This is a genomic window from Bacteroides sp. 3_1_13 (assembly GCF_001185845.1).
GTDB classification, from domain to species: domain Bacteria; phylum Bacteroidota; class Bacteroidia; order Bacteroidales; family Bacteroidaceae; genus Bacteroides; species Bacteroides xylanisolvens.
Window position 1 is genome coordinate 624,324 of the sequence record NZ_KQ236956.1, and the last position, 115,343, is coordinate 739,666.

The 115,343-nt window shown below is 40.4% G+C and carries 103 protein-coding genes and 2 pseudogenes (2 of these 105 cut by a window edge); 76 read left to right on the top strand and 29 right to left on the bottom strand.

Annotation, left to right across the window (positions count from 1 at the left end):
• The 3 genes from uvrA to HMPREF9009_RS14970 form a co-directional block, all read left to right on the top strand.
• On the top strand, nucleotides 1-1,606 hold the 3' portion of the coding sequence (gene uvrA, locus HMPREF9009_RS14960) for an excinuclease ABC subunit UvrA (RefSeq protein WP_008022804.1). 1,220 nt of this gene lie to the left of the window's left edge; the window shows 1,606 of its 2,826 coding nt (coding positions 1,221-2,826); its start codon lies off the left edge, out of view; it ends in the stop codon at nucleotides 1,604-1,606.
• A gap of 189 nt (nucleotides 1,607-1,795) precedes the next feature.
• On the top strand, nucleotides 1,796-2,275 hold the full coding sequence (gene ybaK, locus HMPREF9009_RS14965) for a Cys-tRNA(Pro) deacylase (RefSeq protein WP_004312712.1): 480 nt from the start codon (nucleotides 1,796-1,798) through the stop codon (nucleotides 2,273-2,275).
• A gap of 97 nt (nucleotides 2,276-2,372) precedes the next feature.
• Complete coding sequence (locus tag HMPREF9009_RS14970; protein ID WP_008022801.1) at nucleotides 2,373-3,932, top strand: peptide MFS transporter; 1,560 nt, start codon at nucleotides 2,373-2,375, stop codon at nucleotides 3,930-3,932.
• A 72-nt stretch (nucleotides 3,933-4,004) separates the two neighbouring features.
• On the opposite strand, the gene HMPREF9009_RS14975 is transcribed toward HMPREF9009_RS14970, so the two are convergent.
• A complete protein-coding gene (locus HMPREF9009_RS14975; protein ID WP_008022800.1) occupies nucleotides 4,005-4,502 on the bottom strand; it encodes a GNAT family N-acetyltransferase in 498 nt (165 codons plus the stop codon).
• Nucleotides 4,503-4,667: 165 nt separating this feature from the next.
• Here HMPREF9009_RS14975 and HMPREF9009_RS14980 point away from each other — a divergent pair, with 165 nt between their 5' ends.
• From HMPREF9009_RS14980 to HMPREF9009_RS14995, 4 genes are all read left to right on the top strand, one after another.
• Complete coding sequence (locus tag HMPREF9009_RS14980; RefSeq protein WP_004312715.1) at nucleotides 4,668-4,994, top strand: PadR family transcriptional regulator; 327 nt, start codon at nucleotides 4,668-4,670, stop codon at nucleotides 4,992-4,994.
• A 21-nt stretch (nucleotides 4,995-5,015) separates the two neighbouring features.
• Complete coding sequence (locus HMPREF9009_RS14985) at nucleotides 5,016-6,113, top strand: PspC domain-containing protein (protein ID WP_008022796.1); 1,098 nt, start codon at nucleotides 5,016-5,018, stop codon at nucleotides 6,111-6,113.
• A 153-nt stretch (nucleotides 6,114-6,266) separates the two neighbouring features.
• A complete protein-coding gene (locus tag HMPREF9009_RS14990) occupies nucleotides 6,267-7,265 on the top strand; it encodes an MBL fold metallo-hydrolase (RefSeq protein WP_008022794.1) in 999 nt (332 codons plus the stop codon).
• An 18-nt stretch (nucleotides 7,266-7,283) separates the two neighbouring features.
• Nucleotides 7,284-7,790 carry a flavin reductase family protein gene (locus HMPREF9009_RS14995; RefSeq protein ID WP_008022792.1) on the top strand — a complete coding sequence of 169 codons (507 nt, stop codon included), beginning with the start codon at nucleotides 7,284-7,286 and terminating at the stop codon, nucleotides 7,788-7,790.
• Nucleotides 7,791-7,965: 175 nt separating this feature from the next.
• On the opposite strand, the gene HMPREF9009_RS15000 is transcribed toward HMPREF9009_RS14995, so the two are convergent.
• From HMPREF9009_RS15000 to HMPREF9009_RS15015, 4 genes are all read right to left on the bottom strand, one after another.
• Entirely contained in the window at nucleotides 7,966-10,068 is a 2,103-nt protein-coding gene (locus HMPREF9009_RS15000; RefSeq protein ID WP_049702586.1) for a dipeptidyl-peptidase Dpp5, read from the bottom strand.
• A 48-nt stretch (nucleotides 10,069-10,116) separates the two neighbouring features.
• Nucleotides 10,117-11,448 carry a multidrug efflux MATE transporter BexA gene (bexA, locus tag HMPREF9009_RS15005; protein ID WP_008022784.1) on the bottom strand — a complete coding sequence of 444 codons (1,332 nt, stop codon included), beginning with the start codon at nucleotides 11,446-11,448 and terminating at the stop codon, nucleotides 10,117-10,119.
• 84 nt (nucleotides 11,449-11,532) lie between these two features.
• Nucleotides 11,533-13,386: a membrane protein insertase YidC gene (gene yidC, locus HMPREF9009_RS15010; protein ID WP_008022783.1), complete on the bottom strand. Its 1,854-nt coding sequence runs from the start codon at nucleotides 13,384-13,386 to the stop codon at nucleotides 11,533-11,535.
• Between the two features lie 57 nt (nucleotides 13,387-13,443).
• The gene (locus tag HMPREF9009_RS15015; protein WP_004317909.1) at nucleotides 13,444-15,069 is read right to left on the bottom strand and encodes a CTP synthase; all 1,626 of its coding nucleotides are present in this window, start codon (nucleotides 15,067-15,069) and stop codon (nucleotides 13,444-13,446) included.
• 189 nt (nucleotides 15,070-15,258) lie between these two features.
• Between HMPREF9009_RS15015 and HMPREF9009_RS15020 the strand changes: the two genes are divergently transcribed.
• The 30 genes and pseudogenes from HMPREF9009_RS15020 (at nucleotide 15,259) to HMPREF9009_RS26420 (ending at nucleotide 53,739) form a co-directional block, all read left to right on the top strand.
• Complete coding sequence (locus tag HMPREF9009_RS15020; protein ID WP_049702587.1) at nucleotides 15,259-16,767, top strand: DUF3078 domain-containing protein; 1,509 nt, start codon at nucleotides 15,259-15,261, stop codon at nucleotides 16,765-16,767.
• A gap of 119 nt (nucleotides 16,768-16,886) precedes the next feature.
• Nucleotides 16,887-18,092 carry a tyrosine-type recombinase/integrase gene (locus HMPREF9009_RS15025; RefSeq protein ID WP_008022779.1) on the top strand — a complete coding sequence of 402 codons (1,206 nt, stop codon included), beginning with the start codon at nucleotides 16,887-16,889 and terminating at the stop codon, nucleotides 18,090-18,092.
• Nucleotides 18,093-18,510: 418 nt separating this feature from the next.
• Nucleotides 18,511-19,095, top strand: coding sequence for a DUF3575 domain-containing protein (locus HMPREF9009_RS15030; protein ID WP_008022777.1), 585 nt, complete (start codon nucleotides 18,511-18,513; stop codon nucleotides 19,093-19,095).
• 12 nt (nucleotides 19,096-19,107) lie between these two features.
• Nucleotides 19,108-20,547: a tetratricopeptide repeat protein gene (locus tag HMPREF9009_RS15035; RefSeq protein ID WP_053095311.1), complete on the top strand. Its 1,440-nt coding sequence runs from the start codon at nucleotides 19,108-19,110 to the stop codon at nucleotides 20,545-20,547.
• A gap of 105 nt (nucleotides 20,548-20,652) precedes the next feature.
• The gene (locus tag HMPREF9009_RS15040) at nucleotides 20,653-22,563 is read left to right on the top strand and encodes an Mfa1 family fimbria major subunit (protein WP_157462239.1); all 1,911 of its coding nucleotides are present in this window, start codon (nucleotides 20,653-20,655) and stop codon (nucleotides 22,561-22,563) included.
• Between the two features lie 220 nt (nucleotides 22,564-22,783).
• On the top strand, nucleotides 22,784-23,821 hold the full coding sequence (locus tag HMPREF9009_RS15045) for a FimB/Mfa2 family fimbrial subunit (RefSeq protein WP_008022772.1): 1,038 nt from the start codon (nucleotides 22,784-22,786) through the stop codon (nucleotides 23,819-23,821).
• 12 nt (nucleotides 23,822-23,833) lie between these two features.
• Nucleotides 23,834-25,036, top strand: a complete 1,203-nt coding sequence (locus HMPREF9009_RS15050; protein ID WP_151921881.1) for a hypothetical protein — start codon at nucleotides 23,834-23,836, stop codon at nucleotides 25,034-25,036.
• 20 nt (nucleotides 25,037-25,056) lie between these two features.
• Entirely contained in the window at nucleotides 25,057-28,446 is a 3,390-nt protein-coding gene (locus HMPREF9009_RS15055; RefSeq protein ID WP_032811777.1) for a hypothetical protein, read from the top strand.
• 117 nt (nucleotides 28,447-28,563) lie between these two features.
• Nucleotides 28,564-29,154, top strand: coding sequence for a UpxY family transcription antiterminator (locus HMPREF9009_RS15060; RefSeq protein WP_049702589.1), 591 nt, complete (start codon nucleotides 28,564-28,566; stop codon nucleotides 29,152-29,154).
• A gap of 326 nt (nucleotides 29,155-29,480) precedes the next feature.
• Entirely contained in the window at nucleotides 29,481-31,409 is a 1,929-nt protein-coding gene (locus HMPREF9009_RS15065; RefSeq protein ID WP_004312726.1) for a polysaccharide biosynthesis protein, read from the top strand.
• A 47-nt stretch (nucleotides 31,410-31,456) separates the two neighbouring features.
• Nucleotides 31,457-32,290 (top strand): polysaccharide biosynthesis/export family protein, encoded by an 834-nt coding sequence (locus tag HMPREF9009_RS15070; protein ID WP_004303599.1) that lies wholly within the window; start codon nucleotides 31,457-31,459, stop codon nucleotides 32,288-32,290.
• Nucleotides 32,291-32,300: 10 nt separating this feature from the next.
• Nucleotides 32,301-34,724, top strand: a complete 2,424-nt coding sequence (locus HMPREF9009_RS15075) for a GumC family protein (protein WP_049702590.1) — start codon at nucleotides 32,301-32,303, stop codon at nucleotides 34,722-34,724.
• Between the two features lie 32 nt (nucleotides 34,725-34,756).
• Nucleotides 34,757-36,079, top strand: a complete 1,323-nt coding sequence (locus tag HMPREF9009_RS15080; RefSeq protein WP_049702591.1) for a UDP binding domain-containing protein — start codon at nucleotides 34,757-34,759, stop codon at nucleotides 36,077-36,079.
• A 1,038-nt stretch (nucleotides 36,080-37,117) separates the two neighbouring features.
• The gene (locus HMPREF9009_RS15100) at nucleotides 37,118-38,662 is read left to right on the top strand and encodes an MATE family efflux transporter (protein ID WP_049702595.1); all 1,545 of its coding nucleotides are present in this window, start codon (nucleotides 37,118-37,120) and stop codon (nucleotides 38,660-38,662) included.
• 118 nt (nucleotides 38,663-38,780) lie between these two features.
• Nucleotides 38,781-39,353, top strand: coding sequence for an LbetaH domain-containing protein (locus HMPREF9009_RS15105; protein ID WP_232313591.1), 573 nt, complete (start codon nucleotides 38,781-38,783; stop codon nucleotides 39,351-39,353).
• Between the two features lie 77 nt (nucleotides 39,354-39,430).
• Nucleotides 39,431-40,507 (top strand): Coenzyme F420 hydrogenase/dehydrogenase, beta subunit C-terminal domain, encoded by a 1,077-nt coding sequence (locus tag HMPREF9009_RS15110; RefSeq protein ID WP_232313592.1) that lies wholly within the window; start codon nucleotides 39,431-39,433, stop codon nucleotides 40,505-40,507.
• Nucleotides 40,508-40,518: 11 nt separating this feature from the next.
• A complete protein-coding gene (locus tag HMPREF9009_RS15115; RefSeq protein WP_049702598.1) occupies nucleotides 40,519-41,568 on the top strand; it encodes a polysaccharide pyruvyl transferase family protein in 1,050 nt (349 codons plus the stop codon).
• Between the two features lies 1 nt (nucleotide 41,569).
• Complete coding sequence (locus HMPREF9009_RS25335) at nucleotides 41,570-42,751, top strand: glycosyltransferase (RefSeq protein WP_083444200.1); 1,182 nt, start codon at nucleotides 41,570-41,572, stop codon at nucleotides 42,749-42,751.
• Nucleotides 42,752-42,753: 2 nt separating this feature from the next.
• On the top strand, nucleotides 42,754-44,025 hold the full coding sequence (locus HMPREF9009_RS15125; RefSeq protein WP_162487392.1) for an EpsG family protein: 1,272 nt from the start codon (nucleotides 42,754-42,756) through the stop codon (nucleotides 44,023-44,025).
• A gap of 25 nt (nucleotides 44,026-44,050) precedes the next feature.
• Nucleotides 44,051-45,124 carry a glycosyltransferase gene (locus HMPREF9009_RS15130; RefSeq protein WP_049702601.1) on the top strand — a complete coding sequence of 358 codons (1,074 nt, stop codon included), beginning with the start codon at nucleotides 44,051-44,053 and terminating at the stop codon, nucleotides 45,122-45,124.
• Between the two features lie 10 nt (nucleotides 45,125-45,134).
• The gene (locus HMPREF9009_RS15135; protein ID WP_083444201.1) at nucleotides 45,135-45,656 is read left to right on the top strand and encodes a serine acetyltransferase; all 522 of its coding nucleotides are present in this window, start codon (nucleotides 45,135-45,137) and stop codon (nucleotides 45,654-45,656) included.
• A 13-nt stretch (nucleotides 45,657-45,669) separates the two neighbouring features.
• Nucleotides 45,670-46,707, top strand: a complete 1,038-nt coding sequence (locus tag HMPREF9009_RS15140) for a glycosyltransferase (protein WP_049702602.1) — start codon at nucleotides 45,670-45,672, stop codon at nucleotides 46,705-46,707.
• Nucleotides 46,708-46,753: 46 nt separating this feature from the next.
• On the top strand, nucleotides 46,754-47,626 hold the full coding sequence (locus HMPREF9009_RS15145) for a D-glucuronyl C5-epimerase family protein (RefSeq protein WP_049702603.1): 873 nt from the start codon (nucleotides 46,754-46,756) through the stop codon (nucleotides 47,624-47,626).
• Complete coding sequence (locus HMPREF9009_RS15150) at nucleotides 47,626-48,495, top strand: aldolase/citrate lyase family protein (protein ID WP_049702604.1); 870 nt, start codon at nucleotides 47,626-47,628, stop codon at nucleotides 48,493-48,495. Before HMPREF9009_RS15145 ends, HMPREF9009_RS15150 begins: the two co-directional genes overlap by 1 nt.
• Complete coding sequence (locus HMPREF9009_RS15155) at nucleotides 48,492-49,703, top strand: type III PLP-dependent enzyme domain-containing protein (protein WP_049702605.1); 1,212 nt, start codon at nucleotides 48,492-48,494, stop codon at nucleotides 49,701-49,703. Before HMPREF9009_RS15150 ends, HMPREF9009_RS15155 begins: the two co-directional genes overlap by 4 nt.
• Before the next feature lie 3 nt (nucleotides 49,704-49,706).
• The gene (locus tag HMPREF9009_RS15160) at nucleotides 49,707-50,396 is read left to right on the top strand and encodes a sugar transferase (protein WP_049702606.1); all 690 of its coding nucleotides are present in this window, start codon (nucleotides 49,707-49,709) and stop codon (nucleotides 50,394-50,396) included.
• 35 nt (nucleotides 50,397-50,431) lie between these two features.
• Nucleotides 50,432-51,361 (top strand): branched-chain amino acid transaminase, encoded by a 930-nt coding sequence (locus HMPREF9009_RS15165; protein WP_049702607.1) that lies wholly within the window; start codon nucleotides 50,432-50,434, stop codon nucleotides 51,359-51,361.
• A 3-nt stretch (nucleotides 51,362-51,364) separates the two neighbouring features.
• A complete protein-coding gene (locus HMPREF9009_RS15170; protein WP_049702608.1) occupies nucleotides 51,365-52,132 on the top strand; it encodes a glycosyltransferase family 2 protein in 768 nt (255 codons plus the stop codon).
• 581 nt (nucleotides 52,133-52,713) lie between these two features.
• Complete coding sequence (locus HMPREF9009_RS15175) at nucleotides 52,714-53,001, top strand: nucleotidyltransferase family protein (RefSeq protein ID WP_049702609.1); 288 nt, start codon at nucleotides 52,714-52,716, stop codon at nucleotides 52,999-53,001.
• Nucleotides 53,002-53,344: 343 nt separating this feature from the next.
• Nucleotides 53,345-53,739 (top strand): annotated as a pseudogene (locus HMPREF9009_RS26420) (WbuC family cupin fold metalloprotein).
• 132 nt (nucleotides 53,740-53,871) lie between these two features.
• Here HMPREF9009_RS26420 and HMPREF9009_RS15185 read toward each other — a convergent pair.
• The 3 genes from HMPREF9009_RS15185 to HMPREF9009_RS15190 all read right to left on the bottom strand — a co-directional run bounded on the left by HMPREF9009_RS15185 (nucleotide 53,872) and on the right by HMPREF9009_RS15190 (nucleotide 55,087).
• A complete protein-coding gene (locus HMPREF9009_RS15185; protein ID WP_049702610.1) occupies nucleotides 53,872-54,300 on the bottom strand; it encodes an N-acetylmuramoyl-L-alanine amidase in 429 nt (142 codons plus the stop codon).
• A gap of 4 nt (nucleotides 54,301-54,304) precedes the next feature.
• Nucleotides 54,305-54,412 (bottom strand): smalltalk protein, encoded by a 108-nt coding sequence (locus tag HMPREF9009_RS25815; protein ID WP_004295566.1) that lies wholly within the window; start codon nucleotides 54,410-54,412, stop codon nucleotides 54,305-54,307.
• A 186-nt stretch (nucleotides 54,413-54,598) separates the two neighbouring features.
• Nucleotides 54,599-55,087 (bottom strand): HU family DNA-binding protein, encoded by a 489-nt coding sequence (locus HMPREF9009_RS15190; RefSeq protein WP_049703343.1) that lies wholly within the window; start codon nucleotides 55,085-55,087, stop codon nucleotides 54,599-54,601.
• Between the two features lie 219 nt (nucleotides 55,088-55,306).
• Between HMPREF9009_RS15190 and HMPREF9009_RS15195 the strand changes: the two genes are divergently transcribed.
• Nucleotides 55,307-55,525, top strand: a complete 219-nt coding sequence (locus tag HMPREF9009_RS15195) for a DUF4248 domain-containing protein (protein WP_004295574.1) — start codon at nucleotides 55,307-55,309, stop codon at nucleotides 55,523-55,525.
• A 181-nt stretch (nucleotides 55,526-55,706) separates the two neighbouring features.
• Here the strand turns inward: HMPREF9009_RS15195 and HMPREF9009_RS15200 are convergent, their stop codons facing one another.
• Nucleotides 55,707-57,548, bottom strand: a complete 1,842-nt coding sequence (locus HMPREF9009_RS15200) for a DUF3987 domain-containing protein (RefSeq protein WP_049702611.1) — start codon at nucleotides 57,546-57,548, stop codon at nucleotides 55,707-55,709.
• Between the two features lie 27 nt (nucleotides 57,549-57,575).
• The gene (locus tag HMPREF9009_RS15205; protein WP_083444235.1) at nucleotides 57,576-58,205 is read right to left on the bottom strand and encodes a BT4734/BF3469 family protein; all 630 of its coding nucleotides are present in this window, start codon (nucleotides 58,203-58,205) and stop codon (nucleotides 57,576-57,578) included.
• A 167-nt stretch (nucleotides 58,206-58,372) separates the two neighbouring features.
• Here HMPREF9009_RS15205 and HMPREF9009_RS26005 point away from each other — a divergent pair, with 167 nt between their 5' ends.
• The 13 genes from HMPREF9009_RS26005 (at nucleotide 58,373) to HMPREF9009_RS15260 (ending at nucleotide 68,494) form a co-directional block, all read left to right on the top strand.
• A complete protein-coding gene (locus HMPREF9009_RS26005) occupies nucleotides 58,373-58,525 on the top strand; it encodes a hypothetical protein (protein ID WP_004317950.1) in 153 nt (50 codons plus the stop codon).
• 33 nt (nucleotides 58,526-58,558) lie between these two features.
• Nucleotides 58,559-58,744 (top strand): hypothetical protein, encoded by a 186-nt coding sequence (locus tag HMPREF9009_RS25820; RefSeq protein ID WP_138343718.1) that lies wholly within the window; start codon nucleotides 58,559-58,561, stop codon nucleotides 58,742-58,744.
• 61 nt (nucleotides 58,745-58,805) lie between these two features.
• The gene (locus HMPREF9009_RS15210; protein ID WP_049702613.1) at nucleotides 58,806-60,359 is read left to right on the top strand and encodes an ATP-binding protein; all 1,554 of its coding nucleotides are present in this window, start codon (nucleotides 58,806-58,808) and stop codon (nucleotides 60,357-60,359) included.
• A 236-nt stretch (nucleotides 60,360-60,595) separates the two neighbouring features.
• Entirely contained in the window at nucleotides 60,596-61,021 is a 426-nt protein-coding gene (locus tag HMPREF9009_RS15215) for a SoxR reducing system RseC family protein (RefSeq protein ID WP_004317952.1), read from the top strand.
• A 7-nt stretch (nucleotides 61,022-61,028) separates the two neighbouring features.
• Nucleotides 61,029-61,943: a Fe-S cluster domain-containing protein gene (locus HMPREF9009_RS15220; protein WP_049702614.1), complete on the top strand. Its 915-nt coding sequence runs from the start codon at nucleotides 61,029-61,031 to the stop codon at nucleotides 61,941-61,943.
• 24 nt (nucleotides 61,944-61,967) lie between these two features.
• Nucleotides 61,968-63,305: an electron transport complex subunit RsxC gene (gene rsxC / locus HMPREF9009_RS15225; RefSeq protein WP_004309220.1), complete on the top strand. Its 1,338-nt coding sequence runs from the start codon at nucleotides 61,968-61,970 to the stop codon at nucleotides 63,303-63,305.
• A 5-nt stretch (nucleotides 63,306-63,310) separates the two neighbouring features.
• Nucleotides 63,311-64,318, top strand: a complete 1,008-nt coding sequence (locus HMPREF9009_RS15230; RefSeq protein ID WP_008022713.1) for an RnfABCDGE type electron transport complex subunit D — start codon at nucleotides 63,311-63,313, stop codon at nucleotides 64,316-64,318.
• Nucleotides 64,315-65,052, top strand: coding sequence for an RnfABCDGE type electron transport complex subunit G (locus tag HMPREF9009_RS15235; RefSeq protein WP_049702615.1), 738 nt, complete (start codon nucleotides 64,315-64,317; stop codon nucleotides 65,050-65,052). The genes HMPREF9009_RS15230 and HMPREF9009_RS15235 overlap by 4 nt, the downstream gene beginning before the upstream one ends.
• A 14-nt stretch (nucleotides 65,053-65,066) precedes the next feature.
• The gene (gene rsxE, locus HMPREF9009_RS15240) at nucleotides 65,067-65,651 is read left to right on the top strand and encodes an electron transport complex subunit RsxE (RefSeq protein ID WP_004295586.1); all 585 of its coding nucleotides are present in this window, start codon (nucleotides 65,067-65,069) and stop codon (nucleotides 65,649-65,651) included.
• A 22-nt stretch (nucleotides 65,652-65,673) separates the two neighbouring features.
• On the top strand, nucleotides 65,674-66,246 hold the full coding sequence (rsxA, locus tag HMPREF9009_RS15245) for an electron transport complex subunit RsxA (RefSeq protein WP_004303570.1): 573 nt from the start codon (nucleotides 65,674-65,676) through the stop codon (nucleotides 66,244-66,246).
• Nucleotides 66,247-66,469: 223 nt separating this feature from the next.
• Nucleotides 66,470-67,504 (top strand): UDP-glucose 4-epimerase GalE, encoded by a 1,035-nt coding sequence (gene galE, locus HMPREF9009_RS15250; protein ID WP_009039487.1) that lies wholly within the window; start codon nucleotides 66,470-66,472, stop codon nucleotides 67,502-67,504.
• Nucleotides 67,505-67,832: 328 nt separating this feature from the next.
• A complete protein-coding gene (locus HMPREF9009_RS15255) occupies nucleotides 67,833-68,126 on the top strand; it encodes a type II toxin-antitoxin system HigB family toxin (protein WP_049702616.1) in 294 nt (97 codons plus the stop codon).
• Nucleotides 68,127-68,128: 2 nt separating this feature from the next.
• A complete protein-coding gene (locus tag HMPREF9009_RS15260) occupies nucleotides 68,129-68,494 on the top strand; it encodes a helix-turn-helix domain-containing protein (RefSeq protein ID WP_049702617.1) in 366 nt (121 codons plus the stop codon).
• Between the two features lie 8 nt (nucleotides 68,495-68,502).
• On the opposite strand, the gene ispE is transcribed toward HMPREF9009_RS15260, so the two are convergent.
• Nucleotides 68,503-69,327, bottom strand: coding sequence for a 4-(cytidine 5'-diphospho)-2-C-methyl-D-erythritol kinase (gene ispE / locus HMPREF9009_RS15265; RefSeq protein WP_049702618.1), 825 nt, complete (start codon nucleotides 69,325-69,327; stop codon nucleotides 68,503-68,505).
• A 234-nt stretch (nucleotides 69,328-69,561) separates the two neighbouring features.
• Here ispE and dnaB point away from each other — a divergent pair, with 234 nt between their 5' ends.
• The 6 genes from dnaB (at nucleotide 69,562) to HMPREF9009_RS15295 (ending at nucleotide 77,117) form a co-directional block, all read left to right on the top strand.
• A complete protein-coding gene (gene dnaB, locus HMPREF9009_RS15270) occupies nucleotides 69,562-71,121 on the top strand; it encodes a replicative DNA helicase (protein WP_049702619.1) in 1,560 nt (519 codons plus the stop codon).
• A gap of 201 nt (nucleotides 71,122-71,322) precedes the next feature.
• Complete coding sequence (gene pheT / locus HMPREF9009_RS15275; protein WP_004312761.1) at nucleotides 71,323-73,785, top strand: phenylalanine--tRNA ligase subunit beta; 2,463 nt, start codon at nucleotides 71,323-71,325, stop codon at nucleotides 73,783-73,785.
• A gap of 33 nt (nucleotides 73,786-73,818) precedes the next feature.
• Nucleotides 73,819-74,559 carry a YebC/PmpR family DNA-binding transcriptional regulator gene (locus tag HMPREF9009_RS15280; RefSeq protein ID WP_008022700.1) on the top strand — a complete coding sequence of 247 codons (741 nt, stop codon included), beginning with the start codon at nucleotides 73,819-73,821 and terminating at the stop codon, nucleotides 74,557-74,559.
• A gap of 8 nt (nucleotides 74,560-74,567) precedes the next feature.
• On the top strand, nucleotides 74,568-74,813 hold the full coding sequence (locus HMPREF9009_RS15285; protein WP_008022698.1) for a TIGR03905 family TSCPD domain-containing protein: 246 nt from the start codon (nucleotides 74,568-74,570) through the stop codon (nucleotides 74,811-74,813).
• Nucleotides 74,814-75,072: 259 nt separating this feature from the next.
• A complete protein-coding gene (locus HMPREF9009_RS15290; protein WP_049702620.1) occupies nucleotides 75,073-76,326 on the top strand; it encodes an Nramp family divalent metal transporter in 1,254 nt (417 codons plus the stop codon).
• Nucleotides 76,327-76,355: 29 nt separating this feature from the next.
• Complete coding sequence (locus HMPREF9009_RS15295; RefSeq protein WP_008016274.1) at nucleotides 76,356-77,117, top strand: exodeoxyribonuclease III; 762 nt, start codon at nucleotides 76,356-76,358, stop codon at nucleotides 77,115-77,117.
• Here the strand turns inward: HMPREF9009_RS15295 and HMPREF9009_RS15300 are convergent.
• Entirely contained in the window at nucleotides 77,112-77,519 is a 408-nt protein-coding gene (locus tag HMPREF9009_RS15300; RefSeq protein ID WP_004312772.1) for a secondary thiamine-phosphate synthase enzyme YjbQ, read from the bottom strand. The two genes, HMPREF9009_RS15295 and HMPREF9009_RS15300, sit on opposite strands and share 6 nt — an antisense overlap.
• Nucleotides 77,520-77,534: 15 nt before the next feature.
• A complete protein-coding gene (locus HMPREF9009_RS15305) occupies nucleotides 77,535-77,801 on the bottom strand; it encodes a hypothetical protein (RefSeq protein WP_008643710.1) in 267 nt (88 codons plus the stop codon).
• A gap of 92 nt (nucleotides 77,802-77,893) precedes the next feature.
• On the opposite strand from HMPREF9009_RS15305, the gene HMPREF9009_RS15310 reads away from it, so the two are divergent.
• The 5 genes from HMPREF9009_RS15310 to nhaA all read left to right on the top strand — a co-directional run bounded on the left by HMPREF9009_RS15310 (nucleotide 77,894) and on the right by nhaA (nucleotide 83,283).
• Entirely contained in the window at nucleotides 77,894-78,352 is a 459-nt protein-coding gene (locus HMPREF9009_RS15310) for a C-GCAxxG-C-C family protein (protein WP_004312774.1), read from the top strand.
• 154 nt (nucleotides 78,353-78,506) lie between these two features.
• Entirely contained in the window at nucleotides 78,507-78,707 is a 201-nt protein-coding gene (locus HMPREF9009_RS15315) for a winged helix-turn-helix domain-containing protein (RefSeq protein WP_004295603.1), read from the top strand.
• Nucleotides 78,708-78,835: 128 nt separating this feature from the next.
• On the top strand, nucleotides 78,836-80,617 hold the full coding sequence (gene lepA, locus HMPREF9009_RS15320) for a translation elongation factor 4 (RefSeq protein WP_004312779.1): 1,782 nt from the start codon (nucleotides 78,836-78,838) through the stop codon (nucleotides 80,615-80,617).
• Between the two features lie 140 nt (nucleotides 80,618-80,757).
• The gene (locus tag HMPREF9009_RS15325) at nucleotides 80,758-81,936 is read left to right on the top strand and encodes a hypothetical protein (RefSeq protein WP_008022685.1); all 1,179 of its coding nucleotides are present in this window, start codon (nucleotides 80,758-80,760) and stop codon (nucleotides 81,934-81,936) included.
• A gap of 45 nt (nucleotides 81,937-81,981) precedes the next feature.
• Nucleotides 81,982-83,283 (top strand): Na+/H+ antiporter NhaA, encoded by a 1,302-nt coding sequence (gene nhaA, locus HMPREF9009_RS15330; protein ID WP_008643706.1) that lies wholly within the window; start codon nucleotides 81,982-81,984, stop codon nucleotides 83,281-83,283.
• Here nhaA and HMPREF9009_RS15335 read toward each other — a convergent pair.
• From HMPREF9009_RS15335 to HMPREF9009_RS15350, 4 genes are all read right to left on the bottom strand, one after another.
• Nucleotides 83,280-84,515: a DNA recombination protein RmuC gene (locus HMPREF9009_RS15335; protein ID WP_004312785.1), complete on the bottom strand. Its 1,236-nt coding sequence runs from the start codon at nucleotides 84,513-84,515 to the stop codon at nucleotides 83,280-83,282. The two genes, nhaA and HMPREF9009_RS15335, sit on opposite strands and share 4 nt — an antisense overlap.
• A complete protein-coding gene (map, locus tag HMPREF9009_RS15340; RefSeq protein ID WP_008022681.1) occupies nucleotides 84,515-85,369 on the bottom strand; it encodes a type I methionyl aminopeptidase in 855 nt (284 codons plus the stop codon). The genes HMPREF9009_RS15335 and map overlap by 1 nt, the downstream gene beginning before the upstream one ends.
• Before the next feature lie 100 nt (nucleotides 85,370-85,469).
• Nucleotides 85,470-86,093 (bottom strand): DUF4858 domain-containing protein, encoded by a 624-nt coding sequence (locus tag HMPREF9009_RS15345; RefSeq protein ID WP_004312789.1) that lies wholly within the window; start codon nucleotides 86,091-86,093, stop codon nucleotides 85,470-85,472.
• Between the two features lie 111 nt (nucleotides 86,094-86,204).
• Nucleotides 86,205-87,845, bottom strand: coding sequence for a B12-binding domain-containing radical SAM protein (locus tag HMPREF9009_RS15350; RefSeq protein ID WP_049702621.1), 1,641 nt, complete (start codon nucleotides 87,843-87,845; stop codon nucleotides 86,205-86,207).
• Between the two features lie 111 nt (nucleotides 87,846-87,956).
• On the opposite strand from HMPREF9009_RS15350, the gene HMPREF9009_RS15355 reads away from it, so the two are divergent.
• Nucleotides 87,957-88,355, top strand: coding sequence for a hypothetical protein (locus HMPREF9009_RS15355; protein ID WP_049702622.1), 399 nt, complete (start codon nucleotides 87,957-87,959; stop codon nucleotides 88,353-88,355).
• 74 nt (nucleotides 88,356-88,429) lie between these two features.
• Here HMPREF9009_RS15355 and HMPREF9009_RS15360 read toward each other — a convergent pair whose 3' ends face one another.
• Nucleotides 88,430-89,350 (bottom strand): RluA family pseudouridine synthase, encoded by a 921-nt coding sequence (locus tag HMPREF9009_RS15360; RefSeq protein ID WP_004312314.1) that lies wholly within the window; start codon nucleotides 89,348-89,350, stop codon nucleotides 88,430-88,432.
• Between the two features lie 102 nt (nucleotides 89,351-89,452).
• The gene (gene rlmD, locus HMPREF9009_RS15365; protein ID WP_255353101.1) at nucleotides 89,453-90,823 is read right to left on the bottom strand and encodes a 23S rRNA (uracil(1939)-C(5))-methyltransferase RlmD; all 1,371 of its coding nucleotides are present in this window, start codon (nucleotides 90,821-90,823) and stop codon (nucleotides 89,453-89,455) included.
• 247 nt (nucleotides 90,824-91,070) lie between these two features.
• Here rlmD and ppdK point away from each other — a divergent pair, with 247 nt between their 5' ends.
• From ppdK to HMPREF9009_RS15425, 11 genes and pseudogenes are all read left to right on the top strand, one after another.
• Nucleotides 91,071-93,791 (top strand): pyruvate, phosphate dikinase, encoded by a 2,721-nt coding sequence (gene ppdK, locus HMPREF9009_RS15370; RefSeq protein WP_015531005.1) that lies wholly within the window; start codon nucleotides 91,071-91,073, stop codon nucleotides 93,789-93,791.
• 203 nt (nucleotides 93,792-93,994) lie between these two features.
• Nucleotides 93,995-95,188 (top strand): tyrosine-type recombinase/integrase, encoded by a 1,194-nt coding sequence (locus tag HMPREF9009_RS15375; RefSeq protein WP_049703345.1) that lies wholly within the window; start codon nucleotides 93,995-93,997, stop codon nucleotides 95,186-95,188.
• Between the two features lie 222 nt (nucleotides 95,189-95,410).
• Nucleotides 95,411-95,797 (top strand): annotated as a pseudogene (locus HMPREF9009_RS26235) (hypothetical protein); the annotation flags it as partial.
• 81 nt (nucleotides 95,798-95,878) lie between these two features.
• A complete protein-coding gene (locus tag HMPREF9009_RS15385; protein WP_049702624.1) occupies nucleotides 95,879-98,047 on the top strand; it encodes a DEAD/DEAH box helicase family protein in 2,169 nt (722 codons plus the stop codon).
• 369 nt (nucleotides 98,048-98,416) lie between these two features.
• Nucleotides 98,417-98,686: a hypothetical protein gene (locus HMPREF9009_RS15390; RefSeq protein WP_049702625.1), complete on the top strand. Its 270-nt coding sequence runs from the start codon at nucleotides 98,417-98,419 to the stop codon at nucleotides 98,684-98,686.
• 94 nt (nucleotides 98,687-98,780) lie between these two features.
• A complete protein-coding gene (locus tag HMPREF9009_RS15395; RefSeq protein ID WP_049702626.1) occupies nucleotides 98,781-99,668 on the top strand; it encodes an AAA family ATPase in 888 nt (295 codons plus the stop codon).
• Entirely contained in the window at nucleotides 99,634-100,719 is a 1,086-nt protein-coding gene (locus HMPREF9009_RS15400; protein WP_049702627.1) for a DUF3871 family protein, read from the top strand. The genes HMPREF9009_RS15395 and HMPREF9009_RS15400 overlap by 35 nt, the downstream gene beginning before the upstream one ends.
• Nucleotides 100,720-100,727: 8 nt before the next feature.
• A complete protein-coding gene (locus HMPREF9009_RS15405; RefSeq protein ID WP_049702628.1) occupies nucleotides 100,728-101,183 on the top strand; it encodes a JAB domain-containing protein in 456 nt (151 codons plus the stop codon).
• 1,056 nt (nucleotides 101,184-102,239) lie between these two features.
• Nucleotides 102,240-102,587 (top strand): hypothetical protein, encoded by a 348-nt coding sequence (locus HMPREF9009_RS25825; protein WP_120067814.1) that lies wholly within the window; start codon nucleotides 102,240-102,242, stop codon nucleotides 102,585-102,587.
• Between the two features lie 486 nt (nucleotides 102,588-103,073).
• A complete protein-coding gene (locus HMPREF9009_RS15420; RefSeq protein ID WP_049702631.1) occupies nucleotides 103,074-103,472 on the top strand; it encodes a pepsin/retropepsin-like aspartic protease family protein in 399 nt (132 codons plus the stop codon).
• Nucleotides 103,473-103,488: 16 nt separating this feature from the next.
• Complete coding sequence (locus tag HMPREF9009_RS15425) at nucleotides 103,489-104,475, top strand: leucine-rich repeat domain-containing protein (RefSeq protein WP_049702632.1); 987 nt, start codon at nucleotides 103,489-103,491, stop codon at nucleotides 104,473-104,475.
• A 248-nt stretch (nucleotides 104,476-104,723) separates the two neighbouring features.
• On the opposite strand, the gene HMPREF9009_RS15430 is transcribed toward HMPREF9009_RS15425, so the two are convergent.
• The 5 genes from HMPREF9009_RS15430 to HMPREF9009_RS15445 all read right to left on the bottom strand — a co-directional run bounded on the left by HMPREF9009_RS15430 (nucleotide 104,724) and on the right by HMPREF9009_RS15445 (nucleotide 108,647).
• Entirely contained in the window at nucleotides 104,724-105,563 is an 840-nt protein-coding gene (locus HMPREF9009_RS15430) for a VapE domain-containing protein (RefSeq protein ID WP_049702633.1), read from the bottom strand.
• Complete coding sequence (locus tag HMPREF9009_RS15435; protein ID WP_049702634.1) at nucleotides 105,560-105,829, bottom strand: MerR family transcriptional regulator; 270 nt, start codon at nucleotides 105,827-105,829, stop codon at nucleotides 105,560-105,562. The genes HMPREF9009_RS15430 and HMPREF9009_RS15435 overlap by 4 nt, the downstream gene beginning before the upstream one ends.
• 159 nt (nucleotides 105,830-105,988) lie before the next feature.
• On the bottom strand, nucleotides 105,989-106,165 hold the full coding sequence (locus HMPREF9009_RS25830; protein WP_153882615.1) for a hypothetical protein: 177 nt from the start codon (nucleotides 106,163-106,165) through the stop codon (nucleotides 105,989-105,991).
• 64 nt (nucleotides 106,166-106,229) lie between these two features.
• Nucleotides 106,230-107,393, bottom strand: a complete 1,164-nt coding sequence (locus HMPREF9009_RS15440) for an IS4 family transposase (RefSeq protein WP_049702635.1) — start codon at nucleotides 107,391-107,393, stop codon at nucleotides 106,230-106,232.
• 657 nt (nucleotides 107,394-108,050) lie between these two features.
• Entirely contained in the window at nucleotides 108,051-108,647 is a 597-nt protein-coding gene (locus HMPREF9009_RS15445; RefSeq protein WP_004313172.1) for a YdeI/OmpD-associated family protein, read from the bottom strand.
• Between the two features lie 406 nt (nucleotides 108,648-109,053).
• Between HMPREF9009_RS15445 and HMPREF9009_RS15450 the strand changes: the two genes are divergently transcribed.
• Nucleotides 109,054-109,587 (top strand): outer membrane beta-barrel protein, encoded by a 534-nt coding sequence (locus HMPREF9009_RS15450; RefSeq protein ID WP_009039498.1) that lies wholly within the window; start codon nucleotides 109,054-109,056, stop codon nucleotides 109,585-109,587.
• Between the two features lie 196 nt (nucleotides 109,588-109,783).
• Nucleotides 109,784-110,356: a porin family protein gene (locus HMPREF9009_RS15455; RefSeq protein ID WP_049702636.1), complete on the top strand. Its 573-nt coding sequence runs from the start codon at nucleotides 109,784-109,786 to the stop codon at nucleotides 110,354-110,356.
• A 144-nt stretch (nucleotides 110,357-110,500) separates the two neighbouring features.
• Here HMPREF9009_RS15455 and HMPREF9009_RS15460 read toward each other — a convergent pair whose 3' ends face one another.
• The 5 genes from HMPREF9009_RS15460 to HMPREF9009_RS15480 form a co-directional block, all read right to left on the bottom strand.
• A complete protein-coding gene (locus tag HMPREF9009_RS15460; protein WP_004313169.1) occupies nucleotides 110,501-111,109 on the bottom strand; it encodes a thiamine phosphate synthase in 609 nt (202 codons plus the stop codon).
• A 62-nt stretch (nucleotides 111,110-111,171) separates the two neighbouring features.
• Nucleotides 111,172-111,864 carry a HesA/MoeB/ThiF family protein gene (locus tag HMPREF9009_RS15465; RefSeq protein WP_008770632.1) on the bottom strand — a complete coding sequence of 231 codons (693 nt, stop codon included), beginning with the start codon at nucleotides 111,862-111,864 and terminating at the stop codon, nucleotides 111,172-111,174.
• 4 nt (nucleotides 111,865-111,868) lie between these two features.
• On the bottom strand, nucleotides 111,869-112,993 hold the full coding sequence (thiH, locus tag HMPREF9009_RS15470; protein ID WP_004313167.1) for a 2-iminoacetate synthase ThiH: 1,125 nt from the start codon (nucleotides 112,991-112,993) through the stop codon (nucleotides 111,869-111,871).
• Nucleotides 112,994-113,079: 86 nt separating this feature from the next.
• A complete protein-coding gene (gene thiC, locus HMPREF9009_RS15475; protein ID WP_049702637.1) occupies nucleotides 113,080-114,777 on the bottom strand; it encodes a phosphomethylpyrimidine synthase ThiC in 1,698 nt (565 codons plus the stop codon).
• Between the two features lie 12 nt (nucleotides 114,778-114,789).
• Nucleotides 114,790-115,343: the 3' portion of a thiazole synthase gene (locus tag HMPREF9009_RS15480; protein WP_049702638.1), read on the bottom strand. The gene runs 220 nt beyond the window's last position; only the last 554 of its 774 coding nucleotides appear in the window; the start codon falls outside the window, past its right edge; its stop codon occupies nucleotides 114,790-114,792.

A 115,343-nucleotide genomic window follows, 5' to 3' on the forward strand; every position in this document is an offset into this window, starting at 1 on the left:
TGAATGTAAAGGGGCTCGCCTGAATAAGGAAGCTCTGCATTTCCGCATCCACGATAAGAATATTAATGAATTGGCAAACATGGACATCAACGAGCTGTATGACTGGTTGATGAAGGTAGATGAGTTCCTTTCCGATAAGCAGAAGAAAATATCAGTGGAGATTCTGAAAGAGATTCGTACACGTTTGAAGTTCCTGCTGGATGTTGGTTTGGATTATCTGGCGTTGAACCGTAGTTCTGTCAGCCTTTCCGGTGGTGAGAGCCAGCGTATCCGTTTGGCTACACAAATTGGTTCTCAATTGGTGAATGTGCTTTATATTCTCGACGAGCCGAGTATCGGTCTGCATCAGCGTGATAATTTACGTCTTATCAACTCCTTGAAAGAACTCCGTGACATGGGAAACTCCGTGATTGTGGTGGAACATGATAAGGATATGATGCTGGCTGCCGACTATGTCATCGATATGGGACCGAAAGCCGGACGTCTCGGTGGAGAGGTTGTTTTTGCAGGAACTCCCCAGGAGATGCTGAAGACCGATACGATGACTTCGCAATACCTGAATGGAAAGATGAAGATAGAAATCCCCGCCAAGCGTAGAAAAGGAAACGGGAAATCTATCTGGCTGAAAGGAGCAAAAGGGAATAACCTGAAGAATGTCGATGTAGAGTTTCCGTTAGGTAAACTAATTTGTGTGACAGGTGTGTCAGGAAGCGGGAAATCTACTTTGATTAATGAAACTCTGCAACCGATTCTGTCGCAGAAGTTCTACCGTTCTTTGCAGGATCCTTTGGAATACGATTCGATTGAAGGATTGGAAAATATCGATAAGGTAGTGAATGTCGATCAATCACCTTTGGGACGTACGCCACGCTCCAATCCTGCTACCTATACCGGTGTGTTCTCTGATATCCGTAATCTGTTTGTAGGGCTTCCGGAAGCTAAGATTCGCGGTTACAAGCCGGGACGTTTTTCCTTTAATGTTTCAGGCGGACGTTGTGAAGCCTGTACGGGAAATGGTTATAAAACAATTGAAATGAATTTCCTTCCTGACGTATATGTGCCTTGTGAAGTATGTCACGGCAAACGTTATAACCGGGAAACACTGGAAGTACGTTTCAAGGGAAAATCGATTGCCGATGTATTGGACATGACAATCAACCGTGCCGTAGAATTCTTTGAAAACGTTCCGCAAATCTTGAATAAGATAAAAGTATTGCAGGATGTCGGACTCGGATATATAAAGTTGGGACAATCTTCTACCACTCTTTCCGGTGGAGAAAGCCAGCGTGTGAAACTGGCAACGGAACTGTCGAAAAGAGATACAGGCAAGACCCTTTACATCCTTGATGAACCGACTACCGGACTTCATTTTGAAGATATCCGTGTACTGATGGGAGTACTGAATAAGCTTGTAGATAAAGGGAATACGGTTATCGTCATCGAACACAATCTGGATGTGATTAAAATGGCGGATTATATTATCGATATGGGCCCTGAAGGGGGTAAGGGCGGGGGAGAACTCCTTAGTTACGGAACACCGGAAGAGGTTGCGAAGAGCCCTAAGGGATATACACCTAAGTTTCTTCGCGAAGAACTGGGGCTCTAATTTGAAGCATAGAGCGAGTGCGTTCCCCCAATAAAGTCAACTATCTCTAATCATATTAATTAAGGCGCGGATTACATGGTTTTTATTTAATTAGAGCCGTGTAATTCGTGCCTTAATAAAAGTCATAGAGGACTTTGTCCCCCACTAATTCTTTATTTATCAGATATAGAAAGTATAAATACAACGAAAATGAAAATCAATAAAACAAATGCCGCACGGCTGTTAGATAAGGCTAAGATAGCCTATGAACTGATTCCCTACGAAGTGGATGAAAACGACTTAAGTGCTGTTCATGTAGCAGCAGATTTAGGAGAAAACATTGAGCAAGTGTTTAAGACTCTTGTCCTGCATGGCGATAAAAGCGGATATTTTGTCTGTGTCATTCCGGGAGAACATGAAGTTGACTTGAAACTGGCAGCTAAAGCTTCGGGTAATAAGAAGTGTGATTTGATTCCCGTAAAAGAACTTCTGCCACTTACCGGATATATCCGGGGAGGGTGTTCGCCTATCGGCATGAAGAAACATTTTCCTACTTATATCCATGAAACCAGCCGGGAGTTTCCGTATATTTATGTAAGTGCCGGTGTGCGGGGACTTCAGATAAAAATAGCTCCGGAAGATTTGATTCGTGAATCCAAGGCAGAAATTTGTCGTTTATTTGAGGAGTAGTTTAACAAATCATTGTGCAAAAACTCAAGAAAAAGTATATATTTGCAAGAAATATTTATTTAAATCAATCATTTATTAATTCTAAAAACTTATATCTATGTTCAGTAAACACCCTAAAGGTCTGATTGCTGCAGCTTTAGCTAATATGGGAGAGCGTTTTGGCTTCTATATTATGATGGCGATTTTGACATTGTTTATTTCAGCGAAATTTGGATTGTCCGAGACAACTACCGGATACATTTATTCCGCGTTCTATGCTTCCATTTATATTTTAGCTTTGGCGGGAGGTGTTATTGCTGATAAGACGAAAAATTTCAAAGGCACTATTTTAGTAGGGCTGATATTAATGGCTATCGGTTATTTGATTATTGCCATTCCTACTCCGACCCCTGTTCCTAGTATGGCTCTTTACTTGGGATTAACCTGTTTCGGACTTTTGGTGATTGCTTTTGGTAATGGTTTATTTAAAGGAAATCTGCAGGCTTTGGTAGGCCAGATGTACGATGACCCTAAATATTCAAACCTACGTGATGCCGGTTTCCAGATATTTTATATGTTTATCAATATTGGAGCTGTTTTTGCACCGTTTATTGCTATTGGTGTGCGCAACTGGTGGCTGAAGGTGAACAACTTTGATTATGATGCCACTTTACCTGAATTGTGCCATCAATATTTAGAAAAAGGAAATGATATGGCTCCACAGGCAATGGAGAATCTGACAACTTTGGCTAAGAGTGTTGTTCTTGACGGGACTCCTGTAACAGATATGGGTATGTTTGTTAATAACTACCTTGATGTGTTTAACCGTGGTTTTCAGTATGCTTTTATGGCTGCTATTGGTGCTATGCTTGTTTCGCTGATTATTTATATGGCAAATAAGAAACGCTTCCCGGATCCTGCGACTAAATTGGAAACCAGTAAAGGTACTGCGACTGTGAATAAGGAAGAAATCCAAATGAGCGCTACTGAAATCAAACAACGTATCTATGCTTTGTTTGCAGTATTCGGTGTTGTTATTTTCTTCTGGTTATCTTTCCACCAGAATGGTTATTCTTTGACTTATTTTGCCCGTGACTATGTGGATTTGAGTGTGATTAATATCGACTTAGGCTTTACGCAGATCAAGGGAGCTGAAATATTCCAGAGCGTTAATCCGTTCTTCGTTGTATTCCTGACTCCATTTATCATGTGGATGTTCGGCTCAATGAAAAAGAATGGTAAAGAACCTTCTACCCCGATGAAGATTGCCATCGGTATGGGTATTGCCGCATTAGCGTATGTATTCTTGATGGTATTCTCCTTTACATTGCCTTCGAAAGAGGTGTTGGGTACTATGAGTGCTGCTGAAATAAATGCTATTCGTGTGACTCCGTGGATTATGATCGGTCTGTATTTCATCCTTACAGTTGCCGAATTGTTCATTTCTCCTCTGGGATTATCGTTTGTATCTAAGGTGGCTCCTCCTCATTTGCAGGGATTAATGCAAGGTTGCTGGTTGGCTGCAACAGCTGTGGGTAATTCACTGCTGTTTATCGGTGGTATTCTTTATACCACTGTTCCTATTTGGGCTTGCTGGTTAGTATTTGTAGGCGCAACAGGTGCTTCTATGATTGTAATGCTTTCAATGGTAAAATGGCTGGAACGCGTAGCGAAATAGAATCCCGTCATTGACTAAATAACAAAATGCCCCGGAACATTCACGATACTTGTTCCGGGGCATTTTGGTTTATTAAATATCCAATCCCATAATATAATCATTCATATAATACCCATTGCCAATCGGGAAATCACCTTCCCGTAACTTTCTCATTCCCATGTATTCGTAAAACTGCAAGGCTTTATTGTTACGATTCACGTTGAGTTCCATCAGACAAGGTTCTGGGTGTATCTCCTTGATGCATTTGATTGCTTCCTTAAATAAGAAACTGCCGCAATGCGTACCCTGAAAGCGGGGGAGAACATAGATTTTCTGAAGATGGAATACATCTTTTTCCTGTTGCTGCACAGAGACGTATCCGCATGGCTCATTCTCTTTATAGGCGATGGAATACACATGCCCTTCTTCTTCCATTTGCTTGCGCACATTGGAAGGAGCATACATCCAGTCCATCATATAATCCAGTTGTTCAGGAGATAAAATATCCTTGTAGGTGGCGGGGAATACCTCCTTTGCCATCGTATGAATAAGCTCGCAATCGGCTACCGTTGCTTTTCGAATTGTAAACATACGTACTTTCTATTTTATGGTTTAACGGGCACAAATATAGCCATTATTTCTTTTTATAATAAGGTAAGCACTCTCTAATGTTTTAATTATTATTAATTTATAGTACTTTGTAATGCAAGGTACTTAAGTAATGCATATATTTGTGCCATCTAAAAGAAGTGAATAATGAAAGTAGACAATGTAAAATCACAGATGAGGAAAGGCATGCTTGAATATTGCATCATGCTTTTGCTGCACAAAGAGCCTGCCTATGCTTCTGATATTATTCAGAAATTGAAAGAAGCCCAGCTGATTGTAGTGGAAGGCACCTTGTATCCGTTGCTGACCCGTCTGAAAAATGACGACTTGTTAAGTTATGAATGGGTGGAATCTACCCAGGGACCTCCCCGCAAGTACTATAAACTCACTGAACAAGGAGAAACCTTTTTGGGAGAACTGGAAATTTCCTGGAAAGAACTTAACGACACAGTGAATCATATAGCCAATAGATAATCCGAAAAAGAAGAAATAAAAATGAAAAAGACATTGACCATAAACTTAGGAGGAATAGTTTATCATATAGATGACGATGCCTACCGACTGTTAGACAATTATCTGTCTAATTTGAAACATTACTTTCGTAAACAGGAGGGTGCGGAAGAGATCGTAGACGATATTGAGATGCGTATTGCCGAACTGTTTGCCGAGAAAGTAACTGAAGGAAAACAGGTCATCACAGTTTCGGATGTAGAAGAAATTATCGCCCGCGTAGGCAAACCGGAAGATTTTGGTATTGCTGACGAGGATACAGATTCACAGAAAAGAACGGAACAAGCATCGTCCGCTAATCAAAGTAATACGCAAACCTCTGCCCAACGTCGCTGGTTCCGTGATCCGGATAATAAATTGTTGGGTGGTGTGGCAGCAGGACTGGCAGCTTACTTCGGTTGGGACATCACATTGGTGCGTATCCTGATGATTATTCTGGTGTTTGTGCCTTATTGTCCGATGATTATCCTTTATGTTATCGGATGGCTCGTTATTCCGGAAGCCCGTACCGCCGCAGAAAAGTTAAGTATGCGTGGAGAAGCGGTAACCATTGAGAATATTGGCAAAACAGTGACAGACGGCTTCGAACGGGTAGCAGATGGGGTTAATAATTATGTGAACTCCGGTAAACCTCGTACCTTTCTTCAAAAGATAGGCGATGTATTTGTTTCCATTGCTGCCGTCCTCTTTAAGATATTTCTGGTAGCTCTTGTCATTCTTTGTTGCCCTGTCTTGTTCGTATTGGCTGTCGTATTGGTAGCGTTGGTATTTGCGGCAATTGCTGTGGCAGTCAGTGGAGGAGCTTTACTTTATGAATTGTTGCCTGCCATCGACTGGATGCCGGTTGCTTCCGTCTCTCCTATGATGACATTATTAGGTACGATTGCCGGAGTTGCCCTCATTGGTATTCCATTAGGAGCTTTTTTGTATACCATCTTGCGCCAGCTATTCCATTGGTCACCAATGGGAACAGGTTTGAAATGGTCGTTACTGATTTTATGGATATTGGGTGCGGTCATTATGGTTATCAATCTTTCTGCTCTTGGCTGGCAACTGCCTCTGTATGGGCTGCACTGCTGTTAACTAAGCCTCATTCTATTAAAAAAGGATAATATTTATTCTTTTATAAGTAAATGTACCCCGATAGTGTGTCCGGGGTACATTTTTTGTTTCCCCTTATTCATCGTAAATCGAGATTTTTTAGTAAGTTTGTAAATACGTATTCAGGAAATAAAAATGGGTGAACATATATGTTTTAGGAGAAACGAACGTTTAGCGACAGTCAATCCTTATTGGAGAGGAAATCCGATGGTGCGCGGACGTTTTTTTAACAGGCAGCATCGCTTCCGTCCGGGGATGGGCAGCGTGTTGAAATGGCGTCTTTCGCCCAATCCCCAACGCAAAGAGAAGAAGATGGTGAAATGGGACCCGAAAGTTTGTTATCTTCGCTCATTGGATGCGATGGTAGGAGATTCTCTGATATGGCTCGGACATAATTCTTTCTTTCTTCAATTAGCAGGTAAGCGAATCATGTTCGATCCGGTGTTCGGCAGTATTCCTTTTGTGAAAAGACAGAGCGAATTTCCTGCTAATCCTGATATATTTACGGAGATTGATTATCTACTTGTCAGTCATGACCATTTCGACCATTTGGATAAACAGAGTATAGCCCGCTTACTGAAGAACAACCCGCAAATGAAACTTTTCTGCGGCTTGGGAACCGGTGAACTGATTCAGGGATGGTTCCCTGAAATGAAAGTGATTGAAGCCGGATGGTATCAACAAATGGAAGATGAAGGATTGAAGATCACGTTTCTGCCGGCACAACACTGGAGCAAACGTTCCGTACGCGATGGCGGTCAGCGACTGTGGGGAGCTTTTATGCTGCAAGGAAATGGGATTTCTCTTTATTATAGTGGTGATACGGGTTATTCCAGCCATTTTCGTGAGATTCCCGATCTGTTCGGAGCACCGGATTATGCTTTGTTAGGTATCGGTGCATACAAACCTCGCTGGTTTATGCGTCCCAACCATATATCGCCATACGAATCCTTGACTGCTGCCGAAGAAATGAATGCAGGTCTTACCATTCCCATGCATTATGGCACATTCGACTTGTCTGACGAGCCTTTGCACGATCCTCCGAAAGTTTTTGCAGCAGAAGCAAAGAAACGGAAGATTCCAGTGGAGATTCCCTATTTGGGAGAGATTGTAAAATTGAAAAAACAGAAATAATTAGAAACGAATAAAGAGATGAAGAAATTAGAAGTAAAAGACCTGAAAGAAAACTTTTTCGAAGCGATTGGAAAAGAGTGGATGCTGGTTACGGCCGGAACAAAAGAGAAGTTTAACACGATGACAGCAAGTTGGGGTGGCATCGGTTGGCTGTGGAACAAGCCTGTTGCTTTCGTTTTTATCCGTCCCGAACGGTATACGTATGAATTTGTAGAGAAGAACGATCACCTGACTCTTTCTTTCTTAGGGGCAGAAAATAAGAAGATTCACGCTATTTGTGGTTCTAAGTCGGGACGTAATATAGATAAAGTAAAAGAGACCGGATTGAAGCCAGTGTTTACAGAAAATGGCAATGTGTTGTTCGAGCAGGCACGATTGAGCCTGGAGTGTAAGAAGCTTTATGCTGACGGTATCAAACCGGAATGTTTTCTGGATAAGGAATCATTGGAAAAGTGGTACGGTGGTGCTCATGGTGGTTTCCACAAGATGTATATTGTAGAAATTGAAAATATTTATTCGGAGTAAGATTTAGCCGATTTATGATGGATGCAATGGAGAAGGCTCTGAACTCAAGTAGATTGAGAACAGAGCCTTCTTTTATTTTACTTTATTGGAAAGTCGTTAAGCACAGATTATATGAAATATGCAGTTTTAGTGAATCAAATGACCGTGAGATTCGTATAATCCGTGCTTTAAAATTTTACTTAGATGGAGCTTTCTTCACCCATTTATCCAACCATTCAAAGAATGTGCGTTGCCATAAAACTCCATTCTGCGGTTTCAATACCCAGTGGTTTTCATCCGGATAAATCAGCAACTCTGCAGGAACACCACGCATCACGGCAGCATCGAAAGCAGCCATTGCCTGATTAGCCAGAATACGGTAGTCTTTTTCTCCATGAATACAGAGGATAGGCGTATCCCATTTCTCCACGAATAGGTGAGGAGAGTTGGCAAACGTACGTTGTGCCACCGGGTTTTGTTTTTCCCAGTATGCGCCTCCCATATCCCAGTTGGCAAACCATTTTTCTTCAGTTTCCAGATATTGCATTTCCATATTGAAGATACCGTCGTGGGCGATGAAGGCTTTGAATCGTTTGTCATGATGTCCCGCCAACCAGTATACAGAGAATCCTCCGAAGCTGGCACCTACACATCCCAAGCGATCTTTGTCTACATACGGTTCTTTTGCCATTTCATCGATAGCAGTGAAATAATCTTTCATACACTGGCCACCGTAGTCACCACTGATCTGTTCGTTCCATTCCACGCCAAATCCCGGCAAGCCGCGACGATTCGGAGCAACAATGATATAATCATTGGCTGCCATAATCTGGAAGTTCCAGCGATAAGACCAGAACTGGCTTACCGGACTTTGCGGACCTCCTTCACAGAACAGCAAAGTCGGATATTTCTTGTTCGGATCAAACTGCGGAGGATAGATTACCCATGTCAACATCTGTTTGCCATCTGTTGTTTTCATCCAGCGACCTTCCACTTTACCCATTTCCAACTGGTCATAGATCTGCTTGTTTTCCTGCGTCAGTTGAGTAGTAGAGCCATCCAGTGCCACAGTGTAAATTTCATCGCCCATGCTCATTGAATGACGTTTGGCGATCAGTTTATCCCCGAAAAGAGCTACACTTTCATAATCGTACATTCCTGAAGTGATTGCCTTTACCGAATCATTGGCCAAATCCAGCGCATAAATCTGCGATTCTCCGTGCCATACACCGGTGAAATAAATCATCTTTGCATCTGCTCCCCATACAAAAGCGTCTACATTCGATTCGAACGCCTTGCTCACAAAACGTTTCTCACCGGTTTCCAAATTCATGATGAACAGACGGTTTAAGTCGGCTTCGTAACCGTCACGTTCCATACTCTGCCAGGCGATATATTTGCCGTCCGGAGAGTATTGCGGATTGGTATCATATCCCTTATTCTCTTCGGTGATGTTCTCTGTTTTCTTAGTATTCAGGTCATAGACATAAATATCCGAATTGGTAGAAATCGCATATTCCAATCCTGTCTTTTTACGGCAAGTGTAAGCCACTTTGTCCGAAGTAGTATTCCAGGCAAGTTGCTCAATGCCACCCCAGGGTTTCATCGGACTTTCATACGGTTCTCCGTTCAGGATATCCACGATATTGGAAATACCGTTACCGTCGAAGTCGGCAATAAAAGGATGTGGAGCTGTCGTTACCCATTCATCCCAATGTTTGTACATCAGATCGGTCACGATGATACCTGTGGCTTTCGGCAGGTCCGGATATTTATCAGCAGTGCTTTCTTTCGTCTTTACTTGTGAAATAAACAGCAGCTTTTTGCCATCCGGTGAAATGGAATAACCTTCGATGTCTCCGTCGTAGTTGGTCAATTGCTTGCGTCCGCTACCATCCGGGTTCATTTCATAGAGCTGGCTGCTTCCGTTGTCATTACTTAAGAATGCAAGTTTGGTGCCTCCTTTAATCCATGTCACTTCATTTTCCTGATACGGGGTATGAGTGATTTGCTGGTTTTCGCTTCCGTTTGCGTTCATCACGAAAACTTCGCGGTTACTCTTGTTTTCCGGTACACTGTAATACGCTACCGTATACGCAATTTTCTTTCCGTCGGGCGATACGGCGAATCCGCCGATACGTCCCATAGCCCAAAGTGCTTCGGGAGTCATGCGCTTCCCTTCGATCTTAATATCCGATTTCTCGATAAGCACCTGATCTGTTTTGCCTGCGTCTTTGGTTCCTCCGCAGGCAGCTAACAACATTGCTGCCGACATCATAAATAAATTAGCTTGTCTCATATATTTTATAAAATGTTTATTTTCTTGCGAAGATAGTGAAAAAAGGATTTAAATCTTCTTTTTCTGCCAGTTTCCTTTCTTCATATACCAGTAGCAGAACAATAGTATAAAAGTACCGTACACACATTCCGTCGTCCAGGCAAAAGCGACGTCCATCTGCAGGTACATAATGAAATATGCCGAGTAGGTGACATAGATAGCCAGTACACAAAGTTCCATAGCCAATGCAGTCCGCGTATTTCCTGTTCCTGATACCGATTGGAAATACACATTGGCAGGCACCAGCACCAGATAGGCAGAACATAGTACCCACAGTGAAGGTACGGATGCCGCCCTTAAATCCGGGATGTCTGTATAAATGCGCAGAATCAGATCCGGGAATAAGCAGAAAAATACCAGGATCGGCAATACAAAGATATATCCGATACGGATATGCTGCTTGATAGTTCCCCGTACACAATCCTGTTCGCCTGCACCGATCAGGTTACTTACCAGTGAACCGCAGGTGGAAGCAAATGCCATTGCAATCATAAACGGTATCCCCGACACATTGCGGATGATGTTGGCAATCGCCAATGACCGCTCTCCCAAATGTTCCACAAACAGGAAGAACATGAACCAGGTAGACAAAGAAACGAAATTCTGAATCATTGTCCACACAGAAACATTCAGTATGCGTTTCAGTGTTTTTCCATGGAATTTGGGCAATATGTTCAACGCATATTTCTTGCAGTCAATTCGTTTCCAGGTATAGATGATGAAGAAAATCACCGATACCATTTCGGCCAGTGACGAACCGATGGCAGCACCGGCAATTCCCAGTTGCGGGAAGCCGAATTTACCGAAGATCAGGATATAGTTGAATACCACATTCGAAAGCACCATTACGATAGAGTTCAGCGTCAGTGTTTTGGTTTGTGTCGTACCTACAAAGAAGGCGCGGAACATGACCATGACAAAAGAGAAGAAGAACCCATACACACGCCAGTGAATATAACTTTCGGCTGCATCGTAAATGTGAGGAGACGAAATGATATTCTTTAAGATATATGGTGAAAATACGATGGAGAATGTGAATAAAATCACTGCCATGGCAAGCAGGAAATAAATGCCCTGATAGAAAATCGGTCCGATTTCCTTGTAGTTTCCTTCTCCGTTGCGGCGGGCGATTAAGATCTGTGCGCCGATGCTGAAACCGAATGCCATCATAAAGATGGCGAGATAATATACCCCTGCGATAGCAGAAGCACCCAGCTCGATTTCTCCTACACGTCCCAGAAAGGCCGTGTCCGTCATGCCGATCATTTGCTCCATAATCAGACTGATCAGGATAGGGAAGGTGATCGTCCAGATTTGTTTATACGAATATTTAGTTTTCATCTTATTATATTGTTTAGAGAAAGAAAGCCGGGCAACCAAAATAGGGTGTCCGGCTTTCTTAGAATATGATTCAGGAATAATTCCTTATTTTTTATTCTGTCTTTGCTGCTGCAGTAGCTCTTGTTGCTTTTGCATCGCTTCCAGGCGAGCAGCAAATCCGGTCTTTTTCATTTGTTTCGGGTCCTTCTTTTTCGCTTCAAGAATAGCCAGCAATTTAGTTTCGTCGGTCGTTTTACGAAGCAGAATCATAGTACCCACGCTAATCAGCGTTGACACAAAATAGTAATAGTTCAAACCTGACGGATAGTCGTTCAAGACAAACAAGAACATAATCGGCATCAGATACATCATCCATTTCATTGCCGCCATTTGTGGTTGCGCTCCGGTATCCTGCATAGACATCGTGTACTTCGTGTTCAAGATGTTTGTCACCGTCATCAGCAAGCAGAACAAGCTAAGGTGGTTGCCCAGGAACGGAATATGGAATGGGAATGTGATGATAGCGTCATAAGTAGAAAGGTCGTCCGCCCACAAGAAACTCTGTTGACGCAGCTCGATAGCACTCGGCACGAACATAAACAAAGCCATCAAGATAGGGAACTGCAATAACATCGGCAGACAGCCGCCCATCGGGCTTACCCCGTACTGGCTGTAAAGACCCATCACCTCCTGCTGTTTCTTCATTGCATCTTCCTGCTTCGGATATTTCTTGCTGATTTCGTCAATTTTCGGTTTCAATACACGCATCTTGGCAGAAGACATGTACGTTTTCCAGGTAGCCGGATAAACCACGACTTTCACCATGATGGTCAGAATCAACAGTACGATACCCATGCTCAATCCCCAACCGGATAACCAGTCGAATACGTTGATTGTGATAAACTGGTTAATCCAGCGAATCAACGGCCAGCCCAGATAAACCAGTCTGTGAAGTTCCCATTTCTCGTCGCGGCCTTTATCCAGCGCTTTCAGCGTCTTAAAGTGGTTCGGACCGAAATAGAAATACATCTCTGTCGGTTCTTTGCCTGTCGGATCAAAGAAAGTATTCATTTCAGCAGAATAATCTTTGATATATCCGCTTCCTTGCTGCTCCATTTTTGACTTTACGGAAACCTTGTCGAAATCCTGTTCAGCAATAAATACAGACGAGAAGAACTGATTCTTGAAAGCTACCCAATCAATGCGTCCCGGCAAATCCTGACTGTCATCTTTGGCAGCAGATAAGTTGTCCACATTGTCACCTGTTACTTTATAAGTCAGTTCCGACAGACGATTCTCATAAGTGAATCCTTTTTCCAGTTGGCGGGCACGTTGTGACCAGTCGATGTCCACATACTTGGTGCTTGCCAACTTGTTTTCCATGCCTGTCGCTTTGATTTCAAAGTTCATCAGGTAGCTATCCGGTTTCAGCGTATAGATGAAATCGATATAGCTTGCGCTATCCGCAGCCAGACGCATGGTAACACTACTATCCGTCTTGTTTACAGCTTCAAAGAAATAATCTTTGGTCTGGATGGCTCCTGCTTTGTTGTAGAAGTTGAAGTTCATCGAAGCATCGTCACCGTCGAACAACATAATTGGTGTCTTTTTGTCCTGTGCCATATAATCCTTCAGCATGGCTGAATAGACACGTCCGCCTTTTGTTGCGAAAGTAATTTCCGCTACATTATTCTGGATGCTGATTTTAGAATCGGTCCCATGTAAGGCATTGAAAAACAAAGCAGAAGAATCGGCAGCCGATGCAACCTCTTTTTGGCTGTTAGCCAGCGCAGCTTCCGTTTTCGCCTTCAGCGCTTCCTCCTGCTGCTGTACTACGGCAATAGAATCATAGTATCTTTTTTGTGCAGCTATCTGTTCCTCGCTTGGACGACTCAAAAAGCTGAATCCTACCAATAATATGCCTATTAGAACGAGACCTGTGATGGTGTTTTTATCCATTCTTATTTTAATTACAAATTATAAAATTACAAACTACCGGTCGTTTACCGTGTATCGTTAGCCTTTTGCCGTTGTTTTTTCGTTTTCGATGGCAGCCTTCACGAATGCCACGAACAACGGATGAGGATTCAGTACCGTACTGCCATATTCCGGATGGAATTGTGTACCGACAAACCATTTCAAAGCCGGGATTTCAACGATTTCTACCAAATCCGATTCCGGGTTGATACCTACACATTTCATGCCGGCAGCTTCATATCGGTCTTTATAGTCATTGTTGAACTCATAGCGATGACGGTGACGTTCCTGAATATGTTCTTGTCCGTAAGCCTGATATGCTTTCGAACCTTTCTGCAATACACATTCGTAAGCACCCAGACGCATCGTACCACCCATGTTAGTGATTGCTTTCTGTTCTTCCATGATATCAATCACGTTGTGCGGAGTCTTTTCATCCATTTCACGTGAGTTGGCATCAGCGTATCCCAGTACGTTGCGTGCAAATTCGATGGCGATGCATTGCATACCCAGACAAATACCGAAAGTCGGAATGTCATGCGTACGTGTATATTTGATAGCGACAAACTTGCCGTCAATACCCCGTTGGCCGAATCCCGGACCGATCATAACACCTGCCATGCCTTTCAAAGCTTCACCTACATTTTCGTCTGTCAGTTTCTCACTGTTTACGAAATGAACTTCCACTTTGCGGTCATTGTAAGTACCTGCCTGCGATAAAGCTTCGCGGATAGACTTATAAGCATCCTGCAAATCGTATTTTCCAACCAGTGCAATATTGATCGGTTCTTTTGTCTCTGCAGCGTGACGACGTTCCAGGAATTTACGCCATGGGCCTAATCCCGGAGTTTCTCCTACCGGCAGTCCCATCTTTTCAAGGATAGTGCTGTCCAGTCCTTGCGCCTGCATCAGGATAGGTACTTCGTAAATTGTTTCTGCATCGATAGACTGCACAACGGCTTTATCATCTACATTACAGAATTGTGCCACTTTCTTGCGCAGTCCGTCACTTAGCGGATGTTCGGCACGCAATACCAGTACATCCGGCTGGATACCCACACTTTGGAGCTCCTTTACAGAATGTTGCGTCGGTTTTGTTTTCAACTCTCCGGCAGCAGCAAGGTAAGGAACATAAGTCAAGTGTACACAAAGAGCGTTCTTTCCGAGTTCCCATTTCAACTGACGGATACTTTCGAGGTAGGGGAGTGACTCGATGTCACCTACCGTACCACCGATTTCAGTGATTACAAAATCAAACTTGTATTTATTACCAAGCAGTTTTACATTCCGTTTGATCTCGTCTGTGATGTGAGGAATCACCTGGATCGTTTTACCCAGATAGTCTCCACGACGTTCTTTGTCAATGACGCTCTTGTAGATACGTCCCGTAGTAATGTTGTTCGCCTTTGTCGTTTGTATACCCAGGAATCGCTCATAGTGTCCCAGGTCGAGGTCGGCTTCGTGTCCGTCTACGGTTACATAGCACTCTCCGTGCTCGTATGGATTCAATGTTCCCGGGTCGATGTTGATATACGGGTCAAACTTCTGAATGGTTACATTATAACCTCTTGCTTGCAGCAACTTACCGATGGATGATGAGATGATCCCTTTTCCTAATGAAGAGGCAACACCACCGGTGACGAAAATATACTTTGTTTCTCCCACAGCTATAACTGTTTTAATAATTGTTTACTTAGTAGTAATCTTACGAACTTAAAAAGCGCAAAATTATAAAAAAAAGAGGAAGATTGCAGACTTTCGTCTCTACAATTTTATTAAAAAATGCAATTTTGAAAGAATCCTATGATTTCTGAACAAAATAATGTAGCTTTGCAGCCTAAACCATAGACAAATATGATGAGAATTACTACTTTATGTTCAGCGTTTATCCTGTCAATCTTATCGTTATCGCTTTTTGCGCAGGAACCAGTCGAGGCTGCTTCACTTCCGACTGACTCTCTGCAGCCTGCCCCTGAAGTGATTAAACCAGCTAAAACGGTCAAACCTTCGGCAGTTGTGGCAAAGGCCAGAGTTGTGAAAGCCGATACGCTTTCGGCAGAGCTTCAGAAATATTTAATGCTAAAACTTAATCTGTCAGGTCCGACTCCGAAATTGGATACTGTTTCTTATTTATATAATAGGTATGTTGCGCAATTGGATTATTTGAATGATTTGTCTGTGCCGCCACGTTATATTCCGTCCGATCCCGATTATTTTCGTCTGTTTACACCTTTGGCATATTATTATGCTCCGATGGCTCAATACTCGAAGCTGGAATGGAAACCCATGCAATTGGATACCACTCCTCAACTGACGCAAGAGCTTTTGCCATACGATACCCTGGTATTTACCAAAACTCAACGTGCCGGGAAGATAGTCAACAGCGCGTTGATGGATCTTTATTTGGAGCGTCCGGAATTAGTTGTCACTACGGAGGATCGTATCATGAGTCGTGACGTGTTCCGTCATGATGTGAAGCCGAAAATATCTCCCAAAGCAAACGTTATTCATCTGTTCCAACCGGAAAACATGGATGATAATGTAGGAAAGGCCAATATGAAGATTAGCAGGCCTAACTGGTGGGTGACCGGAGGTAACGGATCGTTGCAGATCAGTCAGAACCACCTTTCGGATAACTGGTATAAGGGAGGTGAAAGTAACTTCTCCGGATTAGCGACTTTTCAGATTTTTGCCAACTATAATGATAATGAAAAAGTCCTGTTTGAGAATCAACTGGAAGCTAAAGTGGGTATGACCTCCACTCCGTCAGATGAATATCATAAATATCTTTTTAACACCGACCAATTCCGCTTATATAATAAATTAGGTTTGAGGGCTTTCAAGAATTGGTACTATACCATTTCTTCCGAGTTTAAGACACAGTTCTTCAACGGTTATAAAGCTAATAGTGAAGAATTGGTTTCGTCTTTCATGTCTCCGGCAGATTTGGCAGTCAGTGTCGGTATGGATTATAAATTGAGTAAGAAGAAATTTAATCTTTCCGTGTTTATGGCACCGTTGACTTATAACTTGCGTTATATAGGTGATTCTGAAGTGAATGAAACTAAGTTTGGCTTAGACAAAGGAAAATGCTCTAAAAATGACTTCGGTTCCCAGTTGCAATCGACATTGAACTGGACCATCATTTCTGCAGTAACTTTAGAGTCTCGTCTCAATTACCTGACCAACTACCATTGGGCACGTGTAGAATGGGAAAACACATTCAATTTCGTATTAAACCGTTATCTTTCTACCAAGCTCTATATACATACCCGTTTTGACGACAGCTCGAAACCGACTGAAGGAGACAGCTTCTTCCAGTTGAAAGAATTGCTTAGCTTCGGTATCAATTATAAGTGGTAAGAAATTTAAAATTTCCCAAAAGAAATAGAAGAGGCTGTTTAACAGTAAAATGTTATTCAGTCTTTTTTTTGATCCATATATTTGTTATATCACTAATTATAATTTAAAATATAACTTATATGGCAACAGTAAAAGTGAAATTTCATCCTTCCTCTGTTTGTGAAAAAGAGGGGACTTTATTTTATCAAGTGACTCATAATAGAGTTGTGAAGCGAATAGGTACATGTTACAAGATTTTTCCGTCGGAATGGGATAATCGGCTTTCTTCAGTCATTACCTTTACTGATAATGAAGATCGTGCACACCATCTTGTTACAATAAGAAAATGCATTTTGGAAGATCAATGTCGGCTTAAAGAAATTATTCGGCGGTTTGAGCAGTCGGCGCATGCTTTTACTTCAGAAGATGTAGTGAAAGCTTATAAAGTACCTCTCGTTGAGGGATTCCTGTCATTTGGACGGAATCTTATTGTGCAGTTAGAGCAAATAGGTAAAGAACGTACCGCTGAAACTTATAGGGTAACTTTAAATAGTTTAGAACGTTTCATGGGAAGTCGTGGTGATATTCTTATTGAAGGAGTGGATTCTGCTTTTATGGTTGAGTATGAAACATTTTTAAAATCAACGGGAGTATGCCCTAACAGTTCCTCGTATTATATGAGAAATTTGCGTGCGATTTATAACCGTGCTGTTGACAAGGGGTTGACGGTACAACATAGTCCGTTCAAGCATGTGTATACTGGAATTGATAAGACAATGAAGCGTGCTGTGTCAATGACGGTCATTCGTCAGATTAGGGATTTGGAACTAAGATTTTCATCTTCAATGGATTATGCTAGAGATATCTTTATGTTTTCGTTTTATACTCGTGGAATGTCGTTTGTAGATATGGCATTTCTTAAAAAGAAAGATATTAGGAATGGCATCTTGTCGTATCGGCGTCACAAGACAAATCAGCAGCTTTTTATTAAATGGGAAAAACCTATGCAAGAGATCGTTAACAAGTATAATACGGTAGATACACCTTATCTGTTACCGATAATAAAGAATATTGGTAAAAATGAAAGGCGACAATATATAAATGCGGCGCATTTGATAAACAGGAAATTAAAAATGATCGGAGAACTATTGAATTTGAATGTAACATTGACAACGTATGTTGCCCGCCATGCTTGGGCCAGTATAGCCCGAAGCAAAAATATTTCTATTTCTGTTATTTGCGAGGCTATGGGACATGACTCGGAGAATACTACAAAAATTTATCTTGCATCATTAGATACTTCAGCTGTAGATAATGCTAATAGTCTTATTATTAACTCTTTATAATAAAGAAGAAATGAATATATATTGCTGAACTGGTACTTTTCTTATCAAGAGAAGTATTAATATGATGCAAAATTATAAAAAATAGGCTACATGGTATTATATCAAACAACTTTTTTTATTATGTAACAAAAAATATTAGCATTTTTTGTAAAATGTTAATTGGAAAAGCACTTCAATATAATTCAGAAGCATCTGTATCAGGCAATATCGTTGTCGGTACTTTTCTTGATAAGAGAAGTATTGAATTGAGCCATAAAGCAAATAGAATTAGGGAATAAACATATTTGTGGGGGAAATATTAAGGTTGAGATATTTTTTTAGAATATCAGTAAATGCTAATTTGTTTATTGCTGTTTGTTTGAGGTAATACTTAAAGAGAAATAGTAACAATTATTTGGCATAGGAACACACATAAATGATGAAACTAAGGATTTTTTTTCTGATAGTAGCCATGAATGGCGTGGCTTATACTATAAATGCGCAGAAAGCGGCACTAAAGACCAATGTTTTGTCCGATGTTTTCATGAATGTAAATACCGGTCTTGAGGTCGGACTTGCACCTCGGTGGACATTGGATATTACCGGAGATTTCAACGCATGGACTTTATCACATAATCGCCGGTGGAAACACTGGGCGGTACAACCTGAAGTACGTTACTGGTTTTGCGATCGCTTTGCTGGCCATTTTGTTGGAGCTCATCTCCACGGTGGACAATATAATATAGGCGGTATTGACACTGATTTTAAATTACTGGGTACAGATTTTTCGACTCTTAAGGACACCCGTTATCAAGGATGGTTTGTTGGCGGTGGTGTCGCTTATGGTTATGCCTGGATCTTGGGACGTCATTGGAATATCGAAGCTGAAATAGGTATCGGCTATTCCTATACCCGATATGATCGTTTCAGGTGTGCCGGATGTGGAAAGAAGGTGGAGGAGAACAAGCCGCACAACTATTTTGGTCCTACTAAAGCGGCAGTGAATTTAGTTTATTTATTCTAAAAGCGTTTAGTTATGAAACGAGCTATTTTTATTATAACAGTATTGTTGGGAGCCGGTTGCATGCTAAATGCCCAGCAAACAATTGGGGTGACAACTGATAGTCTTAAAATCGAACGGAACGGTGAATATATAGTAGTCGATATGAATATGGGGCTGTCTCCTCTTGACGTAGATGGCAATAGAGCAGTGTTGCTCACTCCTCGCTTTGTGTGCCCTACGGATACGTTGGAGCTTCCTTCGGTAGGAGTTTATGGGCGTCGTCGTTATTATTATTATGTGCGCAATGGTGAAAGCATGCTCTCCGGTAAGAAAGAGATGACATTCAGAGCACATTCCAAACCCAAAGATGTGGCGTATCGTGCCATTATTCCATATTATAAATGGATGAACGGTTCTGCACTGGAGCTCTATCGTAGCGATTACGGATGTTGTAATACACTATTGGCAGAATGTATCGAACCGTTAGGCGGATATGCCGAAATAGAACCGTTCTCTCCGCAGTTACTCTATGTGTACCCGCAGGCGGAAACAATCAAAAGTCGTTCGCTTTCCGGTTCGGCTTTCATCGATTTCCCGGTCGACAAGACGGTTATATATCCCGAGTATCGTCGGAATACTTCCGAGTTAGGTAGAATTCAGGCTTCTATTGATTCTGTCCGTAATGATAAAGATATAACCATCACTTCAGTATGGCTTAAAGGTTATGCTTCGCCTGAAAGTCCGTACTCTCATAACCGCGATTTGGCAATAGGCCGTACAGCGGCATTAAAAAATTATATCAATCAGTTGTATCATTTCAAAGATAGTGTAATAACTACAGCCTATGAGCCGGAGGATTGGGAAGGATTGCGCCGGTATGTTGAAAAAACGAACCTTGCGCATCGTACGGAAATACTGGCTATGATTGACAGCGATATGGAACCGGATGCTAAGGAAACGAAGATCAAGCAGACTTATCCGGAAGAATACCGTTTCTTATTACAAAACTGCTATCCGGCTTTACGCCACACCGATTATCGCATAGATTATGTTATCCGCAGCTTCAGTGATGTGGAAGAGATCAAACGCATCATGCGGACACAACCGCAAAAACTTAGTCTCAATGAGTTCTATCTCGTGGCGCGGACATACGAACCGGGAAGCGTAGAGTTTAATGAGGTATTCGAAACAGCCGTGAGAATGTATCCTGATGATGAGACTGCCAATTTGAATGCGGCGAATTCTGCTATGCAGCGTAAGGATTTTGAAAGCGCAAAGCGTTATCTTTCCAAAGCAGGAGATTCATCGCAGGCTGTATATGCTCGTGGGGTATATGCTTTTGGAGTAGAGGAGTATGATGATGCGCGAAGATTCTTGAACGATGCGAAGGCGATGGGAGTAGAGGAAGCCGCGATTATTCTTATTGAGATAGATAAAATAAAGAAAGCGAAAAATAAATTATTAATTCATTAACATTATTAGAAGAAAGATGTGACTGCTAATATGATAGGATTGGCCGGCAGAACTAAAACTAAGATATTAGGAGATAATTTTATTATAACTATTAATTATTTAATTATGAAAATGAAAAAGTTTATTTGGGGAATTTGTGCATGTATGGCATTATGTGCATGTTCTGATGAAGGTAAAGATGTGACGGATGTCGATAATGGTAATACCGTTATTTTTCCGAATGGCGAAGCGTATATAAACGTGAGAATTTCGGAAGCGGGTGCTTTGACGAGAGCTACAACTAAAGATGATTCAACAGGTTTTGAATTTGCTGATGAAAACACGAAAGAAGGCAAAGTGGAGAATGCCAAATTCTATTTTTATGATGCAACGGGTGCTTTTGTGTTGAAAAATGATGTATGGGATGGCGGAAATATTCATGCTCCAAATCCGGATAACATTGAATTTGATGGTAAGACAGTTGTTGTTTTGCGTGGTCTTACAGAAACAAATTTTCCGAACTATATGCTTACTGTATTAAATGCACCTGCTAATTTTGAGGCAGGAGCTACGTTAGAAGAAGCACAGAAAAATTTGATGGCGTTGAACAATGGTGTAGAAGGCGTTTATAAAAATGGTGAAAACTTTGTCATGAGTACGACAAGTTACGTCAGAGAAGATGGTACTCCATATTATTGTGTAACAACTTTGTCCCCAGAAAATTTTGCAAAATCTACAGAACAGTTGAAGGACGCTCAAATTGTAAAAGTATACGTAGAACGTTTGGCTGCAAAAGTTGCTTTGAGAACAACGCTTACAGAAGCTTCTTCATATATGAAGGGGGACGACAAAGTGTCTCTTTATAAGTTGAATGTTTCTATCGCAGGTGAAGAAAATGATGAGGGAAAAGTTGTATTCCCAGGTGTAGGTGAGGATGCAACTGATGATGAAATTAAAGCTGGTGCAACAGATATTTATGTGGAATTTGTAGGATGGGGACTGAATGCTACAGCAAAAGATTCTTATTTGCTGAAAGGTATTAAGACAGCATGGCAGAATACAAATCCTGCAGATAAAAACACTTACGTAGGGTTCGAGTGGGATGCAAACAGCTATTTTCGTAGTTATTGGGGTACTTCATTTGCTTATGGTCATGAGATTTCTGCAAATTCTGCTGCAGATGTTGCTACTGAAGAAAAAGATAAAGATGGTAATACCGTATTCCATAATTCAGATAACTCAACTTATTTGAATTTCATCTCTGCAGAAAACTGTAATGGGGTAATTAATAAGGATGTTGCTTATTGTGCTGAAAATACAAATACGGCTGATTATGCTGTATCTCGGGCAGCTCGTACAAGTGTAATTTTGGTAGCTCGTATTTGTGACAAGGACGGTAACGATTTGGAAGATGATTTAGTTCGTTTTAATGGACTCCTTTATTTGAAAAAATCATATCTCAATTATGTGCTTAATACACAAAAGATTAATTTGTACTATAAAGTTGCTGGTGTAGATGAGGATGCTACTGATGATAAAAAATACAAGCAAATCAATAATACTTATGTAGAATTGGTCAACATGGGCGATGGTAAAGTAAAAGTTGCGCTTACTAAGGACACAGAGGATGCTATTACAACTCTTTATAAAAAGGTCGAAAGTGCAATGGTACCTGCTGAAACTACTGATATTGATATTGTAAATACTGCTTTGTCATTTAAAAACTTTGAAAGCCAATCTCCTGCAATTGGTTATAAAGGTGGTTTGATGTACTATAACATTCCTATCGAACACTTGAATAACGAAACTGAAACAATAGAAGGAGCAAAAGTGAAAACATTCGAAGCTAACTATGGTGTTGTTCGTAACCACTACTATCAACTTACAGTAAACAAGTTGGAAAACTTGGGCAAGGGCGTTTATGATCCGGATGAAGTAATTGTTCCGAACGAAGATGATGAAAAAGAGAACTATTACGTAGGTGCTACAATCAATATTCTTTCTTGGAAAGTTGTCAGCCAGAATGTAGGTTTATAATTTTCCCATCCCGTATAATGTGATAAGTATTTCGGGAGAGGAAAGTGTTAAAAAACTGCTCTCCCGGAATCTATAAAAAGTACTTCCGTTCCGGTACAAAGAGAGGACGGCTTTGGAAAGAATGACAGTCATATCTTTCCCCCTAATAATGAAAATTCACTACGAATGTATGTTCGTAGACAATATATATAACGAGAGAAATAATCGGCGTATATAAACGATGAATACATTAGTTTATATGAAAGAAATAAATAAAACAATAACAAAGTTACCGGTGCTTTTGCTGCTGTCTGTTCTTTGGGTGATAGCGGCTTGCGATGGAATTTACGAAGATGAAGGAGATTGCTCTGTTCATTACTTTGTGAAGTTCCGTTATGACATGAACATGAAGTTTGCAGATGCTTTCGCCCATGAGGTAACTTCGGTTACACTCTATGTTCTTGATGAGCAGAATAATGTAGTGTGGCAAGGTTCCGAGCAGGGGGATGCTCTTGCAAAAGAAGGCTATGTAATGGAAGTAGACGTAGCTCCGGGTAATTATAGTTTGTTAGCGTGGTGTGGGCTGGCAGGAGGCAATTCGTTCGTTGTGCCTGTTTCATCGCAGAAAGAAGACTTGAAATGCATCTTGCAACGTAAACATACTGCCGATGATGTTGCATACGTTGATGAAGATTTAAACAGACTGTACCATGGCTATGTAGAGAACCAGGCTTTCAGTGAGGTGGAAGGTTCTTACACATTTGTGGTGCCGCTCATGAAGAATACCAACAATGTGCGTGTCGTGTTACAGCATCTTTCCGGTGAGCCGGTGGATAAGGATAAATTTACGTTTTCCATTACCGATGAAAACGGATATATGGATTGGAACAACGCATTACTCCCCGACGAATCTGTGACTTACTATGCTTGGCATACGGATTCGGGAACGGCAGGGATTGAAGATGAGGACGTAAATAGTCGCACTATTTCTTCTTACAGTGCGGCTATTGCCGAGCTCACTATGGCGCGTCTGGTAAAAGGGAAAAATACCCGTCTGCGAGTGATGAATGATGAAGGAGAAACGGTATTCTCCATCCCATTGATAGATTATGCCTTGTTGGTGAAAGGAGAATACAATCGTCCAATGGACGATCAAGAATACCTTGACCGGCAAGATGAATACAACATGGTTTTCTTCCTCGATGAGGATGATCGTTGGGTGGATTCTCATATTTATATAAATTCTTGGAAGGTTGTCCTTCAGAAGACCGGGCTTTAAAAAATGTATATGATGAGAAAAGGTAAAAGCATATTGTTACTTTCTTGCTTGTTCTTCTCTTTCTGTATCTTGTTTTTCTCGTGCAGTTCGGAGAGAGAATACCTTTCAACTGATTGGCAGGAAGAAGAAGGGGAGGCTATGCAGGTCAGTTTTCATATTGCGTTTGATGAGCTTTCTGATGCCCGGGCTGTGACAAGAGTCGACCGGGATGGGTATGACAGCGGAATGGAAACTGATTTTGAAAACTACATTGATTTTGAGAATCAGAATTTCAGTATCCTTTTCTTTGATAAAGATAATAAATATATTTCTACGCTTCAGTTGGAGGGTATTATGCTTGTGGGCAATGCCGGCTATCGGTCGAAGTATTATGATGTAGTGGGTAGCATTAGAAATCCACTTCCTTCTATATTCAAGGTAGTAATGCTTGCCAACTGGAGGGAGTATCCCAAAAACAATGAAATGGTTGTGGGTCAAACTACCATCAAAGATATTTGCACAAGTCCGGGTAGCCAATATTCGTATGTTACTCCTTCTTTGTTTCATCTTTCTGAAGACTGTCTCATCCCTATGTATGGCGTGAAACTTTTCGAGAATGTGAAATTCTACTCTAATAATTGTACCTATTTAGGTACGCTCCACATGCTTCGTGCGATGTCAAAAGTAGAAGTTAACTATATCGCTTCCGAAACGTCCGACGATATTTCCGATTATACTTTAGAGTCTGTTACGCTACATCGTTACAACAGTCGGGGATATTGTGCTCCGGATAATGTATTTATGGAAAGCGATTATATAAAAGGTGATTATGATAAGGATTATGTAGACGATTTGCATTTGCCGAACGGAAAGAATGACAGTGATGATAAAAATATACAGTTCGAGGAACTGTCGAAAGGGAGTCGTTTTGTGATTTATATTCCCGAATATCAAAATCTCCTCAACGGCAATAAAGCTACGGATGCAGCCGAGATTCACTTGAAGTTTGCCGAGAGTGATAAAATACATATTATTGATTTTAAGTATTACGACAATGCCCCCAAAGATGTGGCGTTAGGTACTCCTTTCGACATCCATCGCAATTATTATTATAAATTCAATGTGACGAAAACATACATTGATAAAATAGATGTTTCTGTACAGGTAGTACCGTATGCGGAGGTCGAACTTGAACCCGATTTTGGTCTAAAGCCAGAATCTAATTCTAACAATTAAACCTGAAAATGATGTGTCGTATGAGAAAGACAATAGCTTTATTTTATTTTGCTTTGCTTATGCTGCAATTCGTGTTGACGACGAGTTGTCGGGACGATTATTTCATGGCAGAAGAAATAGGCAAAGGAAATGCTGCCATTTCTGTATCTTTATATTTTAATCAGGAGAATGCAGTATTAGGTAAGACCCGTGTCGGAGAAGTGCAAGAAGAGACGGGTGGTGAAGATGGAGACGCTATTCAGAATATCAATTCGCTTTGTATGCTATTTTATAATGAAGCAGGTGAATTAGTTCATAATTATGTAGTTCGTAATAATGATGAAACTCCCGATCCGGATGTTACTAATTGGAATTGTAAATTGGAAGACAATCGTATTGATGAGGATAAAAATGAAGATGGTAGTCAGTTTGAGGACGATAAGACGGGTTCGGCCACTTTTAAACTTCGTTCGATAAAGCGCGGACGGTACTATATTTATGCTGTAGCTAATATGGATGATCTAGGAGATTATTCTGATGCGATAAAGACTCGTGCAGGGCTGAAAGCGATTTCTCTTACATGGGAGGATGAGATAGCCAAGAACAGTGAAATGTTTGGTATATTCAGCCTTAAACCGGATCGTAATGCGGGCGATGACCAACCTGTCACTATCAATTCTCCTGTCGTGCAACTCCATAGTTGGTTACGTCGTGCAGCTTCTAAAGTGACGGTTGCGTTCGACGGTACTGATCTTTATGAAAATGTGCAGATATATATTGAAAATATTGTGATAAAGGATATACCTAAAACCTGTTCATTAGGCAATCCGAATACACCCGGACAGGCTGATGCGGACAAAGTGTATCCGTTAAGTGATTATATGGATCCGGGAATCGAATGGGATGATAGGATGCGGGGACGTTCTGAACGTTATTCGGTTTCGAACGGACTGCGTGAAGAAGGTAAATCTATCATTATTCAAGAACTCCCTGATGTAGATTTCCAAACGCTTACTCCGGAGAATTATAAACATGTGTGTAAAACAAAGCATCCTTACTTGGGTATTGGAGAAGATGGTGGCGATTCCAATATTATAACCAATCGTCATGCCCATACAGCAAAGTCTTTGTTTTTCTATGAGAATATGCAGGGGAAAGGGAAGTTGAAATATCAGTCGAACGATGGTGGTCATTCGATATGGAAGCCGAATCCGGATGAAAATACGCCAGGTACCGGTTGGAAAGATGAAAAGCCTTATGGTACCTATGTGGAGGTGAATGGTTATTATCGTTGTATAGCTTCGAATGAACATCTGGGTGCAGGACCGATCAAGTTTCGCTTTATGCTTGGAAAAGATATAAAAACGGATTATAATGCCGAACGGAATACCCATTATAAACTGACTCTTAAATTCAAGGGCTACGGCAATGATGCCGACTGGCATATCGAATATAAAGAGCCGCCCGGCATATATGTAACAACTCCGCAATATATATCATACCTTTATAATAAAGACATGAATGCTACGGTAAAAGTGGTTGGAGAGATGAAAAAAGGGTATAAGCTTGTGGCAAAAATCTTAGCAAAGAATACCAAAAGTTATGGTATTGCAGGCCGTCCTTCCGGTGAAGATGATGAAGTGGATCCGGAATTTACAGGTTGGAAGCCATGGGGAAATGGAACAACTGCATTTCCTTGGGTTACTAACGATTTTTATTATACGGGTGAAATTTATAATGATGGTCCTTGGAACAGTTTTTTATCTTTGCGAAAAACTTCAGTTGTAAAGGTTGAAAAACCTGAATGGGCGAATAAAGCATCGTGGGAAATTGATGCTGTTGATGCGTCGTATTACAACTATCAATATTATAAGGGAATGATTGATGGAAAAGATAGGGGGAAAAGAGAATATGTGTGGAGTGAGAACGGTAGTGGAGGTGATGATATTGATGGCAAATATACAATAGTAAGTAAAGGAAGTGAACATATTTTTACTATTCCATTATATACTCGTGCTAAGGAACTTGTTACAAAAACAGGTTTTACAGGTAATAATCCGTATGTAGCATATCCTCGTAAAGAGAAGATAAAGTTTACAATAGAGGATGACAACGGAAATCAAGTGGGAGAGCCGGTTTATCTTGATATGATACAGGTACGTCGCGTAGAAAATCCGAAGGGAGTATGGCGTAGTGCAGGCAGGAAGGATGATTTCCATGTGACACTTATGCGCCTACCAAAAGACGATGCAGCATCTTATGTTACTTTCAAATCAGAAGGGGCATGGAGAGCGGAAATAATGGAGGGGGGAGATGACTTTATATCATTGGAAGCAACTTCTGAAGGGAGCGGAGGGATTGTGAATAGTAGTTCGAAAAGAATAGAAGGTGCAAGTGAACATTTGGTAGATTTTAAAATAAAGTTTAACGGGACTATAAAAGATACTGAAGTTCGTTGTGCCATTGTACGTGTACGTTATCACAATTATACTTGCGAACATTCTATATTTGTACGTCAAGGATATGCACCTATTACTTTGGATGGAAATGCGGAGAGTGAAACGAATCCGGCATGGACTTCTTTTAATGTTTATCGTTTTGCCGATAATGATGTTCCTGTCTACACAAATTCTCCTTTGGAAGAAGGGTCGTTATTTCGTCGTGGCAACTATACAGCAATTCTCGCTTCCAATAATGAACGGGCTGGGTTTAGGTTTGGTGAAGGCCCGGATGGAAATTTCACAGTATTAGAGAAAGGAAAAACGGCAGAGTCAGAGTTGTCATGGGGAGGGCTTCAGCCGTCATTGACGAACAACAAGCTTGTCTCAGGATGGAGTATTGCAGGAAATAATGAGCGTATTGCTAAAATTGAGGATTTTTATACTTTGGAATCCACCTTGATTCATAGTAATATTAATAAAGGATATGGTGTGCTTTATGGGGATGGTGCTACAGAAACGCAATCATCCGTAGAAATAGCTTGGGGATATGATCATGGGGAAGACCCTGAATCTTCCAAGAAGGGTATGCGTGGATGTTTTGTATATAATATAAATAATGGACGGAATATATTTTTCCCGGTTGGTAAATCAGGTTATGGAAGGCGGATAGGAAGTCCGGATACTAAAAGTAATCCGAATGATAAAGCCGGAAGGCTACGTTATGCAGGACGTTCTGATTATTATACAAAGAATGACAGTCCTGGAAATATAAAATATTTGCCGTTATTTTATGATTTGTTTAAGCGTCCTGGTGCTATTTATCATTGTCGTAACAGATTGCTTAAGAATGAAATAAAAAATGTAAAGGAATCAAGTGCTTTTGATATAAACTATTTTACTATGGGGTTTGAAGGTTTTTTGAATGGTGCTGCAGATGCGGATGATGGTAGTAATTGTGACGCTTGCTTCATTCGAACTGTAAAGTATTGAGATTTGTGAGTAAAAAGAGAGCATTTTTCTTGTTTATTATTTATAATTTTGTCTATCTTTGCCACCGAATTCAATCCGTTACCTAGGAAGTAACGGAAAAATGAGGGGTAAAAATACATGATCATTAAGAAAAATGACGATCGAGATCTTCTGCCAACAGATGTGATTGGCAGAGGCGTAGCACGCTCAAAACGTTGGTTAGTAGCCATTGTGCGTATCTGTCACGAGAAAAAAACGAGCGAGCGGCTTACGAAAATGGGGATCGAAAATTTCCTTCCAATTCAACAAGAAGTCCATCAATGGAGCGACCGTCGTAAAGTTGTCGACCGGGTACTACTTCCGATGATGATCTTCGTTCACGTTGATCTGCAAGAGCAAAAAGAAGTCTTGACTTTATCTGCTATCAGCCGTTACATGGTATTACGTGGGGAGAGTACTCCGGCTGTCATTCCTGACCAACAAATGTTGCGATTTAAGTTTATGCTTGATTACTCGGACGAGACGATCAGCATGAGTACATCGCCATTAGCTCCGGGGGAAAAAATACGGGTAATCAAGGGACCATTGGCAGGATTGGAAGGGGAATTAGTACATGTGAATGGGAAATCGAAAGTTGCTGTTCGATTGACAATGTTAGGGTGTGCATGTGTAGATATACCGGCTGGGTGTGTAGAGCCGGTATCTGAAAATGGGGATTTACGTGATTGAGTAATCAATCTATTTTATAGGGGTATGGGGATTTTACTGCAAAAATGTAATGAAAGTCTGTAAAATAGCAGGCAGTCTATCTGACATCGGTAACCAAACAGTGGATATATTTATCGATGACCTCTCTCAAAAATAAAAATCCATAAAGTATTATGAATTATATCTTTACAAAAGATATAGTGTAGAAATGTATGTACGTATCGAAAGATGAAGGGATTCTTTGTTGGGCTACACCAACATGGAAATCGTAGTCATAGTCCTTGTACTGATCATAATCAATCAGATAAATCAAATTTCGAAATATTATTTTATTCATTTATACTATAATGGAAAAAACATTGAAGGACATAGTGCAATATGTCCGCAAAAATTATTTCAGTTATTGGGTTATTTTAGGTATTGACACGGCAATTTCTGTATTATGTTCGTTGGTCGCTTATGCGGTAATTCATTATATGGCGCATGTTCCAATGACCGACTGGATGCTCTGTAAATTTGCTTGCGTTTCTTTGGTGGCAAGTGTTGCGGGCTCTTTATTATTCCATACTTATCGTAATACAATTCGTTTCTCACAGGCACGTGAACTTTGGCGTATCATGTGTGCCGTTTTATTTAAAATAGCCTGTTTGGTCATTATTTCTTTTGGAGTTATATATGAGACCCAATTGCCATATAATTATAAAATATCCTATCTTCTATTTGATGGTTTATTGACTTTAGTGATCTTGACGACCTTTCGTGTATCATTGATAATCGTCTATGATTTTTTATTGGATTGGGTGAATAAAAAGAACACACGTATTCTTATTTATGGTACTAATGAAGAGAGTGTAGCCTTGAAGTTACGTCTTAGGGATAGTGCACATTATAAAGTAACCGGTTTTTATGTATATGGTAAAAATAACAGCCGACGCCGATTGGCAGATCTTCCCGTTTATTACTTTGAAAATGAATCGGATGTTGATTATATCATGCGGAAGCGCGGAATTAAGGGGATTCTGTTTGCCCGTTATGAAGATACCCGCCTGGAAGAAAAACGCCTTCTGGAATATTGTAAAAACAATGAACTTAAGACATTGATAGCTCCTACTATCAGTGAGGCGGATTCTGATGGAAACTTTCATCAGTGGGTACGTCCTATTAAGATTGAGGATTTGTTGGGTCGTGCCGAAATTAATATCAACCTTCGTCAGGTTGCAGAAGAATTCAGGGGAAAAGTGGTGTTGGTGACTGGTGCGGCAGGCAGTATTGGTAGTGAACTTTGCCGTCAATTAGTGCAGATGGGAATTCAGAAACTTATCATGTTCGACTCTGCAGAAACACCTTTGCATAATGTCCGTCTTGAGTTTGAGAAAAAATATCCTACTATAGATTTTGTTCCGGTGATTGGTGATGTGCGTGTGAAGGAACGTGTTCGTATGGTATTCGAATCGTATCATCCTCAAATTGTTTTTCACGCTGCTGCTTATAAACATGTGCCTTTGATGGAGGAAAATCCTTGTGAGGCTGTACTTGTCAATGTGACCGGTTCTCGTCAGGTGGCTGATATGGCTGTGGAATATGGTGCTGAAAAGATGATTATGGTGTCTACGGATAAAGCTGTAAATCCTACTAATGTAATGGGCTGTTCCAAGCGTTTAGCTGAAATCTATGTTCAAAGTCTGGGATGTGCTATCCGTGAAGGAAAAGTGAAAGGTCATACCAAATTCATCACTACCCGTTTTGGTAATGTGTTGGGTAGTAACGGTTCTGTCATTCCTCGTTTTAAAGAACAGATAGAGAATGGTGGTCCTGTCACTGTTACTCATCCTGATATCATCCGTTTCTTTATGACCATTCCCGAAGCTTGCCGTCTGGTAATGGAGGCTGCTACCATGGGTGAGGGTAATGAGATCTTTGTCTTTGAGATGGGAAAAGCTGTGAAGATTGTTGATCTGGCGACTCGTATGATCGAATTGGCTGGTTATCGTCCGGGTGAAGACATAAAGATCGAATTTACGGGATTACGTCCGGGTGAAAAATTGTATGAAGAGGTGTTGAGCGATAAAGAAAATACGATCCCAACAGAGAATAAGAAAATCATGATCGCCAAAGTTCGTCGGTATGAATATGCTGATATTTTTGATACTTATGCAGAGTTTGAAAGGTTGTCGCGTGCGGTAAAGATCATGGATACCGTGCGGTTGATGAAGAAAATAGTTCCGGAGTTCAAATCAAAAAATTCTCCGCGATTTGAAGTACTGGATAAAGAATAAATAGGGAATAATCAACAAAAGATTCTATAAATAAATTATCATTTAATATGAATAAATCATTGCGCACGCATTTGAATGTACGAAGCTTGTATGGAAGTTTGTTTTCCTGTCTGATAGCGGTATTTCTGTTTGCTTCCTGCCAGTCCTATAAGAAAGTACCTTATTTGCAGGATGCGGGAGTTGTAAAGGACACCAATCAACAGGAAAATTTATATGATGCCAAGATAATGCCTAAAGACTTACTTACTATCGTAGTCTCATGTACTAGTCCGGAACTTGCAGTTCCGTTCAACTTGACGGTGGCAACTCCTGCTAATGCGGCTACTGCCAGCACCCAATTGACTACCCAGCCTGTCTTACAACCTTATCTGGTAGATAATGAAGGCAAGATCAATTTTCCTGTTCTGGGTGAATTGAAAGTGGGTGGATTGACGAAAAGAGAAGCTGAACAACTGATAATAGACAAACTGAAACCTTACATAAAGGAGACTCCGATAGTTACTGTCCGTATGGTAAACTATAAAATTTCTGTATTAGGTGAGGTTGCCCGTCCGGGTACATTTACTATCAACAATGAGAAAGTCAACTTGTTGGAAGCTCTTGCCATGGCCGGTGACATGACGGTCTGGGGAGTTCGTGACAATGTGAAACTGATTCGTGAGGGTGCTGATGGCAAACAGGAAATTGTGACATTGGATTTAAACAAGGCGGAAACAATTCTTTCTCCTTATTATTGGTTACAGCAGAATGATATAGTCTATGTGACTCCTAATAAAGCAAAAGCTCGTAACTCTGATATAGGTAACAGTACCAGCTTGTGGTTCTCCGCTACTTCTATTTTGGTATCATTGGCAAGTTTATTAGTAACAATCTTCAAATAGTAATATAGATATGATTGAGGAAAAAAGAGACCGGGGTGAGCAACCGGAAGAGCAAGTGAATATTCAGGAAATCCTTTTCCGTTACCTGATCCATTGGCCTTGGTTTGTGATTTCTATAATAATCTGTATCGCCTGCGCATGGGGCTACCTGCGTTTGGCCACTCCCGTCTATGATATAACCGCCACAGTCTTAATCAAGGATGACAAGAAGGGCGGTGGTGCGAGCATGTCCTCCGAACTGGAAAAGATGGGACTGGACGGCTTCGTTTCCTCGTCGAACAATGTAGACAATGAAATCGAGGTGCTGAAATCAAAGTCTCTTGCCCGTGAAGTGGTCAATAATCTGGGACTGTTTGTGACTTATAAGGATGAAGATGAGTTTCCTAATAGGGAACTTTACCGTACCTCGCCCGTAGTGGTGAGCTTGACTCCACAGGAGGCGGAAAAACTGTCTGCACCAATGGAAGTGGAGATGACTTTATTTCCTAATGGTGGGATGGATGCGTTGATAACAGTGAAAGACAAAGAGTACCGGAAACAATTCGATAAATTACCTGCTGTTTTTCCGACCGATGAGGGGACGGTCGCCTTTTTTGAAAGCAAGGATACATTGACGACCAATCAGGCTAAGGAGGAAAGTAAGGAGCGTCATATAAAAGCTTTTATAAACCGGCCGATGTCTGTGGCCAAAGGATATATCAAATCTTTGTCGATAGCCCCTACATCAAAAACTACTTCTGTAGCTGTTCTTTCGTTAAAGAACTCAAATACCCGGCGTGGCAAGGACTTCATCAACAAACTCCTTGAGATGTACAATATCAATGCCAATAATGACAAGAATGAGGTAGCCCAAAAAACCGCAGAATTCATCGACGAACGTATCGGCATTATTTCCAAGGAACTTGGAAGTACCGAACAAGACTTGGAGAACTTCAAACGTAGCGCCGGAATTACAGATTTGAGCAGTGAGGCGCAAATAGCCTTAACCGGTAATGCTGAATATGAAAAGAAACGTGTGGAAAACCAGACTCAAATCAATTTGGTGATGGATTTGCAACGCTATATGCAAGGTAATGAATATGAGGTCTTGCCAAGTAATATTGGATTACAGGATGCGGCATCAGCTGGTGCAATAGACAGATATAATGAGATGTTGGTTGAAAGAAAGCGCTTGCTCCGTACATCAACCGAGAATAATCCGACGATCATAAATTTGGATACTAGTATCCGTGCGATGCGGAGCAATGTACAGGCTACGCTGGATGCTACATTGAAAGGATTGCAGATAACCAAAGAAGACCTTGCCCGTGAGGCGAACCGCTATTCTCGTCGTATTAATGACGCTCCGACCCAGGAACGCCAGTTCGTAAGTATCGCCCGGCAGCAGGAAATTAAGGCCGGTCTTTATTTGATGTTACTTCAAAAACGTGAAGAGAATGCCATCACTTTGGCAGCTACAGCAAATAATGCCAAGATTATTGATGAAGCGTTAGCGGACGACAATCCGGTTTCTCCTAAGAGGATGATGGTCTATCTTGCCGCCTTGGTATTAGGAGTAGGATTTCCGGTAGGTATTATTTATCTGATTGGCTTGACCAAATTCAAGATTGAGGGCCGTGCTGATGTTGAAAAACTAACTTCTCTTCCTGTTATTGGCGATATCCCGTTGGCGGATGAAAAGTCCGGTTCTATAGCTGTATTTGAGAATCATAATAACCTGATGAGCGAGACATTCCGTAATGTACGTACCAATCTTCAGTTTATGCTTGAAAATGGCAAGAATGTGATTCTGGTGACTTCTACCGTCAGTGGTGAAGGTAAGTCTTTCGTATCATCCAATTTGGCCATCAGTCTTTCTTTATTAGGTAAAAAAGTTGTGATAGTTGGTCTTGATATTCGCAAGCCTGGCTTGAATAAGGTTTTTAATATTTCCCAAAAGGAACATGGTATTACCCAGTTTCTGACCAATCCGACAAAGAATCTGATGGATTTAGTACAGTCTTCCGATATAAACGAGAATCTGTTTATTCTTCCGGGCGGGTCAGTTCCTCCCAATCCAACGGAATTATTGGCCCGTGACGGCTTGGAAAAAGCCATCGAAACGTTGAAAGCTAATTTTGACTATGTGATTCTGGATACGGCCCCCGTGGGTATGGTAACTGATACCTTGCTGATAGGGCGTACTGCTGATTTGTCGGTATACGTATGCCGTGCCGATTATACCCGTAAGGCAGAGTTTACTTTGATTAATGAGCTTTCTGAAAACAACAAACTGCCTAACCTCTGTATCGCCATTAACGGCTTGGATCTTCAGAAAAAGAAGTACGGCTATTATTATGGTTATGGTAAATACGGTAAGTATTATGGCTATGGCAAACATTACGGTTATGGCTATGGTTATGGAGAGAAGCATACAGGTCGGGAGGGTAAATAAACTACTATAGATAAAACCAAATCAAACATAATATGCGTGATTTCAAAGAGATTCGGGTCGCAGTAGCCGGAACTGGCTATGTGGGACTGAGCATAGCGACACTGCTATCACAACATCATCATGTAACTGCCGTGGATGTAATCCCGGAAAAGGTGGAGAAACTGAACAACAAGATTTCTCCTATCCAGGATGATTATATCGAGAAATATCTGGCTGAAAAGCCGCTTGATCTTGTTGCCACTTTGGACGGGAGGTCAGCCTATGCTGATGCCGACTTTGTGGTAATAGCCGCTCCTACAAACTACGACCCTGTGAAGAATTACTTCGATACGAGTCGTGTGGAGGAAGTTATCGATTTTGTGCTTGAAGTGAATCCCGATGCCGTAATGGTCATCAAATCGACAATTCCGGTGGGCTATACCCGTAACCTTTATGTAAAATATGCCCAGAAAGGAGTAAGGAAGTTCAACCTGCTGTTCTCACCGGAGTTCCTTCGTGAAAGCAAGGCCCTTTATGACAATCTCTATCCGAGTCGTATCATCGTAGGTTATCCGAAGATCATTGACGGCCCGGAGTTTGCTGAAGAAAACAAGGCAATCCGGTCTGTCACGGATGTCACTATGTTACAAGAAGCAGCTAGGACATTTGCCGCCCTTTTGCAGGAAGGGGCTGTCAAGGAAAACATCGACACGCTTTTTATGGGTATGAAAGAAGCCGAAGCCGTGAAGCTATTCGCCAATACCTATCTTGCTCTCCGTGTAAGCTATTTTAACGAACTCGACACCTATGCCGAGGTGAAAGGTCTTGACTCTAAAGCTATCATCGAAGGTGTAGGTCTTGACCCACGCATCGGTACACATTATAACAATCCTTCATTCGGCTATGGTGGCTATTGTTTGCCTAAAGATACAAAACAACTTTTGGCAAACTATCAAGATGTTCCGCAGAATATGATATCTGCCATTGTTGAGTCAAACAAAACTCGTAAAGACTACATAGCCGATGCGGTTCTTCGTAAGGCGGGTTGGTACGACTATTCCAGCAACAACCAATATGGTACAGAAACAAACAATTGTGTTATCGGTGTATATCGACTAACGATGAAGTCTAACTCTGACAATTTCCGTCAGTCTGCTATACAAGGTATTATGAAGCGCATCAAGGCAAAAGGAGCAGAGGTGATTATTTACGAACCAACTCTTGAAGATGGAACAACGTTCTTTGGAAGTAAGGTGGTAAATGACTTGACTCTATTCAAAACAAATAGCTATGCTATTATTGCCAACCGTTATAATTCCTGTCTTGATGATGTAAAGGATAAAGTTTATACACGTGATATTTTCCGTAGAGACTAAGTGCTTGTCATATGTTTCTTTCTTCCATACAAAATAAAATCCACAGAAATTCAATATTTAGTAAAAGGACATCTTCTTAACAGAAATTTTCTCAAAGAATATGATAACCTAAAGAATATGGTTGAAAGCAATGTGGATGAACGGCAAATAGAAGCATCTCTTATTAAGGGAGTCACAGTCCAAGAACAGTGGTTTCCTGTAGATAAAGTGCTTCGGTTAGATGTTTTTATCTCACATTCTCATAAGGATGTAAACAAGGATATAATGCCATTAGCTTTTTGGTTGTATTCCAATTTGGGACTGCGATGTTTCATTGATTCCGTGTTTTGGTAATATGTGGGCAAATTACAGAATATGATGGATAAGTGTTATGCGCAAAGGAGAAATGGTAATTATGATTATAACATATACAATTATACAACATCCCATGTTCCTACAATGTTGTCAATCGCATTGATGAAAATGATGGCAAAAACGGAATGTGTATTGTTTGTCGATTCAGATAATAGTATTAAATATCAAAAAGGTCAGTCGCAAACTCTATCACCTTGGATTTATGAGGAAATCAGCTTAGCACAAAACTACAGCTGACAATACCTGATAGATATCTACAACAATTGATACCTGTTTGCGAAGGTGGAGGAAGAATACAAATGCGCACATTCTCGGACCGACGTAAGATGAATGTCATGTATGACGTGGATTTGTCACAATTTTATAAAAGTTCTGATAAGCGTAATGGCAATTTTGGCAGTAAGGCTCTTGACTACCTATATAATGAAGCACTTAAGAAATACAAACGTAGAACCAATAGAAGCATTATCTATGATTAAATATGTATTTAAAGAAGATGATATCCGTCAACATCTTATGATGTAGCAGGACATCATCAATCGTATGGCCAACAATAGCAGTAATTGCAAAGCATGGTTGATAACGATTGTTGCAGCATTGACCGCACTACAGATATCATAAGAAACCATTCATAGCTATTGATGATCCGACTTTAGAAAATTAATAACTATACATAAAAATAACATGTCGGCACAAGCATATAATAATTCTCGCATAGCAAAAAATACTGTGTTCCTATATGTCCGAATGCTATTCTTAATGCTCATATCTTTATATACGAGTCGAGTAGTATTGAATGCATTAGGTGTAGAGGATTATGGCATATACAATGTTGTAGGTGGCTTTGTTGGAATGTTTTCTATGGTCTCAACATCCTTAGCTGGTGCAATTAGCAGATACATAACATTCTCACTGGCTAAAAGTTCGTTGCAACATCGGCAAAAAGTATTTTCAACAGCAATTGTCATTCAGATTATAATCTGTGCATTTATTGTTGTTTTAGGGGAGACTATTGCTATGTGGTTCTTAAATTATCACATGGTCATACCCCAAGAAAGAATTGTTGCAGCAAACTGGGTATTTCAGCTATCAATTATCACGTTTATTATAAATGTATTAAGTACTCCTTATAATGCTCTTATCATAGCTCATGAGAAGATGTCTGCTTTTGCATATATAGGAATATATGAAGGTATTGCAAAATTAGCAATAGCTTTTGCTATTCCTTATTCACCTATTGACTCATTGGTTTACTATTCTATATTGATGTGTTTGATTTCCATCTCAACTCGTTTATTGTATGGACGATACTGTTCAAAAAAATTCTTAGAAACAAAAGGCAAATTACTTTTTGACAAGATGCTTGTTAAGGATATGTTGGGATTTGCAGGTTGGAATTTTCTAGGAACCACTTCGGGAGTATTAAGGGATCAGGGAATAAATCTTCTTATCAATATTTTTTGTGGCCCTGTTGTGAACGCGGCACGAGGTATAGCCATGCAGGTTAATTCAGCAATAAGCGGTTTTTCTTCCAATTTTACGATAGCTGTTAGACCTCAGATAACTAAGTCTTTTGCTATAGGAGATAGAGCCAGATATGAGGACTTAGTATTTAAAAGTTCTAAGTTCTCATTTTTCCTATTAATGCTACTTTGTATACCAATAATCGTAGAAGCAAAATATATTATTAGTCTTTGGCTTGTAGAGGTTCCATCTTTTACAGTAGAGTTTGTACAACTAGTATTAATATTGACACTGGTAGAGTCCTTTTCAAGTTCATTAGTACACTTATTATTAGCGACAGGGAAAATAAGAAAATACCAAATATGTGTTGGTGGTTTACAGTTGCTAAATTTTCCTTTAGCATATATATTGCTGAAATCTGAAACTTCTCCTTTATCTACAGTTATAAGTACTATATTTATAAGTTGTTTTTGCTTGTACTTGCGTTTATATTTACTAAAGGAAATGATGCAATTTCCTGTTAAATGTTTTCTCTTTCAAGTGATTTTTAGGAGTATTAGTATTTTCATTCTTTCTTTGATTTTACCAATTTATGTAACATATGTTCTTGAACAAAATCTAATAAGGTTTGGCTTGAACGTAATAATTGCAGAATCATTGTCAATAACATTGATTTATTTCTACGGACTTACTTGTTCAGAGAAGAGAATCTTAAAAGATAAAGCTAACAAAATAAAAGTATATGTTAAACAAGGGACACTTTAAAGATTTGTGGAGTAGAATTGTATGTTTTTTACCATCGTTGTATTTTAATATCAAATATTTACCCTTAAGACAAGCTCTCAGGATGCCTATCCTTGTACATAAACCTCATTATTGGAAAATGAAAAGTAAACTTGTGATAGATGCTTCTTTGAAATATGGCATGATTAGATTGGGCTTTCTTGGTGGTCATATGTATCCAAACAACGGAATAGCATTCACACTCCAAGGAGGTACTATAGTTTTTAAGGGAAAATGCCAAATTGGCAATAATTCGTTTATTGTACAAGGCCCATGTAGCACAGTTGTTTTTGGAGATGATTTCTTGGCAAGTACATCTCTTAAGATTATTAGTTTTAAAGGTATAGAATTCGGGAGTCACACAAGAATTGGATGGGATTGTATTTTTATGGATACAAATTTTCACCCACTCTATGATATGGAAAAGAAAAAATTCAAACGTGCCTATGGTTCTATAAAAATAGGTGACTATAACTGGTTTGGAACTCAATGTAAAGTTATGCATTCGGTAGATACCCCAGAAAGATGCATATTCGGTATGGGGTCTATAGTAACACGAGGGTGTAAATTCGAATCTTATTGCGTACATGGCGGTAGTCCGCTAAAGGTTTTGTCAAGAAATGTAATGAGAGTTTACGGGCAAGATTTCATTTGCGACTATAGTAAAGATTGATGATAAGGGTTAAGGATAAAAAAGAATGCTGTGGTTGTACTGCTTGCTGTAGTATCTGTGCGCAGAATGCTATTACGATGAAGCCTGACAGCCTTGGATTTTTATATCCAGAGGTTAATGTAGAATTATGCGTAGATTGTGGCCTATGTAATAAGATTTGTCAATTTAATGATAGATATGAACGGTTTGCAAATTTTGAGTTTCCTCGTGCATATCAGTTCCGGATTATTCCCGATGAACAATTGCAAAGAAGTCAAAGTGGAGGCGCATTTTTTGCCATAGCTAATCGTTTTATAGAGAATGGTGGATTTGTGTATGGAGCAGCCTTTACTGCTACATGGCAAGTTACTCACCAAAAGGCAACGGACGCTGAAACATTAGAAGCATTACGTATGTCAAAATATGTTCAGAGTGATATACAAGGAGTTTTTTTACAAGTTAAAAACGATTTGAAGAACGGACATATGGTACTTTTCTCAGGAACAGGATGTCAAGTTTCTGGTTTGAAATCCTATATTCCTCAACGACTACATGAACGGCTTATTTGTGTGGATGTCATATGCCATGGAGTTCCATCTCCACAAATATGGATGGACAACATAGGCTATCTGGAGAAAATTCATAAATCAAAGATTATAAAAGCCTGTTTCCGTGATAAACATTTCGGATGGCATGGAGCAATAGAAAGCTATCATTTCGCAAATGGAGAAAAATCATTTGGAAGGACAAGCAATGAAATGTATTTTTCAGGGTTGTCAGTACGTGAGAGCTGCTTTTATTGTCATTATACTAATTTAAAAAGGGTTGGGGATCTCACTATTGGTGACTTATGGAGTTTAGAAAAGGACTCCCCCTTGAATGACGAAAAGGGGGTTTCATTAGTATTAGTTAATTCTGAAAAAGGTCAAAAACTTTTGGATTCGATAAAAGATAATGTTATTTGTAAAGAACGAAAGTTAGAAGACTGTTTGCAACCACAATTACAGCATCCTGCAAAAGCGAATACATTTCACAAAAAGTTTATAAACGATTACTCCACAAAAGGTTTCTTATATGTAGCCAAACATTATGGCGACTTGGGATGGAGGTATAAAAGGAAACTATTTATAAAGAAGTTTAAGCATATGATCGGAGCGCTCATCCAACGCTATTAACCTCGATAATTATGAAAATAGCACTACTCACAATATGGCATGAAAAAAATTATGGAGCAGAACTTCAAGCTTATGCCACAATAAAGATTTTGCAACAATTAGGATATGATGTGGAAATGATAGACATTCGTCTGTCTGACCTACATCGCTCTAATCTTAAGGGAAAAATAGGCAATTATATATCAAAATTTGGTCCCAGTCAACGCAAATTTGAAAAATTTTGGAAGACATATATCCCTGTATCACAAAGATACAGAAGTTTAGGAGACTTACAAAATGACCCTCCGGTGGCTGATGTATATATGGTTGGTAGCGACCAAGTTTGGAATCCGGATATAGTGAAAGATTTTACAAATGTTTATTTCTTAGATTTTGGTAGTGACAAGATTAAACGTGTATCTTTTGCAAGTAGTTTCGGAGTTTCTACATGGAAACGTCAAGAAATGATTGAAAATGTAAGAACACTCTTAAGAAGATTTGCTTACATCAGTTGCCGGGAAGATAGTGGCGTAAAGATACTAAAAGATGTATTTGACATTACAGCAGAACACGTATTGGATCCAACAATACTGTTGGGAGATTTCCACAACTTAACAGATTATACTGCAGAAAAAAATACTTTGGTATACTATCCTCTTTTTACTCAATATAATTTAGAAAAATATGTCAAGAAGTTAGGAGATGAATTGGGGTTAAGTGTAATAAATGCCAATTGGAGTAAAAACATTTTAGGTACAATCATTTGGAATCGTAATTCATTGGAAGGCTGGATAAAAGATATCGCAGAGGCGAAATTTGTAATTACACCGTCATTTCATGGCGTGGCTATGAGTATTGTACATCATCGAAATTTTGCTGTGTTAGTTGCACAGAAAGACAGAGCCACTCGAATTTTTAGTCTATTGTCACAATTGGGCTTACAGGATAGAGTTTTCTACTCGATAGAAGAACTTGACAGCGCAAAACCATGGAATCAAACAATAGACTATACCGAAATTGATGAAAAATTAAAAGAACTTCGAAAAAACTCGATAGCTTATTTAATAAAATCAATGAATTAGAATGAACATACTTTTTATATCTCCTATTCCTATTATTCCTTATTTTGGTGGAATAGAGAGAGTTACCGACATCTTGAGTAGGGAGTTACAACGAAGAGGACATTGCGTTGTTTTTTTATGCTATATGGATAAAAATGTTCTCTCACATAATAAATTCTCAGCTCCTCAATATTACATCTCTGAAAATATAGATTCAGATGAATTAGAGAGGTGTAGATATATAAAAATCATCGAAAGACACAAAATTACTCATGTAGTTTGTCAAGCATGTAATGAACACACTGCTAATTTTGTAAAATATTTGCCTAAGCCATTACAACACAAAACTGTTTTTACGTGTCATATAGTTCCTTTTTACTCTGATATGATAACAAGGACACGTATATGGCAAACACCGACTCATAATGCGCGTCAATTAGTTTTCAAAATAGTGTCTTTTGTTTTTCCATGCATTTACAAACTATGGTTTTCCAATGACCATAAGAAAAATTTTGAAGCGGTATTCTCTATTGCAAAAAGGATTTGTTTTATATCAGATAAATTTTATCATAATGTTATAACACACATTCCTAATGCACCATTGGAAAAATTTACATATATCTATAATCCCAATACATTTGACAAACAAGAGAATGTGCCTACTTATTGTGAGAGAGAGGATGCAGTCTTATGGGCTGCAAGAGTAGAAAATACCCCCAAAAATATAATTGGTTTCTTGGATACATGGAAGATATTCTTTCAAAATCATAAAGATTGGAAAGCTTATGTGGTTGGTGATGGTAACGATTTAGAATATAGCAAAAGATATGCTTCAAAGAATCATATTAAAGGAATATATTTTGAAGGAGCACAGTCTTGCATGGAATTGTATTATAAGAAATGCAAATTTTTTTGTATGACTTCTTATTGGGAAAGTTGGGGAATGGTAGTAACTGAGGCTATGACATTTGGATGTGTGCCAATTGCAATGAATAACTATGCGACCTTGACGGATATTATAGACGATGGAGTGAATGGCTTGATTTGTAAACCAACGGCAGTTGAAATGGCCAAAAAGCTCAATTCTATTGCAACTGATGAGGAAATCTGGCTTGAATTATCAAATAATGCCAAACAAAAAGCCATGAATTTCGATGTCTCAACTATAGCTCAAAAATGGGAACAATTATTAAATGGATTGTAAACATGAATAAGTATAGACTATATTGGGCTAAAGAGTCAAAAGAAGCTATAGGTGTAAAAACACTTATGTTTTTAGTCTGGCCTTTTGCAGCATGGATATATGCGTTAAAAAAAGCAAATACAAGATCTTCATTTTTTATATTCTTCTTATTCAGTCTGTTGGTCTGCTGGCATTTTTCAGAAACAGGTTTAACACAAAGGTATGATGACTTCATGGGGATTAGAGACCGATTTCTTGAATCGAATTATAGCTTCATACAAATTTCAAATGAGATTAGTTCTTATTTCAAGATGGCATCAGGTGCACCAAAAGACATATATGAAAATACTTTAATGTGGCTTGTAAAAGTATTATTTGGTAATAATTATCATTTCTTTTTTTTATTTGCTTCAATACCTGTTGCCTTATGTCAGTTAAAAATAATAAAGCACATAACGTGTGATAAGAAGTTCATAGCAGGAAGCCTTTTCGGCTTTTGGGTCTTAGTAATGATGATATTGCCGCGTGATATTGTAACGGTACAGAATCCACGCTTTTCTACTGGATTTTGGGTATGTGTACTATCCAGTATATATTATTTCTGCGGCTATGGAAATAAATACTTATATTTTATGTTGGTATTGATTTCTCCACTTTGCCATTCCGGTTTATGGATTTACGTACTCCTATTTCTTGTTTCTACTATAATTCCACAAAAGACTCGTGTATTTGAATTTGCAGCTATCGTTTCAATTCCATTTATGTTCTTTGATACTGGATTATTATCTAATATTGATGTAGGTTTTCTACCAGATAGTATGCGTTTCTGGGCAGAAAGGCAGATGGATGATGAATCTTATTCTACGTTTGTTCTTAATGAAGGAAAGTCAGGTTTTCATTGGATTACTGATAGCTTTAATTTGTTAATGCGTGTAGCCTATATTTATATGACATGGGAAATGATAAGGAGAAGAGACACTATACTTAATGACAATGAAACTAAAAGATTTTATCATTTCTATTTGCTTGCCTTTGCCTTCATTAATTTCATTCAGTTTGTACCAATTATAGGAGCACGTTATTATTGGTTCACTCGTATTTTCTGTTTGTTTTTATGGTTTAAGACCTTTTTCCCTACTCATAAAAAGACTCTTTATTTTTTAGTCTTTGCTTGTTCATGGTCTATATTTGAGAGATATGGTTACATAAATGGTGGTGCTTTACTATGCAATACACCATTGGATTTGTATGTAATGCCACTTCCCTACTTATTAGGGAAAGGATTACTTTGGTAATAACTAAATAGCATTATCAATATTTATGAGAATACTTCAATTTATGCCAGAATTCGGTATTGCAGGAGCAGAAATCATGTGTGAAAACCTTTCTACAGAATTAATGAAGAAAGGGCATGATATGACAGTTGTCAGTTTATACACTTATGAGTCAGCAATAACCAAACGTCTAAAAGAAAAGGGTGTTGATATTATATTCTTGGATAAGAAACCGGGATTTGACTTTAGTATGTTCAGAAAAATACGTTCTGTTGTTAAGAAAATAAAGCCTGATGTAATACACACCCATAGATATGTGGCTCAGTATGTCATTCCAGCCTCTTTAGGCCTGAATGTAAAAGCAAAGATTCACACTGTTCATAATATTGCTCAAGAAGAGAACACTCCTTGGGCACGAAAACTCAATAAGTTCTTCTTCCATTTTTGCGATTTAGTGCCAGTGGCTCTTACTCAACTGATTAAAGAAACCATTGTTGAAGAATACGGGATAAAAGAATCTGCAATCCCAGTGATTTATAATGGCGTGCCATTAGAGAACTGTATAAGGAAAGTTTCTTATAATATAGGTGAAACGGTAAATCTTCTTCATATTGGTAGATATAGTGAACAAAAGAACCACGTTGAGATGATTAAAGCAATTGTTAATCTTCACAGCAAGTATCAAAACATAAGACTTCATCTTTGGGGTGACGGACCATTAAAGGGCACGATTTCGGATCTCATCGCAAATAATCATGCTGCAAATTATATAATAGAACATGGATTATGCGATAAATCATACCAACATTTTTGTGATGCGGATATTTTCCTTTTACCTTCAAAATATGAGGGTATGCCTATGACTTTAATAGAGGCTATGGGAACTGCTTTACCTATTGTCGCAAGCAAAGTTGGTGGTATACCCGATATGATTAAGGATAGTGAAAATGGTTTGTTATGTAGCCCCATTGCTGAAGATATTGCTCAGAAAATAGAGACACTAATACTTGCCCCAAGGCTTAGAGAACAATTGGGCTGTAATGCCATATTAAAGGCTAATGATTTTACATCTCAGAAAATGGCAGAACAGTATCTGAATTTATATTCTAAAAGAATTTAAACAAATAGGTATGAATTGGTTAAATATTTACAAAGAAGACCTGATACGTTATAATGGGCATTGTAATGTTTTCATCAGAATATGGCTTTTCTTGTATCGTAAATGTTGTTATGAAAACTCTTCTATATTTAAAGTCTTTTATAAGATTGCATTTCGTCTTTGGTCAGACCGAAGAGGATTGGAAATCAGTACAGCCAACCCAATAGGGGGAGGGATTTATTTAGGTCACGCATACAATATAACGATTAATCCAAATACAAGAATAGGTAGGAATTGTAATATTCATAAAGGGGTAGTGATAGGACAAGAGAATCGAGGCGTAAGAAAAGGCGTTCCGACTATTGGCAATGAGGTATGGATAGGCATAAATGCCGCCATTGTTGGAAATATAACTATAGGCGATGATGTACTAATAGCTCCTAACACGTATGTCAATCGTGACATTCCTTCTCATTCTGTTGTTTATGGAAATCCATGTATAATCAAACATCGTGATTGCGCGACCGAAGACTATGTGAGTAATAAGATTTAAGGGAATATATTAAATGAAATCGAATAAAATTTGTGTTTGCGGGCACTTCGGATTTGGGCAGAATCTTCTAAATGGACAGACCATCAAGACCAAGATTGTTGCTGAGGAATTAGATAGAGTTTATGGGAGTCAGAATATAATAAAGATAGACACAGCTGGTGGTATAAAAGAATTACCAAGGATTTGGTGGCAAGGATTTGTCGCTTCTTGCAAGTGTAAGAATGTCATAACACTTTTGTCCGACAATGGGCTAAAGGCTGTGTTACCAGCATTTCTATTTTACAAATTAGTATTTCATAATAGAATCAGCCATTTATGTTTAGGAGCAGAATTGGCAAGGTATCTAAAGCGTACCCCTTGGGTTGCCAAATTAATGCGTAATATAGATTTCCTTTATGCAGAAACCAATGTTCTCAAAAAAGCCTTAAATGAAAGAGGTTATAAAAATGTTCGCATACTCCCTAATTGCAAAAGACTTCATCCGATAGACGAGAGCCAATTGAAGTTGAAATGGAATGAACCATACAGACTTTGTATGTTCGCTCGTGTTATGAAGGAAAAGGGCGTTGAAGATGCTGTTCATATTATAAATGAGATTAATAATGAAACCGGGCGCATTGTTTATAGACTTGACATCTATGGTCAAGTAGATGACAAACAAGTTGAATGGTTTGACAATCTAAAGGAAGAATTTACACCTGCTATTACTTATGGAGGACTTGTGCCATTTGATGAAAGTGTTAAGGTGTTGAAAGATTATTTTGCCCTGTTGTTTCCAACGAAATTCTTTGTAGAAGGAGTTCCCGGTACAATCATTGATGCGTATGCTTCTGGTTTACCGGTCATTTCATCTAAATGGGAAAGTTTTGCAGATGTGGTTGACGATAAGATAACGGGATATGGGTATGAGTTTGATAATCTGGCAGCTCTTAAAAAATTACTTATCGACATTGCGGACAATCCTCTAATGATAACATCATTAAAAAAGAATTGTTTGCTGAAAGTTGATTATTACTCTGCATCGCATTTATTAGAATATCTCAAATTATAACAAATATATGGGAGTAAGCTTATTTAAATTGAAAAAATGGACAAACATGCTTCGAGGGAACAGCGTTTATCATGTCGATCAAGATGAAGGTAAACATTATTCGAAGACCGAGGTAAAGGGATTTTATAATAATTTTACAGATAAAGTACTTCTTTTCGGAAAAGATGATGATGAAGTGCCAACGACAGTCGTTGATACAGGAGAAACGATATATTTCTCTATTGCCATATTCCAATATGGTTTGGCTTCATACGATCTCTATTTGGCTTCTGATAAGAAAGACAAGTCAATGTACGATAAGGTAATTGCCTGTGCCAACTGGGGAGTAGACAATCAGCAAGAAGATGGTTCGTGGGTAACATTTGCATATGAAAACCCAGCGTACCCTTATTCCGCTATGGCACAAGGAGAAGGTGTTTCACTTTTAATCCGTGCTTATAATGAAACTGGTGATGAAAAATATATGGTTTGCTTCAAAAAGGCAATGGCTTTTATGCTGACATCCTTTGAAGAAGGAGGTCCTACATTATATAATAGCGACGGAGTTTTTTTATATGAGTGTCCAAAAGATCCTTTGATACTGAATGGCTGGATATTTTCTTTTTGGGGGTTATGGGATTATTGCCTTACCGTAAAAGAAGATAAAAGAGCAAAGAATGTACTTGATAGCACATTGGAAACAATGGTAAAATGGCTACCAAAGTTTGACCTCAGTTACTGGAGTATGTATGAAGATGGCAAGCGTATATGCAGTCCATTCTATCACAAACTTCATGTTGCTCAACTGAATGTAATGTATGACCTTACAGAAAGAGAGGAATTCAAATATTATGCTAATCGTTGGAATAAGTTCCAACATAATTGGTTGTATAGAAAAATAGCCTTCGTTAAAAAGGCTGTTCAAAAAATATTAGAGTAATGGCACTAAACTTAATGTATATAACTAACGATCCAGCTGTCGCTCAAATAGCAGAACAGGCAGGTGTTGATTGGATTTTTGTCGATATGGAGTTTATTGGCAAAGATGACCGTCAGGGAGGACTTGACACAGTGCAGAACCATCATACGATAGAGGATATCCGTAATATTAAGAATGTTGTTAAGAAAGCCAAGATCTTGGTGCGAGTAAATCCGATACACAAGGTCCATAACGGGTACTTTGACTCGAAGGACGAAATAGATGCCGCTGTCGAAGCTGGTGCTGACATATTGATGCTTCCGTTCTTTCATACAGTGCAGGAGGTGACAGACTTTGTGGGGTATGTAAAAGACAGTTCTAAAAAACATGGCAGAAAAGTACAAACTTGCCTGTTGCTCGAAACGCCGGAGGCTGCGATACTCTTAGATGAGATATTAAATGTATCAGGGGTGGATATGATTCATATCGGGTTAAACGACCTTCACCTTGCAATGGGTATGAAATTCATGTTCCAACTGTTGACTGACGGCATTGTGGAACAGTTGACCCGTAAGATTCTTGCCAAGGGTATTCCTTTCGGTTTCGGAGGTATAGCAAGTCTGCACTCAGGAGCATTGCCGGGGTCATACGTTCTGAAAGAGCATTACCGCTTGGGAAGCTCTATGGTGATAGTGGGTAGAAGCTTCTGTAATACTAAGGTGATAACCGACTTAGAGGAAATCAGGCAGATATTCAATACCGGCATAGCGGAAATCAGAAAATTGGAGGAGGAAGCGCAAAAGGCTGTGGATTACTTCAAAAACAACCATGAACACGTGGTAGAGACTGTAGACAAAATAGTAGAGGACATTAACAGCAAGAGACAATGATACTAAACAAACAAGTAATTAGCGAACTCCGTAAAGAGTATGGTGACGCTTTCTATCTGTTGGATAGCGAGCAGTACAGAAATAATTTCATTGAACTGAGAGATACGTTTCGCAAGATTTATCCTAACTTCAACATAGCATATTCATACAAGACGAACTACACGCCAAAGTTTTGTAAGATAGTAAACGAACTTGGTGGCTATGCAGAGGTGGTAAGCGAGATGGAGTTGGAGATAGCACTTCGTATTGGAGTGAAGCCCAACCGCATCATTTGGAATGGTCCAATCAAGAACCCACAGAAGTTAGAGGAGTTTCTTGTGGCTGGCGGTACCGACAATATTGACTCTATAGAGGAATTTGCTACTGTAAAGGATATAGCGGAAAGACATCCCGCCAAAACACTAAATTTGGGTATTCGTTGCAACTATGAAGTGGGTGACGGCGTTGTGAGCCGTTTCGGTTTTGATGTTGACAGCAAGGACTTTAAGCAAGTATTGAAGTTTGTGACAACAACCAAGAATGTACATTTCATTAACTTCCAGTGTCACTTTGCGAAGCGTCAGATAGAATACTGGCCGGCACGCGCCAAAGGTATGGTGGAACTGATAGACTGTCTTGGCATCATTCCTGAACGTATAGACATCGGTGGGGGATTGTTCGGCAAGATGGCAGACTCGCTGAAAGCACAATTCACCAATGAAATACCAGACTATCAGGCATACGCGGAGGCTGTGGCACCCGTTTTTGCTGATTATTTTGCCGACAAAGACGTGAAACCGGAACTGTTGATAGAACCGGGAAGTGCTGTTGTGGGCGACTGCATGAAGTTCATCGGCACTGTAAAGACTATCAAGAATGTTCGTGGTAAATGGATTGCTACAGTTTTGGGCAGTCAAAAGAATATCAGTATGAGCGGCATCAATCCGCCGATGGAAGTAATAGCCATGGGGGATGAACAGAAGGAATACGAAAATCTTGATATGGTAGGATTTACATGTATTGAGGGCGATGTGCTCTATCACAATTATTCTGGTAGACTGGCTCATGAGGATGCTATAGTAATCGGCAACTGTGGTAGTTATTCACTTGTAATGAAGCCACCTTTTATCTTGCCCAACTTCCCGGTTCTTGATATCTGTGGAGAGAAGACAGAGGTGATAAAGAGAGGCGAAGTGTTTGATGACTTATTCCATACCTTCGATTTTTAATATATGTGGCTACAATTCAATCTCTTTATAAAACGATTGTTCGACATCTGTTCTTCAACATGTGCTATTGTTGTTTTGTTGCCGGTATGGGTAGTTATAGGCATTTGGATTAAGACTGATTCAAAAGGACCGATACTGTTCAAACAAGGACGCAGGACTAAGAATGGTTGTATATTCAAAATGTGGAAATACCGTTCAATGGTAGTGAATGCAGAGAACATGGGTTCTGGGTTGTTCAGTTATGACAACGACCCTCGCATAACAAAGGCTGGTGCTATTATCCGCAGGACTTCTATAGATGAATTGCCACAAATTTTTAATGTGTTGATGGGTGACATCTCGGTAGTGGGACCACGCCCATGCGTAACTTACGAGTTGGGAGACTTTGACACGTTGAACAAGAAATACAAGAAACGCTTCCAGATGAAAGGTGGCATTACGGGCTTAGCACAATGTAAGGGCAGAAACGAAAACTCATGGGATGAGAAAGTAACGCTTGACAATGAGTATATAGACCGCTTCAAGAAAGAAGGCTTTTGGCTGGACATTAAAATAATATGGTGGACAGTGGCAAAGGTTTTTCAAAGTGCCAACATCAATGAAGAGCAACGTGAAGGCATGAGTGCAGAAGAATCGGCTGCATTAGACGATGAAGAAGTAAAGCGTATTGCCCATCTGCCGGATGAAGAATAAACAACAGAATAAGAACAACTTAAAATATAGATAAAATGAAATACGATGTTGCAAATCGTAGAATTTGGCTGAAAGGCGAAATTCTGAATGTTAATGATGCCAAGGTAAATGTGTTGTCACCTACATCACAGTTTGGACTAAATGTGTTTGAGGGCATTCCATGCTACTGGAACGACGAACAGAAGCAACTATATGCCTTTCGTCTGAGTGATCATTACGACCGTTTGATTCGTTCAGCAAAACTGATACAGTTTGACCTGAAATATACCAAGGCGGATTTTACGAAAGCATTGGTAGACACGATAAAGGCAAATGAATACGACGAGAATCTGTCAGTACGCCAGACCCTGTTTGTTGACGGTTTCGGCTCATGGGGTTCTGACGGACCTGTCGAGATGTTCGTGGCTCCCATTCCACGTGGACGCACTAGTGCAGAATATAACAAGAAAGGGCTGAACTGCTGCATCACCTCATGGAGACGCATCAGTGATGAGAACCTGAGTCCGAGAATCAAGTGTGGGGCCAACTATATTAACAGCCGTGTGGGGCAGCGTGAAGCTTTGCGTAACGGTTATGACACCTGTATTTTCTTGAACGAGGCTGGAAAGATTGCCGAGGGACCAGGCAGCTGTTTCTTCATGGTGAAGGGGGATACACTGATAACCCCTCGACTGACAGATAGTGTGTTGGAATCAATTACACGTGATACTATCATAAAGTTGGCGACAGAAGAACTCGGTTTGAAGTTTGAAGAGCGTACCATAGATCGTACTGAGGTCTATATGGCAGATGAGGCTTTCCTTTGCGGTAGTGCTATGGAGGTGACACCTATATATACCATAGACCTTTATCTAATAGGCACGGGTGAGCAAGGCGAGGTTGCAAAGAATATACATTTGAAGTATTTGGAGTGCGTACAAGGCAAACTGCAGAACCGTCTTAACTGGTTAACGCCAATATATTAGGATATGGCATTGTACGAGAATGAGCGTATATCGGTAATCATACCTGTATATAAGGTAGAGAGATTTATCGAGTATACGATACTATCTGTAGTCCACCAGAACTATCCTGACATAGAGGTAGTTTTGGTGGATGATTGCACACCAGACAACTCGGCAGCGGTCATCAGAAACTTGCAGGAGGAGTATTCAAACATTGTGTATCACAAACTTGAAAAGAATAGTGGTGCTGCTGTGGCTCGCAATAAGGCTCTTGACATAGCAACAGGTCGTTATGTCGCTTTTCTTGATGGTGACGATATGTGGGTTGAAGGTAAACTGGAAAAACAGATGGCTTTTATTAAGGGACATAATGCAGCCATCTGTTGCACAGCTATGGACACAGTAAATGAAAATGGCGAGGCTCTTGGTTCTGTACGCAATGTGCGAGAAAAAATCACTTATCGTTTCTTGTTGCATAACACTATGATTGCTACATCAACAGTCATTATAGACCGCAATCAGACTGGTGATTTCCAAATGCCACTTCGTAGAGGTGGACAGGATTATGCTACGTGGCTGATGTTGATGAGAGACGGTACCGTGTGTTGGGGACTTAATGAAGTGTTGTCGCATTACCGTGTCGTCTCAGGGTCGTTGTCTTCAAACAAATGGAAGAGTATTCGACAAGTATGGGAGATACAGACAATAAACGAAAAAATAGACAATGTTTCGGCAGCATTTAACGTGTGCTTTTTTATAGTAAACGGTCTTATTAAACACTTTGTAAGATAAAGGATTAATGGACATTACGCTTCTTGGGCTATTATCCTTACTCCGTCATTCCCAGCTTGGAAAACCAATAGACGAAACCCTTTTCTCCTCTATGACGGAGCCGGGATATGGGAGGACATTTATGAGGTTTCGCAAAAGCAAGGAGTGGCGGCTTTTACTTTTGATGCATTAAAAGACTTGGATATCAAGCCTGCCCAATCATTATTGTTAAAATAGATAGGTTTGTCGTTGCTAATAGAGAAGAACTGTAAGCGACAGGAACAATCGGCTATAATGTTAGTTGATGCCTTTGCGAAAAAAAGTATGAGGATATTAGTGCTGAAAGGAATAGCCGTTAGCCTGTGTTGCCCTATTTCATATCATAGATAATGCGGAGATGCCGTCTCTTTTTCTTGTTAAAGGAAAAGAGACGGCATACGAACAAGGCAATGAAATAGTGGAATCCTTTGGTGTAATGGTAAACAGAGAATATTATAAGAATTCTTCTTTTACGTTTAAGGGACTTCATGTAAAAACATAGATTTTGCACACAGATTCGTGGAAGCAAAAGAACAAATAGGTTAGAAAGAATTGGGGAAACAATGTCGTTTTCAGAAGAAAGAAAATCGGGTATAGAAATTCCCTGTGCTATGTTCAATGCTCTGTTTCTGACGGAACACGCAAAGAACCATTTTCTGCGTGAAGGCATTTCGCTAAGACATATTTGCGACTGGATGATGTTCAGACTAAAATATGCAGAGTGTTTGAATTGGAGTATCTTTGAAAATACAGCAAAGGAATTTGGGTTATTGCGATTCGTGCAAAGCATGAATCATCTGGCAGATTATATCATGTACGGTGAAGAGAATATACTCGACGGAAAAGGCTGATAACTCTTGAATGACACATTGTCTGAACGTATATCAACGTCATCACAAGAATTTTCATTGACTGGTAGATGGGTATTGATAAAAGAAACCCTTAAGTCACGATGGAAATACGAGACGTTTTCAGATGGCTTTATGTTTCAATGGTTACTACATTCTTGTTTTGGATATTTTTTTTGATAGGAGACCAAAGTTATGAGAATATTAAAAGGATTTTGGATGTTCTTAAAGTTTATCTGTATTCCTCAACAAGGAAAACATGTAACAGAACAAGCTCAATCTTACTCAAAAACGAATAAAAATGAAATTTGACAAAGAATTTTTAGGAATGCTATTTGAATAAGCTGTGGAAAACCCACGCTTGCGTCAGAACTTCGGTCTACGCACTTTGTCTGCTGATATTAGTTAATGTATATTAAACGCATTATTGCCAGAAACTAAAGTGCCTGTCCATCGGCATGAAGATACCACAGAAACTGTAATTTGTTTGTGCGGCAAGTTGGATGAAGTTATTTACGAGAAGTTATTTTATCTGAAAATAGTACACTTGGACTCCCACATGGTATGGATGTGCAAGCTGTATCTCGTAAGGTGGAATATCGAAAAATACAACGCATTCACCCCTGTCCCGCTGAGGCAAAATATGGTTGCCAAATCCCTAAAGGGGCATGGCATACTGTAGAGGTGATTGAGCCTTCTGTGATATTTGAGGCTAAAGATGGAGCGTATAAATCAGAGTAAGAAGGAGAGATAACTAGATGAGTGAAAATAACGATTGGGTATTGTTGGAAAATGGCTATAAAAAGGCGTGAGATCGAGTGGTATCACGCCTTATTTTTAATTTTATAGTGTCTTTGAAAACCGCTTTTGGAGCTATTCTTGATAAGAAATTATTTGGGAATACTCTTTCACCGCATCAAAGCACGGACATCCTTTCATCGGATTCAAGTCCCGGTGTCCCACGACCAGTGCTTTCGGAAACTGCCTTTTCAACTCCCTCAACAAGGCAAGCAAAGCTCCTTTTTGCTCCAATGTACGCGTATCTTTCGGTTTTCCGTTCGCATCCAATCCTCCCTCATAACAAACACCTATCGAATGGGTGTTATGATTACGGCAGTGTGCCCCGACCTTTTCTAACGCACGTTCCCGGTGAATCTCCCCATCACGAGTGATGTAAAAATGATAGCCAATATCACGGAAACCACGGTGCAAGATATGATCCTGTCGGCAAGCCTCCGCCGAAAGGGACTTTCCTTCCGGCGTGGCACTGCAATGAATGATAATTAATGTAATAGTCCGCATGGGGTTACATGCAACTTTGTATTCCGAACACACCTCCGATGGCGGTGGCTACAGTGATAACGATTTTGAGAACTAAGCTCCATACAGAGCGGGAAGATGATGATTTACTCATACAATAACAGGTTTTAAATAAATTAATAATAGTTTTCTTTTACCACAGATTTACCACAGATTTACTGTAGGTTTGCCATAGGTTTACCACAATCTACACAGACTCACACAGATAAATAATCGACTACTTTAGCAACTACCAATTCAATATAATCTGTGGAAATCTGTGTAGTCTGTGGTGAATCTTTTAGGCAGCTGGGTCAGGCGCTTCACCACCTCCATCCGGTTTTGGATCAGGGTTGTCACCCGAATCAGAACCTCCGCCGGCAGTTGTCGGTTTCTGATACTCCGCCTGCTGCTTCAACTGGCTGTCGAGCTTCAGGTTCGTGGTAGACAGATTACCGGTGGCACGAGCTTTCAGACGCATGCCGCTAATATTCTTCTCCAACGAGAATTCTTCCAGCGTATCGGCTGCCTTACTACGAATACCCACACCAAAAATGGCAAGATCATCGATTTTCACACACTTGCCGTCCAGCAACAATTCCTTGATGCAATCTACCATATCCGAAAGCACACCTTTGATGACACCACCGGAATACGGTGAATTGTGCTTCGACATGTGTTCGGCAAGCTTTGCCAAATCAAATGTCTCATCGCTTACTGCACGGGCGAACCACTTACCCGCATTCAAGCCTTTCTTCTGCTGGTTCTGATAAATTTTGTAACGAATCATAAAACAATAAATTAAAGGGTTAAACATATTGTCCGGGGATTCTTTTCCCTTTCGACGATACAAAAATACGACTCCGGATCTCCCGGAAATCAGCTGTATACGGTTGTGTCTGGTAGCGGTCGGTTATTTGTCATTATAGTCGGTTATTCAATGGAAAAACGTTGGTTATATAGTCGTTTTTTCGTATTTTTGTAACAGAAAATCAGAAACATAACCATCATGAGCGAATTTAAAATACGTGCTTACGGGCGCATGGAACTGGCGCAACTCTATTCTCCGCAACTAACTGACATTGCTGCCTATCGAAAGATGAAGAAATGGATCTCTTTGTGTCCCGGACTTCTGCAACGCCTGTACGACTTAGGTTACGAATCAAAGCGACGCTCATTCACACCGTTGGAGGTGAGAGTCATTGTGGATGCTTTAGGAGAGCCCTAAATTAAGCGTCGCTTTATGGTGTATAAAGCACCGCTTTACGATGTCTAAAGCTTAGCTTTACACCTCCTAAAGCGATGCTTTATGCATGACAAACGATTGTTTCAGTCAAAACGGATGTGGTAATTGAAATGACTACTGCATCCGTAAATAAAACGGGTACAGTAGGTACACTTTTTCCGGTTCACTCATACACACACGCACGCGTATACAACCCTTTACCGTCCATACTGATTAATTTTCCGTGTTTGGTGAGCCGTTTCAGCCAAGTGAGGGCTGTGTTTTCTTTAATTCCCATGGCAACTGCTTCTTCCAGTAACTGGGTACGAGTAAATTCATCACCCAGTTTCTGGAAAAGATAATCACGATCGGCATTAGGACGGTGGCTGATTTCTGTATTGGGGAGGAACGATAGAATATGCGTGGCATGACAGTAGAGAGGTTCCGCAAGACTAAGCACAGCATGAAAGTCTTCCTGTGAAATGGATACATCCCAACGAGTGATGATGTCATCTTTGCGGTTGTCCGCAGGAATCTCCTTGTCCGGTGTGAAAGGAGAGGTGGGGGAGGTCTTGAAGTCGTAGGGCTGCGGGCTTTCGAGAGCACGCAATACGGCTACTTCCGACATGATTCTGCATAGATTGACAGCCAGACGTGCCACAAAACTATACATTTCCCTTCCATTAGCTACACTGGAGCGTTCAAACAAGTCGGAAAAGACGGTGTCGATTTCTTCTTTTTGTTCATCCGTGAGTTGCAGGGTATGAATGCCGTGCGATTTTATCACGCTCAACTTTTCTTTCCATTCCAGTCCCATAGCGGTGAATATCTCCTCCCAATCTATCTCGTTGTCCATAAATTGGCTGATCCATTTACTGATTCCGCACATGTAATAATATAATTGGCGGGAGTATGATCCGTCTTCTGCCGTCGGAATGAAAGTTTGCACTTGCGACGGCGTACCCGAAATCAGGACGGAAAGATAGCTTTTCTTCACTTCCCGGTATTCCTGGTCGGTGCGGCGGTTGTAGGACAAGCGGTCGTGGTCGAACGCTTTGCGCAGGGTATCGCTCCAATGACCGTGGTCCGATCCGATGGCGGTGGAAAGAGTGTCCGCTTCCGCTTCGCAGATAAGTCCGGTTCCGTCGGAGTCCATGATGTTTTGTAGGATACCCGTACCGGTGTTGTTGCCCGAAATGAGGAACATCCTGTTAGGGGGCATTTGTGGAGCCTCCTTTTTGGTTCGTTCTTTTCCCATTGCATCATACTCGGCTTTCTCTTTTTTGTATGCTTTCATCTGTATGGCCACTTCTTTGCGGATCTCGTCGTGGATAGGTTCCACGAGTAAGCGGATGTAGGAAAGGATACCTTTGCCGGAAGCCGAAGGAGCCACTACGAAACATTGGAGGCTGGGGTGATGGTATTTGCCGCCATATAGGCATCGCACGTGGCGCGACATACAAGCACCCAGGGCAGTGAGCGCTCCCAATAACATGATGTCGTGTTGTATTGGGTTGCTCCCGGCTTTTATGATACGTTGCAAAAATTCCGGCCAGTCGTTTTCCGGAAAAGTGGGCAATTGATGTTGTGGTTCACTGCCTGGTAATAGTTCTTCTTCCCCTTCTTTATCATCGGAGATATTGTCATTTCCCACCTTATTATGCGCGCCCGTGTGTGGGGGAAATTTGCGTGCTGTACCTGCTGTACCTTTTGTACCTGTGGGATGTTTGGGCATTTCTTCTATGCAGATGCTTACTCCCGTCGCTTCGGCAAGGTGGAAAGCGGTGCCCAGGTGCACTTCTCCACGTTGGGTGTGGAGTGCGTTGGAGAATACCCGTTCGGCATGTTCGCGCTGATACTTGGGAGATACCCGGCACAGGCGGTGAAAAAACTCACGTCCTGCTTCGCCGCAATCCGTTGCGATGGCGAATGACAATTGTACGTATTCAAGATAAGTGGGAGCAATGTCCGCTCCTGCCGTTTCGACTGCTTCGGTGAGACGGCGTAAAGATTCAATATCGGTCATTTTGATTTATGATTTTTGATTTATGATTTATTCGTTGGTGGTTCTGAACAATGCTTCCGGGTCGTAACTAAGGAAACAGGATCTCACGAGGTCTTTGCCGGAGAAATCTACTTTGGATTTTGTTTCGGAAGAAACTGCTGTTACCGTATTGTATGCCGTCTCTACGTACCGCATCGCCCAACTCATGTTGTCTGTGATATTTTGGATGTCATTTGTCGTGGAGGAATAATGGCAGGGAACAAATGCCTTTACACCCAGTCCGCTGGGGCTGACAAAGGTGAGTACAGGTTGTAGGAGAGGATCGTCATAGAGCATACGTCGCATTTCCACTGCTTCCTGATAAGAGTGGAGACCGTCCACATCTACTATCACCAGGTGAGACGGGGAGACGAAATCCTTACTGCTACGGCGGGTGAATGTGCCGCAGGGGGTCACATACGGTAGTAATGACGCTTTGGCGGTTCGTATATCTTCGGAGTTGCGCACTTGTTCGGTCAGGGCTTTGAGATTCTCGTTGCAAGTAATCATTTGGAAAACTTGTTCGATGGAGACTTCGCAGAAGGGGATAAGCGTGGGAGGAGTCATCAGTCGGCCTTGTTTGTCTTTGATAGGAGCGATAGGTGGCATGAAATAGGACATTCTGTAGTTGTTTGGCATCATTTTCTTTTTGTTTCAAGTTAAAATGTTTATTTTTGCAAAAAAATATGAGTGTGTTTCAAAACACGGCGTAAAATTAGTAAATGCAAAATAGACATCGTCCCGACATGTTGGGATGAAAGTGAAAATAATTAACCGTTACGGTGTAATTTTAACAATAAAAAAGAATGGAAAATGAAAAAGGTTTATATGTAGCTTTAGGAGTTTACATAGGAGAGTTGCAAAAGCGTGCGGATTTGAAAAATGACGAAATACGGAAGAGCGTACACATCGGCCACTCCACTTTTAATGATTTAAAAAAGGGGCAAAACGCCCATTGAGTGATTACGTAAAAGTGGTGGAGTGCTGTCTGGATGCCTTCAATGAAGAGGAAGCCGGAGTTATCTGGGATGAATGGAGGAGAATGTATTTTCGATACAGGAGAAGAAAAGAGGAGGAGAGAGGAGAACGGTGAAAAAACAGATAAGGTAAAAGCGGCAGGCGGGAAAAAGTTTCCCGCCTGCGGTCTTTATGAATGGATTTTTTTTGTAGCTTTGTGAAAAATAAGATTGATATGGAAGATTTGTCTGGTAATTTTTATAATTTAAGAAAAAGAAGCGTATGAGTAGCAAGATATACCCCATTGGCATACAGAACTTTGAAAAAATCCGGAAAGACGGTTATTTCTATATTGATAAGACTGCTTTGATTTATCAGATGGTGAAGACAGGCAGTTATTATTTCTTGAGCCGTCCCCGTCGTTTTGGAAAAAGTCTGTTGATATCTACGCTTGAAGCGTATTTCTTGGGCAAGAAAGAACTTTTTGAGGGCTTGGCCATGGAAAAGCTGGAAAAGGATTGGACTACATATCCCATTTTTCATATCGATCTTAATACGGAGAAGTATGATACGCGGGAGAGCCTGGATAGTATATTGAATTTCACATTGGAGAAATGGGAACAGCAATATGGCACCGCTCCGTCGGAAACAACTTTTGCATTGCGTTTTCGCGGCCTTATTGAACGGGCTTATGAGCAAACCGGGCAGCGTGTGGTCATTCTGATAGATGAATATGATAAGCCCATGTTACAAGCAATAGGTAACGAGGAGCTTCAGAAGGAATTCCGTAATACCATGAAAGCTTTTTATAGTGTGCTGAAGACCATGGATGGTTGTATTCAGTTTGCATTTTTGACGGGAGTGACGAAATTTGGTAAGGTAAGCGTGTTCAGCGATTTAAATAATCTCGATGACATCTCAATGCGGAAGCAATACGTGGATCTTTGCGGAGTTTCTGAAAAAGAATTGCATGATAATCTGGAAATTGAACTGCATGAACTGGCGGATGCAAAGGAGCTGACTTATGGTGAACTGTGCAATAGATTGAGGGAGTACTATGATGGCTATCATTTTACATACAATTCTATCGGAATATATAATCCGTTCAGCTTGCTTAATACTTTTAAATATAGAGAGTTCGGTAGTTATTGGTTTGAAACGGGAACTCCTACTTATCTAGTGGAGTTGCTGAAAAAACATCATTATGACTTGGAACGTATGGCGCATGAGGAAACGAGTGCCGCTGTATTGAACAGTATTGATTCAACATCGGACAATCCCATTCCGGTCATTTATCAGAGCGGTTATCTCACTATCAAAGGATATGAAGAGCGTTTTGGCATTTATAGCTTGGGTTTCCCGAATCGCGAAGTAGAGGAAGGGTTTGTCAAATTCTTGCTTCCTTTTTATGCAAACACCAATGCGGTAGAGTCGGAGTTTGAAATACAAAAATTTGTTAGTGAAGTAGAAGCTGGAGATTATGATTCTTTTTTCCGTCGTCTCCGGAGTTTCTTTGCTGATACTCCTTATGAGCTTATCCGTGATTTGGAATTGCATTATCAGAATGTACTTTTTATAGTCTTTAAACTGGTCGGATTTTATGTGAAGGCGGAATACCACACAAGTGAAGGACGTATCGACTTAGTTCTGCAAACTGATAAGTTTGTTTATGTGATAGAATTCAAACTTGACGGGACAGCGGAAGACGCCTTACGACAAATCAACGAGAAACATTATGCACTTCCTTTTGAAGCTGGCGGCAATCGCCGATTATTTAAAATAGGAGTGAACTTTAACGCGAAAATGCGTAATATTGAGAAATGGATAGTGGAGTAATCTGTGAAATAATTGATGGAAAATCCCGGCTGAATAAATAAAACGGCTGGGATTTTTTGTTTAGGATGTCTATTTGCCATTCTTGAAAAATATCAAATGGTAGCTATATCTTTTCCGTGTGCGATAACGAAAACGCAAAAAATAACAATTTATTATGTAGAAAAAGTTGGGGGAATGCTTCGTAGTTCACAAATAATGATTAAATTTGCCGCGATTTGTAATGCGGAGTTTGCAAAATGACGAATAATACTATAAAGCATCTAGGTATTGTGGAAAACATCCAAGGTTCTCATCTGTCGGTGAGGATTGTCCAGACATCGGCTTGCGCGGCTTGTAGCGCAAAGGGGCATTGTTCCTCGGCGGATAGTAAGGACAAAATCATAGATATTATAGATACCGCGGCTTCTTCCTATCAGGTGGGAGAGAAGGTGATGGTGGTCGGCGAAACGTCGATGGGCATGATGGCAGTGGTATTGGCTTTCGTACTTCCTTTCGTACTTCTTATATTTTCATTGTTTCTTTTGATGGCGTGGATAGAGAATGAGTTGTATGCAGCACTTCTTTCTCTGGCTGTCCTTATACCTTATTATTTCGTTTTGTGGCTCAATAAAACGCGACTCAAACAACAATTTTCATTTACTATAAAACCAATAAATAACTAAAAACATTATGAATTTGATTCTGATTGCAGTGATTTCATTGGGAGCTATAGCGCTCGTGCTGGCCGCTATTCTTTATGTGGCTTCCAAGAAATTTGCCGTGTATGAAGACCCGCGGATTGCTCAGGTGGGAGAAGTGCTTCCCCAGGCTAATTGTGGTGGATGTGGCTATCCCGGTTGTAGCGGATTTGCCGACGCTTGCGTCAAAGCCGGTTCGCTGGATGGTAAATTCTGCCCCGTAGGTGGACAACCTGTCATGGCACAAATTGCTGATATCCTCGGACTTGCAGCCGGTGAAGCTGAACCGATGGTAGCAGTGGTAAGATGTAACGGAACGTGTGCCAATCGTCCGCGTACCAACCAATATGATGGTGCGAAGAGTTGTGCTATTGCCGCTTCGCTGTATGGTGGGGAAACGGGATGTAGTTACGGATGTCTGGGGTGTGGTGACTGTGTGGCTGCTTGTCAGTTCGATGCCATCCACATGAATCCTGAAACGGGACTTCCGGAAGTGGATGAAGCGAAATGTACCGCTTGTGGCGCCTGTGTGAAGGCTTGTCCGAAGGCGATCATCGAAATCCGTCCGCAAGGAAAGAAGTCACGCCGCGTGTATGTCTCTTGTGTGAATAAAGACAAGGGAGCGGTGGCACGTAAGGCTTGTACAGTGAGCTGTATCGGCTGTGGCAAGTGTGTGAAGACTTGTCCGTTCGAGGCTATTACGCTGGAAAACAATTTGGCTTACATCGATCCGAACAAGTGTAAATCTTGCCGGAAATGTGTGGAAGTTTGTCCGCAGAATAGCATTATCGAGTTGAATTTCCCGCCGCGGAAACCGAAAGAAGAAGCACCGGCTGCTCCGAAACCGGCTACAAAAGTGGAAACTCCTGCTGCAAAGGCTACAGAAGCTCCGAAAGTAACAGAATAATAACAGAAAAAAATACAGAACTGTATGTTAAAGACATTTTCAATTGGTGGAGTTCATCCACACGAAAATAAATTGTCGGCACATCAACCTATTATCACAGCGGAAGTTCCTGCAAAGGCTGTTATTTTGCTGGGGCAGCACATCGGTGCGCCTGCAAAACCGGTTGTAGCGAAAGGGGATGTGGTAAAGGTAGGCACACGGATTGCCGAACCTGCCGGCTTTGTTTCGGCAGCAATTCACTCTTCGGTCAGTGGTAAAGTGGCGAAGATTGATACCATAGTCGATGCCAGCGGTTATGCGAAACCTGCCATCTTCATTGATGTGGAAGGCGACGAATGGGAAGAGACAATCGACCGTAGCACCACACTGGTGAAAGAGTGTGAACTTTCCGCAGAAGAGATCGTGAAGAAGATTGCCGATGCTGGAATCGTAGGTCTGGGCGGTGCTTGTTTCCCTACGCAGGTGAAACTTTGTCCTCCTCCTTCTTTCAAGGCTGAATGTGTGATTATCAATGCCGTAGAGTGTGAACCTTACCTGACTGCCGACCATCAGCTGATGCTGGAACACGCGGAAGAAATCATGGTGGGTGTTTCTATCCTGATGAAAGCGGTGAAAGTGAACAAGGCATTTATCGGAATCGAAAATAATAAGCCGGATGCTATCGAACTGATGACCAAAGTGGCTTCCAGCTATGCAGGTATCGAAGTAGTGCCCTTGAAGGTGAAATATCCGCAAGGAGGTGAAAAGCAGCTGATCGACGCGATTACCAAACGTCAGGTAGCGAGCGGTGCATTGCCTATCTCTACGGGAGCAGTCGTGCAGAACGTGGGAACAGCATTTGCCGTTTATGAAGCTGTACAGAAAAATAAGCCGTTGTTCGAACGTGTGATTACCGTGACAGGAAAGTCGGTTGCGAAACCTTCCAACTTCCTGGCTCGTATCGGTACACCGATGAAACAGTTGATTGACGCTTGCGGCGGTCTGCCCGAAGATACGGGTAAGGTGATCGGTGGCGGTCCGATGATGGGTAAGGCGCTCGTAAATATCGAGGTTCCTACTGCGAAGGGCAGTTCCGGTATCCTGATTATGAATCAGAAGGAAGCCAAACGCGGCGAAGCTCAAACCTGTATCCGTTGCGCGAAGTGCGTGAGTGCCTGTCCGATGGGACTGGAACCGTACTTGCTCGGAGCTTTGTCCGAAAACGGAGATTTTGAAACAATGGAAAAAGAAAGAATCATGGATTGTATCGAGTGCGGCTCTTGCCAGTTCACTTGTCCTGCCAACCGTCCGCTGCTCGACTACTGTCGTCTGGGCAAAGGCAAAGTAGGTGCTATGATTCGTGCACGTCAAGCTAAAAAATAACGAATATGGAAAATAAATTAATCGTATCACTATCACCCCACGTTCATGGCGGAGACAGCGTACAGAAAAATATGTATGGCGTGCTGATCGCACTGATTCCGGCTTTTCTGGTGTCTCTCTATTTCTTCGGACTGGGTGCCCTGATTGTCACGGCTACTTCCGTTGCAGCTTGTTTGTTCTTCGAATGGGCGATCGGGAAATATTTAATGAAGAAACCTACCACTACCATCTGCGACGGCTCTGCCATCATCACAGGTGTGTTGCTGGCATTCAACTTACCGTCTAATCTCCCTATCTGGATTATCATTCTGGGTGCACTGTTTGCTATCGGTGTAGGCAAAATGTCTTTCGGCGGATTAGGTTGCAATCCTTTTAATCCGGCACTGGCAGGACGTGTGTTCCTGTTGCTTTCTTTCCCGGTGCAGATGACCAGCTGGCCGGTAGTCGGACAGTTGACCGCTTATACGGATGCTACCACCGGTGCCACTCCGCTGGCATTGATGAAACAAGCGATTCATGCTGCAGATAAAAGTGCGGCTATGGATGCTTTAAACCAGATTCCGGATGCATTGAGTTTGCTGATCGGACAGAATGGCGGATGCTTGGGTGAAGTGAGTGCATTGGCTCTATTGATCGGACTGGTTTATATGCTCTGGAAGAAGATCATCACTTGGCATATTCCTGTGTCTATCCTGGCTACCGTGTTTATCTTTGCAGGTATCATGCACTTGGCAGATCCGGAAAAATATGTTTCTCCGATATTGCAGTTGCTCTCCGGTGGTCTGATGCTGGGTGCTGTCTTTATGGCAACCGACTATGTGACTTCTCCGATGAGTAAGAAAGGAATGTTGATTTATGGTGTATGTATCGGTCTGCTAACGGTTGTCATCCGTCTGTTCGGTGCTTATCCCGAAGGTATGTCGTTCGCTATCCTGATTATGAATGCGTTCACTCCGCTGATTAACACCTATTGTAAACCAAAACGCTTTGGGGAGGTAGCGAAGAAGAAATGAAAAAGTTAGAATCATCTTTAAAGAATATGTTGCTGGTACTTACGGGCGTGACTGCTGTCTCCGTAGCGTTGCTGGCTTATGTAAATGAACTGACAAAAGGCCCCATTGCCGAAGCGAATGCGAAGACACTGAACGAGGCTTTGAAAAAGGTTCTTCCCGAATTTACCAATAATCCGGTAGCGGAAAGCGATACGATTTTCAGCGAGAAAGACGGAAAGAAGAACGTTGACTTTATCGTTTATCCGGCTAAGAACGGCGAAGAATTGGTAGGAACGGCCGTCGAAGCTAAATCAATGGGATTTGGTGGCGAACTGAAAGTGTTGGTAGGCTTTAACGCCGAAGGTAAAATCTATAATTACTCGTTACTCGCTCACGCGGAAACTCCGGGACTGGGCTCTAAAGCCGACAAATGGTTCGGAGCATACGACCCGGCCAAGGGAGAACAGGCTGTGTCTCATGAAGAGAGTAAAAAGTCTATTTTGGGGATGAATCCGGGTGAAGCTCCGTTGACCGTCAGCAAAGATGGGGGAGCGGTGGATGCCATTACAGCTTCTACCATTACTTCACGTGCGTTTTTGAATGCTGTAAATGCTGCTTATCAGGCTTATAAGGCCGAAGGTGGTGAAGTGAACGGTGTCAGCGGTGCTTCTCAAAAGGCTACAGGTGCAGACTCTGATGCTGCTACAGGAGCTACGATAAAAGTTGAACTTACTGATTCGGTCAGTGCTAAATAAGAAAGGAGACAGATATGAATAACTTTAAAGTAATGATGAACGGGATTATCAAAGAGAATCCTACGTTTGTACTCCTGCTCGGTATGTGTCCTACATTGGGTACGACTTCGTCGGCCATCAATGGTATGGGTATGGGACTGGCTACCATGTTCGTTTTGATCTGCTCGAATGTGGTGATCTCTTTAATCAAGAACCTGATTCCGGATATGGTGCGTATCCCGTCGTTTATCGTGGTGATCGCATCTTTCGTAACCTTGCTTCAAATGGTGATGCAGGCATACGTGCCGGGACTGTACGCTACGCTCGGACTTTTCATCCCGTTGATTGTAGTGAACTGTATTGTGTTGGGACGTGCCGAAGCATTCGCCGCCAAGAATAACGCAGTTGCTTCTATGTTCGACGGTATCGGCATGGGACTTGGTTTCACCATTGCCCTGACATTGCTGGGTGCTGTCCGTGAATTTCTGGGAACCGGTAAGATTTTCGATCTGACCATCATGCCGGAAGAATATGGAATGTTGGTATTTGTATTGGCTCCAGGTGCTTTCATCGCTTTGGGATACCTCATTGCGCTGATTAACAGTTTCAAGAAAGCCTAATTCAATTAAATAAGAAAAGAATATGGAATATATATTGATATTTATTTCGGCAATCTTTGTAAACAACATCGTGTTGTCGCAGTTCTTGGGTATCTGTCCGTTCCTGGGCGTATCCAAGAAAGTAGAGACTGCGATGGGTATGAGCGCTGCGGTTGCTTTCGTGTTGACCATCGCTACCATCGTTACCTTCCTGATTCAGAAGTTTGTATTGGATGTTTTCGGGCTGGGATATTTGCAGACGATTACGTTCATTCTGGTCATTGCCGGATTGGTGCAGATGGTGGAAATCATTCTGAAAAAAGTATCGCCTGCTCTGTATCAGGCTTTGGGCGTGTTCTTGCCTTTGATTACAACCAACTGTTGTATTCTTGGTGTGGCTATCCTGGTGATTCAGAAAGACTACGACCTGCTGACAGGTGTTGTGTACGCGTTTTCTACGGCCATCGGTTTCGGTCTGGCACTGGTGCTTTTTGCCGGATTGCGCGAACAGATGAGCCTTGTGAAAGTACCTAAAGGAATGCAAGGCACTCCGATTGCCTTGATTACCGCCGGTTTGCTTGCTATGGCATTCATGGGATTCTCCGGCGTGGTGTAAGGATTTACAGTTGATAATTAAATAGGGGATTGGAAGCTCTGCTGTATGGCGACATACAGCTTTGAGTTTCCAATTCTTTTTTATACCTGATTGCCACCCAATCGTACCTAAATTACTTTTCAGCAAATAAAATTGTGGCAAATTATTGCTATTCCATTTTATTTCCATACATTTGTAACTCAAACAATGATAAGCCGAGAAACTAACCATTTTTATAAAGTATATGAAAGAAAGAATTTTAGTAACAGGCGGGACAGGATACATAGGGTCTCATACTGTTGTAGAACTACAAAACAGTGGATATGAAGTAATCATCATCGATAATTTATCAAATTCAAGTGCTGATGTTGTTGACAATATAGAGAAAGTTTCCGGTATTCGCCCAGTTTTTGAAAAGCTGGATTGCCTGGACTTTGCTGGTCTTGATGCAGTATTTACAAAATATAAAGGAATTAAGGCGATCATTCACTTTGCAGCGAGCAAAGCAGTAGGAGAATCGGTACAGAAACCGTTGCTTTACTACCGTAATAACCTGGTTTCTTTGATTAACCTTCTCGAACTGATGCCAAAACATGGAGTAGAAGGTATTGTGTTCTCTTCTTCCTGTACAGTATACGGCCAGCCGGATGAATTGCCGGTGACAGAAAAGGCTCCGATTAAGAAAGCGGAATCGCCATACGGAAATACGAAACAGATCAATGAAGAGATTATTCGTGATACGGTAGCTTCAGGTGCTCCGATCAATGCGATTATGCTGCGCTATTTCAATCCGATTGGTGCGCATCCTACGGCATTGCTGGGTGAACTGCCTAATGGGGTTCCTCAAAACCTGATTCCATATCTGACCCAAACCGCCATCGGCATCCGTGAGAAACTAAGTGTGTTTGGTGATGATTATGATACACCGGACGGTTCTTGTATCCGTGACTTTATCAATGTTGTTGACTTGGCTAAAGCCCACGTGATTGCTATCCGTCGTATCTTGGAAAAGACACAAAAAGAAAAAGTGGAAGTGTTCAATATCGGTACAGGACGTGGCGTTTCTGTATTGGAATTAATAAATGGCTTTGAAAGAGCCACCGGCGTAAAATTGAATTATCAGATTGTCGGACGTCGTGCAGGCGACATTGAAAAAGTTTGGGCGAATCCGGATTTCGCGAATCAGGAACTGGGTTGGAAGGCTGTAGAAACTTTGGAAGATACTTTACGTTCTGCATGGAACTGGCAGCTGAAACTCCGTGAAAGAGGGATTCAATAAAAGAGATTTGTTTTAAAATAAACATAAAAGATTAAACAAATCGTGCATGCGATTTGTTTATTTGATGCTAATCGACCTGAAGCTGTTTATGAGTATGCGAATATACGTAAATGGTACTTATGCCTCCCCGGCATAGACAGGAAAGATTGCATAGTAGTTTTGTCGTGTTTTATTTTGTGTTTGTGTTGTGACGGTACTACGACGTGAGTCGTGGTACCGTTTTTTTTTTGTTTATGCTTGGTGAATATTTCAAGTGCTTTTTGTTGAAAAATAATAGAATGTTTTGTATTTCAAAACCAAATAGCTACATTTGCATAAACTAAAGTACATGAGAATAATAGCCAGAAGTAAAATAATAGATTATTATACTGATAATCCGGATGCTGAAGTAGCACTTGAAGAGTGGTATCATAAAACAAAAAGAGCGGAATGGACTTGCTTTGCTGACATGAAAAAAACATTCAATAGTGTTGATAACGTAGGTAACCAACATTATGTGTTTAATATTAGAGGTAACAATTATCGGTTAGTAGTTGTTATTAAGTTCACTATAAAAACAGTGCTGATTCGCTTTATTGGTACTCATGCTGATTATGATAAGTTAGATGTTAAAAATGCATAGTTATGGCAAAGATTCAAAATGAAATAGCTTATATGGCTGCAATGGAAAGAATAGAAGAACTTCTTCCATTGGTAGATGATGATACTCCTTTGACGGACAGAAATCTTATAGAATTAGATTTATTGTCAGGACTTGTAGAGGAGTATGAAAAAGAACATTATCCTATCAAGTCTCCATCTTTGGTTGATGTCATGAAACTACGAATGTACGAGATGGGAATAAACCAAGCTAAGTTGTCGGAACTGCTTGGTGTAAGTCCTTCTCGTGTTAGTGATTATCTTACAGGAAGATGTGAGCCTACATTGAAAGTAGCTCGTGAAATGAGCCGGAAACTGAATATTGACGCTAATATAATACTGGGGATATAAGGTTATTCTTATAATGTGCCTTTGAAGCAGAACATGTCAGTTCCCCAATCAATTTCCGGTAAGACGAATCCGGGAGCAAACAGCCCGAATACGGATGAGCCGGAGCCGCTCATGGAGGCGTAGATCGCTCCTTGATGATAGAGTTCTCTTTTAATTTCCCCAATAACGGGATGTTGCGGGAATACACTTGCTTCAAAATCATTGATTAGGATATCCTTCCATTCTGCAACTGGACGCAGGATTGCCTCTTTGACCGGATATTCCGGACGGTGCGGGTGGATATTTGAAAAGGCTTCCCGGGTAGAAACGAAAACGTTCGGTTTGACAATCATGATTTGGTAACCGCTTAATGAAAGCTCGATTGGTGAGAACAGGTTTCCGATCCCTTCGGCATAGGTCGGCTTGTTTTTAATAAAGAAAGCACAGTCCGCTCCCAAAGTGGCGGCATATACCTCCAGCTGTTCTTCGGATAATTCCAGCTGAAAATGATCGTTGAGCAACTTTAGCATAAAAGCGGCATCGGATGAACCGCCCCCCAGTCCGGCTCCCGAGGGAATATGCTTATACAAATGAATTTCGACAGGGGGAAGATGAAACTCCTTATCCAGCAATGAATAGGCCTTTGCCACCAGGTTGTCTTCCGGATTGCCGGCTATCTCCATGCCATACTGGTGGAGGGTAATCTTCTTTTCTGTTTCAGAAGAAGTACGGATTTCGAGAGCGTCTTCGAGGGCTACCGGATAGAAAACGGTTTCCAGATTGTGATATCCGTCCGGGCGTTTTTCCGTGATGGAAAGTCCCAGGTTTATTTTGATATTAGGAAAAGCGAGCATAAGGTTATTTACTATTTTTCAATTTACGATTTACTATTTGCAGTGCTGCACATGACAATTAATCATGTGTTGAATGTAATTCGGGAGCAAAGTTAGTAAAATCTTCATTTTTCCTTATCCATTCTTCATGATTATATTCTATCTTTGTCGTCCCGACTGGAAAAACTCTGTTATAAAGGAGTCTGTCCGGTCGCAAAATAGTAAATAGTAAATTGTAAAATAGTAAATACCTCGATGGCCGAACAGAAAAGAAATACCCGCAATACAAAGTCTACTAAGGTACAACCGGTAAATGATTATGGACGTATTCAGCCGCAGGCACCTGAACTGGAAGAAGCAGTTCTGGGAGCTTTGATGATTGAAAAGGATGCTTACTCATTGGTGAGTGAGATTCTTCGTCCCGAATCTTTTTACGAACGCCGGCATCAGTTGATTTATTCTGCTATCACCGATCTTGCGGTGAATCAGAAGCCGGTGGATATTCTGACTGTAAAGGAACAACTTAGCAAACGCGGAGAATTGGAAGAGGTGGGAGGCCCGTTCTATATTACTCAATTGAGTAGTAAGGTGGCTTCATCAGCGCATATTGAGTATCACGCCCGTATTATTGCACAGAAATCTCTGGCGCGTGAGTTGATTACGTTTACAAGCAATATCCAGAGTAAGGCGTTTGATGAAACGCTGGATGTGGACGACTTGATGCAGGAAGCGGAAGGTAAACTTTTTGAGATTTCGCAGCAGAACATGAAAAAGGATTATACGCAGATCAATCCGGTGATTGACGAAGCCTATAAGCTGATTCAGAAGGCTGCGGCGCGAACCGACGGTTTGAGTGGTCTTGAGAGTGGTTTTACAAAGCTCGACAAGATGACTTCCGGTTGGCAGAATTCCGACCTTATCATTATTGCTGCACGTCCTGCGATGGGTAAGACCGCCTTTGTCCTTTCTATGGCTAAGAATATTGCTGTCGATTATCGGAACCCGGTGGCGTTGTTTTCGCTTGAAATGAGTAACGTTCAGTTGGTGAACCGTTTGATTGCGAATGTCTGCGAAATTGAGAGTGGAAAGATCAAGAGCGGACAGTTGGCCGGTTATGAGTGGCAACAGTTGGACTATAAACTGAAGAATCTGATGGATGCACCGCTTTACGTGGATGATACTCCGTCTCTGTCTGTATTTGAACTTCGAACAAAAGCGCGTCGTCTGGTACGTGAACATGGAGTGAGAATCATTATTATTGACTACCTTCAGTTGATGAATGCGAGCGGTATGGCGTTTGGTAGCCGTCAGGAAGAGGTTAGTACCATTTCCCGTTCGTTGAAAGGACTGGCGAAAGAGTTGAATATTCCGATCATCGCACTGTCGCAGTTGAATCGTGGTGTGGAAAGTCGTGAAGGTATTGATGGTAAACGTCCGCAGTTGAGTGACCTTCGTGAATCGGGAGCCATCGAGCAGGATGCCGATATGGTGTGCTTTATCCACCGTCCGGAATACTATAAGATTTATCAGGATGATCGTGGTAATGACCTGCGTGGTATGGCGGAGATTGTCATCGCCAAGCATCGTAATGGTGCGGTAGGCGAGGTGTTGCTCCGGTTTAAGGGAGAATTTACCCGTTTCTCCAATCCGGAGGACGATATGGTTATCCCGATGCCGGGTGAGCCTGCCGGGGCTATGTTAGGATCGAAAATGAATACAGGTAATGCAGGTTCCGTACCTCCTCCCGCGCCTGATTTTGCGCCACAAACGGACAATCCGTTTGGAGCACCGGGGGATGGACCTTTGCCGTTCTAGTTGAAGAAGTTGAGAGTTGAGAGTTGAGGGTTGAGAGTGGGCTGCGCAATATTTTTTAGGGAGGCTTGTAGTTCTGTATAGTAACTTTCAACTCTCAATTTTCAACTCTCAACTCTCAACTTTTTTAAGATCCTTCTCGGTCAACCGAAAAATCTTATTAACTTTGCGAATCTTTTTGAGAAACAATAAAAAATTAAGTATATGAATATCTCTTATAACTGGCTGAAAGAGTATGTCAACTTCGACCTGACGCCCGATGAAACGGCTGCTGCGTTGACTTCTATCGGCTTGGAAACAGGTGGTGTAGAAGAAGTGCAAACCATTAAAGGTGGTTTGGAAGGACTTGTGATCGGTGAAGTGCTGACCTGCACGGAACATCCTAATTCTGACCATTTGCATATTACTACTGTTAATCTGGGAGACGGTGAACCGGTACAGATTGTTTGTGGGGCCCCGAATGTGGCTGCCGGACAGAAAGTGGTGGTAGCTACTTTAGGTACGAAACTTTATGACGGTGACGAATGTTTTACCATCAAGAAATCAAAAATCCGTGGGGTAGAATCTACAGGTATGATTTGTGCTGAAGACGAAATTGGGATCGGTACGGATCATGCAGGTATCATCGTATTGCCGGAAACTGCTGTTCCGGGTACGCTTGCCAAGGATTATTATAATATCAAGAGCGATTATGTACTGGAAGTGGATATCACGCCTAACCGTGCGGATGCCTGCTCTCACTATGGGGTAGCTCGTGACCTGTATGCTTATCTGATTCAGAACGGTCGTCAGGCAACTTTACAACGCCCGTCAGTGGATGGCTTTAAAGTGGAAAACCATGACTTGAATATCGAAGTGAAGGTTGAAAACAGCGAAGCTTGTCCGCATTATGCCGGTGTTACCGTGAAAGGTGTAACGGTGAAGGAGAGTCCGGAATGGCTGCAAAACAAATTGCGCCTGATCGGTGTGCGCCCTATTAATAATGTAGTGGATATTACGAACTATATCGTTCATGCTTTCGGTCAGCCGTTGCATTGCTTCGATGCCGGAAAGATTAAAGGCAATGAAGTGATTGTGAAAACAATGCCCGAAGGTACTCCGTTCGTTACGTTGGATGAAGTGGAGCGTAAGTTGAACGAACGCGACCTGATGATTTGCAACAAGGAAGAGGCCATGTGTATTGCCGGCGTATTCGGCGGACTGGACTCCGGTTCTACGGAAGCTACGACAGACGTATTCATCGAAAGTGCTTATTTCCATCCTACATGGGTGCGTAAGACGGCTCGTCGTCATGGCTTGAATACGGATGCTTCTTTCCGTTTCGAACGTGGTATCGATCCGAACGGCGTGATTTATTGCCTGAAACTGGCTGCTTTGATGGTGAAAGAACTGGCTGGCGGTACGATTTCTTCTGAAATAAAAGATGTATTCACTACTCCTGCACAGGATTTTATCGTCGATCTTGCTTACGAAAAAGTACATTCTTTGGTAGGTAAAGTGATTCCGGTAGAGACAATCAAGAGCATTGTGACCAGCCTGGAAATGAAGATTACCAATGAAACGGCAGAAGGACTGACATTGGCTGTTCCTCCTTATCGTGTAGACGTGCAGCGTGATTGCGATGTGATTGAAGATATTCTTCGTATCTATGGATATAATAATGTGGAAATTCCGACTACGTTGAACTCCAGTCTGACTACAAAGGGTGAGCACGACAAGTCGAATAAATTGCAGAATCTGATTGCAGAACAACTGGTGGGTTGTGGATTCAATGAAATTCTGAACAACTCACTGACTCGTGCTGCTTATTATGATGGGTTGGAGGCTTATCCGTCCAATCACCTGGTGATGTTGCTCAATCCGTTGAGTGCTGATCTGAATGCTATGCGTCAGACCTTGCTGTTCGGCGGACTGGAAAGCATTGCTCATAACGCCAATCGTAAGAACGCTGATTTGAAATTCTTCGAATTCGGTAACTGTTATTATTTCAATGCTGACAAGAAGAACGAAGAGAAGGTACTGGCTCCTTATTCGGAAGATTATCACCTGGGCTTGTGGGTAACCGGTAAGAAGGTTTCCAATTCATGGGCGCATGCGGATGAAAATAGTTCGGTGTATGAATTGAAAGCGTACGTAGAAAATATATTAAAGCGTCTGGGACTGGATTTGCACAATCTGGTTGTAGGTAATCTGACAGACGATGTTTTTGCTGCCGCACTCTCTGTCAACACGAAGGGCGGAAAACGTCTTGCTTCTTTCGGTATTGTAACTAAGAAGCTGTTGAAAGCATTTGATATCGACAATGAAGTATATTACGCCGACTTGAACTGGAAGGAATTGATGAAAGCCATCCGTTCTGTGAAGATCAGCTACAAGGAAATTTCCAAATTCCCTGCTGTGAAACGCGACTTGGCATTGTTGCTTGATAAGAATATACAATTTGCCGAAATCGAAAAGATTGCATACGAAACAGAGAAGAAGCTGTTGAAAGAAGTGGAACTCTTCGATGTATATGAAGGTAAGAACCTCGAAGCGGGTAAGAAGTCGTATGCGGTGAGCTTCCTGCTTCAGGATGAAAACCAGACTTTGAATGATAAGATGATTGATAAGATCATGTCGAAACTGGTGAAGAACCTGGAAGATAAACTGGGTGCCAAACTTAGATAAACTTAAAATTGTCATTATTAAAAATATAAACCAATGGGAAGAGCATTTGAATATAGAAAGGCCGCTAAACTGAAAAGATGGGGCCACATGGCTAAAACTTTTACAAGACTGGGTAAACAAATCGCTATCGCTGTAAAGGCAGGCGGTCCGGAACCTGAAAACAACCCGACGCTGCGTTCGGTGATCGCTACTTGTAAGCGTGAAAACATGCCGAAGGATAACATTGAACGTGCTATCAAAAACGCAATGGGTAAAGACCAGAGCGACTACAAGAGCATGACTTATGAAGGATACGGCCCTCACGGTATTGCTGTGTTTGTAGACACATTGACAGACAACACAACTCGTACGGTGGCTGACGTTCGTTCGGTATTCAATAAGTTCGGTGGCAATCTGGGTACAATGGGTTCTCTTGCGTTCCTTTTCGACCACAAATGTGTGTTCACTTTCAAGAAGAAAGACGGATTGGATATGGAAGAACTGATTCTCGATCTGATCGACTATGACGTGGAAGATGAATATGAAGAAGATGATGAAGAGGGAACAATCACTATCTATGGTAATCCTAAGAGCTACGCCGCTATTCAGAAGCATTTGGAAGAATGTGGCTTTGAAGATGTCGGTGGAGACTTCACTTATATCCCGAACGACTTGAAAGAGGTTACTCCGGAACAACGCGAAACATTGGATAAGATGATCGAACGTCTGGAAGAATTTGATGACGTGCAGACTGTCTATACCAACATGCAACCGGAAGAAGGGGAAGAGGAGTAAGACAGGTTATGGAATATGTTTATAAGACCCAGGGGACTTGCAGCACGAATATCGAACTGAATGTGGAAGATGGAGTGGTGAAGGAAGTTGCTTTCTGGGGAGGATGTAATGGTAACCTTCAAGGTCTTTCCCGCCTTGTGAGAGGGATGAAGGTAGCGGATGTGATTACAAAACTTGAAGGAGTGCGTTGTGGTGGCAGACCGACTTCATGTCCCGATCAATTATGTCGTGCATTGCATGAGATGGGATATTGATTGATTTTTCATTTATGTAAATTATATATTGATTTGTGGCCTCTGGCAATTGGTTTGTCGGAGGTCATTTTTTTAGCAGAAAGTCCTTATTTCCTTTTCTCGAGTAGTCCTTACTCAACCCTTTTATAATAATGTTCTCATAATTAGTGTATCATCTGTGTCCATAGGTCATCTACTTATTGGTCGGTATTTTGAACTAAAATTGATTCTCACTCGTTATTTATAAGTATATTTGTACTGGATAAACTATTATGCAAAAATGAAGAATATTTTTCAAGACTTAAGACGCAAAGATCATAAACGCTATCTGGGTGGACTGGATGTTTTTAAATATATTGGTCCGGGGCTACTGGTTACTGTAGGATTTATTGATCCGGGAAACTGGGCTTCTAATTTCGCCGCCGGTTCCGAATTCGGCTATTCCTTGCTTTGGGTGGTTACCTTGTCTACCATCATGCTGATTATCCTTCAGCACAATGTTGCTCACTTGGGAATCGTTACCGGACTTTGCCTTTCGGAGGCGGCCACTAAGTACACTCCTAAATGGGTGTCACGACCTATTCTTGGCACAGCAGTACTGGCGTCGATCTCTACTTCCCTGGCGGAAATTCTGGGAGGTGCCATCGCGTTGGAAATGTTATTGGATATTCCTATTATATGGGGAGCTGTATTGACTACGCTTTTTGTCTCCATCATGCTTTTCACTAATTCGTATAAAAAGATAGAACGTTCCATCATTGCGTTCGTTTCTGTTATCGGGCTTTCATTTATTTATGAATTGTTTCTGGTGGAAATAGACTGGCCGGCTGCAACGGCGGGGTGGGTGACTCCTTCTTTCCCGAAGGGTAGTATGCTGATTATCATGAGTGTGTTGGGAGCGGTAGTGATGCCTCATAATCTGTTCCTTCATTCGGAGGTGATACAGAGTCACGAGTACAATAAGAAGGATGATGCTTCTATTAAGAAGGTATTGAAATATGAGTTGTTTGACACTCTTTTCTCAATGATTGTCGGTTGGGCGATTAACAGTGCCATGATTCTGCTGGCGGCCGCCACTTTCTTTAAAAGCGGTATTCAGGTAGAGGAACTGCAACAGGCTAAGTCTTTGCTCGAACCTTTATTGGGAAGTAATGCGGCAATTGTATTTGCATTGGCATTGCTGATGGCGGGCATTTCGTCAACTATTACGAGCGGAATGGCGGCAGGTTCTATTTTTGCAGGTATTTTCGGCGAGTCTTATCATATCAAGGACAGTCACTCGCAGGTGGGAGTTCTCTTGTCTTTGGGAATTGCCTTATTGCTGATTTTCTTTATTGGAGATCCGTTTAAAGGATTGATTATTTCGCAGATGGTACTTAGTATTCAATTGCCTTTCACCGTGTTCTTACAGGTGGGACTGACGTCTTCCCGAAAGGTGATGGGCGATTATGTCAATAGTCGTTGGAGTACGTTCGTGTTGTACTCGATTGCTATTATCGTTTCGGTACTGAACATTATGCTTTTGTTTTCATAAAATGAACATGAACTTATAAATATAGAATGATGAAAATTATTACTTATAACGTGAACGGACTACGTGCTGCCGTATCTAAAGGGTTACCGGAATGGTTGGCACAGGAGAATCCTGATATTCTTTGTCTGCAAGAGACGAAACTGCAACCGGACCAATATCCGGGAGAAGTGTTTGAAGCATTGGGCTACAAGTCTTATTTGTACTCGGCGCAGAAGAAGGGATACAGTGGAGTGGCTATACTTACCAAGCGGGAACCGGACCATGTGGAATATGGGATGGGAATGGAAGCATACGATAATGAAGGACGTTTCATCCGTGCGGACTTCGGAGACTTGTCGGTAGTCAGCGTTTACCATCCTTCGGGAACGAGCGGAGATGAACGCCAGGCCTTTAAAATGGTCTGGTTGGAAGATTTCCAGAAATATGTGATGGAGTTGCAGAAGTCTCGTCCCAACTTGATTCTTTGCGGCGATTATAATATCTGTCACGAGCCGATTGATATTCATGACCCTGTCCGGAACGCGACCAACAGCGGTTTCCTTCCTGAAGAACGGGAATGGATGACGCGTTTCCTGTCTGCGGGATATGTGGACTCTTTCCGTACGCTTTGTCCGGAGAAACAGGAATATACCTGGTGGAGCTATCGTTTTAATTCGCGTGCCAAGAATAAAGGCTGGAGAATTGATTATTGTATGGTCAGTGAGCCGGTACGCCCGCTGTTGAAACGGGCGTATATCTTGAATGAGGCCGTACATTCCGACCATTGTCCGATGGCTCTGGAAATATTATAGAATGGTAATACTCAATTTACGGGTGTCTCCTCCGTCGCGAAACTCGCCGAGGTAGACGCCTTGCCATGTACCTAAGTTCAAACGGTGGTTTTTGATGGGGATGGTGACCGAGCTTCCTATCAGGGAGGCTTTTATATGGGCACTCATATCGTCAGGGCCTTCAAGGGTATGGATGAAGTAGGGAGCACCGTCGGGAACAAGTTTATTAAAAAACGTCTGAAAGTCATGCCGTACGTCCGGGTCTGCATTTTCGTTGATAGTCAGTCCGGCAGAAGTGTGTTTGATAAAGACTACCAGCAGACCGCTTTCAGGAAGTGGGGGTAGCTGTGAGACAATATCGCGCGTGATTAGATGAAATCCGCGCGAATAATGAGGTAGTTGGATGTCAAATGTTGTAGCCATATATATTTTAGCTTTTTAAAATTTGGATGGTGGATTCAGATCCACATACGGATCTTTGACGGCTGATTCCATCATCGCGTTGATTGTGATTCCTGTGTCTTCTTTATAATTCCTTCTTTTGTTCCATTCACGTATGTCCTTGAGAGTGACATCACGTTTCTTTCTGTTTTGAGGGAAATTACTTTTTCTTTTCCTATCGGCATATTCATCCTTTCTGGCTGCGCTCATCATAGCTTGGATGGCAATGGCTGTCGATTCTTTATATGAAATAGTTTTGTTCATATTTTCTTTTTTTTGATTTTAATCTTTACGCCCTATCTGATACAAAGATACTTTTTTATACTTTTGCACAAAATAAAAATGCAAAATAGTTTATGGAAGATAGAATACAGAAAGCAGTGGAGCTTTTTAAGAGTGGATATAACTGCTCACAGTCGGTGGTAGCGGCTTTTGCGGACATGTATGGATTTACACAGGAACAGGCATTGCGTATGAGTGCTTCTTTTGGCGGGGGCATCGGACGGATGCGTGAAACGTGTGGAGCTGCCTGCGGCATGTTTCTGGTGGCAGGCTTGGAAACCGGTGCTACGGAAGCAACTGACCGGGAAGGAAAAGCTGCCAATTATGCGGTAGTGCAAGAACTGGCGGCTGAATTTAAGAAGCGTAACGGCTCGCTGATTTGTGGCGAATTGTTGGGATTAAAGAAAAAAGAGCCGGTCTCCACTATTCCGGAAGAGCGTACTGCTCAATATTATAGCAAGCGTCCCTGTGCAAAAATGGTTGAAGAAGCGGCAAGAATTTGGTCTGAATATCTCGAAAAGCATCCAAAATGAGCTCCTAAAATGCTTTTTTATTACAAAAACGGTAAAAAAGTGCTCAATAAAGTGTTATATAACATAAAAATAACTATCTTTGCCTCCGAAATAAAATCTGAAAGTCTTTTGGCTGGAAAGATTTTAAGCATGTCTAACTAAAATTGCAAAGCAAATGTTGAAAGAAAAAGCTGGTGTAATTGCAGGTACTATCTGGAATGCACTGAACGAAACAGAAGGAATGACTGCCAAGCAGCTTAAAAAAGCAACTAAATTGGTTGACAAAGATCTGTTTCTCGGCCTTGGCTGGTTATTGAGAGAAGACAAAGTCTCTGTGGAAGAAGTTGAAGGTGAACTCTTCATCAAATTGATCTAAGCGAGTAACTCACTTAAGCAATAAAAAAATGCGTTGGTACATAATCATAATGTTATCAACGCATTTTTTTTTATTCCGCCATTTACGTATCTTTGCACACCAAAAAGATAAAATAATAAGAATTCAGAATGAAGAATATACGCAACTTTTGCATTATTGCTCATATTGACCACGGTAAGTCGACTTTGGCTGACCGTTTGTTGGAGTTTACACATACCATTCAGGTGACTTCCGGGCAGATGCTTGATAATATGGATCTGGAGAAGGAAAGAGGGATCACTATCAAGAGCCATGCTATCCAGATGGAATATACTTATCAGGGTGAAAAGTATATCCTTAACTTGATTGACACCCCGGGACATGTGGACTTTTCGTATGAGGTATCGCGTTCTATTGCTGCGTGTGAAGGTGCGTTGCTGATTGTCGATGCCTCCCAGGGAGTGCAGGCGCAGACGATTTCAAATCTGTATATGGCCATTGAGCATGACCTTGAGATTATTCCGGTGATTAATAAATGTGACATGGCGAGCGCCAATCCCGAAGAAGTGGAAGATGAGATCGTTGAATTGTTGGGCTGCAAACGGGAGGAAGTAATCCGTGCGTCCGGTAAAACGGGGATGGGAGTGGAAGAGATACTGGCGGCTGTGATTGAGCGGATTCCTCATCCGGAAGGAGATGAAGAGGCTCCGTTGCAGGCTTTGATTTTCGACTCTGTATTTAATTCTTTCCGCGGAATTATTGCTTATTTCAAGATCGAAAACGGTATGATTCGCAAGGGAGACAAGGTGAAGTTCTTCAATACGGGAAAAGAGTATGACGCCGATGAAGTAGGGGTGTTGAAAATGGATATGGTGCCTCGTAACGAACTTCGTACGGGAGATGTAGGATATATTATTTCCGGTATCAAGACTTCCAAAGAGGTGAAAGTGGGAGATACCATTACGCATATTGCCCGTCCGTGTGAAAAGGCTATTGCCGGTTTTGAGGAAGTGAAGCCGATGGTGTTTGCCGGAGTTTATCCGATTGAAGCGGAGGATTTTGAAGATCTCCGTGCGTCTTTGGAGAAGTTGCAGTTGAATGACGCGTCTTTGACTTTCCAGCCGGAATCTTCGTTGGCTTTGGGTTTTGGCTTCCGTTGTGGTTTCCTCGGATTGCTCCACATGGAGATTGTGCAGGAGCGCTTGGACCGTGAGTTTGATATGAATGTGATTACTACGGTGCCGAACGTTTCTTACCATATATATGATAAACAAGGTAATATGAAGGAAGTGCACAACCCCGGTGGTATGCCCGACCCGACTATGATTGACCATATCGAAGAGCCGTATATCAAAGCATCTATTATTACTACTACCGATTATATCGGTCCTATCATGACGCTTTGTTTAGGTAAACGTGGTGAATTGATTAAACAGGAATATATCTCCGGTAACCGGGTGGAAATCTATTATAATATGCCTTTGGGAGAAATTGTGATTGACTTTTATGATAAGTTGAAGAGTATTTCCAAAGGGTATGCTTCGTTTGATTATCATCCGAATGGTTTCCGTACTTCCAAACTGGTGAAGTTGGATATCCTCTTGAACGGTGAGCCTGTGGATGCGCTTTCCACTTTGACGCATATTGACAATGCTTACGATATGGGACGCCGGATGTGTGAGAAGTTGAAGGAACTTATTCCGCGTCAACAGTTTGATATTGCCATTCAGGCAGCTATCGGAGCGAAGATTATTTCTCGTGAAACCATTAAGGCGGTTCGTAAGGATGTGACCGCGAAGTGTTATGGTGGCGACGTGAGCCGTAAACGTAAACTGCTTGAAAAACAGAAAAGAGGTAAAAAACGAATGAAACAAATCGGTAACGTGGAAGTGCCGCAGAAAGCCTTCCTCGCCGTACTGAAGCTGGATTAAAAAACACTGCCGCAAGCAATTTTTCAGAGATATGTTCTGAACAAATTGACTTGCGGTTAGTTTTTAATACACCAGGTGATTGCCTTCTGTCTGCAGAGCTTTCCTTGGCAATCACTTTTTAGGAACAAACAACTATAAATATGAGAAAAGTTCTGTCTTTTTCGGGCTTCCTGATGCTGGGGCTCGTCGTTTCGCAATTCCTGCCGATGATGGCGGGGGATGGCTATGGAGCTGTTAAATCCATATCGAATGTATTGCTCTATGTATGCCTTAGTTTTATAATGATTAATGTAGGCCGTGAATTCGTTCTTGATAAGACACGATGGAAAAGTTACGCCCAGGATTATTTTATTGCTATGGCTACGGCTGCTTTGCCATGGTTTATGATTGCCATCTATTATGTGTTTGTATTGCTTCCACCCGATTTTTGGAATAGTTGGGAAGCCTGGAAGGAGAATTTGCTGTTGAGCCGTTTTGCCGCACCGACATCAGCCGGTATTTTGTTTACGATGTTGGCGGCTATCGGGTTAAAGTCCAGTTGGATTTATAAGAAGATACAGGTATTGGCTATTTTCGATGATTTGGATACGATTCTTTTGATGATTCCTCTTCAGATTATGATGATCGGGCTGCGCTGGCAGTTGATTATTGTGGTGGTGATTGTGTTCCTGTTATTATCGATCGGCTGGCAAAGGCTGAATAAGTACGATTGGCGTCAGGATTGGAAGGCTATCCTCTTTTATTCAATAATCATATTTTTGACTACTCAAATTCTTTATCTCGGTAGTAAGGAATTGTATGGGGAGGAGGGAAGTATTCATATTGAAGTCCTACTGCCTGCATTTGTGCTGGGTATGATTATGAAACATAAGGAACATGATACGCCCGTGGAACGAAAGGTTTCTACCGGAATTTCATTTTTCTTCATGTTCCTGGTGGGGATGAGTATGCCGCATTTTATTGGAGTGAACTTTGCGGAGACTCATGCAGGTGCTTATTCCGTCACCGGTTCGCAGGAGATGATGTCGTGGGGGATGATTATGTTTCATGTGGTGATTGTCTCTTTATTGTCGAATATAGGAAAGCTTTGCCCGATGTTCTTTTACCGTGACCGGAAATTAAGCGAGCGACTGGCTCTTTCTATCGGTATGTTTACCCGTGGTGAGGTAGGAGCCGGAATTATTTTCATTGCATTGGGCTATAACTTGGGTGGTCCGGCATTGGTAATTTCTGTGCTTACCTTGGTACTGAATCTGATTTTGACAGGAATTTTTGTACTTTGGGTCAAAAATCTTGCTTTAAGGAGTTATACTAATTAGAAAATTCTGTATATTGCAAAACTAATATTATAAAAACATTTCGTTATGACTATTTTGCGGACTATGCGGAACTTCTCGTCTATGAATATCACGGCGAGTATTCTTTTATTCCTGGCTGCTATCTCGGCAGCCATTATTGCGAACTCTTCTGTGGCTCCGGTATATCAGGAATTTTTGTCGCATGAACTTCATTTACAGATAGGAAATTTTAATTTGCTTTCGCATGGTGGGGAAAATCTGCGAATGATTGAGTTTATCAATGATGGTTTGATGACGATTTTCTTTTTATTGGTTGGACTGGAAATCAAACGTGAGTTATTGGTAGGTGAGCTTTCCTCTTTCCGTAAGGCGGCGTTGCCTTTCATTGCCGCTTGTGGTGGGATGTTGTTGCCTGTAATGATCTATTCGCTTATTTGTGTTCCGGGTAGTGAAGGCGGACATGGACTCGCCATTCCTATGGCTACGGATATTGCTTTTTCATTGGGGGTGTTGAGCTTATTAGGCAGCCGTGTGCCGTTGAGTTTGAAGATTTTTTTGACTGCTTTTGCGGTAGTCGATGATATCGGGGGAATTTTGGTGATCGCTCTTTTTTATAGTTCACATGTTGCCTATGGCTATCTTTTGGTAGCTATACTCTTTTATATTTTACTTTATTTTATAGGAAAGTATGGAACGACAAATAAGGTATTCTTCTTGGTGATTGGGGTGATTATCTGGTATTTATTTTTGCAATCCGGTATTCATAGCACTATTTCGGGAGTTATTCTTGCTTTTGTTATTCCCGCTAAACCTCGTCTGAATGTAGGGAAGTACATCGAAAAAATTCGTCATACCATTGCCGGTTTTCCGGCAATGCAATCTGAAAGCATTGTGCTGACTAATGAGCAAATAGCCAAGTTGAAAGAGGTCGAATCGGCTTCCGACCGTGTAATTAGTCCGTTGCAGTCATTAGAAGATAATTTGCATGGAACAGTCAATTATTTGATTCTTCCTCTTTTTGCATTTGTCAATGCCGGCGTTGTGTTTAGTGGGGGAGGCGAATTAGTGGGAGCTGTCAGTATTGCTGTTGCTGCCGGTCTGTTACTGGGAAAATTTATTGGAATATATTTCTTTACCTGGCTGGCTATAAAAATAAGATTGACTCCCATGCCTTTAGGGATGACCTGGAAGAATCTTTCCGGAGTTGCATTGTTGGGAGGTATTGGCTTTACTGTATCACTCTTTATCGCTAATCTTTCTTTTGGGGTAGACTATCCTGTATTATTGAATCAGGCCAAATTTGGTGTATTGACCGGAACCGTACTTTCCGGCTTACTGGGATATGTCGTACTTCGGATTTCGCTTTAATCTGTCGATTCATCGTCTCCATCATCTATCGGAAGAATTTTCATGCTTTCTTCATGTGGCAATTGTTCAACTTGGCGGAGTTTTCGTTCGATAGCGCGAGTCCGCTTACCCATTACTTCTTCTAGTTGGTCGCCGGCATTTTGAAGGTTTTTCTGTACTTTTTCGAGTAGTCCTCCGAATTTGCTGAATTCTGTTTTTACAGCTCCTAATACCGTCCAAACCTCTCCCGTTCGCTTTTGAATAGCTAACGTGCGGAATCCCATTTGCAGGCTATTTAGGATAGCCCCTAGTGTAGTAGGTCCTGTGACAACTATTTTGTAATCTTTTTGCAGAGTTTCTACCAGACTTGTTCTTCGGATTACTTCGGCATAAATGCTTTCAAAAGGCAGAAACATAATGGCGAAGTCTGTGGTAAAAGGAGGATCTACATATTTGTCGTGAATGTCTTTTGCCATTTTTTTGATGGTTGTTTCCAATTGCTTGCCGGACGATTCTATCAATGCAGTATCTCCTGCTTCAAAAGCATCATAATATTGTTCGTACACATCTTTGGGAAATTTAGCGTCGATAGGCAGATAGACGGTGCTGTTCGCATCATCCTTTCCCGGAAGTTTGATTGCAAACTCAACGAATTCGGTTCCGCTTTTCTTGGTTTTTACATTAGCGTCGTATTGTTCCGGACTCATCATCTGCTCTAATAATGCTCCTAACTGAACTTCGCCGAATGTACCACGCATTTTTACATTGCTCAACACCTTCTTTAATCCGCCTACGTCTTGAGCCAGAGATTTCATTTCGCCTAGTCCTTTCTGCACATTCTCAAGTTGTGAGCGGACAATTTCAAATGATTGGCCAATGCGTTCGTTTAATGTCTTTTGCAATTTTTCTTCCACCATTGTCCTCATGTCATCCAACCTCTTTTCGGTCGATTTAATCAATGATTCCTGTTGACGGGCCATCATATCGAACTTCTGACGCTGCAGCTCTCCGTTAGTCAACATATTTTTGTGCAATACGTCTTGCAATTGCTGCATATTCTGATTCAGCGTTTGAGTCATCTCCAGGCGGAGCTCCCGGATGCTGCGATTCAGTTCTTCGCGATTCTCCTGCATTTGTTGGCGCAAAGCTGTTTGCAGTTGTTCCGCTTGCGTTTGATTATTACCTTTTGTAAGTGACAGTATTAGTAAGACTATCACTAATGCGGCAATAACGATAAGTAAAATTAATTCCATTAATAAGTAAGAATTTCGTTTCCGTTTTCAGTAATCAGAATCATGTTTTCCCATTGGGCTGAGGGGAGTCCGTCGTCGGTGCAGACAGTCCATCCGTCGGCATCATCTATAAAGACTTCGTAGGTTCCCATGTTAATCATGGGTTCTATGGTAAAGGTCATTCCCGGTACGATCATCATGCCCGTACCCCGTCGGCCGAAATGCTCTACGTCCGGTTCCTCATGGAATTGCATACCTACGCCATGTCCGCAGAGATCACGAACTACGCTGAAACCGTTCTTTTCTGCATGTTCCTGGATGGCTGCGCCTACATCACCCAGTTGTTTCCAGGGTTGTGCGGCGGCAATACCTATTTCCATGCACTCTTTGGTGACTTGTACTAATCTTTGCATGTCAGGATTGACATCGCCAATCATAAACATACGGGATGCATCAGAGAAATATCCTTTGTAAATGGTAGAAACGTCCACATTGATAATGTCTCCGCTTTTTAGAATCTCATTTTTGTTGGGAATACCGTGACAAACCACGTCGTTAATGCTTGTGCATACACTTTTAGGAAATCCTTCGTAGTTGAGTGGGGCAGGGATAGCACCGTGGCTGGTGGTGAAATCATATACCAATACATCAATCTCTTCAGTAGACATTCCTTCGCGAATATTTTCTGAAATATAGTCCAACAGTGCAGTATTGATTTTTGCACTTTCCCGGATGCCTTCCAGTTGTTCGGGGGTACGGAGTACTTTACGCGGTGGAAGTTTGTAACCTTGTTTTCTGTATTTCTGTATTTTTGCTTCTACTTCTGCCGGATAATTAGAGGGGGTAAACCGGAATCCCTTGATAAAGTTCTTCATTATGATAGCATATTTAATCGTATGACAAAGGTACGAGAATAAATGGAAAATATGCTTTCTTGCTTTCTAAAACTTTTCGATCCTCAATTATCAATAGGATTTACCATTCGTATGAAACGCTAACTTGAGGTATCCATTCCCATCTTTTTCGTATAGCATTATATTGGTATTGCATCCCTGTTTTGATTTTCCAGTTTTTATTTATTTTGAAAACGACATTACTTCCCAATTTGGTTGGTTCCACTTCGGAGGGAAGCCCTCGGTATCTTCGGGTATCGAGGTTTTGTGAACCATATATGTCGAGAGACCATCTGGAGGATAATTTATATTCCATTTGGCTTTGGATATGGAAATGATTGGAATTTTCTGCAAAGTCGCTTTTACTATGCAGAATAAGATTCTTGTTTATTCTTAGCCAGGAATAAGTGGGTAAAAAGGTGGAACCTGGCTTTTGGAACATCTTGTATGTGTGAATAGAAGGTTTCGAAAAGATTGTGGAAGATTTTAAAGTGGGTAGTGTGGGATCAAAATCTACAAATGGTTTTCGAGAGTACATTTTTTGCTCTACTTTTTCGATAAGCTTTCTGTTTATCTTGATTTCCTGATCGGATTCCAACATTTGCTGAAGTCTCAATGAGTCCTGTTTGCTCCATTCTTGCCCTGCTGCGGATAAGGGGAACAATAATAAACAAAGAATATTCAATTGATATTTCCGAATGTCCATACACTGTGCTAGTAAAGTTTATTGTATGGACGGTGAAAAACAGGATATGCTGCTTTGAACGATTAGTGAATAGTAATTATTTCACATAATATGGGAATACTTTTCTTTTGTTTATGATAATTTTCTAGCTTTGAAAACCGGTTGTATCTTCTGAATTTCCGATTCAAAGCCAAACCAGTAGCCATGTCCTTCTTCATCGACAGGGAGGAAACATAGTCGTAGATTTTCACGGTATGCACCGTATACTACTTCCCAACTTTCAGGAGGTAACTGTCTTTTGGTTCTTACTTTTTCTGCCGGAGCTTTTTTTAATGACATACCTGCTTCTATCCATGCAATACTGACTTGTGTCAGGTAGTCGGGATAATGATTCTTGCAGAAATCATAAAGGATTAATCCTCTTCTTTCCAAGCTAAGAGGAGTGTCGATGACATCTGTCCGGACCAGATGGTCGAGTAGGTCATGTATGAAATGGGGGTTCTCCAAAATTAGTATACGGGTGATATTTCGCCAGGTAGGAGTGTTATAGAAACCGTCTAACAGGCGTGACAGATAATGGGCTGTTTGTAACTCATCTACCGTGATTTCACGGGTTTGAAGTACTTCGTATGGAGGAAGTGGAGAATACTGTATACCTAATTCATCCGCTCTTCTTCGCATTTCGGTGCCCGGAAGTAATTTCAGAGATTCCAGTTGGATTTCTCCTGCGCCATACTCGGTTAAGGTACGGACGTCATCGAAAATCTCTGATAGATGGTAGAGTGGGAGTCCAGCTATCAAGTCGGCATGAGTTTCCATGTTTTCAAGTGAGCATAGATAGTGGAGTCCGGCCAAAGCATCGGAGAGTTTTCCTATTCTTCGACTTTGTTCAAGCACGTTTTCCCGAAGGCTTTGGATACCGGCTTCCAGGTGCAGCAGACCTTTAGGCAGAGTGGCTAATTTCTGTTTGAGTTTATCGGAAAGTAGTGCCGGATGAATTTCCAGATGGAAACAGATGTCCGGGTATTCGCGGAATAAGTTTAATAGCTCTTTTGCCCGTTTATTATTGTAATTGAAAGTACGGTCCAGTACTCGCACGTTTTTGATTCCGTGTTCGTGTATCACGTCGAGACGTTCTTTGATTGCTTCGAGAGATAAGGTACGAACCGGCTTTTCACCTCCACTGACACAAAAAGCACAGGTGTTAAAACATCCCCGGGTAGTTTCTAACTGCACAAATGGTTTGCTCCAATTGAAGAAACGGCTTTTTTCAGGAGGAACCAATTCAGAAAAGTTCATGACGCGGGCGAGCCCGTTATCCTGATATTCTCCTGATTCATTCAGGTAACAAAGTCCTGTGATTGATTTCCATTCCTTTCTTGGCTGATTCCACACTTTTAACCATAATGGAAATACTTCTTCGCCTTCTCCGCGAAACACTCCGCTTACAAATTTGTTCTTATATAAGAAAGCTTCATTATCTCCTAAAAACTCGGGACCTCCGAGTATAACACAGCAGTGAGGTAGTAATGCTTTTGCGCGTGAAACAATGTGCAGGAGTTGCTCATGATTGAATAGCCAATTGGTAGCTGCAATGATATCCGGTTGATGGCGGTAGATTTGATTGACGACACTGCCAGTGTTTTCATTGATCGTAGCGGAGACGGTACACCATTCAATGTCTGTATTATTTGCTATTTGGGCATGTAAGGCAGGTAATGCCAACGAAGAATGAGCGTACGAACTATTTAAATCAAGCCAAAGAAGTTTCATGTGGAAATTTTAATATTATCTTCGCAAAGGTACAAAAAACTTGTGGCTTGTGATGTATAGTAAATAAAAAACGCTAATTTTGTATTAATAAACGCAATAAACTAGAGAATTATGGAAATGATAAAGAGATATGCGGGTATCTTGATGATGCTGACTTTATTGGTTGGCTTTACTTCGTGTGAAGACGATGAAGATATTTATGACGATTTGATGGGACGTACTTGGGTTGGTGATTTATGGTTCGGTTCTAACAATAATCCGATAGAAAGTGGTATTCGTTTGGATAACAATGGTTTGGGAATAGATTACCAAGTCTTTGACTACGATGGTAGGCCGGCCGGTGATTTGCCATTCCGTTGGTGGGTGGATTATGGAACATTGTATCTTGATTATGGTTATGATTTTGCTTTACGTGAGATTAGAGGTGTTCGTGTTAGAGGTCGTTATTTGCAAGGTGATTTGTATCTTGATGGAGAATATATTGATTATATTGAGTTGCAGATGCAATAGAATAAATTATAATTTAAATAGAAAAGGAGTTATATCAATCGATATAACTCCTTTTCTATTTTGAGCATATTGTTTTATTTTTTTAGAAACAACTTTTTAAATTCCGCCGGATAAGGCGTCTCGAACTCCATTAAATCTCCCGTTACCGGATGATAAAAACAAAGTTTAAAGGCGTGGAGTGCTAGGCGTCCGATAGGGTTGGGAGAATCTTCTCTTCCATATCTTCCGTCGCCGATAATAGGATGGCCTAAATCCTGCATGTGTACACGAATCTGATTCTTTCGGCCAGTTTCCAAATCGAGTTCCAACAGAGAATATCCGTTAGCGCGTTTGATTGTCTTATAGTGGGTAATAGATTTTGATCCACCGTCATCATATTCACTGGAACTTACGTAAAGCGTTTTATCAGTCAGCCAGGAAACGACTGTATCATAGTCTTTTTCCATACTACCTTCCACTACGGCTACATATCGGCGGTCGGTCACTATCTCATGCCAGTTGTCGCGTAGCGTCCGCTGCGTTTTTTCATCTTTGGCAAACATCATCAAACCGGAAGTATCTCTATCTAAGCGGTGAACGATAAACACACGGAATTGACGTCCGGAGCGTTGCACATATTCATTCAGTATCGTGTAGGCAGTGCGCTCTTTCTGACGCTCCGTATTGACGGATAGAAGTCCTTGCATCTTTTCGACGACAATGATATAGGCGTCTTCATATACAATCTTCAGCAATCTGTTATTAAATTCTTTCTTTCCCTTTTGCTTGCTGATTTTCACTTTCATGCCTGCTTCAAGGGGAAAGTTGAATTGCGTGGTTATCACATTATCAACAAACACGACCCGCTTGCTTAACAACGATTTTAATTTCGTGCGACTTGCATCCGGCATCTTGGCAGCCAGGAACTCCATTAATTCCATGGGCTCTTTGACTGCATAATTGGTATATTGAGCACGTGCTTTTTCAGCAGGAGTTCTTCTAGGTCTTTTTTTCATTTCTTTTTTCTTTTGAGAATTTATTTTTCACCACAGATTCCACAGATTAACACAGATTTTTATTACTGATTATTATAATCTGTGTAATCTGTGGTGAACTCTTTATCGAAGTTCCAGCAACACCACATTTTCTACGTGGTGAGTGTGAGGGAACATATCTACAGGTTGAACAGCCTTCACCTTATACTTTTCATCCAGTAATTGTAGATCCCGCGCTTGAGTAGCAGGATTACAACTAACATATACAATTCGTTTCGGTTCCGCAAATAAAATGACATCAATCACATCCTGGTGCATACCGGCACGGGGAGGGTCTGTGATGATTACGTCGGGGCGTCCATGCTGATTGATGAAATCCTGCGTCAGCATATCTTTCATATCACCGGCATAAAAAATTGCGTTCTTGATATCATTGATCTCTGCATTCACCTTTGCGTCTTCAATAGCTTCCGGCACGTATTCGATACCGATCACCTGACGGGCTTGGCGTGAAACGAAATTGGCAATTGTTCCTGTTCCTGTATAGAGGTCATATACCAGTTCGTTTCCTGTTAATCCGGCAAAGTTACGGGCTATCTTATATAAATTATAAGCCTGTTCCGAGTTAGTCTGATAGAATGATTTCGGGCCGACCTTGAAACGCAGGCCTTCCATCTCTTCAAAGATGTGGTCTTTCCCTTTAAATACGTGAACGTCCAAATCATTGATGGTATCGTTGCACTTATTATTAATAATGTATAGAAGCGAAGTGATTTCGGGGAAAGAGTCCGCTACGAATTGGAGTAATTGCTTGAACAGTTCCATTTCGTGATCTTCTGTAATCTTGCAAATGACGATTACCATCAGTTCCCCTGTGGAAGATGTGCGTATAATCATATTCCGCAGCATACCTTCCTGTGTGCGCAGATTGATGAAAGAATAATCGTGTTTGTAAGCGTAGTCACGTACTGCGTTCCGGATGCGGTTGGATATATCATCCTGCAACCAGCATTTCTCAATAGCCAGTACTTTGTCGAATGCTCCCGGAATGTGGAAACCTACCGCATTCATCTGATCGTATTTCACGTCCTGACGAACTTCCTCGTTTGTCAACCAGCGCTTATTTGAAAAGGTGAATTCCAGTTTGTTCCTGTAAAACTCCGTTTTGTCAGAACCGAGAATCGGAGAAATCTCGGGAAGTTCGATCTTTCCGATACGTCTCAAATTATCTTCCACTTGCTTTTGCTTATATCTGATCTGCTCTGAATAGGGGAGCACTTGCCACTTGCAGCCACCGCATACGCCATAATGTTGGCAGAAAGGAACAGCGCGATTGGGCGACAGCTCGTGAAACTTTACCGCTTCAGCTTCGGCATATTTATTCTTTTTACGCTTGATTTGCAGGTCTACAACATCACCCGGCACTACATAAGGAACAAAAATCACTAGGTCGTTTACTTTTGCTATGGCTTTTCCTTCGGCAGCCACATCCATGATTGTTACCTTCTCCAATAAGGGAAGCTCTTTTTTCTTTCTTGCCACTTTTACACCAGTCTAATAATTACTTTGCAAAAGTAGGTATTTTTTTTGGAAAAAATTCGGGTATACAGAATTATTCCGGATTGTAATGTCGAAATTGCATTTTGATAGAAAGTTTTTTCGCAAAAAGTTTTCAAGTTTGCGAAATATCCTTAGATTTGCGAACAGAAAAAAGTCATAATGTAACTTTAAACACAATATTATGGATAAAAAAAGAGTTTATACCTTTGGTAATGGTCAGGCAGAAGGAAAGGCTGACATGAAGAATTTGCTCGGTGGTAAGGGAGCCAACCTTGCTGAAATGAATTTAATCGGAATTCCTGTCCCTCCCGGATTCACAATAACTACAGATGTTTGTACGGAATACAATACGTTAGGACGTGATAAAGTGGTTGAGTTGCTGAAAGATGAAGTTGTAAAAGCGATCGCTCATGTGGAAGCGTTGATGAAATCTAAATTCGGTGATGTTGAAAATCCTTTGTTGGTATCTGTACGTTCCGGTGCACGCGCATCTATGCCGGGTATGATGGATACGATCCTGAACCTCGGATTGAATGATGAAGTGGTGGAAGGTATTATCCGTAAAACGGGTAATGCACGTTTTGCATGGGACTCTTATCGTCGTTTTGTACAGATGTACGGTGACGTTGTGTTGGGCATGAAGCCTACCAATAAAGATGATATTGACCCGTTCGAAGCTATCATCGAAGAGGTGAAGAAAGCGAAAGGGGTAGAACTGGATAACGAGTTGAAAGTGGAAGACTTGCAGGAACTCGTAAAGAAATTCAAGGCCGCTGTAAAAGAACAGACCGGAAAAGATTTCCCGACTTGTGCATACGAACAACTTTGGGGAGCTATCTGTGCTGTATTTGATTCATGGATGAATGAACGCGCTATTCTTTATCGTAAGATGGAAGGTATACCTGATGAATGGGGTACAGCTGTCAATGTACAGGCTATGGTGTTCGGTAATATGGGTGATACATCGGCTACAGGTGTTTGTTTCTCACGAGATGCCGGTACAGGCGAAGATCTTTTCAATGGTGAATACCTGATTAACGCACAAGGTGAAGATGTAGTGGCAGGTATCCGTACTCCACAGCAGATCACTAAGATTGGTTCTCAACGTTGGGCTGTATTGGCTGGCATTACCGAAGATGTTCGTGCTGCTAAATTCCCTTCAATGGAAGAAGCAATGCCGGAAATCTATAAAGAACTGGATGCTCTTCAGACTAAACTGGAAAATCATTATAAAGATATGCAGGACATGGAGTTCACCGTACAGGAAGGTAAACTCTGGTTCCTCCAGACACGTAACGGTAAGCGTACAGGTGCTGCCATGGTAAAGATTGCTATGGACTTGCTCCGTCAGGGTATGATTGACGAAAAGACTGCTTTGATGCGCGTGGAACCGAATAAACTTGATGAATTGCTCCACCCTGTATTCGATAAGGATGCTTTGAAGAAAGCCAAAGTGTTGACCCGTGGTCTTCCGGCTTCTCCGGGTGCTGCAACCGGTCAGATCGTATTCTTTGCTGATGATGCTGCCGAATGGCATGCTGCCGGTAAACGTGTGGTGATGGTGCGTATCGAAACTTCTCCGGAAGACTTGGCCGGTATGGCAGTTGCCGAAGGTATTCTTACGGCTCGTGGCGGTATGACTTCTCACGCGGCTGTTGTGGCTCGTGGTATGGGTAAATGCTGCGTATCGGGTGCAGGTGCATTGAACATTGATTATAAAAACCGTACGGTAGAGATTGACGGTGTATTGCTGAAAGAAGGTGACTATATCTCTTTGAACGGAAGTACAGGTGTAGTATATAATGGCAAGGTAGAAACGAAAGCTGCAGAGCTTTCCGGCGACTTTGCCGAATTGATGACACTGGCTGATAAATATACTCGTTTGCAGGTACGTACCAATGCGGATACTCCTCATGATGCGGAAGTTGCACGTAACTTCGGTGCAGTAGGTATCGGCCTTTGCCGTACAGAACACATGTTCTTCGAAGGCGAAAAGATCAAAGCAATGCGTGAAATGATCCTGGCGGAAAATGCAGAAGGACGTCGGAAAGCATTGGCTAAGATTCTTCCATATCAACAAGAAGACTTCAAAGGTATCTTTAAAGCAATGGCTGGTTGCCCGGTAACCGTTCGTTTGCTCGATCCTCCTTTGCATGAGTTTGTTCCTCACGATTTGAAGGGACAGCAAGAAATGGCGGATACGATGGGTGTAAGCCTGCAATATATCCAGCAACGTGTAGAATCACTCTGTGAACATAACCCGATGTTAGGTCACCGTGGTTGCCGTTTAGGAAATACTTATCCTGAAATTACTCAAATGCAGACACGTGCAATTTTGGGTGCTGCATTGGAACTGAAGAAAGAAGGAGTGGAAACTCATCCGGAAATCATGGTTCCGTTAACCGGTATCTTGTATGAATTCAAGGAGCAGGAAAATGTGATTCGCTCGGAAGCTAAGAAATTGTTTGAGGAAGTAGGAGATAGTATTGACTTCAAAGTAGGTACAATGATCGAGATCCCGCGTGCTGCTTTGACTGCCGACCGTATTGCTTCTTCTGCCGAGTTCTTCTCATTCGGTACAAATGACTTGACGCAGATGACCTTCGGTTATTCTCGTGATGATATAGCTTCTTTCCTTCCTGTTTATCTGGAAAAGAAGATTTTGAAAGTAGACCCGTTCCAGGTTCTCGACCAGAATGGTGTGGGACAGCTGGTACGTATGGCGACAGAAAAAGGCCGTGCTATCCGTCCGGATTTGAAATGTGGTATCTGTGGTGAACATGGTGGTGAACCTTCTTCTGTGAAGTTCTGTCACCGGGTAGGTTTGAATTACGTTAGTTGTTCTCCATTTAGAGTGCCGATTGCCAGACTGGCGGCGGCTCAGGCAGCTATTGAAGGATAGTCAAATACGCTGGTTAGGTACTTAACTATCTGATAAATCAATATTAATCAGTAAGTTATAGAGGGATTTGCTTTTATAGTAAGTCCCTCTTTCTATTGTTATAATAGTCTGTTTTTAATGATTGTTTGACTCTATGTTTGCATAAAGGAAGCATGGTGTTTGCAGTGAATATGTTATGTTAAACAATTAAATATTAGATGATTATGGCAACATTTAAAGCATGTGTTAGGTCACAGAGAAGTGATGGCTTGTTTGCTGTATTAATAAGGGTTACTCATAATAGAGTTGCAAGATATATAAATACAGATAAAACAGTAGATAAATCCAAATTACGTAAAGGGGAAATTAAAGACCCTGAAATACTTTCTTATTGTTCCAACCTTATTAAACTCTATAGTGATAGATTGAATGCTGTAGATATATCCAGTTGGGATACCAATGAGGTTGTATCCTATTTACAACACATAGATGAAGATATATCTTTTTCTAAATATGCTAGGAAGTATGTTTTGGAGATGGCTACTGTTAGGGGGATGGTTAGGAATGCAAAGAACTACAGATGGGCATATCAATCATTGGAAAGGTTTGCAGAGTCAGAGAATATAATGTTTTCAAAGCTTACTACAAAGTTTATTCAAGACTGGATTAGCTCTTTAGCATCTACAAATAGGGCAAAGGAAATGTATCCAACTTGTATTAGAATGATATATAATGCAGCTCTTGAAGAGTATAATGATTATGATAAGAATATCATCCGAATCAAATTACAACCTTTTAGGAAGATTTCAATACCTAAAGCTGATGTTCCAGAGAAGAGAGCTTTGGATATAGATATATTAAAGAGATTCTTTACAGGTGAAATACCTGAATCTAATTTAAAAGTATCTCTACCAGAATTAAGTAGAGATGTAGCAGAAATGGTTTTCTGTCTAGCAGGGATGAATACAGCAGACATCTTTGAACTACGTAAGGAGAATTTAAGAGAGGGAGTATTATGTTATCATAGATTAAAGACAAAGAAGTTTAGGCGTGATGGTGCATATTTGGAAATCAAGATACCATCAAGGATATTATATTTATTCGAGAAATACAAGTCAGATAATGAATACCTTCTGAATTTTAATAAAAGGTATCAGGATGGTAACTGTTTTAATGTTAATGTAAACAATGGTTTAAAATCTTATTGCAAGTATAATGAACTTCCTGATATCTGTATTTATAATTTCAGGCATTCATGGGCTACCATTGCCCAGAATAATTGTGGAGCTAGTACAGCAGAGGTTGGGTTTGCATTGAATCATTCATCCGCACATAGGGTAACAGAAGGGTACATTAAGAAAGATTATTCTCCAATTAGTATATTGAATAATAAGGTTATTGAATATGTATTTGGGTAATATTAGTTGGTGCTGATAGCACCACAAGTGGTAAAAAGAATCTTTATAGCTAGTAACTATAGGGATTCTTTAGTATCTTTGCGCACTAAGGTGTATATTTTATATAAATATTATATGAGTAGAAGCAGCCAAGACCTTAAGGTTGATTAAACAGAGGAAGTAGCAGACTTTCAAGAGTTAGGAGATGAGTTAGCTAATCTTGACCTCAAGAATGCTTTTGCTGTTGACCTTGATAGTCTATTGCACCAACTATGGGAGATTAGAGCAGATAACAATATAGCTTTCAAGAACCTTAATAATGCAGTTATGTACTGGGCACTTGATGAGGAACACCCATTCAAAGTTGCTATAAGAAGGAGCTTTACCTTAAATAAGAGCTATTCCGCAAGTGAAACACAGGATAGGCTGACTCTTATAGTCCAATACCATCTACATAAAGCACTGAAACCTAGAAAATATGTAGCCTTATTGAAGAATATGTATGCTACTGATAGAACATCTAGGAATAAGTATATCATTAGAAGTGAGAATCCTAGAGATTTTAAAGGACACATTAGTAGGATAGCCATCAAGGAGAACAATCTTTTGAAATACTTTATGCTCCAGTAAATTCCCATGTATTCATTTTTATTTTTATTAGGGAAAGTGAATACAAAAGACTACTTTTGACCATAACTAATAAAAAGAACTATGAACACAATAAATAATATTACATTTGATGACAATCAATTACCTGATAGTAGATATGAAATACTATTTTGTACAGGAATCCCTAAATCATTTGAAGATGGGCATCCTAGTATGATTCAAATAATCAATGGTGCAGATGTAAACTGTGAAAATGTAGACTTGAAGTGCAAAGTAAATTGGCTAGAGAAAAATAAAGTTATTGAATCAATTAGCTTTATGATGCCAAGAGATGATGCTCATCTAAAAGATGTATTCACAACTTCTCCTTATGGGTTAATCAAGAAAAATAGAACTGGAATTGGAGCTACAACGCTTGAATTAGATTCTCCAAGAAATAGTATTGTAGTTGTTCCTACAAGAACATTAGCCTATAGTAAAGCTGTGAATAGTAGAATTGAAGGAGATGAAAATAAGTACAAGATACTTTATGTAGGTGGAAAAATCACAGGATTCAATCCTCCTAAAATACCCACATACCTTGCTGATTCATCCATTAAATACAAGAAGTTCATAGTTGTTGCTAATAGTTTACCAAGCTTATTAAACATCATAGGAAAAGAAAACTACAAAGACTACTTCCTCATGGTAGATGAAATTGATTCATATCAATATGATTGTAGCTACAGACCTGAAATGGAAGATGTTATTGACTATTATTTTCAGTTTCCCCCAACCCAAAGATGTCTGGTCTCTGCTACTGTCAGTAGATTCTCCAACAAATTAATAGAAGATGAACCTGTTATTAATGTGGAATTTAATGAACCTCTCCCCAGAAATATCAGATTAATTCATACAGATGACACTAATATACGAGTCAAAAAGAGTATTGAAGATATTATATCCACTCATCCAAATGATAAAATATTGGTAGCATATAATTCAATATCAAACTGTGGATATATTATTAATAGCCTTGCAGATGAGTTGAAAACAGATTGTGCAATGCTATGCAGTACCAAGAATGAATCCACTGTGGAACATTACAGTGATATCACTGATAATCAACTCCCCCAAAAGATTTCATTTATGACTTGCACCTACTTTGTTGGTATTGACATTACAGAGAGATTCCATCTAATCACTGTTATCAATTCTAAGAAATTCCATACAGTGCTATCTGTTGACAAATTACAACAGATAGCAGGTAGATGTAGAAGTTCAGAAGGTTTACTTAGTGAGACTATAATCTACTCAACCAAAGAAAGTACCAATAACCTTAATCCAAATGATGTATGCAATGAAGCATTAATAGATGCTAAACAATTAATCCACTTTGGTAAGTTATATTCAACTCTAAAATATAAATTCCCTACAACAGATATATTTAGAAATGAAATTGATACAACAGAGTTTATTAGAAAGACAGCTAGAAGTTATCATGGAACTAAACCTGTTCAAATATTGAGGCAAGATATTCATGGAGATTTAATGCCTTCATTTTTCAATATAGATTATATAAGAATACAAATTGAGTTATTAAAAAATCTATATTCTCAAGCCCCCCATCTAATGGACAAATTAATTGTTGAAGGACATAATATAGAATATCAAAACCTCCAAGAACAAGAAAGAATAACAGATGCCGTTATTGAAGAAACAGATGCACAAACTCTATTATCAAATGAAAGTCAAAGAGATGAGCTCATTACGCTATTACGAGAAGAGACAACTCTGGAAGGTAGAGAAAGAACTGCTAATACCCTGCGTACACAATGTTCTTCAGCAAATAGAATATTCCTTGAGCACTTTATTGAGTTACACAAGTATGTTCCATTTGAAACTCTAATAGATAAGTTGGTACTATATAATAAAGCTAGTGAGTATAAAAAGCTAAGAAATTATGTGCTATTTTGGGCTTTAGAAGAGAGTCATTCAATAAAAGTTACAATGCGGCAAAATCTACCACTTAATGAAACCTACACTGGAGAAGAATTAGCTGCAAGATTTAATACCATATCTGGATTATTGGGGCTTGGAGAATTAAGTTCAAGACAAGCCATTCCATTTTTAAAAGAGTTCTGTAAACTTTCTACTAGAACTACTAAAAGAGTAAACAATACTCCTACAGGTGCATATAAAATCCTTAGCTATAACCCTTTTGGGCTAAATGTAGAGCCGTTGCAACATATTCCCGCGACTAAAGACATGCGTAAAGAATTCATATTCTAAAGTTTGTATTCACTTCTCTTATATTATAATTCCAGAGTGAATACACAACTATATCCTCAATCCCTTGTTTTCCCACCAGAAGGCAGGGGATTGCTTTATATGTATATAACTAATATATAGCAATTCCTACTGTCATCTGATATACAGTCTCTCTGATATTTTTAATTTTTATTTTAAATTTCTGCAAACTTGATATCTACAAGTGCACTCTAAGTCACCTTTTCACCCACCCCAGACCTTAAGAGTGGGATATCCCCCTGTGCATATTGGGGATTACTGGATTCATATAGTTAGCTCATTACCCCACCATAGTAACTGAATCAACAGCAGCAGAATGGTCTGTCTGCACAACAATAAAATTACAAGATTATGGAAAAGTTAAAGTTCTTAGAGACAGTGACAGTTAACGAGTTCAAAGCTCAAAAGGGAGTAAGTAAGATTGAAGTAAAGCAGAATCCTCATACAGGGAAGTGCTTCTTTGTTTATGGCTGTGAAACTGGAGCAGTAAGTGACAAGTTCCTTAATGGAGAGGTTACCAATCCTGTTATCTCTCAAGTATGTTCACCAGATACAGGTGACATGTTCTATATGCTGCACCAAAGAGGTGAAGGTGGAGCTATGACACTGGCAACTCTATGATGGTTATTAATGTTGACCTCAAGGAAGTAAGTCTATTAGGGCTTGCTTCCCTTTTTCTTTATAGACTGTGTATAACAATTAACCCTATTCAGACATGTTGAACTTAAGAGTTTCATCCAAGAAGCAGGCTAAGATTAAGCTTGCTCTTCAAGGCTGTGCAGGTTCAGGAAAGACCTATTCAGCATTACTTTTAGCTTATGGTCTATGTAATGACTGGACTAAGATAGCCATTATTGACAGTGAGAATGGAAGTGCAGACCTTTATGCTCACTTAGGTGCTTATAATGTATTAAGCCTAAGTGATAACTTTACACCTGAAACCTACATACAGGCTATTGAAGTATGTGAAGGTGCTGGCATGGAAGTTATTATAATTGATAGCATTTCCCAGTGTTGGGATAACTTGCTTGAATACCATGCAGGATTACAAGGTAACAGCTTCACCAATTGGCAGAAGGTGACACCCAGAATCAATGCTTTCATGCAGAAAGTATTGCAGTCTGGAAGTCATGTTATATGCACTATGAGATGCAAACAAGACTATGTTCTAAGTGAGAAGAATGGCAAGATGATACCGGAGAAAGTAGGACTTAAAGCAGTCATGAGAGATGGTATAGATTATGAGTTTACCATAGTCTTTGACATCAACATGAAGCACCAGACTATTGCATCTAAAGATAGGACAAACCTGTTCATAGGTAAGCCTGATTTTACCATTACACCTGCTACAGGTCAGATAATACTTGACTGGTGTAATGATGGTGTCAATTTGGAGATGATAAGAAGTAAGATTAAGAGTAGTAAAACCATTGAAGAACTGACTGCCATCTATCATCAATTTCCTGAATGGTATCAACAGTTAACATCAGACTTCATGCAGAAGAAAGAAGTACTTATGGACAAACAGAATCAACCAACTATTAACTATACCCCTAATTACATTAGATATGGAAATAATGCAGTTGCAGCCAGTCAGAGCTAATCTGATATACCCTAATAGAAATAAGGTAGATAACCCTTATATTCAAACAGTTGAGCCAATAGAAATCATCAACACAGGCATTATATCAACAAATCCTGTAGAAGCTGATTCCATAAGCACCAGAGAAGGTAATAAGTTACCTTTTATTGAGGCTAATACAAAGGAAGCAACCATGCAGTACCTCAAGGAGGAATGTATTACACCTGTGTTCTCTAAGGACAATGAGGTTACTATATCACACTCCAGTTTCATTGAAACTGTATGGGAAGCAGCTAATAAAGTCTTCTCCAATGAGAGAATAGAAGAACCTGCCATCAGGGTAAGTCATGTAATCAAAGGCAGAATACCGGAAGCTATTCATAAGCCAGTGAATCAACTATTGGAATCTGATAAAACCATCTACTTTGAGAGAATGATGTTCTGTTTTGAGATACCTACCATATATGAGGATATTGCAGGTAACAGACTGAATTTAACCATAGGTGGAGTCAGGGCTTATAACCATGAGAACCTCTACAGCAAAAAGGGTGCAGAGAAGTTCAAGGTGTTCATTGGCTTTCAAAACATGGTATGCTGTAACATGTGTGTATCAACAGATGGTTACAGGTCAGAATTAAAGGTTATGAGTACTGCTGAACTATTGAATGCAGTGATGAGGCTGTTCCAAGAATACAACATAGCCAAGCACTTGTATTATATGTCAGCCTACAAGGATACTTATATGAGAGAGTCCCAATTTGCCCAGTTCTTAGGTAGATGCAGATTATATCAGTTCTTACCTGTAGACCAGAAGAAGAAGTTACCACAGATGCTAATGACTGATACCCAGATAGGATTAGTTGCCAAAGCATATTATAATGATGATAACTTTAGCACCCTTTTGGACAGCAGGGAAATTAGCATGTGGAATGTGTACAACTTACTAACTGGAGCTAATAAAAGTAGCTACATTGACAACTTCTTGGACAGGTCACTTAATGCCACCCAATTGACAGAAGGACTTAATAAGGCTTTATATGGTGAAAATGAATATAGTTGGTTCATTAATTAGTGCATCTTATGGATAGTATAATGAATGTAGCAGAGGTTCAATTGAGCTATAAAAGCAATGTCAAATCATCAACTAGATACAAGATAAATAGCTCACAGGATGCCTATGAACTATTGATAAAGTACTTCCCTGATGATACAATAGAATACAAGGAAAGCTTTAAAGTAGTGCTACTTAATCAGTCTAACAGAGTACTGGGTATAGTACCTATTTCAGAAGGTGGAATATCTGCAACTTATGTAGATGTAAGGTTGATATTACAAGCTGCCTTATTGGCTAATGCAACACAGGTAATATTGGCACATAATCACCCTTCTGGAAGCATGAAACCCAGTACTTTGGATGATGTTTTGACTGAAAAAGTAAGGAAGGTGGCTGAACTCATGGAGATTCATGTAGCAGACCATATAATCTTAAGTCCAGAGAAGGAATACTACTCCTATCATGATGAAGGAAAACTATAAATACTTAACCTTCTAAGGTCTACATTACCCTACCTTCTATTAAATCCATCCCCCTCTGCTGTTATTATACCATTATGATGGGAAATTTTGAGAATCTCACTTTGTTGGTATAATATATTAATAAGTAAGCAGGATAAATTGTATCCACTTCTATTTCTTATTATTAAGAGAAGTGAATACATTATCAATAACAGATGGTATTTTATTGTAAAGTATAGAGAAGTGCTGCTATAATTACTTAACCACTTGAGGTTCGGTGAAGTATGTAAACATGAATTATAGCAATAGTTAGTAAGTTAGATTAAATTAAATGTCGATTGAATTATGTGTGAGATAATCTTGATTCTAGTGGGGGTTGTCCTCACAAGTATGATACTTAAGGATTAAGAGGTTATATACCTCTTACTATGTGTTTTTATTGTTGTTGATAGCCCTAGTTCATCATGGACTGGGGCTTTAACTTGTGTATATATGACAGCATTAGATATGATATTACAGTGGCTTATATTGATAGTTACTGGTACTCTATTTATCAATTGGGCATACAGAAAGTGAACAATTAGCCCTACCTTGGTATTATAAGGATATAGCCTGCATCTATGGTATTGATATGCCTTGAAACCTATTAATTTATGACTGTCAGATGATGAAGTATGACTGGAAAGTTCTATCTTTGCAGCAGTATTAATTAAATGACAATTAATGAAATAGATGTTTAACTAAGACATATTAGAAGAAGAAGTGTTTGCTTCTTGCTTGATGTTATCAGAGAAATCGCCAATTTCAATCAGATATAACCATCAAAAGCAGGTTAGTGAATGCTCATACCATATAGGTGTGGGCTTTCCTTATTTGCATGGTTATAGGTGTTTGGCGATACCTTCTGATAAGCAACTAAGGTTAGGCTCACACCTTCTTTTTGTAGTATGGCTACAAAAGGAAATTATCATGAAGAAAAGGTGTTGCTTATTTTTGTTTTTCGTTTTGCTAAGTTGTTATAATATCAAGGCACAAAAACAGTATGAGGTATTAAGAAGTGCAAAGTACATATCTATCATGATTGATGAAGATGACTTTCACTCTAATCCTGTTTTGAACTTTTTCACAGGTGAACTATGTGAATATTTTAAATCTTTAAACATCATTTGTCGTATAAATAAATCGCTAAATGATTTAGAACCTTGTGCTAAATGTATTTATGTAGAACCTATCTTTTCAGGAAAGGCAAATCTTGATACGAGAGGTGTATGGCAATACTATTTTTATAAAACTAAACTCTATTATTACACAGCATGTCCCCAAGAAGAAGATGACAATGAATATACTATTGATTTAGGTAACATAGTTACAAAGACAAGCCATGGAGCTTTAAAATCCATATTTAAGAAGAAAATTGGCTTATAATTCTCCACTACAAAATTAATAATATGATAAAATACAATTCACAATTGACTTTCCGAATAATATTTGGAATGTTACTATTCTGTTCTACAATAGTTAAGGCTCAATTAGTAGGAACTAATGTTCACAATTATACAGATTTTCACAAGTACACTTATATAAAAACAATATCTAATAATATAATGAGATATGAATGCTGGGAAAAAACTCATCCTTATTTTATAGGATTACAGACAATAAGTGTTCAAAGTAATATCATTCTACAGTATACTTTTGGTATAGAAGCAAAACATGCTATACCTCAATGCACGAAGTTTGTACAAGACAGTTATTATGAAGTACAGAATTCATTACGTGAAGGATGTATATCACATCAGACAAGAGACAATGAAGACATTTATCAGATGCCTGACAACATAGAAGTCATACTGCACTACAACTATAAAGATGGAAAGAACTCATACACAATGTGTTCTACCTTAAAATAGTATGGAACACAATCTATCGTTTTCTATAAGTAAGGTGCAATTACCTCTAATTATAGTTAAGGTAAAGGAAAAGTACATTTGCTTCATCTTAGATACTGGAAGCACCTGTAGTCTGATAGACAGCACTGTAGTTGAATATTTTAAAGATATAGTAGAACCTGTTGGTGATTATTATATCAATGGAATAGAAGGAAGTAAGCATAAGGTAGATATGATTACTCTACCTTTCATTTTTGAAGGTCAGATGTATAAACCTAAATTCTGTGTAAAACCTCTACTTGATGCCTTTAAAAGCATTGAGGATGAAAGTGGAATACAGGTACATGCTCTTCTAGGTACTGACTTTCTACTAGAGAATAAGTGGATTATTGACTTTGAGAAATTGAAACTTATGTATTAAAATATAATAAAGCATTATGAAAAAAGTATTTTTAGTGTTGGCTGTAGTTCTACTATGTACAGGATGCAGCAAAAGTGATGAGAATGAGTCATTAACAGGGTATCCAGAGATGTCTGAACCTGATGATGTCTGTTCAGCTATGGATGATATAGAATTCATGAAGTACTGTTATGATAACTTTGATGTAAACAAAGATGGCAAGGTGTCTCCTATTGAGGCTCAAGCAGTCACAACTATTGGCTTTGGTAATTCAACCACTAATATAAATGGTGTATTGACTAAAGTGAAATCCTTAAAAGGAATACAATATTTCACGAATTTAACGTCTCTTGAATGTAATTGTTGTATCATAAAATCATTAGATGTATCAAAAAACCTCAAATTAGCCTCGTTAAAATGTAATAGCTGTGGCTTAAAAGATTTGGATGTATCTAAGAATAAGAACTTGACTCATCTAGAATGTGGTAATTTACTCATTATTGATAGTAATAATAATGATATAATTGATGAAGATGAACTCGAAAACATGAACTCTATTCAGGAGTTAAACCTGTCTAGTAACAAAAGTTTACAGGAATTGAGGTGTAAAAATTTATGGTGGGCTACTAGCCTTGATTTATCTAATAATCAAGAATTAAAGATATTAGATTGTGAGCAAGCATCCATTTCAACATTAAATATATCTAAGTGTCCCAAATTAGTTGAATTAAACTGTGGACTAACAGACATACATATATTAGATATATCGAATAATTTTGAGTTGGAAAACATAAATTGTAATTATAGCAAAATTGCAAGCTTAGATATATCTAACAATCAAAAGCTTAAATCACTGAGTTGCAGCTATACAGCAATTAGTACTTTGGATATATCTAATTGTCTCCAAATAGAAAAAGTATATTGCTATGACTGCTCTTTATCTAGTATAACTATGAAAAGAAGCCAAGATAGATACAAAATATTTGGATATGTAAGTGTAGGCAATGTCTACTATATTGATTAGAAGGTATCTAAAGTTAAATCATATAGGATAATTGCAGTCTCTTATTAATTTCATCACTAATCATAGCCAGTTATCATCTCTAAAAGAAACATGATAAATACATAAAAATAAGTTACCCTGCTTACCCTACAGTAAGGTAAGTGGGTAACTTATATTTTAATGGTTATTCAGATTGCTTTTCTTTCAAAACATGACCTAATGTTTGCATTGACAATGACCTAAATCCAGTTTTCTGCACCAATACCTGTTCAATTTGAGCCGGTTGCATAAATGCACTTGCTGCTTCCATTACATGTTTCGAAAAAGCTGATTAAAACTTTTTCTTCAACAGAAACAGCTTTAAACTGTACATTTTTCTCATTTACTAAAGCTATTTCATCTTCATTAAACCAATACTGAAATCCTGTTTCATAAAGGCTTAGTAATTGTGCAAATAGCTGGTCAAGCGGTATGCCATGTTGAGTATTAATATGCTCAACTTCAAAACATAAACATCTCCCATTGGTCTCGAAATCTTTAAAAAATTGCTTTTTGTTTGTAATTCCAGTAAATGGAACTATAAATTCTTGCAATTCAAAAGGAATGATAGAATGAAACCATCTTGCTTTACCAATGCCATGTGTACCCCCAAGGATGATAGCAGTATGACTAATCACCCTTTCTTCTTTTAATGAAGCAACCATAGCAACTAACCATTTTTTCAAGCAAGACTGCCAGTATTCTTTGTTGGTAGTAATAATACTACTAGCTAACAATGATACATAGTCTTTCCCATCCCATTCTGGCAAATTATTCAGATAGCCTGCAAAAGGATTAAACTTTTGCACATAGCTTGCAAATATAGCCTTCCTAAGTAAATCCTTAGAACATGGAATATTAGCGTTTCCGATATCCTTTAGCATTAAGTTGAGTTCATAATCAGACAGGTAATGAAACTCTTCTGCATCTGAAATCCTCTTGTAGACTATTCTATGGGTATTTTCATTGTATCTGAATACATATGTTCTACTCAAGAAATTTTGGACTTGTTGAATTGCTATCATGGTTATGGCATGATTAGACAATGTTGTTAAATCAGTAGTTTTCATAAATTACCTCCTTTCTGGATAATGAGTTCCCTCAACTGTCCTTTGGACAAATACAACTTACCGCCAAATTCTATTAGCGGAAGTTCGCCTTTGGCTCTCCAATTAAACAATGTTCTTTTAGTAACCTTGAATATTTTTTCAAGGTCAAATAAATCATAAAGGATATTAGAATCCTTTTCCAATTTTTCTACTGCCTGTCCATCTCTTAGATGTGCAGTAGCTGCATTGGAAGCAGTTGCCAGATAATTTTCATTTTTCTGCTTCATTTTATTTATTTTTTCGTTGTGTGGTACACCACAACATAATTTATTTAGTTCTCCAACTGTACCACTGGAGTAAGCTATTGCAGGAACGAACAAGGCATAAAAAAACACCCAACAGAATTGGTATCTATTGTGTGTGTTATCTGAACCTGTCCACCTTTACTATCTACACTTTTGTAAAGGCTTCACTCTAATATCCGGAGTGGCTGCTGCGTCATTAGAGAGTGCAAGCTGATAAGGCATTGCCGAGTTCATGTCCTGCATAAACTCTTTGCAAAGGAATGTATTTCTTTTGAATGAAACAAATATATTGAAAGCTTTCTTTGTTGATTTCCTCATTTTTCATTCTTTTGCACTATGAAATTATTGTAACACACTAGTGTCCCATTAAAATTGGGACAAATTAAAAATTAAATAAACTTGGCCCATTTGGTCCGAATCGTTCTTTGTCATTTTGAAATTTAGTTTTGTCAAAAAGGTCTTTCAGATGAGTTTTATCAGTCAATGAGATGCTCAATATTTGTAGCACTTCATATGTACTTCTATCCAGTTGCATATCGTGTTGAATGATTGCCACCAAACAGTAAGTGCATATTGCAGCATATATCTGTATTCGAACGGCATTCTCTGTAGTACCCCAAAATCTTTTGATTCTAAGATGCTGCTTGAGCCATTTGAAAAACAGCTCTACCTGCCAGCGGTTTTTATAAAGTTCAGCCACTTGAAGCGCAGATATATGCATGGCATTGGTTATGAATATGAACTCTCTTTCTTGTTCCTCATCCCAATATTTAACAAGTCTAATAGGCTCTGGATAGTATTGTTTAGGATAGAATCCAGTCAGAAGAACACTCGCATCTGAAAGCACATTCTTAGGCAGTCTGCGTTTCCATTTGATGAATTTGCATTGAAGGTTCTTTTTTGCTCTGACAACGAAGTAGGCTTCAATCAGATGAATCCTATTCAGCATCTTGAAGTTGTTGTATCCGCGGTCAAAGATGTAATAAGAACCTGGTTCATAAGGTATTTCAATCATAGCTTTAGAATCATGTACGGATGCTTCCGTGATATGAAAAAATGCAGGGATCTGTGTTTCTACATCATATAATGTATGCACTTTGATACCTCCTTTCTTCTTGCGGAATTTAGCCCACCAAAAGACTGAAAGACACAGGTCGATAGTTGTCGAATCAAAAGCATAAACGTTACCGCCAAGTTTGAAAATATGATTAACACGCTTTTGCCGTGCTTCGCTAACTAGGTAGTAAGCGTATTCTTCAAAGATATGATAGTCTCTATCTTGATTTGCTCTTGCCAACGATGACTTTGATACGTTTTTACCCATCCCTAAATGATAACATTTGGAATGATGAGCTTCAAGAGCAACTATCAAATCTCGCAAACTTTCACGATTAGAAAGTTGACCAAACATCAAAGCAAGTAGCTGATTCCAGCAGGTGAAGTGCTTCACATATTTGTCGCCATCATACTTGCGCACAATGTAGTTGAACTTATTCCTATCTAAGAATGACACTAGTTGAGAGAAAACGTATTTTTCTTTATGCATTTGCAAATCTCCTTTCAGAGATGCAAAAATGCAAATTGAAATCCGTTTAATCGAAAAAACGCTGTAACTAACTAAATTTCAAATATTTCAAAGAGCTATTTTAGATTTTAATGGGACAGCAATGATTGTAACAATTAAATATATAGTATAATTGACGTTATATTGGACTATCTGTTTTAGTGAAGGCTATTTGTAATCTTCGACCTCTCATATACAGTTACATCACCATCTGTGTATTTATCCTATTTAAGAAAAGGTGCAGAACTTAGTAGCCTCTACCTTAATCTTAATATAGGTCGATTTATGCTTTATCGGCAACAAATTATATCAAGTTGATATCTATTGAATAATACTTTAAACTAATTTAGTTATGAAACAGAAGGAGGAAACTTAGTATCTATATACTATTATATTAAAATAATATTGCTACTTTTGTAGCAAAGCAATCAATGACAGACTGTATTGAATGTGCTGAAGAACTATTATAGAATTAATGAAGTTTTCAGTATGCTTGCAATGAAAGACTAACTTGTTGATTAATAGGCAAGACTGGCAGCCGCGCAGGCAGCGATAGAAGGATAGTCAAATACGCTGGTTAGGTACTTAACTATCTGATAAATAGGCTGTAAATACTTGTGAAAGTATTTGCAGCCTATTTTATTTTAGATTATCATTGATTTTTAGTTGGGATGAATAGTATTTCTCTATTCCGCCAAATCCTCTGATTTTTTTATTTTCTTTCGTTTTATTGATAAAGTTGTTTAATCGCTTTTCAAATTCTTCAGGTCGTTTTCTGGCTGCTTCAATGTATGCAATTCGGATACGTTTATATGCGTCGGAAAAATGGAGATAATTTTCCCATATTGTCTTATCTTCCTTCAATCTTTCAATTATATCATTGGGGAAAATGAAAGGATCAGATAATACATTTCGTATTTTATCCTCAAATTTGGGGTGTATCATTTTATTTTCCAATAGCCACTTAAGTCTTTCTTTGTTAGCTTGCGAATAGGTACTTTTAGGGTTTCTGGGTGTGAAATGCTGAATTTTATGTTCTTTGTCGAGCGATTTTATTGTACTGTCAATCCACTCGAAACAAAGAGCTTCTTCAACAGCGTCGTTGTATGTGATACTTTTTTCGCCTGAAGACTTGCTGGGAAATACAAACCAAACTTCATTGGCAATCTCAAAGTTGTCATTCAACCACTTTCGCCAATCTTTTCTGTTCTCGAAATACTTTATTTCTATTGACATACCCAATCGTTTAAACTAACTGTTTTATTGCCTTTACTTTCATAATAACGAAGCATTTTACACTATACAATGTCAGTCAAACGCGTCTGTGTCTGATGGCTGAAAGGCTTACCACCCGTCAAAGATACTAAATCTTAAAGAAACAGTCCTCATTACTTCTTAAATCCTTTGGCTTATTATGGTATGACAACACTCACTACATGCAATATATTTGAATAAGAATCGATAGCAAGAATTTTGTGTTGCTATATAATATGATGTACAGAGTCTCCGTTAAACATTTATTTGGTGTTTATTATAAAAAACTAACTAAATGTTTGTTTGTTCATAAAAACTGCTTTACATTTGCACCCAGAAATCAATCGACCGAATTGGGGTCTAACGTTTAATTTAAAAAACAAAGAAAATGAAAAAGGGTTTATTATTGGTAGTTGTGATGTTAGCAACTATCGCTGTAAAAGCACAAGACATTTACGTAGGCGGATCTTTGAACGTTTGGCGTAACAGCACAGGCAACACTACTTCTTTTAAAATTGCTCCGGAAATCGGATACAACTTTAATGAAACATGGGCGCTGGGTGCTGAATTAGCGTATGGACATGAGTATGCAAACAAAGTTTCTATGAATTCATTTGACTTTGCTCCGTATATCCGTTTCTCTTATTATGAAAGTGGTATTGTGCGTTTATTCTTAGATGGAACCGCTTCAATCGGTTTTGATAAAGTGAAAGATGGAGATACTTTTAAAAGAGGTCAAGTCGGTTTGAGACCGGGAATCGCAGTTAAGTTGAATGACAATTTCTCTTTTATAGCTAAGTATGGTTTCTTGGGTTATCGGAGAAATATGGATTATGATGAGGATTATGCTCCTATTAAGCATTCATTCGGACTTAATCTTACTAGCGAAGACCTTTCAATTGGTTTCCACTACGCATTCTGATAAGAAGAAAAGTAATTCAACAAAATAGGAAAGGGAGTTCTCAAAAATAGGGAATTCCCTTTTTTTATGTATAATCTCTATAAATTACGCACTTGTTAACGAAAAAGTTGTTTAATACAAATTACAATTATACATTTGCATTGTTAAACAATAAGGTCAATAAAAACCTTTAGTATTAATTTAAAACTTTAAAATTATGAAGAAGAGTGTTTTGTTTGTTTTATTTGCGCTGATTTCAGTAGCAGGTTTTTCTCAAATTACAGGTTGGAATGCCAAGGTAGGGATGAACTTTAGTAATTATACAGGTGATCTTGATCTGAATGCAAAAGTTGGCTTTAAGCTTGGAGGAGGTTTTGAATATGCTTTTAATGATACATGGTCATTGCAGCCTTCATTATTCTTGACTAGTAAAGGTGCAAAGAAAGATGGAAATAGCATTAATGCAATGTATTTGGAATTACCGGTAATGGCTGCTGCACGTTTTAATGTTGCAGATAATACGAATCTTGTAGTTAATGCAGGTCCTTATTTTGCTTGTGGTATTGCTGGTAAAACAAAATTTGATTTAGGAAACGATACAGAACGTAAAGTTGATACTTTTGGTGATGATGCTTTGAAGCGTTTTGATGCAGGTCTTGGCGTAGGAGTTGCATTGGAATTTGGTAGAATCATTGCAGGATTAGATGGTCAATTTGGTTTAGTTGATGTGGAAAAAGTTGGTAATCCTAAAAACATGAACTTTTCTATTGTTGTAGGATATAAGTTCTGATAAGAAAACACTGAAAAAATAGAGAGCCGTTGCAGAAGGTAATTCGCAACGGCTTTTTTAATATTTCATGATTGGGAAAAACACTTCTCTTATTGGATAAAATGAGGAAGCATAACCAGTTAGTTTTATGATCGGCTATATTTATTAATCTGATAGTTTCTTCAGCTTTTTGAAATGCTCGATTACGGCTAAATAATTTTGGTCCTGACAAGCGTCGAATCTATTCCAGAGATCTCCTAAGACGACAGCCCCTCCGAAACCGAAATCCTTAATCTCCAATAAATTGTCTTCATTGATACCTCCCAATGCCATCACTTTCGAGTCGATAATCTTGGCTCTTTGTGCTTCGCGTAACTCTTCGGCAGTGTATGTTGAATAGTAATTCACTTTAGAGATACTGTCATAGATAGGGCTCATAAAAACATAGTCGTAAAAGTGCTTTCTGTTTTTTACCTCCTCCACTGAATGGCAGGAACAACTGATATGACCATAATAATCATGCGGTTCTTTGGGGTTACGCGCATTCAGGTGAATTCCCATCAGGTTGAATTCTTCTTTTAGATAAAAATGCTCATGTGTAACGATGCGACGGTGATATTTATCCGGAATAAGTGTCAATAGCCGTTCCGAATACATAGCCGGAGTCTCCGGCTTTCTAAGATGTAGGACATCCAGCCCCTCTTCGAAAAGAGCGGTAATAATCTTATCTTCTTCGACGAAGAAAGTAGGGGTGGTAACTACAATTAGTTTCATTTCTTTTGTTAAAATTGGATTGTTTAGCAAAGTTACTAATTAACTATGTCAGAAACCAACCTTTATAGTGAAAATTTGTTAGATTGCAGTGTCCGCAGGTCAATTGTCCATAGTTCGCCGGCTAAAACATCACCAAAGCCACAGATTATTTTCAATACTTCCGTAGCTTCAATGCTCCCTACAATGGCAGGAGTAACCCCCATCACTCCTTTGGGCGGAGGAGGCATCCGTTGCATTTCTTCTTCATCGGGATAAAGATCCCGGTAGTTTTTCTTTTGATTTCCGTAGTTGAACACAGAAACCTGTCCTTCAAAACCGCAGATAGCACCATATACGTAGGGCTTTTTCTGTTCAATGCAAATGTCGTTAATCAGGTAGCGGGTGGCAAAGTTGTCGCAGCCATCCACCACTATATCATATTCCTGAATGATATCATACGCATTGTCTTTCGTCAGCCGGGCAGCGTAGGGGTGTATTTCGATTTCACTGTTGAGAGCGGAGAGCCGTTCCGCAGCACAGATAGCTTTTGGTTTACCTAATTCCTTTTCGGAATAGAGCACTTGTCGTTGTAGGTTGGTGATGCTTACCAAGTCATCATCTACCAGTCCCAGGCATCCCACACCTGCACCTGTCAGGTAGAGGGCGATGGGAGAGCCCAGCCCTCCCATGCCTACAATAAGCACTTTGGCTTCCTGCAGTTTCTTCTGACCTTCTTCTCCGACTTCGGGAAGTATAATTTGTCTGTCGTATCGCATCTGTTTATCTTTTAAAATCAAAAGACTGATCCCAATCTTTCCAGACGGGTTCACGACCCAGTTTTTTCAAATCACGTTCCACTTCAACCGCCTTTCGCTCATCACTTACGTGAAATTGTTCCAGGGTTTGAGGATAACTGAAATATCCTCCCGGTTCAGTTTTACTTTCCGCACTCATTGTGGTTACGCCAAGTGTTGCCATGTGGTTTCGGATTTCTGCGCTCTCACGGGTAGAATAAGAGATATCTACATCATGGTCGAAGATTCGCATGGCGAATGTAAGTTGGGCGAGTTCCCGGTCATTCATGACTACATTCGGCTGGAATCCGCCGTTTTCAGACGGGCGCATACGCGGGAAGTTTACGCTATATTTCGTTTTCCAGTAATGCTTCTGCAAATAACGCAGATGATAAGCCATCATCGTTACGTCGGTTCGCCATTCCTCCAGACCGATCAGGACACCCATACCAATCTTGTGTACACCTGCCTGCCCCATGCGGTCGAAGCCGTTTACACGCCATTCGAATTTTGACTTCATGCCTCTTGGATGATACGTTTTGTAATTTGCTTTATGGTAAGTCTCTTGAAAACAGATCACTCCGTTCAGGCCATGATTGGTTAGCTCCTTGTATTCTTCCGCTTTAAGAGGCATTACTTCAATTTGCAGGTTGCTGAAATAAGGCTTTGCCAAATCCAACGCCCGGGCAATGTATGGGACACCTGCTGCGGCCGGGTTTTCACCGGTTACAAGCAGTAGATTCTCAAAAGGAGCCAACCGTTTGATGGCTTTGTATTCATTGACAATCTCTTCCTCTGTCAATATCGTTCTCTTCATCGGATTGCTGATGTGAAAACCGCAATAGACACAGGAATTGGTACATGAATTAGTCAGGTAGAGCGGTACAAACATAGAGATTGTCTTACCGAACCGTTCCATTGTATATTTCTGACTAAGGCGTGCCATCACTTCCAGATAAGGAGTGGCGGCAGGTGAAATCAGCGCCATAAAGTCGTTGACATCCAGATGCTCTTTTTTACCCAACGCACGGCGTACGTCAGCATCTGTTTTGGAATAGATGGCTTTTGTCGTCTCTTCCCAGGATATTTTTTCTAATTCGTCTGAGAACATTTTATTCAATTATAAATTAAAAATTGAAAATTAAAATGAGGGGAGAGGGTAGGTCAGTGGCCTGACGTTTTGTTTCTCCCCACTCATTATTTGTTGCTTTTAGTGCTTTTCTTTAAATCGCGTGACAATCTCATTGCACAGAAATTAGGTCCGCACATCGTACAATATTCTCCGTCGATATGGTGTCCTGCGCGGAAATAGGTCTGCGCCCGTTCCGGATCGAGAGATAGGTCGAACTGGTCTTTCCAGCGGAACTCATAGCGAGCTTTACTCAATGCGTTGTCGCGTACCTGTGCACCCGGGTGTCCTTTTGCCAGGTCAGCGGCATGAGCGGCTATCTTGTAAGTGATTACTCCTACGCGTACGTCTTCTTTATCAGGTAAGGCAAGGTGTTCTTTCGGGGTGACATAACAAAGCATAGCCGTCCCCAACCATCCGATTTGTGCGGCACCGATAGCAGAAGTGATATGGTCGTATCCGGGAGCAATATCCGTCACCAACGGGCCGAGCGTGTAGAAAGGGGCGTCATGGCATTTTTCAATCTGACGTTCCATGTTCTCTTTAATTTTATGCATCGGAACGTGTCCGGGGCCTTCAATAAATGCCTGAACATTTTTATCCCAGGCACGGAGCACCAGCTCTCCCATGGTATCGAGTTCGGCAAACTGCGCTTCATCGTTTGCGTCGTAGATAGAACCCGGACGAAGTCCGTCACCTAATGACACGGCTACGTCATATTGTGCCAGAATATCACAGATATCGTCAAAATGATCGTATAAGAAACTTTCCTGATCGTGTACGAGGCACCATTTACTCATAATACTTCCTCCACGGCTGACAATGCCGCACAAGCGATTATCGGCAAGATGAACATTATGACGGCGAATCCCTGCATGGATGGTAAAGTAATCTACCCCTTGTTCACATTGTTCAATCAATGTGTCCCGGTAGATTTCCCAGGTGAGGTCTTCCACTATGCCATTCACTTTTTCAAGTGCCTGATAAATAGGAACAGTGCCTACCGGTACGGGACAATTGCGGATAATCCATTCACGTGTTTCATGGATGTTTTCTCCTGTGGAAAGATCCATCAACGTGTCTCCACCCCATTTACAGCTCCACAGTGCTTTCTCCACTTCTTCATCAATGCTGGAGGTAGTAGCCGAATTTCCGATGTTCGTATTGATTTTTACAAGGAAGTTACGTCCGATAATCATCGGTTCAGCTTCCGGGTGGTTGATGTTGGCCGGTAGTACAGCACGTCCCTCCGCAATCTCCTGACGAACAAATTCGGGGGTAATGTGAGTTTTAATTCCCAGTTCCTCACAATTCATATTTTCGCGGATCGCTACGTATTCCATTTCAGGAGTGATAATTCCTCTTTTGGCATACGCCATTTGGGTGATTGCTTCCCCTTTTTTAGCGCGATAGGGCAGGGCGATGTGTTCGAAACGTAAGTGATCGAGACTTTTATCATCTCTTCTCATTTGTCCGTATTCTGAAGTAATTTCGGGAAGTTGCTCTACATCACCACGCCCCACGATCCATTCTTCACGCATGCGGGGCAGTCCTTTTTTGAGGTCAATGTTCATTTCCGCATCACTGAACGGTCCGCTGGTATCATATACATATATTTCCGGATTTGGTGTTGCTATCTTTTCTTCGCCTTCAAAGCTGACACTGGGCACTTGCTCCACTTTCCGCATGGCAACGCGGATATTCGGATAAAGTTTACCAGGTAAATAGACTTTCTGCGAGCGGGGGAATTTTATTTTTTGTTCCATAGTTTATTTGTTTTAATCAAGAAAAGCCGTTAGAGGTGAACTTGCTTCTGCTACAAAGTCGACGGCTTGTAATCCTAATCCTGCTTCGTACGCCTGTCTTCCGGCTTCTGTAGCTGCTTTGAATGCTTTAGCCATTTCTACCGGATTTCCGGCAACGGCTATTGCAGTATTCACTAATACAGCGGAAGCTCCCAGTTCCATTGCTTCGGCAGCATGGCTTGGCGCGCCGATACCGGCATCCACTACCACCGGGATACCTGCCTGTTCGATAATGATTTGCAGGAATTCTTTTGTCTGCAATCCTTTGTTCGTACCGATGGGGGCACCGAGCGGCATAACGGTAGCTGCGCCTGCTTCTTCCAGCCGTTTGCAGAGTACAGGGTCAGCCTGGCAATAAGGTAACACGATAAAGCCCAGTTTCACCAGTTCTTCCGTAGCTTTCAGTGTTTCGATAGAGTCGGGGAGCAGATAGCGCGGGTCCGGATGAATTTCCAGTTTCAGCCAGTTTGTTCCAAAGGCTTCGTGAGCCAGTTGTGCGGCGAAAATAGCTTCTTCCGCGTTACGTA

Bases quoted from the DNA above. Each gene is read 5' to 3' on its own strand.
- ybaK (WP_004312712.1), top strand. From the start codon at position 1,796: ATGAAAATCAATAAAACAAATGCCGCACGGCTGTTAGATAAGGCTAAG.
- HMPREF9009_RS14970 (WP_008022801.1), top strand. From the start codon at position 2,373: ATGTTCAGTAAACACCCTAAAGGTCTGATTGCTGCAGCTTTAGCTAAT.
- HMPREF9009_RS14975 (WP_008022800.1), bottom strand. From the start codon at position 4,502: ATGTTTACAATTCGAAAAGCAACGGTAGCCGATTGCGAGCTTATTCAT.
- HMPREF9009_RS14980 (WP_004312715.1), top strand. From the start codon at position 4,668: ATGAAAGTAGACAATGTAAAATCACAGATGAGGAAAGGCATGCTTGAA.
- HMPREF9009_RS14985 (WP_008022796.1), top strand. From the start codon at position 5,016: ATGAAAAAGACATTGACCATAAACTTAGGAGGAATAGTTTATCATATA.
- HMPREF9009_RS14990 (WP_008022794.1), top strand. From the start codon at position 6,267: ATGGGTGAACATATATGTTTTAGGAGAAACGAACGTTTAGCGACAGTC.
- HMPREF9009_RS14995 (WP_008022792.1), top strand. From the start codon at position 7,284: ATGAAGAAATTAGAAGTAAAAGACCTGAAAGAAAACTTTTTCGAAGCG.
- HMPREF9009_RS15000 (WP_049702586.1), bottom strand. From the start codon at position 10,068: ATGAGACAAGCTAATTTATTTATGATGTCGGCAGCAATGTTGTTAGCT.
- bexA (WP_008022784.1), bottom strand. From the start codon at position 11,448: ATGAAAACTAAATATTCGTATAAACAAATCTGGACGATCACCTTCCCT.
- yidC (WP_008022783.1), bottom strand. From the start codon at position 13,386: ATGGATAAAAACACCATCACAGGTCTCGTTCTAATAGGCATATTATTG.
- HMPREF9009_RS15020 (WP_049702587.1), top strand. From the start codon at position 15,259: ATGATGAGAATTACTACTTTATGTTCAGCGTTTATCCTGTCAATCTTA.
- HMPREF9009_RS15025 (WP_008022779.1), top strand. From the start codon at position 16,887: ATGGCAACAGTAAAAGTGAAATTTCATCCTTCCTCTGTTTGTGAAAAA.
- HMPREF9009_RS15030 (WP_008022777.1), top strand. From the start codon at position 18,511: ATGAAACTAAGGATTTTTTTTCTGATAGTAGCCATGAATGGCGTGGCT.
- HMPREF9009_RS15035 (WP_053095311.1), top strand. From the start codon at position 19,108: ATGAAACGAGCTATTTTTATTATAACAGTATTGTTGGGAGCCGGTTGC.
- HMPREF9009_RS15040 (WP_157462239.1), top strand. From the start codon at position 20,653: ATGAAAATGAAAAAGTTTATTTGGGGAATTTGTGCATGTATGGCATTA.
- HMPREF9009_RS15045 (WP_008022772.1), top strand. From the start codon at position 22,784: ATGAATACATTAGTTTATATGAAAGAAATAAATAAAACAATAACAAAG.
- HMPREF9009_RS15050 (WP_151921881.1), top strand. From the start codon at position 23,834: ATGAGAAAAGGTAAAAGCATATTGTTACTTTCTTGCTTGTTCTTCTCT.
- HMPREF9009_RS15055 (WP_032811777.1), top strand. From the start codon at position 25,057: ATGAGAAAGACAATAGCTTTATTTTATTTTGCTTTGCTTATGCTGCAA.
- HMPREF9009_RS15060 (WP_049702589.1), top strand. From the start codon at position 28,564: ATGATCATTAAGAAAAATGACGATCGAGATCTTCTGCCAACAGATGTG.
- HMPREF9009_RS15065 (WP_004312726.1), top strand. From the start codon at position 29,481: ATGGAAAAAACATTGAAGGACATAGTGCAATATGTCCGCAAAAATTAT.
- HMPREF9009_RS15070 (WP_004303599.1), top strand. From the start codon at position 31,457: ATGAATAAATCATTGCGCACGCATTTGAATGTACGAAGCTTGTATGGA.
- HMPREF9009_RS15075 (WP_049702590.1), top strand. From the start codon at position 32,301: ATGATTGAGGAAAAAAGAGACCGGGGTGAGCAACCGGAAGAGCAAGTG.
- HMPREF9009_RS15080 (WP_049702591.1), top strand. From the start codon at position 34,757: ATGCGTGATTTCAAAGAGATTCGGGTCGCAGTAGCCGGAACTGGCTAT.
- HMPREF9009_RS15100 (WP_049702595.1), top strand. From the start codon at position 37,118: ATGTCGGCACAAGCATATAATAATTCTCGCATAGCAAAAAATACTGTG.
- HMPREF9009_RS15105 (WP_232313591.1), top strand. From the start codon at position 38,781: ATGAAAAGTAAACTTGTGATAGATGCTTCTTTGAAATATGGCATGATT.
- HMPREF9009_RS15110 (WP_232313592.1), top strand. From the start codon at position 39,431: ATGAAGCCTGACAGCCTTGGATTTTTATATCCAGAGGTTAATGTAGAA.
- HMPREF9009_RS15115 (WP_049702598.1), top strand. From the start codon at position 40,519: ATGAAAATAGCACTACTCACAATATGGCATGAAAAAAATTATGGAGCA.
- HMPREF9009_RS25335 (WP_083444200.1), top strand. From the start codon at position 41,570: ATGAACATACTTTTTATATCTCCTATTCCTATTATTCCTTATTTTGGT.
- HMPREF9009_RS15125 (WP_162487392.1), top strand. From the start codon at position 42,754: ATGAATAAGTATAGACTATATTGGGCTAAAGAGTCAAAAGAAGCTATA.
- HMPREF9009_RS15130 (WP_049702601.1), top strand. From the start codon at position 44,051: ATGAGAATACTTCAATTTATGCCAGAATTCGGTATTGCAGGAGCAGAA.
- HMPREF9009_RS15135 (WP_083444201.1), top strand. From the start codon at position 45,135: ATGAATTGGTTAAATATTTACAAAGAAGACCTGATACGTTATAATGGG.
- HMPREF9009_RS15140 (WP_049702602.1), top strand. From the start codon at position 45,670: ATGAAATCGAATAAAATTTGTGTTTGCGGGCACTTCGGATTTGGGCAG.
- HMPREF9009_RS15145 (WP_049702603.1), top strand. From the start codon at position 46,754: ATGCTTCGAGGGAACAGCGTTTATCATGTCGATCAAGATGAAGGTAAA.
- HMPREF9009_RS15150 (WP_049702604.1), top strand. From the start codon at position 47,626: ATGGCACTAAACTTAATGTATATAACTAACGATCCAGCTGTCGCTCAA.
- HMPREF9009_RS15155 (WP_049702605.1), top strand. From the start codon at position 48,492: ATGATACTAAACAAACAAGTAATTAGCGAACTCCGTAAAGAGTATGGT.
- HMPREF9009_RS15160 (WP_049702606.1), top strand. From the start codon at position 49,707: ATGTGGCTACAATTCAATCTCTTTATAAAACGATTGTTCGACATCTGT.
- HMPREF9009_RS15165 (WP_049702607.1), top strand. From the start codon at position 50,432: ATGAAATACGATGTTGCAAATCGTAGAATTTGGCTGAAAGGCGAAATT.
- HMPREF9009_RS15170 (WP_049702608.1), top strand. From the start codon at position 51,365: ATGGCATTGTACGAGAATGAGCGTATATCGGTAATCATACCTGTATAT.
- HMPREF9009_RS15175 (WP_049702609.1), top strand. From the start codon at position 52,714: ATGTCGTTTTCAGAAGAAAGAAAATCGGGTATAGAAATTCCCTGTGCT.
- HMPREF9009_RS15185 (WP_049702610.1), bottom strand. From the start codon at position 54,300: ATGCGGACTATTACATTAATTATCATTCATTGCAGTGCCACGCCGGAA.
- HMPREF9009_RS25815 (WP_004295566.1), bottom strand. From the start codon at position 54,412: ATGAGTAAATCATCATCTTCCCGCTCTGTATGGAGCTTAGTTCTCAAA.
- HMPREF9009_RS15190 (WP_049703343.1), bottom strand. From the start codon at position 55,087: ATGATTCGTTACAAAATTTATCAGAACCAGCAGAAGAAAGGCTTGAAT.
- HMPREF9009_RS15195 (WP_004295574.1), top strand. From the start codon at position 55,307: ATGAGCGAATTTAAAATACGTGCTTACGGGCGCATGGAACTGGCGCAA.
- HMPREF9009_RS15200 (WP_049702611.1), bottom strand. From the start codon at position 57,548: ATGACCGATATTGAATCTTTACGCCGTCTCACCGAAGCAGTCGAAACG.
- HMPREF9009_RS15205 (WP_083444235.1), bottom strand. From the start codon at position 58,205: ATGCCAAACAACTACAGAATGTCCTATTTCATGCCACCTATCGCTCCT.
- HMPREF9009_RS26005 (WP_004317950.1), top strand. From the start codon at position 58,373: ATGGAAAATGAAAAAGGTTTATATGTAGCTTTAGGAGTTTACATAGGA.
- HMPREF9009_RS25820 (WP_138343718.1), top strand. From the start codon at position 58,559: ATGCCTTCAATGAAGAGGAAGCCGGAGTTATCTGGGATGAATGGAGGA.
- HMPREF9009_RS15210 (WP_049702613.1), top strand. From the start codon at position 58,806: ATGAGTAGCAAGATATACCCCATTGGCATACAGAACTTTGAAAAAATC.
- HMPREF9009_RS15215 (WP_004317952.1), top strand. From the start codon at position 60,596: ATGACGAATAATACTATAAAGCATCTAGGTATTGTGGAAAACATCCAA.
- HMPREF9009_RS15220 (WP_049702614.1), top strand. From the start codon at position 61,029: ATGAATTTGATTCTGATTGCAGTGATTTCATTGGGAGCTATAGCGCTC.
- rsxC (WP_004309220.1), top strand. From the start codon at position 61,968: ATGTTAAAGACATTTTCAATTGGTGGAGTTCATCCACACGAAAATAAA.
- HMPREF9009_RS15230 (WP_008022713.1), top strand. From the start codon at position 63,311: ATGGAAAATAAATTAATCGTATCACTATCACCCCACGTTCATGGCGGA.
- HMPREF9009_RS15235 (WP_049702615.1), top strand. From the start codon at position 64,315: ATGAAAAAGTTAGAATCATCTTTAAAGAATATGTTGCTGGTACTTACG.
- rsxE (WP_004295586.1), top strand. From the start codon at position 65,067: ATGAATAACTTTAAAGTAATGATGAACGGGATTATCAAAGAGAATCCT.
- rsxA (WP_004303570.1), top strand. From the start codon at position 65,674: ATGGAATATATATTGATATTTATTTCGGCAATCTTTGTAAACAACATC.
- galE (WP_009039487.1), top strand. From the start codon at position 66,470: ATGAAAGAAAGAATTTTAGTAACAGGCGGGACAGGATACATAGGGTCT.
- HMPREF9009_RS15255 (WP_049702616.1), top strand. From the start codon at position 67,833: ATGAGAATAATAGCCAGAAGTAAAATAATAGATTATTATACTGATAAT.
- HMPREF9009_RS15260 (WP_049702617.1), top strand. From the start codon at position 68,129: ATGGCAAAGATTCAAAATGAAATAGCTTATATGGCTGCAATGGAAAGA.
- ispE (WP_049702618.1), bottom strand. From the start codon at position 69,327: ATGCTCGCTTTTCCTAATATCAAAATAAACCTGGGACTTTCCATCACG.
- dnaB (WP_049702619.1), top strand. From the start codon at position 69,562: ATGGCCGAACAGAAAAGAAATACCCGCAATACAAAGTCTACTAAGGTA.
- pheT (WP_004312761.1), top strand. From the start codon at position 71,323: ATGAATATCTCTTATAACTGGCTGAAAGAGTATGTCAACTTCGACCTG.
- HMPREF9009_RS15280 (WP_008022700.1), top strand. From the start codon at position 73,819: ATGGGAAGAGCATTTGAATATAGAAAGGCCGCTAAACTGAAAAGATGG.
- HMPREF9009_RS15285 (WP_008022698.1), top strand. From the start codon at position 74,568: ATGGAATATGTTTATAAGACCCAGGGGACTTGCAGCACGAATATCGAA.
- HMPREF9009_RS15290 (WP_049702620.1), top strand. From the start codon at position 75,073: ATGAAGAATATTTTTCAAGACTTAAGACGCAAAGATCATAAACGCTAT.
- HMPREF9009_RS15295 (WP_008016274.1), top strand. From the start codon at position 76,356: ATGAAAATTATTACTTATAACGTGAACGGACTACGTGCTGCCGTATCT.
- HMPREF9009_RS15300 (WP_004312772.1), bottom strand. From the start codon at position 77,519: ATGGCTACAACATTTGACATCCAACTACCTCATTATTCGCGCGGATTT.
- HMPREF9009_RS15305 (WP_008643710.1), bottom strand. From the start codon at position 77,801: ATGAACAAAACTATTTCATATAAAGAATCGACAGCCATTGCCATCCAA.
- HMPREF9009_RS15310 (WP_004312774.1), top strand. From the start codon at position 77,894: ATGGAAGATAGAATACAGAAAGCAGTGGAGCTTTTTAAGAGTGGATAT.
- HMPREF9009_RS15315 (WP_004295603.1), top strand. From the start codon at position 78,507: ATGTTGAAAGAAAAAGCTGGTGTAATTGCAGGTACTATCTGGAATGCA.
- lepA (WP_004312779.1), top strand. From the start codon at position 78,836: ATGAAGAATATACGCAACTTTTGCATTATTGCTCATATTGACCACGGT.
- HMPREF9009_RS15325 (WP_008022685.1), top strand. From the start codon at position 80,758: ATGAGAAAAGTTCTGTCTTTTTCGGGCTTCCTGATGCTGGGGCTCGTC.
- nhaA (WP_008643706.1), top strand. From the start codon at position 81,982: ATGACTATTTTGCGGACTATGCGGAACTTCTCGTCTATGAATATCACG.
- HMPREF9009_RS15335 (WP_004312785.1), bottom strand. From the start codon at position 84,515: ATGGAATTAATTTTACTTATCGTTATTGCCGCATTAGTGATAGTCTTA.
- map (WP_008022681.1), bottom strand. From the start codon at position 85,369: ATGAAGAACTTTATCAAGGGATTCCGGTTTACCCCCTCTAATTATCCG.
- HMPREF9009_RS15345 (WP_004312789.1), bottom strand. From the start codon at position 86,093: ATGGACATTCGGAAATATCAATTGAATATTCTTTGTTTATTATTGTTC.
- HMPREF9009_RS15350 (WP_049702621.1), bottom strand. From the start codon at position 87,845: ATGAAACTTCTTTGGCTTGATTTAAATAGTTCGTACGCTCATTCTTCG.
- HMPREF9009_RS15355 (WP_049702622.1), top strand. From the start codon at position 87,957: ATGGAAATGATAAAGAGATATGCGGGTATCTTGATGATGCTGACTTTA.
- HMPREF9009_RS15360 (WP_004312314.1), bottom strand. From the start codon at position 89,350: ATGAAAAAAAGACCTAGAAGAACTCCTGCTGAAAAAGCACGTGCTCAA.
- rlmD (WP_255353101.1), bottom strand. From the start codon at position 90,823: ATGGATGTGGCTGCCGAAGGAAAAGCCATAGCAAAAGTAAACGACCTA.
- ppdK (WP_015531005.1), top strand. From the start codon at position 91,071: ATGGATAAAAAAAGAGTTTATACCTTTGGTAATGGTCAGGCAGAAGGA.
- HMPREF9009_RS15375 (WP_049703345.1), top strand. From the start codon at position 93,995: ATGGCAACATTTAAAGCATGTGTTAGGTCACAGAGAAGTGATGGCTTG.
- HMPREF9009_RS15385 (WP_049702624.1), top strand. From the start codon at position 95,879: ATGAACACAATAAATAATATTACATTTGATGACAATCAATTACCTGAT.
- HMPREF9009_RS15390 (WP_049702625.1), top strand. From the start codon at position 98,417: ATGGAAAAGTTAAAGTTCTTAGAGACAGTGACAGTTAACGAGTTCAAA.
- HMPREF9009_RS15395 (WP_049702626.1), top strand. From the start codon at position 98,781: ATGTTGAACTTAAGAGTTTCATCCAAGAAGCAGGCTAAGATTAAGCTT.
- HMPREF9009_RS15400 (WP_049702627.1), top strand. From the start codon at position 99,634: ATGGAAATAATGCAGTTGCAGCCAGTCAGAGCTAATCTGATATACCCT.
- HMPREF9009_RS15405 (WP_049702628.1), top strand. From the start codon at position 100,728: ATGGATAGTATAATGAATGTAGCAGAGGTTCAATTGAGCTATAAAAGC.
- HMPREF9009_RS25825 (WP_120067814.1), top strand. From the start codon at position 102,240: ATGATTGATGAAGATGACTTTCACTCTAATCCTGTTTTGAACTTTTTC.
- HMPREF9009_RS15420 (WP_049702631.1), top strand. From the start codon at position 103,074: ATGGAACACAATCTATCGTTTTCTATAAGTAAGGTGCAATTACCTCTA.
- HMPREF9009_RS15425 (WP_049702632.1), top strand. From the start codon at position 103,489: ATGAAAAAAGTATTTTTAGTGTTGGCTGTAGTTCTACTATGTACAGGA.
- HMPREF9009_RS15430 (WP_049702633.1), bottom strand. From the start codon at position 105,563: ATGAAAACTACTGATTTAACAACATTGTCTAATCATGCCATAACCATG.
- HMPREF9009_RS15435 (WP_049702634.1), bottom strand. From the start codon at position 105,829: ATGAAGCAGAAAAATGAAAATTATCTGGCAACTGCTTCCAATGCAGCT.
- HMPREF9009_RS25830 (WP_153882615.1), bottom strand. From the start codon at position 106,165: ATGAGGAAATCAACAAAGAAAGCTTTCAATATATTTGTTTCATTCAAA.
- HMPREF9009_RS15440 (WP_049702635.1), bottom strand. From the start codon at position 107,393: ATGCATAAAGAAAAATACGTTTTCTCTCAACTAGTGTCATTCTTAGAT.
- HMPREF9009_RS15445 (WP_004313172.1), bottom strand. From the start codon at position 108,647: ATGTCAATAGAAATAAAGTATTTCGAGAACAGAAAAGATTGGCGAAAG.
- HMPREF9009_RS15450 (WP_009039498.1), top strand. From the start codon at position 109,054: ATGAAAAAGGGTTTATTATTGGTAGTTGTGATGTTAGCAACTATCGCT.
- HMPREF9009_RS15455 (WP_049702636.1), top strand. From the start codon at position 109,784: ATGAAGAAGAGTGTTTTGTTTGTTTTATTTGCGCTGATTTCAGTAGCA.
- HMPREF9009_RS15460 (WP_004313169.1), bottom strand. From the start codon at position 111,109: ATGAAACTAATTGTAGTTACCACCCCTACTTTCTTCGTCGAAGAAGAT.
- HMPREF9009_RS15465 (WP_008770632.1), bottom strand. From the start codon at position 111,864: ATGCGATACGACAGACAAATTATACTTCCCGAAGTCGGAGAAGAAGGT.
- thiH (WP_004313167.1), bottom strand. From the start codon at position 112,993: ATGTTCTCAGACGAATTAGAAAAAATATCCTGGGAAGAGACGACAAAA.
- thiC (WP_049702637.1), bottom strand. From the start codon at position 114,777: ATGGAACAAAAAATAAAATTCCCCCGCTCGCAGAAAGTCTATTTACCT.